This is a genomic window from Burkholderia sp. 22088, assembly GCF_052045915.1.
Classification (GTDB): Bacteria; Pseudomonadota; Gammaproteobacteria; order Burkholderiales; family Burkholderiaceae; genus Burkholderia; species Burkholderia cepacia.
In genome coordinates this window covers 1-105653 of record NZ_JBQEPY010000028.1, presented here as the reverse complement: position 1 = coordinate 105653, position 105653 = coordinate 1, and the positions used below count along the sequence as shown (strand labels likewise).

Below are 105653 nucleotides of genomic sequence, written 5' to 3'. Positions count from 1 at the left end.
GGCCGCACGAGGCGGCCCGCGCCCGGACCTTGAGGCCGGGTGGGGCGTCAGGCTTGCGGCGCGGCGAGCTTCTGCTCGAGTTCGGCGACGCGCTTTTCGAGTTCCTCGAGGCGCACGCGGGTGCGGGCGAGCACTTGCGCCTGCGTGTCGAATTCCTCGCGCGTGACGAGGTCGAGTTTCGAAAAGCCTTGCGACAGCATGGCCTTCACGTTGCGCTCGACGTCCTTGGCCGGCGAGTTTTTCAGCAGATCGCTGACGCGCGACTGCAGATCGTTGAAAACGTCGCTGGGTTGCTTCATGTGATTCCCCTTCCTTGCACAAAAAATGTGCATCTTCAGTTGCGTACGTGCCCATGATGCACGCATGACCGGAAATGGTGCGCCGGGGGCGCGAATTCCGGGCATGGCGCCGGCATGGGTGAATGGCCCGGTGACCCGGGACGTGCGTGCACTCTAGCAACGTTCCTTTCGCCGCGCCAGCAAAGCGGCCCGCGTTGGCCATTCGGCCGGGCTTGCGCACCTTACATCGCGGGATGCGACCCCTTGATGAAGCCCTTTGAAACGGTGCTCGAATCGACATGGCATGCGAGTTGCTGAGGAGAGTCCGTTACAACATTCCAACCAATTCGACGGGACAACTCAGCGAGAGGACTTCATGAAACTCATTACCGCAATCATCAAGCCGTTCAAGCTCGATGAGACGCGCGAGGCGCTGTCGGCGCTTGGCGTCTCGGGAATCACGGTGACCGAGGTAAAAGGGTTCGGCCGCCAGAAGGGGCACACCGAGCTGTATCGCGGCGCCGAATACGTGGTCGATTTCCTGCCGAAGATGAAGATCGAGGCAGCGGTGTCCGACGATCTCGTCGACCAGGCGGTCGAGGCGATCGAGCGGGCCGCGCGCACCGGCAAGATCGGCGACGGCAAGATCTTCGTCACGGCGATCGAACAGGTGATCCGGATTCGCACCGGGGAGACGGGCGCAGACGCGCTGTAACAGAACAGACAAGACAAGCGACAAGAGGAAACCCAAGATGCGCAAACTTCTGATGTCCCTGCTGATGGCCGGCTCGCTGATCGCGGCAGGCGTCGGCTCCGCGCTCGCCGACGACGCGGCGTCCGCCGCCGCTGCGTCCGCGCCCGCCGCAACGGCTTCCGACGCCTCGGCTGCCGCCGCGCCGGCCGCTTCGGCACCGGCTGCAACCGATGCATCTGCACCGGCCGCTGCCGCCGCACCGGCTTCGGGCGCCGCCGACGCATCGGCCGCCGCCGCCGCGTCCGCGCCGGCCGCACCGGCTGCGCCGACCGCACCGTTCTCGGTCGATTCGTCGAAGATCAGCGCGGGCGACACCGCGTGGATGCTGACGTCGACCGCGCTCGTGCTGTTCATGACGATCCCGGGCCTCGCGCTGTTCTACGCGGGCATGGTCCGCAAGAAGAACGTGCTCGCGACCGTGATGCAGAGCTTCGCGATCACCGCGGTGATCACGGTGCTGTGGACGGTGGTCGGCTACAGCCTCGCGTTCACGCCAGGCAACGGCTTCATCGGCGGCCTGTCGCGCGCATTCCTGCACGGCATGAACTACATCAAGGGCGACAAGGCGACGACGCTGACCGTCAGCCATCTCGCGACGACGATTCCGGAATCGGTCTACTTCGTCTACCAGATGACGTTCGCGATCATCACGCCGGCGCTGATCTGCGGCGCGTTCGCCGATCGCATGAAGTTCTCGGCGATGCTCGTGTTCATGACGCTCTGGTCGCTGATCGTCTACGTGCCGGTCGCGCACATGGTGTGGGAGCCGACCGGCTGGCTGTCGGCCGACGGCGTGCTCGACTTCGCGGGCGGCACGGTGGTGCACATCAACGCCGGTATCGCGGGCCTCGTGTCGTGCCTCGTGCTCGGCAAGCGCGTCGGCTACGGCCGCGAATCGATGGCGCCGCACAACCTCGTGCTGACGATGATCGGCGGCTCGATGCTGTGGGTCGGCTGGTTCGGCTTCAACGCGGGCTCCGCGGTCGCCGCTGACGGCCGTGCCGGCTTCGCGATGCTGACCACGCAAGTGGCGACCGCCTGCGCGGCGCTCGGCTGGATGTTTGCCGAGTGGATCGCGAAGGGCAAGCCGTCGGTGCTCGGCATCGTGTCGGGTGCGGTCGCGGGTCTCGTGGCGATCACGCCGGCTGCCGGTTTCGTCGGCGTGGCGGGTGCACTGGTGATCGGCATCGCCGCCGGCGTCGTCTGCTTCTGGTCGGCGACCTGGCTCAAGTCGAAGCTCGGCTACGACGATTCGCTCGACGCGTTCGGCGTGCACGGCATCGGCGGGATTCTCGGCGCGCTGCTGACGGGTGTGTTCGCGGTCAAGGACATCGGCGGCGCCGACGGCAGCCTGCTGCTGCAGGCGAAGGGCGTGCTGATCACGCTGGTCTACAGCGGCGTGCTGAGCTTCGTGCTGCTGAAGCTGATCGACCTGACGATGGGCCTGCGCGTGACCGAAGAGGAAGAGCGCGAAGGTCTCGACGTGATCCTGCACGGCGAGCACGTGGAATAAGTCACACGAATCAACGGCGGGCCGCCGCGACGACGGCGCCCGCCCCGAATGAGCGCAGCGACTTCGGCCCGCCTACCCGGCGGGCTTTTTTTCTCCTGTCACGCACTGACGTAGCGGATAACCCTTCACTCTATCGGGTCAATAGCCGAAAACTTCCTGCATATCCTTGTGAAGCCGGGAACAATCCCCAAATGGGCAAGGCAATTGCTCTACAATCTTCATTCTCCCGCTCGCGAGTGATTCATGGTTCCCCACCTCGTTACGGCGTTGAACGGTCCGCTGCTCGAACTCGAGCAGAAGATCCTCGACGCGACGCCTGCGATCGAACGCTGGTTCAGGCTCGAATGGCAGGAACACACCCCGCCGTTCTATTGTTCGGTGGACCTGCGCAATGCCGGCTTCAAGCTGGCGCCCGTCGACGCGAACCTGTTTCCCGGCGCGTTCAACAACCTGCCGTCCGAAGTGCTGCCGCTCGCCGTGCAGGCCGCGATGGCCGCGATCGAGAAGATCTGCCCGGACGCGAAGAACCTGCTCGTGATTCCCGAGCTGCCGACCCGCAACGCGTTCTACCTCGAAAACGTCGCGCGCCTCGCGACGATCATGCGCCAGGCCGGCCTGAACGTGCGCTTCGGCTCGCTCGACCCGAGCATCACCGACATGACGCCGATCACGCTGGCCGACGGCCAGAAGATCGTGCTCGAACCGCTCGAGCGTTCGCAGCGCCGCCTCGGCCTGAAGAATTTCGACCCGTGCTCGATCCTGCTGAACAACGACCTGTCGGCCGGCATCCCGGCCGTGCTGGAAAACCTGCACGAGCAGTACCTGCTGCCGCCGCTGCACGCGGGCTGGGCCGTGCGCCGCAAGTCGACGCACTTCTCGTGCTACGACGACGTCGCGAAGAAGTTCGCGAAGATGGTCGGCGTCGATCCGTGGATGGTGAATCCGTATTTCGCGCACGTGGAAGGTGTCGACTGGCAGGCGCATGAAGGCGAGCAGGCGCTCGCCGACGCGATCGACGGCGTGCTGAAGAAGATCGCGCGCAAGTACCGCGAATACGGGATCAGCGAAAAGCCGTACGTCGTCGTGAAGGCCGACGCGGGCACGGCGGGGCGCGGCGTGATGACCGTGCACGACGCGGCCGAGATCGGCCGGATGTCGAAGGCCGAGCGCGCGCAGATGGCCGAGTCGAAGGCCGGCCTCGCGGTGCGCGACGTGATCGTGCAGGAAGGCGTGTATACGTTCGAGCGCGTCGGCGACGAAGTGGCCGAGCCCGTTGTATACATGATCGACCGCTACGTGGTCGGCGGCTTCTACCGCACGCACGCCGGCCGCGAGCGCGACCAGAACCTGAACGCGCCCGGCATGCACTACGTGCCGCTCGGCTTCGAGCACACCGCGCTGCCGGATGCCGGCGCGAAGCCGGGTGCCGCGCCGCCGAACCGTTTCTACATGTACGGCGTCGTCGCGCGGCTGTCGCTGATCGCGTCGTCGATCGAACTGGAAAAGACCGACCCCGAAGCCATCCAGGTATAACGGACCTTCGCCAAGTACAGGACCTCATGGACATTCTCTTTATCGCCGACCCGCTCGAGCGCTTCAAGATCTACAAGGATTCGACCTACGCGATGATGGCCGAGGCCGCGCGGCGCGGGCATGCGGTGTACGCGTGCCAGCCGCACCAGCTCGCATGGACGGGGAGCGGTGTCGAGGCGGACGTGCAGCGCGTGACGATCGTCGGCGACACGGCCGACCTGCACCGCGAACCGTGGTACGAGGCGGCCGCTCACGAGTCGCGTGCGCTGACGTCGTTTGGCGCGGTGCTGATGCGCAAGGATCCGCCGTTCGACATGGAATACGTAACGGCCACGTGGATGCTCGAGCTTGCCGAACGGGCGGGCGCGCGCGTATTCAACAAGCCGCAGTCGATTCGCGATCACTCGGAAAAGCTCGCGATCGGCGAGTTTCCGCAATTCGTCGCGCCGACGCTCGTCACGCGCGATGCGGCGCGCCTGCGCGCCTTCCACGCCGAGCACGGCGACGTGATCGTGAAGCCGCTCGACGGGATGGGCGGGATGGGCGTGTTCCGCGTGAAGGCCGACGGCATGAACCTCGGTGCGATCATCGAGATGCTCGGCCATGACGGCACGCGCTCGCTGATGATCCAGAAGTTCATTCCCGAGATCAAGGCCGGCGACAAACGCATCCTGCTGATCGCGGGCGAGCCGGTGCCGTATTCGCTCGCGCGGATTCCGCAGGGCAGCGAGGTGCGCGGCAATCTCGCGGCGGGCGGGCTCGGGGTCGCGCAGCCGCTGACCGCGCGCGATCGCGAGATCGCCGACACGCTCGGGCCCGTGCTCGCGGCGCGCGGGCTGTTGCTGGTCGGCCTCGATGCGATCGGCGACTGGCTGACCGAGGTGAACGTCACGAGCCCGACGTGCTTCCGCGAGATCATGGAGCAGACGGGCTTCGACGTCGCCGCGATGTTCATCGACGCGCTGGAGCGTGCGGCCGCGTAGGCCGTCTCCCGCGCAACCCCGGCGGCGGCCGCGCAGGTCCCCCGTCGCCGGAGCAGCTCGACCGGCCTGCTACAATGCCCGCTTGCCCGGTGCCGCGATCGCGCACCAAAGGCCCGGCGGTCGGGCCGAAACTGTTGCAAGGCTGACCATGAAACGTTTCCCACACTCGCTACGCTCATTGCCCCGCCGCGGGGTATCGGCCCGCCAGGGGCGGCCGGGAGCGATCTGACATGGCCGGGATCCTGATCATCGCGCACGCCCCGCTCGCCACCGCGCTGCGGGACTGCATCGCGCACATCTATGGCGGCGTGCCCGCCCGCATCGGCTGTATCGACGTGATGGCGGACAGCGATCCGGCCCAGGTGATGGCGTTCGCGCACGCGGAGCTCGCGCGGCTCCGCGAAGAGAACGGCGTGGTCGTGCTGACCGACATGTACGGCGCGACGCCGGCGAACATCGCCGGCCAGCTCGCGAAGCTCGACAACGTGCGCGTGCTGGCGGGCGTGAACCTGCCGATGCTCGTGCGGGCCGTCTGCTACCGCACCGTGCCGCTCGACAAGCTCGTCGACAAGGCGCTGTCCGGCGGGGCGAAGGGCGTCCACGAGGTGTCGGCCGGCACGCCGCCGCCGCCGACGGAAACCGGCTGCGGCCAATGCGCGCCGATTCCGCCGGAACCGCAACCGCGCACCGAGTCGCACTGATTTCCCGTTTTCCGTTTTAGACAGCACCGCCGGCGCGCGCCGCCGGCGGTCCCGACCGACCCGACCGAGAATCATGCTTCAACAAGAAACCACCATCGTCAACAAATTGGGGCTCCATGCGCGCGCATCGGCCAAGCTTACGCAACTGGCCGGTAACTTCCAGTCGGAAGTCTGGATGACGCGCAACGGGCGCAAGATCAACGCGAAGAGCATCATGGGCGTGATGATGCTGGCGGCGGGCATCGGCAGCACCGTGACGATCGAGACCGAAGGGCCCGACGAGCGGGAAGCGATGGACGCACTGCTGAAACTGATCGCGGACAAGTTCGGCGAAGGCCAGTGATCCGCGCGCGCCGCGCACGGGATCGTTGCCGTTTCCAGTCAGAATGCCGCGGATTCCGCGGCATTTTTTTCGTCGGAAGCATTGATGCGGAATGCGCAATGCTGCGGTGCATGCAGTCAGCGGGGAGTCGCGGAATTTATAATCGCTAACCGGGGTCATAAGCGCATCGCAGCAGTGTGCCGCGGCTTTACTTGTACAGAGGAGGTGCGCGTGTCCTTCACGCTGCATGGCATTCCCGTCTCACGAGGTATCGCGATCGGGCGAGCGTACCTGATCGCGCCGGCGGCGCTCGACGTCGCCCATTACCTGATCGACGCAAACCAGATCGATGCCGAGGTCGAGCGCTTCCGCACGGCGCTCGATGTCGTGCATCACGAACTCGAGGCGCTGCGCGCCGACCTGACCGACGACACCCCGAGCGAGGTCGGTGCATTCATCGACGTCCACGCGATGATCCTGAGCGACGAGATGCTCGTGCAGGAAACCATCGACCTGATCCGCACGCGCCGCTACAACGTTGAGTGGGCGCTGACCGAGCAGCTCGAGCTGCTCACGCGTCACTTCGACGACATCGAGGACGAATACCTGCGCGAGCGCAAGGCCGACATCGAGCAGGTGGTCGAGCGCGTGCTGAAGGCGCTCGCCGGCGCACCGTCCGCGTCGCAGGCGCTCGACCGCGCGGCCGCGAACGGCACGAACGAGATGATCGTCGTCGCGCACGACATCGCGCCGGCCGACATGATGCAGTTCAAGTCGCAGTCGTTCCAGGCGTTCGTCACCGACCTCGGCGGGCGCACGTCGCACACGGCGATCGTCGCGCGCAGCCTCGGCATTCCGGCCGCGGTCGGCGTGCAGCACGCGAGCGCGCTGATCCGCCAGGACGACCTGATCATCGTCGACGGCGACCAGGGCATCGTGATCGTCGATCCGGCGCCGATCGTCCTCGAGGAGTATTCGTACCGGCAGTCCGAGAAGCTGCTGGAGCAACGCAAGCTGCAGCGTCTGAAGTTCTCGCCGACGCAAACGTTGTGCGGCACCAAGATCGATCTGTACGCGAACATCGAGCTGCCCGACGACGCGAAGGCGGCCGTCGAGGCCGGCGCGGTCGGCGTCGGGCTGTTCCGTTCCGAGTTCCTGTTCATGCACCAGAAGGAGATGCCGGAAGAGGAGGAGCAGTTCGCCGCCTACAAGCGGGCCGTCGAGTGGATGAAGGGCATGCCGGTGACGATCCGCACGATCGACGTCGGCGCGGACAAGCCGCTCGAGGCGCTCGACGAGGGCTACGAGACGGCGCCGAACCCCGCGCTCGGCCTGCGCGCGATCCGCTGGAGCCTGTCCGAGCCGCAGATGTTCCTCACGCAGTTGCGTGCGATCCTGCGTGCGTCCGCGTTCGGCCAGGTGAAGATCCTGATTCCGATGCTCGCGCACGCGCAGGAGATCGACCAGACGCTCGACCTGATTCGCGAGGCGAAGCGCCAGCTCGACGACGCGGGGCTCGCGTACGATCCGAACGTGCGCATCGGCGCGATGATCGAGATTCCGGCCGCGGCGATCGCGCTGCCGCTGTTCCTGAAGCGGTTCGATTTCCTGTCGATCGGCACGAACGACCTGATCCAGTACACGCTCGCGATCGACCGTGCCGACAACGCGGTCGCGCACCTGTACGACCCGCTGCACCCGGCCGTGCTGCACCTGATCGCCTATACGTTGCGTGAAGCGAAGCGCGCGGGGGTATCCGTGTCGGTGTGCGGGGAGATGGCGGGCGACCCGGCGCTTACGCGCCTGCTGCTCGGGATGGGGCTCACCGAGTTCTCGATGCACCCGAGCCAGCTGCTCGTCGTGAAGCAGGAGATCCTGCGCGCACACCTGAAGGCGCTCGAAAAGCCGACGGCCGACGTGCTCGCGGCGTTCGAGCCGGAGGAAGTGCAGGCGGCGCTGCAGCGCCTGTCGGTCGCCGAGCCGCGCGCGGATGCGGCCGCATAGGCGCCACGTTGCCGCTCAAAAAGTAGCGAAGTGTCACCAAGCATGCGCCGCCTGGCGCATGCCCGTCGCGCGTCAGTGCCGGCCCCCGCACACGGGGCAGTCGGCCTGGCGCGCGATTTTCATCGTCGTCCATTCCATCCGCAGCGAATCGAGCATCATCAGCCGCCCGTTGAGCGTCTTGCCGATGTCGCCGATCACGCGCAGCGCCTCGGCGGCCTGCATCGCGCCGATGATCCCGACCGTCGGCGCGAACACGCCCATCGTCGCGCACGCGACTTCCTCGAACGGCTGGTCTTCCGGAAACACGCACGCATAGCAGGGCGCGGCCGGGTCGCGGAAATCGAACGTGCTGATCTGGCCGTCGAAGCGCAGCGCGGCGCCCGACACGAGCGGCACGCCGTGCGCGACGCACGCGCGGTTGATCGCGTGCCGCGTCGCGAAGTTGTCGGTGCAGTCGAGCACGACGGTCGCGCTCGGCACGTGCGCGTCGAGCCATGCGTCGTCGACGCGCGCGGCGACCGCGTGCACCTTCACCTCGGGGTTCAGTTGCGCGAGCGTGTCGCGCCCCGATTCGACCTTGCTGCGGCCGACCGAGGCCGTCACGTGCAGGATCTGCCGCTGCAGGTTCGTGAGATCGACCGTATCGGCGTCGACGAGCGTGATCGTGCCGACGCCCGATGCCGCGAGGTACATTGCGGCGGGCGAGCCGAGGCCGCCCGCGCCGACGACGATCGCATGCGCATCGAGAAAGCGCTGCTGCGCCTCGATGCCGATTTCGTCGACGAGGATGTGGCGGGAGTAGCGAAGGAGTTGATCGTCGTTCATGGGGGGGAGTCGTGGGCGAAGCGGCGGACGTGTCGTTATTTTAGGCGCGCATGAAAAACGGGCCATCGCGGTCTTCCCGCGATGGCCCGTCGGATGCCGGCCGGCGCTTACTTCGGCGCCGACGCGGGCTTCGGTGCGGAAGCCGGCTTCGCGCTTGCGCCCGATGCCTTCGGGGCCGTGGCGGCCTTGCCGGCCGTGCCCTTCGTGCTTTCGGCGAGCAGCGACTTCGATTCCTGAACCGGCTTGCCTTCGAGCTTGTTGAGCGCCTGCTGCATCATGAAGTCGTCGGCGCTGCCGAACTCGATCGGCTTGCGATCGCGATCCTTCTGGCGCTGTTCCGGCGTCTTCTTGTCGTTCTGCTCTTCGAGGACGCGCAGTTGATCCATCCGGCGCTGCTCGCGCTCTTCCTGTTCCTTCTTCTCGTTCGGATCCTGCGTGTTCGCGAGGTGGTTCGTGTAGTCGACCTCGCGCGTCACGAGCACGTCGTCCGGATCGCCGTCCGCGTACTGATCGACCGGCACGTCCGGCGTGATGCCCTTGTTCTGGATCGAACGGCCGCTCGGCGTGTAGTAGTACGCGGTGGTCAGGCGCAGCGCGGTGTCGGCCGTCATCGGGCGGACCGTCTGCACCGAACCCTTGCCGAACGTCGTCTTGCCCATGATCTGCGCGCGCTTCGAATCCTGCAGCGCGCCGGCGACGATTTCCGACGCGGACGCCGAATAGGCGTTCGTCAGCACGATCATCGGCACCGTCTTGAAGACCGGCGGCAGGTTCTTCAGCGGATCGCCGTCGAAGGACGGCAGGCGATAGTTGTCGTACGTATCGCGGTAGACCTGCTTCGAATCGGGGATCTGGCCGTTGGTCGACACGACGACGGAGTCGGGCGGCAGGAACGCGCCGGCCACGCCGACCGCGCTCTGCAGCAGGCCGCCGCCGTTGTTGCGCAGGTCGAGGACGAGGCCCTTCAGGTTCGGCTGCTGGCGTGCGATGTCCTGCAGCTTCTGTGCGAGATCGGGCGTCGTGCGCTCCTGGAAGCTCGTGATGCGGACATACGCATAGCCCGGATCGAGGATCTTCATCTTCACGCTCTGGACCTTGATGATCGCGCGCGTGACGGTGACCGGGAACGTGCGGTCGTCGCTCTTGCGGAAGATCGTCAGCGTGACCTTGGTGCCCGGCTCGCCGCGCATCTGCTTCACGGCCTTGTCGAGCGTCATGCCGCGCACCGGCTTGTCGTTGATGCGCGTGATCAGGTCGCCCGGACGGATGCCGGCGCGGAACGCGGGCGTATCTTCGATCGGCGAGATCACCTTGACGAGGCCGTCTTCCTGCGAGATCTCGATGCCGAGACCCGCGAAGCGGCCCTTCGTCTGCTCCTGCAGCTCGTCATAGTCGGTCTTGTCGAGGAACGACGAGTGCGGGTCGAGGCTCGACACCATGCCCTTGATCGCGGCCGTCAGCAGCTTCTTGTCGTCGACCGGTTCGACGTACTCGCGCTTGATCTGTCCGAAGACTTCCGCGAACAGGCGGAGCTGGTCGAGGGGAAGCGGCGCCGTGGCGGTCTGCTCGGCCGATGCGGAAACCTGCAGCGTGGCGAACACGCCCGTGGCGAGGCCCGCGGCAATCAGGCCGATGTTCTTCAATTTCATTCGCATAGAGATCTGGTGCGGTCGGGAAGCGCGTGGCGGTAGCGGGGATGTAGCGGACAAGTATAACTGTTCGTCCGAAGACTCAGTGGAACGGCGCGAATTGCGTCGCAGCGGGCGTCGCGGCGGGCCCGGAAGGCGGCCCGGCCGGGCACCGCCGGGCGCGCCGCGGGTTCGAAAGCGGATTCGACAGCGCCGGGGGCGCGAAGGTTCGCGCGGTGCGCCGGCAAGGGGCGGGGCCGGGCATGCCGCGCCGGACGCGGCCCGCCCGGCCTGGCCGGCTCATCCGGCCGACGGGCGTCAGCCCGCCTTGCCCTGCTTCGCGACGGCGGCCTGCGCCTGCGCGATCGCGTCCTGGTCGCCGAGGTAATAGTGCTTGATCGGCTTCAGGTTCTCGTCGAGTTCATACACGAGCGGCACGCCGTTCGGGATGTTCAGGCCGACGATGTCGCTGTCCGAGATGCCGTCGAGGTACTTGATCAGCGCGCGCAGCGAGTTGCCGTGCGCGGCGATCAGCACTTGCTTGCCGGCGCGGACCGCCGGGGCGATCGACTCGTTCCACAGCGGCAGCACGCGCGCGACCGTGTCCTTCAGGCACTCGGTGAGCGGCAGCTGCTCACGCGGCACCTTCGCGTAGCGCGGGTCGTTGAACGGCGCGCGTTCGTCGGTCGGCTCGAGCGCGGGCGGCGGCGTGTCGTAGCTGCGGCGCCACACGAGCACCTGGTCGTCGCCGAACTTCGCGGCCGTTTCCGCCTTGTTCAGGCCCGACAGCGCGCCGTAGTGGCGCTCGTTCAGGCGCCACGAGTGGACGACCGGCAGGTACATCAGGTCCATCTTGTCCTGCACGTGCCACAGCGTGCGGATCGCGCGCTTGAGTACCGACGTGTACGCGATGTCGAACGTGTAGCCGGCCTCCTTGAGCAATTCGCCGGCCTGGTAGGCCTCGTTGCGACCCTGTTCGGTCAGGTCGACGTCGACCCAGCCGGTGAAGCGGTTTTCCTTGTTCCACGTCGATTCGCCGTGGCGGATGAGAACGAGTTTGTACATGGATCTTGCGGTCGGTAGTGATAGGGAAGCGGGGCGCGTCGTACGGGACCCGACCGGGGCCCGCCATCGCGCAAGACGGTTATTTTATAATGGCGGGATTGTCCTCATCCGATTTCTCTTTTTCCGGCGGAATTCCGTGACGTTCTTTACCGATTACACCAACCTGGCCCTTATCGCGATCCTGGTGGTATCCGGCGGCCTGCTGGCCTGGCCCGCGCTGCGCCGCGGTCGCGGCGGCCTGTCGGCCGCGGAGGCGACGCAACTCATCAACCGCCGCAACGCGGTCGTGATCGACGTGCGCGCCGCGTCCGATTTCGCGGCCGGCCACCTGCCGTCGGCCCGTCAGGTCGCGGCGGGCGAGATCGGCGCGAAGATCGCGCAGGTCGCGAAGAACAAGAGCACGCCGGTGCTGCTCGTCTGCCAGAACGGCCAGCAGTCGCAGAAGGCGGCGCGCGAGGTCGAGGCGGCGGGCTACGCCGAGGTGCACGTGCTCGAGGGCGGCGTGGCTGCCTGGCAGCAGGCCGGGATGCCGGTCGTCAAACAAGGAGTGGCGAAGTGAACAAGGTTTTGATGTACAGCACGCAGGTGTGTCCGTATTGCATCCAGGCCGAGCGCCTGCTGAAGCTGCGCGGCGTCGAGCAGATCGAGAAGGTGCTGATCGACCGCGATCCGGCCCGCCGCGACGAAATGATGTCGCGCACGGGGCGCCGCACGGTGCCGCAGATCTATATCGGCGACACGCACGTCGGCGGCTACGACGATCTGTCGAAGCTCGACCGCGAAGGCGGGCTCGTTCCGCTTCTGCAAGCGGCCTGATTAGGGCAGAATGGCCGCCGGCCGCGCCGCGGCTTGGGCGCGCAGGATTCATCCGTGGCGGCCGGCGCGAAGCCGGGCCGCCCCGTCACCACTTTTAGGGAAACACCATGTCCGACGTCGAAAACCAACCGTTCTTCAACATCCAGCGCGTCTACCTGAAGGATATGTCGCTCGAGCAGCCGAATTCGCCGGCGATCTTCCTCGAGCAGGACATGCCGTCGGTTGAAGTCGAAGTCGACGTGAAGGCCGACCGCCTCGCGGAAAGCGTGTTCGAAGTCGTCGTGTCGGGCACCGTTACCGCGAAGGTGAAGGACAAGGTCGCGTTCCTGATCGAAGCGAAGCAGGCCGGCATTTTCGACATCCGCAACATTCCGGACGAACAGCTCGACCCGCTCGTCGGCATCGCGTGCCCGACGATCCTGTTCCCGTACCTGCGTTCGAACATCGCCGACGCGATCACGCGCGCGGGCTTCCCGCCGATCCACCTGGCGGAAATCAACTTCCAGGCGCTGTACGAACAGCGTCTCGCGCAGCTTCAGCAGCAGGCCGGCGCCGCAGCAGGCGCGCCGAACGGCACGACGCTGAACTGACGTTTTACTCGGAGGACCGGTGCTGGGTATGAAAGTAGCCGTTCTCGGCGCCGGTGCCTGGGGCACCGCGCTCGCGGGCCATCTGGCCGCGCGGCACGATACGCTTCTGTGGGCGCGCGATGCCGCGCTCATCGCCGGGCTGCAGGCCCGGCACGAAAATTCCCGCTATCTGGACGGCATCGCGCTGCCTGACGCGTTGCGCTACGACGCCGATCTCGGCGCCGCGCTCGCGCACGGCGCCGCGGACGACGCTCTGTGCGTGATCGCCGCGCCGGTGGCCGGGCTGCGCACGCTGTGTCACGCGATGCGCGCCGCGGGCTGCGTGCCCGCGCACATCGTCTGGGTCTGCAAGGGCTTCGAGGCCGACACGCATCTGCTGCCGCACCAGGTGATCGCGGCCGAGCTGCCCGAACAGCACAGCAACGGCGTGCTGTCGGGGCCGAGCTTCGCACGCGAGGTCGGGCAGTCGCTGCCCGTCGCGCTGACGGTGGCGAGTACGTCCGCCGAATGCCGCGAGCGCACGCTCGCCGCGTTTCATCACGGCGCGATGCGGATCTATACGGGTGACGACGTGGTCGGCGTCGAGGTCGGCGGCGCGGTGAAGAACGTGCTCGCGATCGCGACCGGTATCGCCGACGGCCTCGGCCTCGGGCTGAACGCGCGTGCCGCGCTGATCACGCGCGGCCTCGCCGAAATGTCGCGGCTGGGCGTCGCGCTCGGCGGCCGTGCGGAAACCTTCACGGGCCTGACCGGCCTCGGCGACCTGATCCTCACCGCAACGGGCGACCTGTCGCGCAACCGCACGGTCGGCCTGCAACTGGCGGCCGGCCGCACGCTGAACGATATCCTCGGCGCGCTCGGCCACGTGGCCGAAGGCGTGCGCTGTGCGCAGGCCGTGCTGGCCATCGCGCGGGCGCAGTCGATCGAAATGCCGATCACCGAAGCCGTGTGCGGCGTGCTGTTCGACGGCATCGCGCCGCGCGACGCCGTCAGCGGCCTGCTGCGGCGCGACGCGCGCGCCGAGTAGCGCGGCCGGGCGCAGCCCGGTGCCGTGTTCGCCGTGGGCGCGCGGCGTCAAAGCGCGCTACGCTTGAACAGTCTCCGGCGCTCCGGGAGGTTGTCATGCTGCAGATCCATTCCACCACGCTCGACGCGCAGGTCGTCGACATCACGACGCTCGATGTCGACGCGATCGTCAACGCCGCGAACGGCTCGCTGCTCGGCGGGGGCGGCGTCGACGGCGCGATCCACCGCGCGGCCGGCCCCGGCCTGCTCGCCGAGTGCCGCACGCTCGGCGGCTGCGACACGGGCGACGCCAGGCTCACGCGCGGTCACGGGCTGCCGGCGCGCTACGTGATCCATGCAGTCGGGCCCGTGTGGCATGGCGGCGGGCGCGGCGAGGCCGACCTGCTCGCGTCGTGCTACCGCCGCGCGATCGAGCTGGCCGAGGAGGTCGCGGCGACGTCGATCGCGTTCCCGGCGATCAGCTGCGGAATCTATCGCTATCCGGCCGAAGAAGCCGTCGACATCGCCGTGGGCACCGTCGCCGAAATGCTGCCGCAGGCGCCGAACCTCGCGCGCGTGGTGTTCGCGTGCTTTTCCCCCGACATCTACGACCTGTACCGTGCGCGGCTCGCGCGGACGTGACGCCTTCCGCGGGGCGGGAGGCGCCGTCCCGGCGTCATGCGCCGCCTTCGAACCCGGCCTGGCGCCACGCCTCGAACACGACCACCGCGACCGTGTTCGACAGGTTCAGGCTGCGGTTGTCCGGCCGCATCGGCAGGCGCACGCGCTGTTCGTTCGGGAAGCGCTCGAGCAGCTCGGCGGGCAGGCCGCGCGTCTCCGAGCCGAACACGAACCAGTCGCCGGGCAGGAATGCATGATCGTGGAAGCGGCCCGAGCCGCGTGTCGTGAACGCGAACATTCGCGCCGGATCGGGCGTTTCCGCCGCGATGAACGCGTCCCAGTCGCGGTGTACGCGCATCTGCGCATACTCGTGATAGTCGAGGCCCGCACGGCGCATCCGCGCGTCGTCGAGCGGGAAGCCGAGCGGCTCGATCAGGTGCAGGCGCGCGCCCGTGTTGGCGCACAGGCGGATCACGTTGCCGGTGTTCGGCGGGATTTCGGGGGCGACGAGGACGACGTTGAACATGTTTCGGTTTGGCTGGGCCGGCCGGGGCGGCGCTACGCGCGCGTTCCCGGCCGGCCGGTTCGTGACGGCCGCCGCCGTGTCCGGTCGGTCGGCCTCTCTATCTAATTAATCCCTGGCGGTGCGCAGCGCAACCAGATTCGTCACGCGTGCGGCGCCCGCCGCCTTCAGTGCGTGCGCGGCGGCCGCGAGCGTCGCGCCGGACGTCATCACGTCGTCGACGAGCGCAACGTGGCGGCCGGCGACGCCGCCCGCCACCGCGAATGCCGCGATCACGTTGTCGCGCCGTGCGTGCCGGTCGAGCCGCGACTGCGGCGCGGTGTCGGCGACGCGTGCGAGCAGCGCCGCATCCGCGCGCACCCCGAGCCGACGCGCGAGCGGGCGCGCGATCGCCCACGCCTGGTTGTAGCCGCGCGCGACGAGCCGCCGGTGCGACAGCGGCACCGGCGCCACCAGGTCGAAGCCGCGGGCGCCGGGCGTATCGTCGATCAGCCGCGCGAGCCGTGCCGCGAATTCGGTGCCGAGCGCGAGTTGCCGGTGAAACTTCAGGCCGCGCGCGAGCCCGTCGAGCGGTGCGCGGTAATCCGCCAGCGCGAGCGTCGCATCGAACGGCGGCGGTGCCGCACGGCACGCGTCGCAACGGTACGCGTCCGCACTGCCGGCGCGAGCGCCGCGGGACCGGTGCGAACGCGGTTGCCCGATGCCCAGCGGTATCGCGCAGACGCCGCAGCGCAGCCGCGCTTCGTTCCAGTACGCGGCGTCGCAGGCGACGCAAATCATCGTGTGTGACAAATTGCCGCACAGTGCGCAGCGATTCGGCAGCGCGACCGCGGCGACGCGCGCGGCCAGCGCGCGAACCTGCGACAAAGCGACGCGCATCGTGCGCCGGGCGGAACTGCGGATCATCGCAACACTCCTGACACCCCGCCTCAATGAAGCCCGCGGGGCGAGCGAGTATACTTCGGGCTCTTCGCCAGTGTGCCCGACATGTCCCCAGCTTCGACTTCAACCGGCCGTCCGGCCAATGACGCAAGGCGCCTGCGGCGGATCTTCGACCGCCGCGCCGCCACGTTCGACGCGGTCGCGTTCCTGCCGCGCGAGATCGCGCAGCGGATGAACGAGCGCCTCGAATACATCAAGGTAAGCCCCGCGGCCGTGCTGGACGCGGGCTGCGGCCCGGGGGACGACCTGCCGGCGCTGCGCGCGCGCTTTCCGGAGGCACCCGTATTCGGCGTCGACCTGTCCGGCGCGATGCTCGCGCGAGCCGGTCAGCGCGAGGTCGAGCAGACGAGCTGGCGCCGCTGGCTGCCGGCCTCGCTCGGCCGTGCGCTGGGCCAGCGCGGCCCCCGCGTCGCCCAGGCCGACTTCGCCGCGCTGCCGTTCCCGGGCGGCGCGTTCGACCTGATCTGGTCGAATCTCGCGCTCCACTGGCATTCGCGTCCGGACACGGTGCTGCCCGAATGGCAGCGCGTGCTGCGCGTGAACGGGCTGCTGATGTTCAGCACGCTCGGCCCCGACACGCTGCGCGAACTGCGCGCGGCCTGCGCGGATGCGGAAGCGGCGCTCGGCATTGCGCCGCCCGCCGCGCGCGTGATCGATTTCGTCGACATGCACGACCTCGGCGACATGCTCGTCGAGAGCGGCTTCGAGATTCCCGTGATGGATCAGGAAGTGCTGACCGTCACCTACAAGACCCCCGACTCCCTGCTGGCCGATGTGCGCCGCTGGGGCGCCTATCCGTTCGAGCGCGAGGCGCCGCAGCGCGCGACCCGGCGCTTTCGCGCGGCGCTCGGCGACGCGCTGGAGGCGCGCCGGCGTGCGGACGGCACGATCGCCCTGACGTTCGAAGTGATCTACGGCCACGCGTGGAAGGCCGTGCCGCGCACGACCGCCGAGGGGCACGGGATCGTGCGCATCGAGGACATCGGAAAGGGGCGTCCGAAGAATCGGTAGAGCGGTAAAGAGGGGTTTTGTTATGTCTGAAATTAGCGGCGCAAAGCGGGGTCGAATTGGCGCCTGAAATGGCCGGAAAGCTTGTCGCGCTTGGCTTGCGGGGCGATAGCCGCTTGCTTGTGGATGCCATTGAACCCGCCTATAATGCGTCAGCTTGTCGTCCCGGGGTCCCCGCAATACGGGGCGACGAGTCCGATGCAGGCATGCATCGCATGCCATTCGCGTGAGGCGGCGATGGAAGCAGCGAGGGTTTTGGCGGAGACGACGAACGGCGAGCCGGTCCTCGAAGACTGGCTGATGAAACGCAACTGTTCGGCGTCGCCGCGCCAGTTCGTGCTGTTTTACGCGTCGCTCGCGGGCTTCTCGCTGGTGATCGCGACATTGCTGATGTGGCGGGGGGCCTGGCTCGTCATGCCCTTCACCGGAATCGAGTTGCTGGCGGTGGGTGTCGCATTTGCGATCTATGCTCGCCATGCGGTCGATTACGAGCGCATCAGGCTGTATCCGCACCGGCTCGTGATCGAGCGGATGGATGCGGAGCGGCTCACGCAGATCGAATTCAACCCGCGCTGGGTGCGGGTCGAGCCGGGTGCGACGCCACGCGATCCGATTCGGCTGGTATCGCGCGGGCAGACCGTCGTAATCGGGCAGCATCTCGCGCAGTACAAGCGTGCGCAGTTCGCGGACGAACTGCGCGCATCGCTCAGGCGCTGCGGCTGACGAGGCGCGGGCACTGGCCGGAAACGGGCCGGAGGCTTGCGACGGGGGAGGGTTTGAATGGAAATTTTGGGTAAGGATGCTATGAAAACAATCAAGCGAGCCCTCACGGGCGTGCTGGCATGCAGCGGATTGCTCTTTGCCGGTGCCGCCCTGGCGGTCGGTGATAGCCCGGGCGGCCCCCGCGTCAACGAGATCAACTTTCAGCCGCCGGTCACGAAAATCGCCGAGGAGCTCTACGATCTCCACACGATGATGCTGATCCTGTGTACGGTGATCTTCGTCGGCGTGTTCGGCGTGATGTTCTATTCGATCTTCGCGCACCGCAAATCCAAGGGCCACAAGGCCGCCAATTTCCATGAAAGCACGACCGTCGAGATCATCTGGACGATCGTGCCGTTCGTCATCGTCGTGCTGATGGCGCTGCCGGCGACGAAGGCCGTCGTCGCGATGAAGGACACGACCAACGCCGATCTCACGATCAAGGTCACCGGCTACCAGTGGAAGTGGGGCTACGACTACGTGAAGGGCCCGGGCGAGGGCATCGGCTTCCTGTCGACGCTCAGCACCCCGCGTGACGAAGTGATGGGCAAGAAGCCGATCACCGACACCTACCTGCAGGAAGTCGACAACCCGCTCGTCGTGCCGGTCAACAAGAAGATCCGCATCATCACGACCGCGAACGACGTCGTCCACTCGTGGTACGTGCCCGCGTTCGGCGTGAAGCAGGATGCGATCCCCGGCTTCGTGCGCGACACGTGGTTCAAGGCCGACAAGGTCGGTACGTTCCGCGGTTTCTGTACCGAGCTGTGCGGCAAGGAACATGCGTACATGCCGGTCGTCGTCGAAGTCCTGTCGGACGAAGACTACGCGAAGTGGGTCACCGCGCAGAAGGCCAAGCTGGCCGGCGCCGCAGTCGATCCGAACAAGGTCTACACGATGGCTGAACTCGTCGCGCACGGCGAGGAAGTCTACAAGGCGAACTGCGCGGCCTGCCACCAGGTGAGCGGCAAGGGCCTCGGCGCATTCCCGGCCATGGACGGCAGCCCGATCGTGAACGGCCCGATCGCCGGCCATGTCGAGCGCGTGCTGCACGGCAAGGGCGCGATGCCGTCGTGGGCGTCGCTGTCGGATCTCGACATCGCTTCGGTCATCACGTACGAACGCAACTCGTGGGGCAACCACAAGAACGACCTGCTGCAGCCGAAGCAAGTGGCCGACGCGCGTAACGGCAAGATGCCGGAAGACACCGCAGGCGCTGCAGCACCGGCCGAAGCGGCTTCGGCGCCGGCGCAAGCCGCGTCGGGCGCAGCCGAACAGCCGGCGGCAGCGTCGGCATCGGCCGCACTGTCGACGATCTACTTCGAGACGGGCAAGAGCGTGCTGCCGGCCGACGCGAAAGCGGCGATCGCCGCCGCGGCCGACTATGCGAAGGCACATCCGGACGCGAAGCTCGCGCTGTCGGGCTTCACCGACAAGACGGGCTCGGCCGACGCGAACGCCGAACTGGCGAAGCATCGCGCGCAAGCCGTGCGCGACGCGCTGAAGGCAGCAGGCGTGGCGGAAGACCACATTATTCTCAAAAAGCCGGAAACGATCACGGGCGGGGCGGACGCGAAGGAAGCCCGGCGTGTCGAGATCGGGCCGGCGGCTTGACGTGTCGCTGAGTTAGTCGACGTATTCGCATTAGGAGATTCTCATGTCTAGCATCGGGCACGACGTAGCCGCGGACCACGCGCACGACGACCACGCGCACGAAATGCCGCACGGCTGGCGGCGCTGGCTGTTCGCCACCAACCACAAGGACATCGGTACGCTGTACCTGCTGTTCTCGTTCATCATGTTCCTGTCGGGCGGCGTGATGGCCCTCGGCATCCGGGCCGAGCTGTTCGAGCCGGGCCTGCAGATCATGCGTCCGGAGTTCTTCAACGAACTCACGACGATGCACGGCCTGATCATGGTGTTCGGCGCGATCATGCCGGCGTTCGTCGGCTTCGCGAACTGGATGATTCCGCTGCAGATCGGCGCATCCGACATGGCGTTCGCGCGGATGAACAACTTCAGCTTCTGGCTGCTGCCGGTCGCTGCCGTGCTGCTGGTCGGTTCGTTCTTCGCGCCGGGCGGCGCGACGGCCGCCGGCTGGACGCTCTACGCGCCGCTGTCGACGCAGATGGGCCCGGGCATGGACTTCGCGATCTTCGCGGTGCACATCATGGGTGCGTCGTCGATCATGGGCGGGATCAACATCGTCGTGACGATCCTGAACATGCGCGCACCGGGCATGACGCTGATGAAGATGCCGATGTTCGCATGGACGTGGCTGATCACGGCGTACCTGCTGATCGCGGTGATGCCGGTTCTGGCGGGCGCGATCACGATGGTGCTGTTCGACCGTCACTTCGGCACGTCGTTCTTCAACGCGGCAGGCGGCGGCGACCCGGTGATGTACCAGCACATCTTCTGGTTCTTCGGCCACCCCGAGGTGTACATCATGATTCTGCCGGCGTTCGGGATCGTGTCGCAGGTGATCCCGGCGTTCGCACGCAAGACGCTGTTCGGCTATAGCTCGATGGTGTACGCGACGGCTTCGATCGCGATCCTGTCGTTCATGGTCTGGGCGCACCACATGTTCGCAACGGGCATGCCGGTCACCGGCCAGCTGTTCTTCATGTACGCGACGATGCTGATCGCGGTGCCGACGGGCGTGAAGGTGTTCAACTGGCTCGCGACGATGTGGCGCGGCTCGATGACCTTCGAAACCCCGATGCTGTTCGCGATCGGCTTCCTGTTCGTGTTCACGTTCGGCGGTCTCACGGGCCTGATGCTCGCGATGGCGCCGCTCGACATCCAGTATCACGGCACCTACTTCGTGGTGGCGCACTTCCACTACGTGCTGGTGGCCGGCTCGCTGTTCGCGCTGTTCTCGGGCTGGTACTACTGGGCGCCGAAGTGGACGGGCTGGATGTACAACGAGACGCGCGGCAAGATCCACTTCTGGTCGTCGATGATCTTCTTCAACCTGACGTTCTTCCCGATGCACTTCGTCGGTCTCGCCGGCATGCCGCGTCGTTATGCGGACTACCCGGCGCAGTTCACGGACTTCAACCAGGTCGCGACGATCGGCGCATTCGGCTTCGGCCTCGCGCAGGTGTACTTCCTGTTCGCGGTCGCGCTGCCGGCCTACCGTGGCGGCGGCGAGCTGGAAAAGGCGTCGGACAAGCCGTGGGACGGCGCGACGGGCCTCGAGTGGACGGTGCCGAGCCCGGCTCCCTTCCATACGTTCGAGCAACCGCCGCACGTCGAATAAGTTTCACCCTGCGCTCCGCCGTTGCCTGCCGCGCAGGCAGGCGCGGCGGGCGCGGAATTGAAATGTCAGCGAAGTTTCAGATGAACCGGAATCCACAACAAAGACGAACGCCCGAGCAGATCCGCGCGGGCAACAAGCGGCTCGGCCTCATCCTGCTCGTCATCGCCGCCGTTTTTTTTGTGGGTGTCGTGATCAAGCAGTGGTGGCTGTCCACTCACTGATGCAGCAACAGACGCAGTAGCGAGGAAGTTGTCGTATGTCGAAGCCGGAAGAGGGCGCCGTCGATCGCGCGTTCAATCGTTCGATGCTGGTGAAGCTCTTCGTCGTGGCCGGGCTGATGTTCGGTTTCGGCTTCGCGCTGATCCCGATGTACCGGGCGATCTGCCAGATCACCGGCATCAACAACCTGGTGCAGCGCGATGTGAGCGAGCGCGAGGTGAAGAATTCGCAGGTCGACACCAGCCGCACGGTGTCGGTCGAGTTCGACGCGAATGCGCGCGGCCCGCTCGGTTTCAAGCCGGAGCACAACAGCCTCGACGTGCATCCGGGTGAGCTGACGACGATCGTGTACGACGTGACGAACGGGCAGGGCAGGCCGGTCGTTGCACAGGCGATTCCGAGCTACGCGCCGAAGCAGGCGACGGAGTTCTTCAAGAAGATCGAGTGCTTTTGCTTTACGCAGCAGACGCTGGCCGCGAACGAATCGCGCAAGATGCCGGTGGTGTTCGTGATCGATCCGAAACTGCCGAAGGACGTGAAGACGATCACGCTGTCGTACACGTTCTTCGAGCTGAATACGCCGGCCACGCCGGCGCCGGCGCCGGGCAAGACCGCGGCGCAGGGCGCGGCGAAGCCGGACGCATGACGACGGAGGCGGGGCGATGACGGAGGTCAAGCGGGGCGGGTCGTTCGGTCAGGCGCTGAAGGCCGTGCTGTGGTCGTTCTTCGGGGTGCGCAAGCGGCGCGACCTGGAGGCCGACGCGACGCAGCTGAATCCGCTGCACGTGCTGATTGTCGCGTTGCTGGCGGCCGGTGTGTTCATCGGCGTGCTGATCCTGATCGTGCGTGCCGTCGTGGGCTGAGGCGCGCGGCCACGAAAGAATGCAGTGCGCGGTGCCACGGCGCCGCGTGCAGGAAAGAGCGGTGGCGGTCACGCCGCGCAAGAAATAAAGCCGGAGCGGTTTCCGGTACACAAATTGGACAGAAGTGGAGAATCAAGCATGAGCGGTCAAAACCAGACCCCGTACTATTTCGTGCCGCATCCGTCGCACCATCCGATCAGTGCGGCCATCGGCCTGCTGGTCATGCTCGGATCGGCGGCGCTGTGGATCAACGGTCACGACTGGGCGCCGTTTACGGCACTGCTCGGCCTGCTGTGGTTGCTCTTCACGCTGTATCACTGGTTCGGCGACGCGATCGCCGAGTCGGAAGGCGGTCATTACGGCAAGAACGTCGACAAGTCGTACCGCTGGAGCATGAGCTGGTTCATCTTCTCGGAAGTCATGTTCTTCGGCGCGTTCTTCGGCGCGCTGTTCTATGCACGTGAAATCGCGCTGCACCAGCTCGGCAGCCTCGACTACAAGCTGATCTGGCCGGATTTCTCCGCCGTGTGGCCGAACGAAGGCCCGGCAGCACTCGCCGGTCACTTCAAGACGATGGGGCCGTGGCCGATCCCGACGCTGAACACCGCGTTCCTGCTGTCGTCGGGCGTGACGCTGACGATCTCGCACCACGCGCTGCGTGACGACCATCGCAAGAAGGCGATCGCATGGCTGGCCGCGACGCTCGTGTTCGGTATCTGCTTCCTGTTCCTGCAGGGCTTCGAGTACTACCACGCGTACAACGAACTGAACCTGACGCTGAACTCGGGCGTGTACGGTTCGACGTTCTTCCTGCTGACGGGCTTCCACGGCTTCCACGTGTTCCTCGGCGGCACGATGCTCGCGGTGGTGCTGGTGCGGATGATCCGCGGCCACTTCAAGCCCGATCACCACTTTGCATTCGAAGGCGCCGCGTGGTACTGGCACTTCGTCGACGTCGTCTGGCTCGGCCTGTACGTCGTCGTCTACTGGCTGTAAATGGAAAAACGGCCCGCGCAGCAATGCGCGGGCCGTTTTCATTGGTGTCGTGGGCGCGGCAGCGAGGCTGCGAGCGACACCACCCTGGCGCCGCCGCGACTCAGTCAGGCGGCGCTTTTGCTTGGTGGCGCGGCCATGCGGCGAAATGTCACAGCGGCGACCACGGCAACGGCATCAACGCCCGATCGGCAGGCCGGTCGAATGGATCCAGCCCATCCAGTTCGCGATCAGGATGAGCAGGAACAGCGAGACCGACAGCCCGACGCGGGTGGCGAGCGACCAGACCATGCGTTTCGTGTGGCCGCGGTCGTGCATCATGAAGTAGAGCGCCGAGCCCATGCTGGCAATGATGAGGACGAAGGCGATGGGAACGAGTATGTGCATGACACGAACCGGACGGCGGCAATTCGGAAGGAAGAGGATAATTATCGCACTTCGCGTTCCGGCACACGCCGGGCGGGCTGCATGATGAAGATTCGCTGGCTGCCTGCGCTGCTGATTCTCGTCGTCGTCGCGGTCACGATCCGTCTCGGTTTCTGGCAGCGCGACCGCGCGCACCAGAAGGAAGCGCTGCAGGCGAGCATCGAGCGCTACGAGCAGGCGGCGCCCGTCGACGTCGGCGCGCAGCCGATGCCGCTCGCGTCGATCGAGTTTCACCGCGTGCGGGCGAAGGGCCGTTTCCTGCCTGAACAGGCGGTGTTCCTCGACAATCGGCCGTATAACGACCAGCCGGGTTTTTACGTCGTGATGCCGTTTAAACTCACGGGCGGCGGCGTCGTGCTCGTGAACCGCGGCTGGCTGCCGCGCAATATCGCCGATCGCACGGCGATCGAGCCGTTCGCGACGCCCGCGGGCGACGTCGAGATCGTGGGCATCGCGCGCGCCGACGCGTCGCGTGCGTTCGAGCTCGGCGAAGGCGGGTCGGCGGCGCACCAGAAGATCCGGCAGAACCTGGACGTCGCCGCATATGCGAAGGAAACCGGGCTGCCGCTGCAGCCGTTCGTGATCCAGCAGACGAGCGACGACGGCGACAAGCTCGTGCGCGACTGGCCGGCGGCGACGACCGGCGTCGAGCGCAATTACGGTTACATGTTTCAGTGGTGGGCGATGGCGGCGGCCGCGCTCGGCTTCGGCCTGTACGCCGCGCGGCGTGCGGCGAAGAAGTCGGCCGGCGCGTGAGCGCCATGCCAGGACGCGGCGCCGGCGCCGCGGGTTCGTTTCGAGAGGTCTGATTTGTCCATGCAATCTTCCCGTCAGGGTTCGGCCGCTGCGCCGATGTCGCCGGCGGCCCGCAAGCGCGGCCGCTGGATGCTCGTGCTGCTGGGTCTCGTGTGCGCGGCGCCGATGATCGCGTCGTACTTCACCTATTACGTGATCAAGCCGAAGGGCGGCTCGACGAACTACGGCACGCTGATCGAGCCGCAGCGGCCGATCCCCGCGGATCTGCAGGTGACCGACGAAACCGGCAAGACCGTGCCGCTGTCGTCGCTGCGCGGCGTGTGGCTGTTCGTGATGACCGACCGCAGCGCGTGTGACGACGCATGCGCGCAGAAGCTCTATTTCATGCGCCAGATCCGCGTGACGCAGGCGGGCGAGCGGCACCGGATCACGATGGTGTGGCTGCGCAGCGATGCGGGCGCGATGCCGCAGAAGGTGCTGGATGCCTATCCCGACACGCGCCGGCTCGTCGCCGATCCGGCCGCGGTGGCAGCATGGCTGCCGGCCGATGCCGGCACGAAGGACAGCGACCACCTCTACATGGTCGACCCGAACGGCAACCTGATGATGCGTTTCCCGAAGGATCCGAACCCCAGCAAGATCAAGTCGGACGTGACGAAGCTGCTGAAGTGGTCGAGCATCGGCTAAGGCAAGACGAGAGGCAAAGAACCGATGTCGTATCTACTGCAACTCGGCCTGATCGGCCTGTGCATCGCGCTGCTGCCGCTGTCGTACGTGTGGGTGAAGGCCGACGACAACAAGTTTCGCAAGCTGGTGTGGATCACCACCTTCCTGACGCTCGACCTCGTGATGTTCGGCGGCTTCACGCGGCTGACCGACTCGGGGCTCGGCTGCCCTGACTGGCCCGGCTGCTACGGCACGTCGTCGCCGTTCATCGCGCACGCCGCGATCACGGCCGCGCACCAGGCGATGCCGACGGGCCCCGTCAGCATGACCAAGGCGTGGATCGAGATGATCCACCGCTATTTCGCGATGGCGATCGGCGTGCTGATCATCGCGCAGGTCGTGATCGCGTGGTCTGCAAGGCTGCGCCGCCGCCCGCTGCACGTGTCGCCGTGGTGGCCGACGAGCCTGCTGCTGCTGATCCTCGTGCAGGGCGCGTTCGGCGCGTGGACGGTCACCATGAAGCTGCAGCCGGTGATCGTCACGATCCACCTGCTGCTCGGCCTCACGCTGCTCGGCACGCTCGGGTGGCTTGCGGCGCGGCAGACGCCGCTGCCGTCGTACGATCCGGAAGCCGGCCGCTATCGCGCGGCCGCGCTCGCGGCGCTCGTGCTGCTGGTCGTGCAGATCGCGCTCGGCGGCTGGGTGAGCACCAACTACGCGGTGCTCGCATGCACCGACTTCCCGACCTGCAACGGCCAGTGGATTCCGCCGATGGACTTCCAGCACGGCTTCCACCTGTGGCGCGCGCTCGGAATGACGAAGGACGGCGACGCGATCACGCAGGACGCGCTGGTCGCGATCCACTGGACGCACCGCACGTTCGCGTTCGTCGTGGTCGCGTATCTGGTCGCGTTCGCGCTGAAGATGCGCCGCTTCGAATCGCTGCGGCGGCCGGCGAACGGTGTGCTGCTGGTCGTCCTGCTGCAGTTCGTGACGGGCCTGACCAACATCGTGCTGCAGTGGCCGCTGCCGGTCGCCGTCGCGCACAACGGCGGGGCCGCGATCCTGCTGCTGCTCGTCGTCATGTTAAACTTTCGCATCCTTTCAAGCCGCCCCGGCCGTGTCGCGCAGCCTGCGCGCGACGCCGCCCCGGCGTGACCGCCCCCATGCAAAGCACCCTCTCCCAATCGCCCGGTAGCCGCTTTTCCCAGTACATGGCGCTGACGAAGCCGCGTGTCACGCAGCTCGCGGTGTTCTGCGCGGTGATCGGCATGTTCCTCGCGACGCCGGGCATGGTGCCGTGGCACGTGCTGATCGGCGGTACGGTCGGCATCTGGCTGCTGGCCGGCGCGGCGTTCGCGATCAACTGCCTCGTCGAACAGAAGATCGACGCGATGATGCGCCGTACCGCGTGGCGCCCGTCCGCGCGCGGCGAGATCACGACGCCGCAGATCCTGCTGTTCTCGGCCGTGCTCGGCAGCGTCGGCGCATGGACGCTCTATACGTTCACGAACCCGCTGACGATGTGGCTGACGATTGCCACCTTCGTCGGTTATGCGGTGATCTACACGCTGCTGCTCAAGCCGATGACGCCGCAGAACATCGTGATCGGCGGTGCGTCGGGCGCGATGCCGCCGGCGCTCGGGTGGGCCGCGGTCACCGGCGCGGTGCCGGGCGACGCGTGGATCCTCGTGCTGATCATTTTCGTGTGGACGCCGCCGCATTTCTGGGTGCTCGCGCTGTATCGCCGCAAGGATTACGAGAACGCGGGGCTGCCGATGCTGCCCGTCACGCACGGCGAGAAGTTCACGCGGCTGCATATCCTGCTGTACACGGTGATCCTGTTCGCGGTCACGCTGATGCCGTTCATCTCCGGGATGAGCGGGGCCGTTTACCTGACGAGCGCGGTGCTGCTCGGCGCGGTGTTCCTCGCGTATGCGTGGAAGATCCATCGCGACTATTCGGACGAACTCGCCCGCAAGGCCTTCCGCTACTCGATCGTCTACCTGTCGCTGCTGTTTGCCGCGCTGCTCGTCGATCACTATGCACGCCCGCTGCTCGGCGTGTAACCGCACGGTTTGAACGCAATGCTCCAATCACGGTTCGGGCGCCGCGCGCGCCAAGGCTGGATGCTCGCATGCGCATTCACGGCAGCGCTGCTGCTCGCCGGATGCGACAACGCGCCGAAATTCCAGAATCTCGACATCACCGGCAACACGCAGTTCGGCAGCGACTTCTCGCTGCCCGATACGGCCGGCAAGGTGCGCACGCTCGGCGATTTCAAGGGCAAGGCCGTCGTGATGTTCTTCGGCTATACGCACTGCCCGGACGTGTGCCCGACGACGATGGCCGAGCTGTCCGAAGCGTTGAAGCAGCTCGGGCCCGATGCCGCGAAACGCGTGCAGGTGCTGTTCGTCACCGTCGACCCGGAGCGTGACACGCCGGCGCTGCTCGGCCAGTACGTGCCCGCGTTCGATCCGTCGTTCATCGGCCTGCGGCCGGCCGACGAAGCCGCGCTGAAGAAGGTCACGAAGGATTTCCGCGTGTACTACGCGAAGGTGCCCGGCAAGACGCCCGGCAGCTACACGATGGATCACACCGCCGCGAGCTACGTGTTCGACCGCGACGGCAAGCTGCGCCTGTTCGTGCGTGACGGCCAGGGCCCCGGCCCGTGGGTCCACGACCTGAAGCTGCTGGTCGACTGACCGGCCGCCGCCGGGCGCCTGGCCCGGCGTTGCGCGTGACGGCCGCCACGCGCCGTCACCCTGGTTCTCTCCTCGTTGTTGGCATGCGCCGCCCGTCGGGCGGCGTGTCGGCGCGCGTGCATCGCGCACGCGTCGCATGTCGCGTTACGGCAGCGCGGGTACGTTGAAGCCGGATGCGGCACGCGTGATCCGGAATTCCGTCACGCGATACGTGGCGAGCCCCTCGGTGACGAACGGATCGGTCTTCAGGATCGCGTCCAGCTCGTCGCGATCGATGCGGGCCGCGAGGATCACGCCGCCTTCGCGCGGCACCTTCGGCCCGGCCGCGATGAAGATGCCCTTGTCGAACTGCGGCTGCAGGAATGCGCGATGGCGTTCGAGCGCATCGTCGATGTGTTCGAGCGATGCGGTGTAGTGGATGTCGATGACGTACATGGATGGCCCCCGGAATGGTGCCGGCTCCTCGTGTGCCGGCCAGCCGGTCTTTTTAGCACAGCGGATGCGGGCTGTCGCGCTGCGGGCGGCCGACCGACCGGCGGTTCGCCGCACCCGCGCGTATTCAAGTTGTAAGCCTCGGTGCCGTAAATAAAAAGGCAAGCGTTTGCGCGGGGCGGGCCGTTCGCGCGCAGCGTGCGCATCGACATCGACAAAGGCACGCAGATGAGCAGAATGAGTTTGAACCGCAAGCTGTGGCTCGCGCTTGCGCTGGTATGGATCGGTCTCCTGGGCGTCGGCGCATGGAGCGCATACGAGACGCGCGCGACGATGCTCGCCGAACGCAAGGCAGGCATCGTGAATCTCGTCGACTCGGCGGCCGGCATCGTGAAGGCGTATCACGCACTTGCGCAGGGCGGCACGCTGCCCGAGGCCGACGCGAAGCGCGACGCGCTCGCGAGCCTGGCCGCGATGCGCTATGGCGATTCGGGCTACGTGTTCGTGATGGATTCGAAGCCGGTCGTGCTGATGCATCCGACGCTGCCGAAGCTGGTCGGCACGCAGGTCGGCGACTATCTCGACCCGGACGGCAAGCCGCTGTTCGTCACGATCCTGAACGCCGCGAAGGAAACCGGCAGCGGCTTCGCCGAGTACCGCGGGCGCCTGCCGCACAGCGAAACCGCCGCGCCGAAGATCAGCTACGTCACGCGCTTCACGCCGTGGGACTGGAACATCTCGAGCGGCGTCTTCCTGAAGGACATCGACACCATCTATTACCGGACGCTGCTCGGCCACCTCGCGGTCGTGTTCGTGATCGGCTTCGTGATCAGCGCGGCGATGCTGGTGATCATCCGCAACGTGCGCGGCAGCCTCGGCGGCGAGCCCGACGAAGCGGCCGCGCTCGCGGCGCGCATCGCGCAGGGCGACCTGACGCAGCCGGTGCCCGTGCGCGCGGGCGACCGTACGAGCATGATGGCCGCGATGCACGACATGCAGGCCCGCCTGCAGGCGACGATCGGCGGGATTCGCCAGTCGGCCGGATCGATCGCGTCGGCGAGCCGCCAGATCTCGGCCGGCAACGACGACCTGTCGCAGCGCACCGAGGAGCAGGCCGCGTCGCTGGAGGAAACCGCCGCGAGCATGGAGCAGCTGACCGCGACGGTGAAGCAGAACGCCGACAACGCGCGACAGGCGAGCGGGCTCGCGAACAACGCATCGGAGATCGCGCGCACGGGGAGCGACGTCGTGAACCGCGTGATCGGCACGATGGGCGAGATCGACGACAGCTCGCGCAAGATCGCCGACATCATCGGCGTGATCGAGGGCATCGCGTTCCAGACCAACATCCTCGCGCTGAACGCGGCGGTCGAAGCGGCCCGCGCGGGCGAGCAGGGCCGCGGCTTCGCGGTGGTCGCGGGCGAAGTGCGCTCGCTCGCGCAGCGCAGCGCGACGGCCGCGAAGGAGATCCGCGAGCTGATCGTCGACTCGGTCGAGCGCGTGCGCAACGGCTCGACGCTGGTCGGCCAGGCCGGCACGACGATGGGCGAGATCCTCCAGGCCGTTGCGCGCGTGACCGACATCATGGGCGAGATCGCGGCCGCGTCCGAGGAGCAGGCGAGCGGCATCACGCAGGTCGGGCGCGCGGTCACGCAGATGGATCAGGTGACGCAGCAGAACGCGGCGCTCGTCGAGGAAGCGGCGGCGGCCGCCGCGTCGCTGCAGGAACAGGCCGCGCGGCTGCGCGATGCGGTCGGCGCGTTCCGGGTCGTCGATGCTGACGGCCTGTCGCCGCGCCGGGCCGGCGGGCAGACGCGCGAACCTGCATTCGGCACGAAGGCGGCCGACCATGCGACGGCGGCGTGACGCACACCGGCTGACGCGCATGTCGATCAAACGCAACTAACGGCCGAGTCGCGCAGCCTTCGCCGGCACCGCTGCGGTGCATACCCATATGAGCGGGATGTATTTCACTTCCCGCCGATCCTGTGACACCATTTGCCCCTTCCTGCGAGTCGGGGCATACCCGTATCGCGCCCCATTTCCAGTAAGCAAGAAAGCGAGAAACAGATGAAGCGTCGCAGTCTCCTGAAGGTATTTTCCGTGCTGGCCACCGGCGCAGCGCTGACGCTGTCGGCAGGCGCGCATGCCGAAGACAAGGTGATCAAGGTCGGCACGGTGGCCGGCCCGGATGCGGAAGTGTGGCAGCTCGTGCAGAAGGTCGCGAAGGAGAAGGAAGGCCTGAACGTGAAGGTCATCGAGTTCAACGACTACGTGCAGCCGAACGCGGCGCTCGATTCGGGCGACCTCGACGCGAACAGCTTCCAGCACCAGCCCTACCTCGACAGCCAGGTGAAGCAGCGCGGCTACAAGATCGTCAGCGCGGGCCTGACCTACATCTCGCCGATCGGCGTGTACTCGAAGAAGTTCAAGACGCTGAAGGACCTGCCGCAAGGCGCGAAGCTCGCGGTGCCGAACGATCCGTCGAACGAGAACCGCGCGCTGCTGCTGCTGCAGACGCAAGGCGTGATCAAGCTGAAGGCGGGCGCCGGCACGGGCGGCAACAACGCGACGGTGCTCGACATCGCCGAGAACCCGAAGAAGCTGAAGATCTCCGAACTCGACGCCGCGCAACTGCCGCGCGTGCTGTCGGACGTCGACGCGGCCGTGATCAACACGAACTACGCGCTCGCCGCGAACCTGCAGCCGACCAAGGACGCGATCGCGCTCGAATCGCTGACGAGCCCGTACGCGAACCTGATCGCCGTGCGCGCGAAGGACAAGGACCAGCCGTGGGTGAAGAAGCTGGTCAAGGCGTACCAGTCGCAGGAAGTGCGGGAATTCATCAAGAAGCAGTTCAAGGGCTCGATGGTCGCGTCGTTCTGAACGCCGCACACCGGCCGGACCGCTGAACGAAAGGGCCTGCATCGCGCAGGCCCTTTTTCATTGGCGCGGCCGGTCGGGGGCCGCGGGATGCCGCGTTCGGCGCCGTCTCACATCTCGCCGCGCCGCGAGCAGATCGACATGATCTGCTGGATCGCATAGTTGTCGCGCACGCCCGGCAGCGACTGCACGACGCACTCGTGAAAGCGCCGCTCGCGCGGCAGCAGCATCGCGTTGTTGCGGTACAGCGCGTCGCACGAGCGCTGGATCAACTGGGCCGCCGCACCGTTGCGGCTCTCGCGCAGCGCATTGAGCATGCAGTCGTCGTATTGCGCGCTGCCGTCGGTCAGCGCGAACGCCGCCCCCGGCAACGCCAGCGCGACAGCCGCGAATGCGATGGCTCGGATCCCCCGTTTCATGTCGCCTCCGATGGCGTGGACTGGGTCGGCCGACAGCATAACGTAAAGCCGCGAGCACGGCTGACGCGTTGCGCCGGGGCCGGCCGAAACCGCCGCCGGCCGGGCTTCGCGCGCGGTGGCGGCGCCCCGGTGGGCGCCGCGGCCCGGCCTCTTCAAGAAAGCTCGGAGTCAGGCGGTGGTCTGCGGAAATGGTATCCTCGTGCGTTCGCCGCTGCGCGCCTTCCCGGGGCGCGCACGGGCCGGCCGCCACCGCATCGCACGCGTGGCGACGCCCGCATGACGGCGGCGGGAATCCATCATCCAGAACCGACACAATACGGGGGAGACACACCCATGAAGCGTTTCAAGACTTTCGCGATCCGTTCGATCACGGCCGGCGTGGCCGCGCTCGCGCTGGCCGGTGCCGCGCACGCACAGACCGTCAAGGTGCTGTCGATCGTCGACCACCCGGCGCTCGATGCGATCCGCGACGGCGTGCGCGCCGAACTGAAGGCGGAAGGTTACGGCGACGACAAGCTCAAGTGGGAATACCAGAGCGCGCAGGGCAACACGGGCACGGCCGCGCAGATTGCGCGCAAGTTCGTCGGCGACCAGCCCGACGTGATCGTCGCGATCGCGACGCCGGCCGCGCAGGCGGTGGTTGCATCGACGAAGAGCGTGCCGGTCGTCTATTCGGGCGTGACCGATCCGGTCGCCGCGCAGCTCGTGAAGGGCTGGGGCCCGTCGGGCACCAACGTGACGGGCGTGTCCGACAAGCTGCCGCTCGATCGCCAGGTCGCGCTGATCAAGCGCGTCGTGCCCAACGCGAAGACGGTCGGCATGGTCTACAACCCGGGCGAGGCGAATTCGGTCGTCGTCGTGAAGGAGCTGAAGGAAATCCTCGCGAAGCAGGGGATGACGCTGAAGGAAGCGGCCGCGCCGCGCACCGTCGACATCGGCCCGGCGGCGAAAAGCCTGATCGGCAAGGTCGACGTGATCTACACGAACACCGACAACAACGTCGTGTCCGCGTACGAAGCGCTCGTGAAGGTCGCGAACGAAGCGAAGATCCCGCTCGTCGCCGGCGACACCGACAGCGTGAAGCGCGGCGGCATCGCGGCGCTCGGCATCAACTACGGCGACCTCGGCCGCCAGACGGGCAAGGTCGTCGCGCGCATCCTGAAGGGCGAGAAGCCGGGCGCGATCGCGTCGGAAACGAGCAGCAACCTCGAGCTGTTCGCGAACACGGGCGCGGCCGCGAAGCAGGGCGTGACGCTCGCGCCGGATCTGCTCAAGGACGCGAAGACGGTCATCAAGTAAGCCGCGGCCCGACCGCCGCGCCTGCAGGCCCGATCCGGGCCTGAACGACACCGCCGGACGGGCGGCTCCCACCCGGGGCCGCCCGTTCGCTTCGCCCGGCCGTACACGTCCGGCCGGGAAGCAACAGGATTTCCCCATCATGTCTCTGTTCTCGTTTCTGGGCGCCCTGGAGATCGGCCTGATCTTCAGCCTCGTCGCCCTCGGGGTGCTGATCTCGTTTCGCATCCTCAACTTCCCCGACCTTACCGTCGACGGCAGCTTTCCGCTCGGCGGCGCCGTCGCCGCGACGCTGATCTCCGCCGGCTACGACCCGTTCAGCTCGACCTGCATCGCGATCGTCGCGGGCGCGGCGGCCGGCTTCATCACCGGCTGGCTCAACGTGCGCCTGAAGATCATGGACCTGCTCGCCAGCATCCTGATGATGATCGCGCTCTATTCGGTGAACCTGCGGATCATGGGCCGGCCGAACGTGCCGCTCATCACCGAGCCGACCGTCTTCACCGTGCTGCAGCCCGACTGGATGCCCGATTACGTGCTGCGCCCCGCGCTGCTCGCGATCGTCGTCGTGGTCGCGAAGCTCGGCCTCGACTGGTTCTTCTCGTCGCAACTCGGCCTCGCGATGCGCGCGACCGGCGCGAACCCGCGGATGGCGCGCGCGCAGGGCATCGCGACCGGCCGCGCGACGCTCGCCGGGATGGCGCTGTCGAACGCGCTCGTCGCGCTCGCCGGTGCGTTGTTCGCGCAGACGCAGGGCGGCGCGGACATCTCGATGGGGATCGGGACGATCGTGATCGGGCTGGCCGCGGTGATCATCGGCGAGACGCTGCTGCCGGCGCGCCGGCTCGTGCTGACGACGCTCGCCGTCGTGCTCGGCGCGATCGTCTACCGCTTCTTCATCGCGCTTGCGCTGAACAGCGAATTCATCGGGCTGAAGGCGCAGGACCTGAACCTCGTGACGGCCGCGCTCGTCACGATCGCGCTGGTGCTGCCGGCAACGCGCAAGAAGCTGTTCGCGCGCAAGAACGGAGGGGCCTGACATGCTGTCCGCACAAGACCTGAAACTGACGTTCAATCCCGGCACGCCGATCGAGACGCGCGCGCTGCGCGGGCTGTCGCTCGAGATTCCCGACGGCCAGTTCGTCGCGGTGATCGGCTCGAACGGCGCCGGCAAATCGACCTTCCTCAATGCGATCAGCGGCGACCAGGCCGTCGATGCGGGACGCATCTCGATCGACGGCACGGACGTCACGCGCAAGGCCGCGTGGGATCGCGCGCACCTCGTCGCGCGCGTGTTCCAGGATCCGATGGCCGGCACCTGCGAGGCGCTGACGATCGAGGAAAACATGGCGCTCGCGATGGCGCGCGGCGCGCGGCGCGGCTTTCGCGCGGCGCTCGACCGGCCGTCGCGCGAGCTGTTCCGCGACAAGCTGCGGCTGCTGAACCTCGGGCTGGAAAACCGGTTGACCGACCGGATCGGGCTGCTGTCGGGCGGCCAGCGGCAGGCGGTGAGCCTGTTGATGGCGTCGCTGCGGCCGTCGCGGATCCTGCTGCTCGACGAGCACACGGCCGCGCTCGACCCGAAGACGGCCGCGTTCGTGCTGGAGCTGACCGCGCGCATCGTCGCCGAGAGCAAGCTGACGACGATGATGGTCACGCACAGCATGCGGCAGGCGCTCGACTACGGCGACCGCACGGTGATGCTGCACCAGGGGCAGGTCGTGCTCGACGTGTCGGGCGACGCGCGCAAGGGGCTCGACGTGCCGGACCTGCTGCAGATGTTCGAGAAGGTGCGTCACGAGCAGCTCGACGACGACGCGCTGCTGCTCGGCTGACGGGCGGCTGGCGGGCCGGCGCGGCGCGGGGTGTTGCATCGTGCCGGTTCGCGTGAGGGTTGGCGTGCCGGCCCGGCGAGTCGGGTCGGGTCGACAAAATCGGCTCGACGAATTGGGGTGGCGCAGCGGGTCGGCAATTCGGCCCGGTTGGCGGTGGCGCGCGTTCGGGCGGTACGATCCGGCCATGCCCGCTCCGGTGCGGCGTAACATGACGACCGCGCCGGCTTTCCCGTCGTTTTTCCTCTGACGAAAACCGGTTTCGCGCCGGTGCTGTGCGATGCGAGCGCATTGCCATATACTGTATATCCATACAGTTGTGGGTGGCGTCATGCTCGCATCCTCCATTTCTCCCGAATCCCTTCATCCGTCCCTGTGGCGCGGTTCCCAGCTCGCGCGCGGCGGCCCGCGCACGATCGATACCGGCTTCGCCCCGCTGTCGGCCGAGCTGCCGGGCGGCGGCTGGCCGGTCGGCAGGCTCGTCGAACTGCTGGCCGCGCAGCCGGGCTGCGGCGAGATGCGGCTGCTCGCGCCCGCGCTCGCACGCACCGTCAGCGCGCGCCGTCCGCTTGCGCTCGTCGCGCCGCCTCAATCGCCGCATGCAACCGCGCTCGCCAGCCTCGGCGTACCGTCCGACGCGCTGCTGTGGCTGCGTGCCGGCAGCCGCACCGATGCGCTGTGGGCCGCCGAGCAGGCGCTCAAGACGGGGTGCTGCGGCGCGCTGCTGCTCTGGCAGGATGCGCGGCCCGATGCGCTGCGGCGCCTGCATCTCGCGGCCGCGCGCACGGGCGACACGCTGTTCGTGATGCTGCGTCCGCTGTCGGCCGCGCGGCAACCGTCGCCGGCCGTGCTGCGTGTCGCGCTGTATCCGGTGCCGGGCGGCGTGTCGCTCGACATCGTCAAGCGTCGCGGCCCCGCACGCGGCGAGCCGCTCGTGCTCGACCTGCCGTCGCCCATCGTGGAGAGCCGCTATGCGCGTCTTGCTCGGCATCCATCTGCCGCGCCTGCCGCTCGACGTGTGCGCCCCGCCGCCGTCTGACGGCGCGGCACAACGCGTAGACGAAGCGGACGAAGTGGACGAAGCAGGCTGCGCGGTGCTCGAGCAGGGCGTCGTGCTGATCGCCGATGCGCCCGCGCGCCGGCAGGGCGTGCGCGCGGGCATGAAGCGCGGCGGCGTGCTCACGCTCGCGCCGCACACGCGGCTCGTCGAACGCGACCCCGCGCGCGAGGCCGATGCGCTGCGCGCGGTCGCGCTCGCGTTGCTGCGCTTTTCGCCGTGCGTTGCGCTCGACGACGAAGCCACGCTGATCGTCGACGTCGGCCCGAGCCTGCGCCTGTTCGGCGGCTTGCCGTCGCTGTGCCGACAGGTGCGCGCGACGCTCGCGGCGCTCGGCTATGCGGCGCGCTTGTCCGCCGCGCCGACCGGGCGGGGCGCGTGGCTGCTCGCGCGCGTGTCGGCCCGTGCACGCATCCGGCGCCGCGTCGCCGGCCAGGTGTCGCTCGTGCGTTCGCTCGACAGGCTGCCGTGCGTGCTGCTGCCCGATGCGCGTCCGTATGCGGGCTGGTTCGACGGCCTCGGCTGCCGCACGCTCGCCGACCTGCGCAACCTGCCGCGCGCGGGGCTGCAGCGCCGCTGCGGTCCCGCGTTGCTGGCCGCGCTCGATCGCGCGTACGGCGATGCGGTCGAGCCGCTGGCGTGGATGGCAGTGCCGCCCGTGTTCGACGTGCGGCTCGAATTGCCGGAGCGCGTCGAATACGCGGAAGCCGTGCTGTTCGCCGCGCGGCGGCTCGTCGTGCAGCTGTGCGGCTGGCTGGCCGCGCGGCAGCTGTCGCTGGCCGCGATGACGTTCGATCTCGAACACGAGCGCGGCCGCCAGGCCGTGCCGCCGACGCCGCTCGAACTCGCGTTCGCCGCACCCGTGCGCGACGAGACGCACTTCATGCGGCTGCTCGGCGAGCGGCTCGCGCGCGTCGAGTTGCCGGCCGCGGTGATTGCGGTGCGTCTGAAGGCCACGCGCGTCGAATCGGTCGCGCCGCCGGCCGACGATCTTTTCCCCGAGCCGGGCGGCACGAAAGAGACGCGCGCGCGGCTGTTCGAGCTGCTGGTCGCACGGCTCGGCGCGGAGAACGTGCTGCGCGCGGCACCCGTCGCCGATCACCGGCCCGAGGCCGCGAACCGCTGGCTGCCGATCGATGCGCAGGCCGGCAAGCCGGCCTGCGGGCCGCCGGCCGTGCCGCCGAGGCCCGCGTGGTTGCTGGACGAGCCGCTGCCGCTGCTGATGCGGGGGGAGCGGCCGGTATTTCATACGCCGCTCAGGATGATGTCGTCGGTGGAACGGATCGAGGCCGGGTGGTTCGATGGCCAGCTCGCCGCACGCGATTACCACGTCGCGCAGGACGAAACCGGTGCGTGCTACTGGGTGTTCAAGGAGCGGGCAGCGAGCGAGGCCGAGCCGCGCTGGTTCCTGCACGGCCTGTTCGGGTGAACGGTCATGGTTGCGGAATTCAGCTGGCTGCCCGATTACGCGGAGTTGTTCTGCCGTTCGAACTTTTCGTTCCTGCATGGCGCGTCGCATGCGGAAGAACTGGTCGAGCGTGCGGCGGAACTCGGCTATCGCGGGATCGCGATCACCGACGAATGCTCGCTCGCCGGCGCACCGCGCATGCACGTCGCGGCGAAGGCGAAAGGGTTGCCGCTCGTCATCGGTTCGTACTTCGAAGTCACACCGGATGAAGTCGCACCGGGCCACGATCCGGGCCCCGGCGCGTTCGGGCTCGTGCTGCTCGCGCAGAATCGGGAAGGCTACGGCAACCTGTCCGAGCTGATTTCGTGGCGGCGGATGGAAGCGCCGAAGGGGACTTACACGCTGACGTCGCACATGCTGTCGAGGCCGCCCGAGGCATTCGCACACCTGCGCGGCATGCCCGACTGCTTCGCGATTCTCGTGCCCGCGTACCCGGTGCGTGCGGACGTGCTCGATGCACAGGTCGCGTGGTTTCGCGCGACGTTCGGCGAGCGTGCACGGCTCGGGCTCGTGCAGTTGCAGCGCGCGCTGGACGGTGCGCAGCGCGAGGAGATTCGTGCGGCGGGCGAGCGGCGCGGCGTGCGCATCGTCGCACTCGGCGACGTGACGATGCACCGGCGCTCGTGCAAGGAGCTGCAGGACGTGATGACGGCGATTCGTGTCGGGATGCCTGTCGCGGAATGCGGTTATGCGCTCGCGCCGAATGCGGAGCAGCATCTGCGTGCGCGCGGGCGGATCGGGAAGCTGTTTTCGCCGGAAGAGATCGCGGAAACGTGCGCGATGCTCGACGGCTGCAATTTCTCCCTCGATGACCTGAAGTATGAATACCCGCTCGAACTCGTCCCGCGCGGGCATACGCCGACGAGCTACCTGAAGCAGGAGACCTGGGCGGGTGTGGCCCGGCGTTACTGGAATGGTGTGCCGGAGAAAGTAGCCAGGCAGATCCGGTATGAACTCGCCCTGATCGCGAAACTGAAATACGAGCCGTTCTTCCTGACCGTCTACGACATCGTCAAATTCGCGCGCAGTCAGAACATCCTGTGCCAGGGGCGCGGCTCGGCGGCGAACTCGGTGGTCTGCTATTGCCTCGGCATTACCGAGGTCGATCCCGATCAGAGCACGATGCTGTTCGAGCGCTTCATCAGCGCGGAGCGCGGCGAGCCGCCCGATATCGACGTCGATTTCGAGCATCAGCGCCGGGAAGAAGTGATCCAGCATATCTACGAGAAGTACGGGCACGATCGCGCCGCACTGGCGGCCGCCGTATCGACCTATCGCCCGCGTGGCGTGCTGCGCGAGACCGGCAAGGCGCTCGGTGTCGATCCGGTGCTGGTCGATCGCGTCGCGAAAGCGCATCGCTGGTTCGACGGCAGTCGCGACCTGCTGCAGCAATTCTCGACGACCGGGCTCGATCCCGAGACGCCGCTCATCCAGGCGTGGGCCCGGCTCGCCGCGCGGCTGCTGAACTTCCCGCGCCATCTGTCGCAGCACTCGGGCGGCTTCGTGATCAGCCGCGGCAAGCTCACGCGGCTCGTGCCGGTCGAGAACGCGGCGATGGACGGGCGGCGCGTGATCCAGTGGGACAAGGACGATCTCGAAGCGCTCGGGCTGATGAAGGTCGACGTGCTCGCGCTCGGCATGCTGTCGGCGCTGCATCGCGCGTTCGACATGCGCACCGCATGGCGAGGCCCGCCGAAGGCAGACGGCAAGCCGTTCACGTTGAAGCACATTCCGAAGGATGACGACGCAACTTACGACATGATCTGCCGCGCCGACACGGTCGGCGTGTTCCAGATCGAATCGCGCGCGCAGATGTCGATGCTGCCGCGCCTGCGGCCGCGCACTTATTACGACCTGGTGATCGAGGTGGCGATCGTGCGGCCGGGGCCGATCCAGGGCGGGGCAGTGCACCCTTATCTGAAACGACGCCAGGGCATCGAAAAGGTCAGTTATCCAAAGGAGGACCTGAAGCCCGCGCTCGAACGGACGTACGGCGTGCCGATCTTCCAGGAACAGGTGATGCAGATCGCGATGATCGCGGCCGGCTTCACGGCCGGTGAGGCCGACCAGTTGCGTCGCGCGATGGCCGCGTGGAAGCGCAAGGGCAATCTGGAGCAATATCACGGCAAGATCGTCGACGGGATGCGCGAGCGCGATTACCCGCCCGAGTTCGCCGAACAGATCTTCGAGCAGATCAAGGGCTTCGGCGATTACGGTTTCCCCGAGAGCCACGCGGCGAGCTTCGCGAAGCTCGCCTACGCCAGCAGCTGGCTCAAATGCCACGAACCGGCGATCTTCCTCGCCGCATTGCTGAACAGCCAGCCGATGGGTTTCTATCCGCCGTCGCAACTCGTGCAGGACGCGAAGCGTCACGGCGTGCAGGTCCTGCCGATCGACGTCACGCAAAGCGGCTGGGAGGCATCGCTCGAAGCGCTGCCCGGCCAGCCGCCTCCGCACGGACAGCCGGCCGTCCGGCTCGGGCTGTCGCTCGTGAGCGGTCTGGGAGAAGCCGCTGTCCGCAGGATCGAAGCCGCACGCGCGGCGGGCCCCTTCGACAACGTCGACACCCTCGCCCGTCGCGCGCAGCTCGAGCGCCGCGATCTCGAGGCGCTCGCCGCCGCGAACGCGCTCGCGACCCTCGCCGGCCACCGCCGCGATGCGCTGTGGCAAGCGGTTGCCGCAGCACCCGAGCGCGACCTGCTCGCGACCGCCCCGATCGACGAAGCGGAGAAGCCGGCACTCGGCGCGCCGTCGGAAGCCGACGATATCCTCGCCGACTATCACACCACCGGCCTCACGCTGAACCGCCACCCGGTCGCGCTGCTGCGGCCCGAGCTGCGCGCGCGGCGGCTGTCGTCCGCGGCCGAATTGCACGACCGCCCCGACGGCCGGCTCGCGCGCGCGTGCGGGCTCGTGACCGCGCGGCAGATGCCGGGCACCGCGAAAGGCGTGATGTTCATGACGCTCGAGGACGAAACCGGCTGCGTGAACCTGATCGTCCGGCCCGAGCTGCTCGCGCGGCAGCGCCGCGAAACCCTCGATTCGCGGCTGCTCGCCGTGTCCGGCGTGTGGCAGGTCGCGAGCGACGTGAGGCACCTCGTCGCGCAGCATTTCGAGGATCTGACGCCGCTGCTCGGCGGCCTGCGCACGTCGAGCCGCGAGTTCCACTGATGCCATGGTGCACCGCGCGCGGCACGACGGGCGTGAAGCCGATCGATCGTCGTGATGCCGTGAGCGCGTCGCGCGTTACGGCATGACGGGCGGATGGTAGGCGAGTGTGCCCGCGAGTGCCCAGAGCATGAAGATCACGAGCGGCAGGTGAACCGCCAGTTGCGTGAACGTGAAACCGACAATGTCGCGGGCACGCAACCCGAGCACCCCGAGTAGCGGCAGCATCCAGAACGGGTTGATCAGGTTCGGCAACGCCTCGGCAGCGTTGTAGACCGTCACGGCCCAGCCCAGATGAACCTGCAGCAGTTTCGCCGCCTCGATGACGTACGGCGCCTCGATGATCCACTTGCCGCCGCCGGACGGCACGAAGAACCCGAGCACGGCCGAATACACGCCCATCACTGCGGGAAACGACGCATGCGACGACATCGCAACGAAGAAATGGGCGAGGTGATCGGAGAGCGGCAGTCCGGCGGGCGCCGCGGCTTTTGTCAGGATGTAGGCGATCCCGCCGTACAGCGGAAACTGGATCAGCACACCCGCAACAGACGGCACCGAACGCGCGACGGCATTGAGGAATCGTCTCGGCCGCCAGTTCAGCAGCATGCCCAGCAGCAGGAACAGAAAGTTGTACGTGTTCAGATTCGAGATCGCGATCAGCGGATTCTTCGTCGTGAACTCGTGCCAGGCCCAGATCGCGCCGATCGCCACGATGGCAATGGTGACGAGCGGACTGTACTCGAGCCAGTCCCCCGGGCGGGTCGGACGTGCGAGCGTGGCATGGCTTTCGTCGAGATGAATGCCCAGCTCCGCCGCGGTTTTCGCCCGTGCGTCGTTGGGCGCGGACAGATACGCGATCAGCAGCGACGCGCCGGTCAACACGGCGGCCATCAGCATCGACTGCGGGAGAAAGATCGTCTCGGTGAAGGGAATGACGCCGGAGATGGCCAGCAGCGCCTTGGGCAGGCTGTCCGGATTTGCCTGCAATTGCGAGGCGGATGAACTCAAGCCCAGCGCCCACGTCGCACCCATCCCGAGATAGGCCGCCGCGCCCGCTGCCCGGTAATCCATGCGCAGATCGGTGCGGCGGGCCAGCGCACGGACCAGAAGGCCGCTGAAGATCAGGCTGATCGCCCAGTTGAACAGCGATGCGACGATACTGACGAGCGCAACGAACGTTACCGACGCGCGCCCGGACGACGGCAGGCGCGCGAGCGCATCGATCAGCCTCGATGCGGGCGGCGACACCGCGACGACATAGCCCGAGATGGCGACGATCGCCATCTGCATCGTGAACGGGATAAGACTCCAGAAGCCATCGCCGAACGCAATGCCGACCCGCGTGACCGGCGCACCGGCTGCCAGTGCGCCCACCGCCACGATCACCACGGCGAGCGCGGCGAAGATATAGGCGTCCGGGAACCACTTTTCCGACCAGCGTGCCATGCCCGCGGCCATCCGCTCCAGCATGCGTTCACGGTCGACCGCCGGCGTGTCGCAGTCCTGCACGTCCATCAGCTCTTTCATTTCGATCTCCTTGCCCGTCACGGTTTCAGTTTGTCTTTTCAACTATTTGAACGGCCGCGGCCAGATCCTCCAGCGCAGTGCCGACCGCCTTGAACACGGTGCGCTGGCTGTCGTTCGTCCGCCCCTGTGCTTCGCCCCGGCACAGCGCCGTCAGTGTCCGGTTCAGGCGGTCGGGCGCAATGACGTTGCGCGCGAGCGGACCCAGAAGGTCGCCGGATTTCTGCGGTGCCTCGTCCGTATCGACATAAATCTCCGCCTGCCGGAAGCAATCGTCGTCGGCTTCGCGCATGCGCGGCGTAAAGCTGCCGATCAGGTCCAGGTGCGACCCCGGTGCGAGCCACGCGCCGCGGACAATCGGTTCCGTCGCAAGCGTCGCGCAGGTGACGACGTCCGCGCGACGGATGCTTGCCTCGAGGTTCGTGACGGGTGAGGCATCGAAACCGAGCCGGGTCAGCCCGTCGACCAGTCGTGCAACCGCGTCGCGATCCCTGTCCCAGACCTCGACGACCGAGATCGGCAACTGGCTGCGATAGGCGGGCGGAACCAGGCTGCCGACCCGGCCGGCCCCCATCAGCACGAGGCGCGACGCATCCGGGCGGGCCAGATAGGTCGCGGCCAGCGCGGACGCAGCCGCGGTGCGGCGCGACGTGATTTCGTTTCCGTCCAGCTGCGCAAGCGGATGGCCTGTCCGCCCGTCATAGAGCACGTAGGTCGAGTGCAGTCCGGGCAGGCCGTGTCTCGCATTGCCCGGGAAGATGTTGACTGTCTTGATGCCCAGGTAGCCGTTGTCTTCCCACGCGGGCATGATGAGCACCGTGCCCTCGTCTTCGCCGTCGGCATGGAGTGTGTGCGCATGGCGAAGCGGGACGTGGCAGCCGTCGATGAACGCCTGTCGCAGGCGTGCGACCAGCGATTCGAAATCCAGTGCGTCGCGTGTCGCGACGGCGTCGAAAAATTTCATGGTGAACCTTTCCTCGAACGGGGGTTATGCGTCGATGCTGACGTCGGTGGCCGGAATGGCCTGGCAGGCGAGGCACATGTCCGGTTCGTCCGGTCCATGCCCGCTCAAATGCGTGACTTCGCCCGACATGACCTTGACCGCGCAGCTCTCGCATTGCCCGACCCGGCAACCGCTCGGCAATGCGATGCCGAGACGTTCCGCGAACGACAGCAGGCTGCCGTCGCGAGCTGTCCAGGTGGCCGTGCGACGCGATCGCGCGAACTGCACCGCGTATTGCTTCGACGGGTCGGGCGTCGGCCTGGACGGCGACCTGAACGCCTCCTTGAAGATGTCGAACGGCGGTACGCCGCGCTCGATCAGTCCCGACGCAATCGCCTGCATCATCGGTTCGGGGCCGCACAGAAAAAAACGCGCGCGCCGCCGGATCAGGTCGTCGTCGACCACGTCGGCCGACAGGTAGCCGAGCATCTGATAGTCGTGTCCCGGCGTTTCGTCGTGCGGCTGGTTGTAGCAGTTGACGACCTCGAGCGTCGGCAGCTGCCGCTTCAATGTCTCGATGCGTTCGCGGAACGCGTGGGTCGTGCTGTTCAGGTTCGCATAGAAGAGTCTCGACTCCGGCGCGCGGTCCGCCTGGTCCCGGATCGATTCCAGGTACGAGATGAAGGGCGTGATGCCGATGCCGCCGGCGAACATCACGACCGGCTGCCGCGATGCCGGCGGCACGACGAACGTCCCGCCGGGCGCACCGAGCAACACGGGGTCGCCGACCTTGAGCGTGCCGTGGATGTACGACGACATCGCGCCTTCGAACGCCGTGCCGTCGCGGGTCCGGCCTTTCTGGTGGCGTACCGAGATGGAATACGTGCGGCGATCGTCTTCGCGGGCGGCGCCCGTCAGCGAATAGGCGCGCGTCGTCCCGCCGTCGCCGAGCGACGGGACATGCAAGCTCACGTGCTGGCCGGGCAGATAGTCCGGCAGTGCGCCGCCGTCCGCGGCGCGAAACGTGACGGTTCGCACGCCGCTCGCTTCGTCGCGCATGGCGGATACGACAAAATCCCGCAGGCCTTTCCACGACCGGCGCGACGGATCGACCGACGGGTCGAGCCTGATGCGGCAACGCACGGAACGCAGCGGCGACGATCCGCTGACCGGATCGAGTTTCGTCGCCGAGACGAGGCGGTTGAAATTGCTGTTGTCGTGCCCGTCCACCGGGAGCGCATCCTGGCCGACCTCGTCGCAGGCTTGCCACCAGCCGTATTCGGCCACGATCACGTCGCGGGCGAGTTCCGGGACGACGCGTGCCTTGAAGCGTGCCGAGCCGTTCGTCGTTTCGATCAGGCACCAGTCGCCGTCGACGATGCCGTGTTCCGCCGCGCGTTCGTCATTGAGTTCCGCTACCGGGTACGGCGCGCGGCGACGCAGGCTTGGCAGGCCGCGATGCTGGCTGTGGCAGTAGTACCCGTTCTTCGTCGAGGTCAACGTACACGGGAAGCGACGGCGATTGTCCGCCCGCGCATCTTCGCCGTGCTGCGGCGGTACGTACCGTGGAACGGGCGGGTAGCCGTGACGATGCAGTTTCTCGGAGTACAGTTCGACACGCCGCGTCTCCGTGTTGAAACCGCGCACGCCGTCGGGTGTCGCCGCCGCGTACTGCCGCTCGCTTTGAGGCAACGGTCTGACGATGCCTTCCGGATGGGCGCGCAGCGACGCAACGTCCAGCCCGAGCGGTTCGAGCACGTGATTCCATCCCGCCTCGATGCTGCCGCCGAAGAATGTGTCCTGCATGCCGAGTCGCACGGCGAGGTCGAAGACGATGTCGTAGTCCGCGCGGCTCTCTCCTCTCGGCGGCACCATGCGCTGCCTGAGCTGCACGAGTTCGACCGCGCGCTCGTCAATCTCGAAGCCGAGACGCAGGCCTTCCCGTTCCCACGGTGTGTTCACGGGCAGCAGGATGTCCGCATAGCGTGACGACGGTGTTTCGAAGAGATCGCAGTGAACATGAAAGTCGAGCGCGCAGAGCGCGTCGTGCGCGACGCCGCCATCCGCCTGGGACAGCACCATGTTCGTACCGAACGCGACCAGCGCACGGACGCGGTAGGGCTCGCCGTCGAGGATGGCGCGATAGACGTCGCGCGCCGTGACCCAGCCTTGCGACGGCGGGCCGAGCGGCCGATCCGCGAGGCCGAGCGCTTTTGCGCGTTGCTGCGGGTTCAGCATCGCGTAGCTGCTGACCGGGTTGGCCGGCTGCTTCGTCCATTCCCGATTCGAGCCGCGCGTGTCGAACGCACCCGTCAACGCATACAGCGTCGCAATCGCGCGCTCGGTCTGGGTGGCGTTGGTGTGCATGCCGACGCCCGACCACGCGTGATAGGCGATTGCCTGATGCGGCCGCAGCATTCGGGCGGCTTCGACGATGTCGGCTGCGTCGACCCCGGTGATCGCCGCCGCATGTTCCGGCGTAAAGGGGGCGAGCGCTGCCGAATAGAGGTCGAAGGCCGGTGTGCATGCCACGTGCATGCCGTGCCCGGCCGAATCCCGGATCGCCACATGGCGGACGCCGGCCATCGACAGATCGGAAGGTCGGGTCGCGGTTTCCTCTCCGGCCGGTTCCAGCCGGTCGAGCGTCGCGTTCCAGAGCATGTACCGGTTGCCCGGCGCATCGCCGTCGATGTCGCGCTCGCGCAGAAACCGCCCGGTGTCGGCACGCACGAGCAATGGGCCGTTCGTCCATTCCCGGACGAACGCATCGTCGACGTTGCCGGTTGCGATCATCTGCCGTGCGATCGCCATCGCGAGCGCGCCATCCGTCCCGGGATTCACGCGCAGCCACAGATCGGCCTCGCGTGCGAGTGCGGTCGGCCGCGGATCGACGACGATCAGCCTGGCCCCGTTGCGGCGGCCCTTCGCGATGGCGTCGGCCTGCGCCAGCCAGGTGTTGGCGGGATTGTTTCCCCACAGCACGATGAGCTCGGCATTCCGGTAATCCGCGGCTGGAATGCCGCAGCCGAACGTAAAGGCATGCGCGCTGTCCTTGTGCCAGTTGCAGATCTCGGTCGCATAGCAAATGTTCGGGCTCCCGAATGACCAGACGAATCGCTCGACCCAGTCGATGCTGTCGCTCATCGGCGTTCCGCTTGGCGTGGTGACGCCAAACGCGACCGACTCGGCCCCGTTTTCCCGTTTGAAATGAGCAAGACGTTCCGCGATCTCGGAGAGCGCTTCATCCCAGCCGATGCGTTGCCAGCCGGGATCGGCGGCATCCTTCGGGCGCGTGCGCCGCATGGGATGCAACACCCGATTCGGGTGATGTACGAGTTCGGGCGCGGCCTTTCCCTTCATGCACATCGCGTGGCCGGTCGGATGCGTGTCGTCGGGGCGGACCTTGATCATCGTGTCGCCGCGCACGACGTTGATCGTGCCGCAGCGCGACCGGCACAACGTGCAATAGCCTTTCTTTTCCTGCGTCTCCATCGGTTCGCATCGTCCACGTCATGTTTGCGACTATGCTAGGAAGCGGAGGCAGCCATGACAAATTCATCCTTTCGATGGTCCGATATATATTGAATCAATACCTCGGCCGTCGATCCGATGTACCGTCCGCCCCTTCGGGGCAACGCCGATCCTGCGCTGCCCGCACTTCCCGGATCCTTTCCCGTGAACACGCACATCACCCTGCGCCAGATCGAATACTTCGTCTCCGTTGCCGATACGGGGCAAATTTCGAAGTCGGCCAATCTCTGTTCGGTGTCTCAATCGTCGATGACGATCGCATTGAGGAAACTCGAGGATTCGGTCGGCGTCACGCTGCTGCTGCGTCATGCGAAAGGCGTCCGTCTGACACCGGCCGGCGAGCGATTCCTGCGTCATGTGCAGCACGCGACGATGTCCATCGACCGCGCCGTTTCCGCCGCGCAGGAGGACCCCGAGCAGATCTCGGGGCATGTCCGTATCGGGATGACCGAAACCATCTCGGCGTATCTGATGCCGTCGCTGATGTCCGCCATTTCGCGGCGGTTCGGCAACCTGGGCGTGAGCATCGTCGAAAACGAACGCGAAGCAATCGAGGAGATGCTGGCCGACGATCGCCTCGATATTGCGCTGCTGCTGGTGTCGAACACCGCGGAAGTCGGCGACCTGAAATACGAGACGATTCTTCGTTCGCCGCGCCGGTTGTGGACCCATCCGGATCATCCGCTGCAGGACGCCCGTCGCGTCACCCTCGAAGACGTCGCGCGCGAGAACTATCTGCTGCTGGACATGGACGAGCACCTGCGAACCGTCGGCAAGTACTGGGGAAGCTACGGGATCACGCCGAACGTCTGGATGCAGAGCAAATCTATCGAGGCCGTGAGAAGCCTCGTCGCGCTCGGGCACGGGGTGACCATCCTCTCGGACCTCGTGTACCGGCCCTGGTCCCTGGAAGGAAACCGGATCAGCCGCCGCAATCTCAGCGTGACCGTGCCGACGATGGACGTCGGCGCGGTGTGGCGACGGGGCGGAGCGACGTCGACGCCATGCCGTGCGCTGCTGGATCTGTTCCGCTCGTGGAAAAGGACGGCCGAGTAGGGCAGGGCCTTCGGGCATCACGGTCGTGCCGGATGCGGATCTCGAGCCGGCGGACGACCGCGCGAGAGTCGGCTGCGGTAAACGTTCGTCCCGTCCGCGATTTCAGGGTGTGTGCCCGCGGCCTTTCCGGTGCCGGCCGGTCCACGTGTCCCCGTCGTATCGGCACCCCGACGCCGATGCATACCAGTCGGCCAAACTGGTTCTATTCCGGTATCGTTTCCATCCCTCCAAACCCGGCAAACCCGGCGCTTGAACTGTCCCCTTGCATACCAATCCGGGTAAATCCCTATCCCGCATCGCGTTGTAAACAAAGGCTTTCTCGCAACTAAAACGCTTGCCGGGCAAGGCTTTCGGCGATTTCCGCGTCGCTAATACCAGTTCGTTGACTGGTATTATGGTGGTTATATAATGCCCTCACTTTCGACGGCCCGAGGTCGTCGTCCGACACCCGGAGGCACATGGAAACCGGCTGGTCCGAACTGGCGCCCGATCCCCTCAGCGATACGCCGCTCTATCTGCAGCTCGCCCGCAACCTGGCGAGCGCGATCCACGCCGGCGCGTGGCGGGCCGGCGAGGCGCTGCCGTCGGAGCGGCTGCTGTCGGTGTCGGTCGGCGTATCGCGGATCACGGCCCGTCGCGCACTCGCGCTGCTGGTCGAGCAGGGGCTGATCAAGCGGGCGCGCGGGGCGGGCAGCTTCATCACGCCGCGCGTCGCCGATCCGCTGTCGCGTCTCGTCGGCTTCACCGCGAAGATGAAGCAGCGCGGCTTCGTGCCCGATTCGGTGTGGCTGTCGCGCACGCTGCGCGCCGCGAGCCGCGACGAGATCACGCATCTCGGCCTCGCCCCCGGCGCGACGGTGGCGCGGCTCGAACGGCTGCGCCGCGCGGACGGCATCGTGATGGCGGTCGAGCACTCGACGCTGCCGGCCGCGGTGGTGCCCGATCCGCAGGCGCTCGGTGCGTCGCTGTACGAGTACCTCGACGCGCGCGGGATGACCGTCGTGCGCGCGCTGCAGCACTTTCGCGCGGCGAACGCGACCCACGCGATCGCCAAATGGATGGCGGTGAAGCCGGGCTCGGCGCTGCTGGTGATCACGCGGATCGGCTACGGTGCCGACCAGCGCGCGATCGAAGTGAGCGAAACGTATTGCCGCGACGATTACTACGACTTCGTCGCCGAACTGAAACGCTGACGCGCGAGACTCGCCCGCGCGCGACAGCCGTGAAGCAACGACACGGAATTGCAAATCACGACGCGGATACCCGCGTCACCAGATCATCAAGAGAACGTCATGCTGACTGGAAACATCCTTACCCCCGACGGCTGGATTCACGGTTCGCTCGATAGCGAGAACGGCCGCATCACGACACTCGACGGCACGCCCGTCGATCCCGCGAAGAACGACGCGCCTTACATCCTGCCCGGCTTCATCGACCTGCACGTGCACGGCGGCGGCGGCGCCGACGTGATGGAAGGCGGCGACGCGATCGAGACGATCGCCCGCACGCACGCGCAATTCGGCACGACGAGCCTGCTCGCGACGACGATGACCGCGCCGCGCGACGAACTGATGAAAGTCGTCGGCAATCTCGGCAGCGTCGCGCGTACCCGCACGCCGGGCGGCGCGCGCGTGCTCGGCGTGCACCTCGAAGGCCCGTACATCAACCCCGGCAAGCTCGGCGCGCAGCCCGACGCGGCCGTCTCGGCCGTGCTCGACGAAGTGCTGAAGTACCTGTCGATCGCGCCGATCCGCGTCGTCACGCTCGCGCCGGAAATCGCCGGCCACATCGAGATCATCGGCGAGATGGCCGCGCGCGGCGTGCGCGTGCAGCTCGGCCATTCGCTCGCGACCTACGACGACGCGGTGGCCGCGCTGAAGCACGGCGCGTGCGGCTTCACGCACCTGTTCAACGCGATGTCGCCGCTGCATCACCGCAACCCCGGCCTGGTGGGCGCGGCGCTTGCTCACGCCGAATACGCGGAAATCATTCCCGATCTGCTGCACGTGCACCCGGGCGCGATTCGTGCGGCGCTGCGCGCGATCCCGCGCCTGTACGTCGTGACCGACAGCACGTCCGCGACGGGCATGCCCGACGGCGAATACCGGCTCGGCAGCCAGCACGTGACGAAGTGCCTCGGCGGCGTGCGTCTCGCCGACGGCACGCTCGCCGGCAGCACGCTGACGATGGACCAGGCGCTGCGCAACCTCGTGTCGCTCGGCCTGCCGATCGCCGATGTGTCGAACCGGATGTCGCGTTATGCGGCCGACTACCTCGGCATCGCCGATCGCGGCCGCCTCGAGCGCGGCGCATGGGCCGACCTCGCGGTGTTCGATCGCGACCTGAACCTCACCGCGACCTACGTCGAAGGAGAATCGATTGTCGAATATGCTTAAGGAAGCGCGCGAGTCCGCCCAGGTCGTCGCCGCGCAGATCGCCGACACCACGCGCGTCGAAGCGCTCGCCGGCCAATTGCTCGATCACCCGCCGGCCGTCGCGCTGACGGTCGCGCGCGGCAGCTCGGATCACGCCGCGAGCTATTTCGCGAGCCTGACGATGAGCCGCCTCGGCGTGCCGGTCGCGTCGCTGCCGATGTCGGTCGCCACGCTGCAGCAGGCGCCGCTGAAGGTGCAGGACCAGCTCGCGATCGCCTTCTCCCAGTCGGGCAAGAGCCCCGATCTCGTCAACACGATGGCCGCGCTGCGCGAAGCCGGCGCGCGCACCGTCGCCGCCGTGAACGTGCTGCCGTCGCCGCTCGCCGACGCGTGCGAGCACCAGCTGCCGCTGCTCGCCGGCCCCGAATTGTCGGTCGCCGCGACGAAGAGCTATATCGCGATGCTGTCGCTGTCCGCGCAGATCGTCGCGTACTGGCAGCGCGACGCCGCGCTGATGACCGCATTGCGCGGCCTGCCCGACGTGCTCGCGCAGGCCGGCCGGCTCGACTGGTCGCAGGCCGTCGCCGCGCTGGCGGGTGTCGAGCGGATGATCGTGATCGGCCGCGGCCTGGGCCTCGCGATCGCGCAGGAAGCCGCGCTGAAGCTGAAGGAAACCTCCGGTATCCAGGCCGAGGCGTTCTCGAGCGCCGAAGTCCGTCACGGCCCGATGGAGCTGATCGACCGCGACTATCCGCTGCTCGTGTTCGCCCCGCCGGGGCCCGAGCAGGCCGGCCTGCTGCAGCTCGCGCAAGACATGCGCGCACGCGGCGCCGCGGTGCTGCTCGCGGCGCCCGCCGGCACGCCCGGCGCGACCTTGCCGCTCGCGCAGTCCGCCCATTCGGCGCTCGACCCGATCGCCGCCATTCTTTCGTTCTACGTGATGGCGGCGGATCTCGCCGTCGCGCGCGGCCGCAACCCCGACACGCCGCGCCACCTGAACAAAGTCACCGAAACGCACTGATAGCCGAGACAGCCGATGAGACGCGCCGAGGAGTCCCAGTTGAAGAGTTCCACCCATGATCAGATCGTCCTGCTCAGTCCCTTGACCGGGCCGATCGTCGCGCTGGCCGACGTGCCCGATCCGGTGTTCTCCGGCGGGATGTTCGGCGACGGCATCGGCATCGACCCGCTCGCGGGCCAGCTCGTCGCGCCGTGCGCGGGCGTCGTGTCGCATCTCGCGCGCACCGGCCACGCGGTGACGATCACGACGCCGCAAGGCGCGGAAGTGCTGCTGCACATCGGCATCGACACCGTCGAGCTGAACGGGCAGGGCTTCACCGCGCACGTCGAGGCCGGCGAGCGTGTCGAGGCGGGCGCGCTGCTGATCGAGTTCGACCAGGACGCGGTGGCGCGCAGCGCGCATTCGCTCGTGTCGGTAATCGCGATCGCGAACTCGGATGCGTTCGAGGTCGTCGATCGTGCCAGCGGCTTCGCGACGGCCGGCAAGACGCCGCTGCTCGCGCTGCGCGGCAAGGGCGAAGCGGCTGCGCAGGCGGCACAAACCGGCGCAGCGGCGCATCACGAAGTGCGCCGTGAAATCGTGCTGGCCCAGCCGGGTGGCCTGCACGCACGGCCGGCCGCGCGGGCGCGCGAAGCCGTGCGCGGGTTCGACGCGACCGTCGACGTGCTGTTCGACGGCCGCAAGGCGTCGATCGCGAGCGTCGTCGGTCTGCTCGGCCTCGGTGCGGGTGAAGGTGCGACGGTCGAACTGGTCGGCCGTGGCGCGCACGCGCAGCAGGCCGTCGATGCGGTCGAGCACGAGCTGCTGCGCGAAGCACACGGCGAAGTCGAGGAAAAGCCGGCACGGCTGAGGTCGCCCGCGCCGCAGACGGTTGCGCGCAACGTCGGCGCGCCAATCGACCCGAACACGCTCGCGGGCGTGTGCGCGGCACCCGGCATCGCGGTCGGCACGCTGGTGCGCCTCGACGATGCGGAGATCGTGCCGCCCGAGCAGGCCGCCGGCACACCCGCGTCGGAAAGCCGCCAGCTCGACCAGGCGCTGAAGGCCGTCGACGCCGAACTCGACGAAACGGTGCGCAACGCATCGGCGCGCGGCGCGGTCGGTGAAGCGGGCATCTTCGCGGTGCACCGCGTGCTGCTGGAAGACCCGACGCTGATCGACGCGGCGCGCGACCTGATCAGTCTCGGCAAGAGCGCGGGCTTTGCATGGCGCGCGACGATCCGCACGCAGATCGACACGCTGTCGAAGCTCGACGACGCGCTGCTCGCCGAACGCGCGGCCGATCTGCGCGACATCGAGAAGCGCGTGCTGCGCGCGCTCGGTCATGCGAACGGTGCCGCGCGTGCGCTGCCCGACGAAGCGGTGCTCGCGGCCGAGGAATTCACGCCGTCCGACCTGTCGTCGCTCGATCGCCGGCGCGTGACCGCGCTCGTGATGGCGCGCGGCGGCGCGACGTCGCACGCGGCGATCATCGCGCGCCAGCTCGGCATTCCGGCGCTGGTGGCGGTCGGCGATGCGCTGTACGCGATCCCGGACGGCACGCAGGTCGTCGTCGATGCGAGCGCGGGCCGGCTCGAACATGCCCCGACCGCGCTCGACGTCGAGCGCGCGCGGCACGAGCGCCAGCGCCTGGACGGCGTGCGCGAGGCGAACCGGAAACTGGCGGGGGCTGCGGCCGCCACCGTCGACGGGCGCGCGATCGAGGTCGCCGCGAACATCGCGACGCTCGACGACGCGAACACCGCGGTCGACAACGGCGCCGACGCGGTCGGCCTGCTGCGTACCGAGCTGATGTTCATCCATCGCCAGGCCGCGCCGACGGTCGTCGAGCACCAGCAGAGCTACCAGTCGATCGTCGACGCGCTGCAGGGCCGCACGGCGATCATCCGCACGCTCGACGTCGGCGCCGACAAGGAAGTCGATTACCTCACGCTGCCGCCCGAACCGAACCCGGCGCTCGGCCTGCGCGGCATCCGTCTCGCGCAGGTGCGCCCCGACCTGCTCGACGATCAGTTGCAGGGCCTGCTCGCGGTGAAGCCGTTCGGCGCGGTGCGCATCCTGCTGCCGATGGTGACCGACGCGGGCGAGCTCGTGCGCCTGAAAAAGCGCATCGACGAATTCGCGCGCGCCCAGGGCCGCACCGAGCCGGTCGAGGTCGGCGTGATGATCGAGGTGCCGTCGGCCGCGCTGCTGGCCGACCAGCTCGCGCAGCACGCGGATTTCCTGTCGATCGGCACCAACGACCTGACGCAGTACACGCTCGCGATGGACCGCTGCCAGGCCGATCTGGCCGCGCAGTCCGACGGCCTGCATCCGGCCGTGCTGCGCCTGATCGACATCGCGGTGCGCGGCGCCGCGAAGCACGGCAAGTGGGTCGGCGTGTGCGGCGCGCTCGGCGGCGATCCGCTCGCGGTGCCGATCCTGGTGGGTCTCGGCGTGACCGAGCTGTCGGTCGACCCCGTATCGGTGCCGGGCATCAAGGCGCGTGTGCGCCGTCTCGATTACCAGTTGTGCCGTCAGCGCGCGCAGGATCTGCTCGCGCTCGACTCGGCACAGGCGGTAAGGGCAGCAAGTCGCGAGGTCTGGCCGCTCGACTGAGCGTCGACGGCAGGTTCGCGACCCGTATTACGACGAAGGCAATCAGCTCAACGACGATTAACGACGCTTAACGACGAGACAAGGATTGGAGGACTGAATGAACGGGAATCCGTTTCTGAAAATACAGGGCCTGGGCCGGGCGCTGATGCTGCCGATCGCGGTATTGCCGGTCGCCGGCATCCTGCTGCGACTCGGCCAGCCGGACGTGTTCAACATCAAGATGATCGCCGACGCCGGCGGCGCGATCTTCGACAACCTGCCGCTGCTGTTCGCGATCGGCGTGGCGGTCGGTTTCGCGAAGGACAACAACGGCGTGGCGGCACTCGCGGGCGCGATCGGCTACCTGATCGAAACCGCGATCATGAAGGACATCGATCCCAAGCTGAACATGGGCGTGCTGTCCGGGATCATCGCGGGTGTCGTCGCGGGCCTGCTGTACAACCGCTACAAGGACATCAAGCTGCCGGACTACCTTGCGTTCTTCGGCGGCAAGCGGTTCGTGCCGATCATCACGGGGCTGGTGTGCGTGGTACTCGGCATCGCGTTCGGGTACGTGTGGCAGCCGGTCCAGCATGCGATCGACGCGGCCGGCCAGTGGCTGACGACGGCGGGCGCGATCGGTGCGTTCGTGTTCGGCTTCCTGAACCGCCTGCTGCTCGTCACGGGCCTGCACCACATCATCAACTCGCTTGCGTGGTTCGTGTTCGGCAACTTCACGCCGCCCGCCGGCGGCGAGATCGTGCACGGCGACCTGCACCGCTTCTTCGCGGGCGACCCGACCGCGGGCACCTTCATGGCCGGCTTCTTCCCGATCATGATGTTCGGCCTGCCGGCCGCGTGTCTCGCGATGCTGCACGAGGCACCGAAGGAGCGCCGCGCGATGGTCGGCGGCCTGCTGTTCTCGATGGCGCTCACGTCGTTCCTGACCGGCGTGACCGAGCCGATCGAATTCAGCTTCATGTTCCTCGCACCGGTGCTGTACGTGATCCACGCGGTGCTGACGGGGCTGTCGCTCGCGATCTGCCAGATCCTCGGCGTGAAGCTCGGTTTCACGTTCTCGGCCGGCGCGATCGACTACGTGCTGAACTACGGGTTGTCGACGAAGGGCTGGATCGCGATCCCGCTCGGCATCGCGTACGGCGCCGCGTATTACGGGCTGTTCCGCTTCTTCATCCGCAAGTTCAACATGGCCACGCCGGGCCGTGAGCCGGCATCGGCCGACGCGGCCGCGGAATCGTACGCATCGGGCGGCTTCGTCGCGCCGGCGGCGGGCGCCGCTGCGGCCGCGCCGCGCGCGCAGCGCTACATTGCCGCGCTCGGCGGGGCCGGCAACCTGTCGGTCGTCGACGCATGCACGACGCGCCTGCGCCTGACCGTCGTCGATCCGGAGAAGATCTCGGAGCCGGAACTGAAGTCGATCGGCGCGCGCGGCGTGCTCAAGCGCGGCGGCAACAGCGTGCAGGTGATCATCGGGCCCGAGGCGGACATCATTGCCGACGAAATGCGTGCCGCGATCGGCAGCGGCGAGACCGGTGCCGCGTCGACGGCGACGGCCGCCGCGGCGCAGCCCGTCACGGGGGCGGCCGCCGGTCCGCTCGATCCGGAGCCGGCGCGCTGGCTCGCGGTGTTCGGCGGCGCGACCAACGTCGTGTCGCTCGACGCGGTCGCGACCACGCGCCTGCGTGTGGTCGTGCGCGATCCGTCGGCGGTCGATCGCGATCGTCTCGGTGCGCTCGACGTCGCGTGGGTGTCGCTCGACACGTTCCACATCGTCTGCGGCAATGCGGCGGCACGTTATGCCGAACAGCTCGGCGCGCGCCTGCCGCCGTCGGGCAGCGGAGCGGCCGCGCAGCCTGCCTGATGTGATCGGGCCGGCCCGATCCGCGACGCGGATTCGGCCCGGCCGGCAAAACGAAAACGGCTTGCGATCCTTGCGTCGCAAGCCGTTTTTCTTGGTGCGGGCGATGGCGCGATGCACGTGTTTGCATCGCGCGTCGCCCGGGCGTTCAGCCGATCACGGATTCGTCAGCGTGAAGGTCGGCTTCCGGTAGCCGACACCGGCCCGGTCGAGCTTCGGCAATTCGCGTTGCGTGAGCAGCGTCGCGAAACCGGCCCAGTCGCGCTGCAGCGCGGCCGTGTCGACGTGATGCGTGTCGCCGCGCTTGAAGCGCACGCCGGCCGCATACGGCAGCTCCCAGTCGGCGCGGTGCCAGGCGCGCTCGGCGAGCGCGAGCAGCCGCGGATAGGCCATGTATTCGAGGAAGGTGTCGTTGCGCATCACCTCGCCCCATGCCTGCCCCTGCATGCCTTCGATGCGCGGCGCCGGGCCTGTTCCCGTGACCTCGAACGGGTTGCCGTCACGGTCGCCCATCACTTCGGCGTTCTGCGGCAGGTTCTCCGGTGCGAGCGAGAACACCTTGTACTCGTCCGTCGCGTGCGAGCCCCAGTAGTAGCCGCGCTCGCGCGGGTTGAGCGTGTACGGGAAGTCGAAGTACAGGTAGTCGGGCAGCGCGAGCACCGTCAGATAGCCCTTGCCGCTCAGGTCGCGCGCGCTGTCCGACGCCCCCCAGAAGATCGTGTCCCACAGCGACACCATCACGTGGCGCGTGCTGAAGTCCTGCGGCCCGTTCGCATGCTTGATGCCGTCCTGCCACGCGGCCATCGTGTCGATCCCGTTCGCGCCGACCGCCGCGCTCACCTGCTGCGCGAAACGCGTCGGCAGTTCGTCGATCGACTTGATCTCGCCGCGCTGGAGCAACGCCGTGCATGCGGGCGAACGCGCCCACGGCTTGTCCTGCGCGGCGAGATCGATACGCCCCTTGTTCGGATCGGTGCCGTTCAGCGGCTGGAAGCCCGCGCCGAGGAAGATGTTCTTCGCCTCGTCGCCGCCGTAATGCCAGATGTGCAGTGGCGCCTGCGCATCCGCATGCATTGCCGCGATCTCGCGGATCACCTTCGATGCGAAATTGAGCGCGCCCGGCACGCACGGGTTCAGGTCGCTGCGGCGGTCGTAGAACTGCACCGTCGTCAGGTTCGACGTGTCCTGCGGATCGAGCAGCCGGTATGCGTTCGCTTCCTGCTCGCGCCCGGCCGCATGCAGCCGCCGGTAACGTGCCTCCATCGTCACGACGGCCGCGCGCGCATGCGCGGGCATGTCGATCTCGGGGACGATCTCGACGAAATGCGCGGCCGCGTAGCGCACGAGCGCCACGTAGTCGTCGCGGGTCAGGTAGCCGCCGCCCGAGCGGTTGTCCGGGCCGGAGCCGAGCTGCGGCAGCAGGCAGCGCGTCTCGCTCGGGTCGTGGCAGCGGCGCGAGCCGATCCCGGTCAGTTCGGGCAGGCCGGGAATCTCGATGCGCCAGCCCTCGTCGTCCGACAGGTGCAGGTGCAGGCGATTGAGCTTGTACGCGCTCATCTGGTCGATCAGGCGGCGCAGCGTCGCCGGGTGCTTGAAGTTGCGTGCGAGATCGACGTGCATCCCGCGATGCGTGAAGCGCGGCGCATCCTCGACGAGCATCGCCGGGATCGGGCCGCCGCCGGCCGGTGCGAGCGAGTAGAGCGTCTGCACGCCGTAGTAGAGGCCGGCGCGATCGTAGCCCTCGATCAGCACGCCGCGCGGCCCGATCGCGAGCCGGTAGCCGCCCGGCGTCGCGATGTCGGCCGGCAGCCGGCGCGGCGCGACGGCGCCCCGCACCGGCACGCGCGCGCCGTCGAGCCCGAGCGTCGTCGCGCGTTCGCGCAGCGCCGCGACCTGCGCGTCCGGCAGATCGGGCAGGGCGAGCTCGACACCGCGCAGCTCGAGCGTGCCGGGCAGCGGCTGCTCGCGCTTCACGCTCGGCAGCGCGCGGCTCGGGTCGGGCCGTGCGGCCACGGGCGGCGCGTTGCCCGTCGAGTTGTTCTGCGCGTCGGCCGGCAGCGATTCGACGTAGCGCAGCTCGTCGTCGGTGTCGTCGTAGCGGAGCACGGCGGGCGGCGCGCCCTCGACGACCACGTACGGGCGCGGGATCACGTCGCTGTAGCGCAGCAGCCAGTATTCGGCGACGAACGGCAGTTCGATGCGTTCGCCCGGTGCCAGCCGCACCGAGCCGGGTTGCGGTGTCAGTTCGTAGAGGTCGCCGGTGAGCCGCCGCAGCGCGAAGCCGGGGCGATCGATTCGCAGCAGGCGGCGGATGCTGTGCAGGTAGAGCTTCCAGCCGCCGTCGGCGATCACCTGGTGGCCGCGGTTCTGCAGGATCAGGCGGCCCGTCGCGCAGGCCGCGCCGTCGGCGCCGAGGTCGGCGCACGGCACGCCGGCCGAGGCCGCGTGATTGTTGTCGACGGCGACGCGCAGCGCGAGGCCGTTCGACAGCCGTGCCGCGAGATCGGCCGGCGGCACGGGGGGACGGACGGCACCGGCCGCCGCGACCGCCGCACTCGACGCGGGCAGCGCGCCAAGCGCGACCGGTGGCAGTGCAGCGATCAGCACGCCGGCAAACAGGGTGGACAAGGTTCGGCTCATGCGGACTCCTGAGAAAAAAGGGGGCGTAGCGGCGTCACGGGACGACGTCGCTGCGGGCGGGTCTTTCAACGGAGCTGCGGGGACAACAATGTGCGCGGGCGATGCGGCTGCCCTGCGCGTAGTCGGCACGCGGACGCGTGCGTTACGGAACGGGCGGCGGGCAGGCGTGCCGGTCGGATCGGCGCGGGCGGGTGCGTGTCCTCATCGGCCGGGCACGATGGCGGCCACGGCTGCGGATGATGCTGACCCTGACGCGGTGGCGACGCGCCCGGTGACAAAGGCGCGCGCGTGACCGGCGCGCACGACGTCGGCGCAGGTCGCGGACGAAGCGCAACCGGCCGCCGCGCGGCGACGGCGAGACGGCGCGCACGCGCGCGCCGCATACGGGATTCGCATGTCTCCCCCACCCAGATGGATTCGGCCTGTCAGCGGCCGTGTCCAAAGATCTTATGAAACCTTTTATTGGTATTCAAGTGGTATCAATCTGGCGCTAAATTGGCATCGGCGTGTCCGGCCTGCCCGGCGTGTCGGAGCGAAAAAAAACCTCGCGCGAGGCGAGGTTCCTTCCGGGCGGCGGCCGGCCGATCGGCCGAACGCGTCAGTTGCGGGTTACGCGTGCTTCCTGCGTTTTCTGCCGCGCTTCGAGCCACATCGCATTCACGATGCCGAACGACAGCGCGACGCCGATACCGAGAATCCAGCTGAAATACCACATGATCCGACTCCTTGCGAAACGGGGGCGGCGGGGCGCCTGCGCGCCCCGGCCGGGTTCAATACATCGAATGCGTGTTCTCTTCGAGCACCTCGCGCGTGACCTTGCCGCGCATCACGCGATACACCCAGCTCGTGTAGAGCAGGATGAGCGGCAGGAACACGATCACCGCGAACAGCATCACCTGCAGCGTCATGTGGCTCGACGTCGAATCCCACACGGTCAGGCTGCTCCTCGGGTCGAGCGACGACGGCATGATGAACGGGAACATCGAGAAGCCGGCGGTCAGGATCACGCCGACGATCATCAGCCCCGTGCAGAAGAAGGCCGTCTTCTCCTGCTTCGAGCCGGCGAGCAGCATCGCCAGCAGGCCGCCCGCGATCCCGACGACGGGCGCCGCGATCATCCACGGGAATTCGCCGTAGTTCGCGAGCCACAGGCCCGAGCCCGCGGCGACGTCCTTGAGCAGCGGGTTCGCGACCGTATCGGTCGGCGCGGCGTGCGTGATGTGGAAGCCGCCGATGGTCGACGCGATCAGCACGCCGGCCAGCACGAACAGCACGACCGCGAGGAACGACGCCACGCGCAGCGCGACCGACGCGCGGCGTGCGATCACGCCTTCCGTCTTCATCTTGATGAAGGCCGCGCCGTGCGCGACGAGCATCGTGAGGCTGACGAGCCCGCACAGCAGCGCGAACGGGTTCAGCAACGCCCAGAAGCCGCCGTAGTAGGTCACGCGCAGGTCGCTGTCGAACTTGAACGGCACGCCTTGCAGCAGGTTGCCGAACGCGACGCCGAACACGAGCGCCGGCACGAAACCGCCGACGAACAGGCCCCAGTCCCAGCCCGCGCGCCAGCGCGGGTCAGGGCGCTTGCTGCGGTAGTCGAAGCCCACCGGCCGGAAGAACAACGCGAACAGCACGAGCAGCATCGCGAAGTAGAAGCCGGAGAACGACGCCGCGTAGACGAGCGGCCAGGCCGCGAACATCGCGCCGCCGGCCGTGATCAGCCACACCTGGTTGCCTTCCCACGTCGCACCGACGGTGTTGACGATGATGCGGCGTTCCTCGTCGGTCTTGCCGAGGAACGGCAGCAGCGCGGTCGCGCCCATGTCGAAGCCGTCGGTGACGGCGAAGCCGATCAGCAGCACGCCGACGAGCAGCCACCAGATCAGCTTGAGAGTTGCATAGTCCATAGCGATTCCTTGTTCCGTTTCGGGTGCGTGCTCAGGCCGTGGCGCGCTCGCTGGCGGCCGCGAGTTCGTGGTGATAGCGGCCGGTGTGCAGCGACGACGGGCCGAGGCGCGCGTACTTGAACATCAGCTTGATCTCGATGACGAACAGCGCGGTGTAGAACGCGATGAAACCGGCGAGGCTCAGGTACAGGTCCGTCGACGTCAGGCTGGACGCGGACAGATGCGTCGGCAGGATGCCCGCGATCGTCCACGGCTGGCGGCCGAGCTCGGCGACGACCCAGCCGAATTCCGCGGCGAGCCACGGCAGCGGGATCGCCCACACCGCATAACGCAGGAACCAGCGGCGGTTGTCCTGCAGCAGCTGCCGGCGCGCGCAGAGCCAGAACGCGGCGACGAAGGTCGCGAGGAACAGGAAGCCGAGGAACACCATGATCCGGAACGAGAAGAACACGGGCGCGACCGGCGGGATCGTCTTCTTCGCGGCGGCCTTGATCTGCTCCGGCGTCGCATCGACCACGTTCGGCGTGAACTGCTTGAGCATCAACCCGTAGCCGAGATACTGCTTGTGCTGGTCGAACAGTGCGCGGGTCGCATCGCTCGTGTCGCCTTCCTTGATCTTCTGCAAGGCGCCGTACGCCACCATCCCGCTCTGGATGTGCTCCTCGCTGCGCTTCGCGAGTTCGCGCAGGCCGATCACCGGCTCGTCGATCGAGCGCGTCGCGATCAGGCCGAGCGCGTACGGGATCTTGATCGCGTAGTCGGTGCGCTCTTCCTTCTGGTTCGGGATGCCGATCAGCGTGAACGAGGCCGGCGCCGGCTGGGTTTCCCATTCCGATTCGATCGCGGCGAGCTTCATCTTCTGCACTTCGCCGGTCGTATAGCCCGACTCGTCGCCGAGCACGATCACGCAAAGCGTCGACGCGAGACCGAAGCCGGCCGCGACCGCGAACGAGCGCAGCGCGAAGTCGGTGTCGCGCTTCTTCAGCAGGTACCACGACGAGATGCCGAGCACGAACATCGCGGCCGTCACGTAGCCGGCCGACACGGTGTGCACGAACTTCACCTGCGCGACCGGGTTGAACAGCACGTCGAACAGGTTCGTCAGCTCCATGCGCATCGTCTGGTAGTTGAACTCGGCGCCGACCGGGTTGTTCATCCAGCCGTTCGCGACGAGGATCCACAGCGCGGACAGGTTCGAGCCCAGCGCGACGAGGAACGTGACCATCAGGTGCTTGACCTTCGACAGGCGGTTCCAGCCGAAGAAGAACAGGCCGACGAACGTCGATTCGAGGAAGAACGCCATCAGGCCTTCGACCGCGAGCGGCACGCCGAAGATGTCGCCGACATAGTGCGAGTAGTACGACCAGTTCGTGCCGAACTGGAATTCGAGCGTGATGCCGGTCGTCACGCCCATCGCGAAGTTGATCCCGAACAGCTTGCCCCAGAACTGGGTCATGTCCTTGTAGACCTGTTTGCCGGTCATCACGTAGACGGCTTCCATGATGACGAGCAGCCAGGACAGGCCGAGCGTCAGCGGCACGAACAGGAAGTGGTAGAGCGCCGTGATGCCGAACTGCAGACGCGACAGATCGACGACTTCGCTACTTATCATGGTGGTCTCCCTCGGTGGGTGCAGGCGCCGGCACCGAGAGCAGCTTCTCGGCGACGGCGGCAGGCGGAAGCGACATGTGCTCGGCCTGCGGATGATTGAAGAATGCGTATTTGAGCGACATCAGGAGGATCAGCTTGACGATCAGCACCAGGCTGATGTCGCGGGCGAGGGTCGGGCCGCGTGCCCATGCGGCGATGCGCGCACGCCAGCCGATCGTGCCGGCCGGCCGCGGGGGAGGCGGCGCAGGCTCTTTATTGATCGAGATCAAGGCGATTATCCTGAATCGATTTACGTCGGATTGGGGGCGACTTTACGTCGGATTTATGACGGCCGTGAAGCTGTTTTAATCCTTTTGCGCCTGACATGCCAATTTTAAAAGGACTGCTTTCCGATGCCGAGTGCTGCGCTGCGGCAGACCGTCGCGAAACACGGGCCGAAACTTGAGGCAGATCAAGGTTATGCGGAAGGGGCCCGCAAACCGTCCAATACCTGATTAAACAGGTCAATTGATCGACGGAGAAATGAGCGAAGAAGCGGGCGGAGTGGCGAGGGATAAACCGGCTAAAAACCGGTGAAAAAGTCGGGCGAAAAAAAACCGCTGCCGGTCAGGCAGCGGTTTTCGATGAAGCTTTCCGAATCGCCGGTATTTATGCGTATTCGGCGAGGGCGGTGCGCATCTTCTTCATCGCGCTCGCCTCGATCTGGCGGATGCGTTCCGCCGACACGCCGAACTCGGCGGCGAGATCGTGCAGCGTCGAGCCGCCCGAGCCGTCGTCGTCGACATGCAGCCAGCGTGCCTCGATGATGCGGCGGCTGCGCGCGTCGAGCGCGTCGAGTGCCTGCGCGATGCCGTCCGTCTGCAGCGAGTCGCGCTGACGCGCGGCGAGCACGGCGGTCGGTTCGTTGTGCGAGTCGGCCAGGTAGGCGATCGGTGCGTACGACTCCTCGCCGTCTTCGACCTGCCCTTCGAGCGCGATATCGCCGCCCGACAGGCGCGTTTCCATTTCGGTCACGTCTTCGCGCTTGACGTTGAGCTCTTGTGCGAGGCCGTCGATTTCCTCGGGCGTCATCGCCTGCATGCTCTTCTTGTGGCTGCGCAGGTTGAAGAACAGCTTGCGCTGCGCCTTCGTCGTCGCGACCTTCACCATGCGCCAGTTGCGCAGGATGTACTCGTGGATCTCGGCCTTGATCCAGTGGATCGCGTACGACACGAGACGAACGTTCTGGGCCGGATCGAAGCGCTTCACGGCCTTCATCAGGCCGATGTTGCCTTCCTGGATCAGGTCGCCGTGCGGCAGGCCGTACCCGAGATAGTTGCGCGCGATCGACACGACGAGCCGCAGGTGCGACAGCACGAGGCGGCGTGCCGAGTCGAGATTGTTGCTTTCGCGGAATTCGGTCGCGTACTGGCGTTCCTCTTCTGCCGTCAGCAGCGGAATGCGATTGACGGCCTGGATATACGCGTCGATGTTGCCAAGCTGGCCCGGCAACATCGATTGAGCTGCGAGCGCCAGCGAGCCTGCCGATTCGGCCTTGGCCGGCGCCGGGCTCAGGGTGTTCGGGAGGGTCAGGGCGTTGCTCACTAAAAACTCCTTTGGAATCAGGGACAAACCCCCGGTCTCGAATGAGATTCCGTGGGGCATCTTAGCACTCCCGCAAGCTGAGTGCTAATTCCTTAGAGCAAGCGTGGGCATCGGAGTTCCCGTTTTTCTATCGAGTTAGTCGAGTCGATAGTCTATTTTGCGACAGGGGAGGCGACGCGAAGTTCCGTAAGCCGTTGTTTCAGATGGTAATCAGTAGACGATTTCAATTTTTGTTGTTTTGGAAGGAAGCCATTTCGCTTCGTGATGCCGATCCGAAAAGTCCTTTACCATACCATTCACTTCGCTCGAGCCGGCCGAAGCGGCAGGTTCCATTCAACCCACAAAGTTGGAGTGTCAGATGAACAATAAGAAGAATCGCCGGCCCCGCAGCCGGCTTGTCCTGCACGCGATGCTGGCGGCGTCCCTTCTGGGAGGATCGGGTGCGGCATTCGCGGATCGATGGGGGATTCAGGCGGGCGGCGGTTTTTCGGATCGCCACGGGGTCGACAAGGGCGATCTCGGCGTGGTGTGGGATCCGGGCTGGAACTGGTGGGAAATGGGCGGTTGGCACTTCGCGTTCGTCGTGGAAGGGCACGCCGGCTACTGGCACACGGGCGGCAACGTTCACGGCAGCATCGGCGAATTCGGCGTGACGCCGTTGTTCCGCTTCATCAAGAGCGCCGGGGAGATTCGCCCGTTCATCGAGGCTGGCGGCGGCGTCCGGTTGCTGACGCACCCGACGATCTCGGATCATTTCTCGCTGGGAACCGCGTTCCAGTTCTCGCCGACCGCGGGGGTGGGCGTGCAGTTCGGCCAACGGCAACAGTATCAGGTCGGCTACCGTTTTGAACATGTGTCTAACGCGGGTATCAAAGAGCCGAATCCTGGTATAAATTTCCACCAGTTCTACGTGCAGTACAACTTCTGATCCGCACGCCCGCGCACGGCGTGCGCGTTGCCGAGGAGTCAGGCGATGGCGAAGGTGATCGATGCGATCCGCGCGCTCGAGCGCGATCGGTTCCGGGCGATGGTGGACGGCGACGGCGAGGCGCTCGGCGCGCTTTTGTCGGACAAGGTGTTCTTCGTGCACACCAACGGCAAACGCGAAACCAAGCAGCAGTTCATCGACGCCATCGTCGCCGGCCGCCGCCGCTATCGCCAGATCGAAATCCAGTCGCAGGACGTGCTGCCCGTCGGCGATGAAACCTGCGTCGTCACCGGGCGTGCGTTGATCGAGATGGAAACGAACAACGGCGGCCTGGTCTTCCCGATTGCGTATACCTCCGTCCACACCCATGAACAGGGCCGCTGGAGCCTGTTCGCGTGGCAGGCGACGCGGTGCGCGACCGAGACATGAGCGCGCGTGGCGCCCGTTTTCATGTCCCGATCGAAGCGGCCTTCTGGGCCGCTTTTTGCTGCCTCGTGCGGCGCGGATCGCGCGGCGCACGAGCGGTCACGCACCGCTCGCTGACGTTTGAACCCTGAAACGGAACCGGCCGTCAGGCCGCCGCGCGGCGATCCGCGCAGTGCCAGGCCGAGCGGTTGATCGCGCTGACGAGCGCATCGAGCGCGGCGCCCGCCGCATCGGCGTGCAGGCCGACGCCGTGCCGCAGCGGCGCATCGCCGACCCGGCAACCCACCGATACCGCGATCCGCCCGTCCGTCGTGCGCGCGTGTTCGCACGAAGCAATGTCGATCGCGACGCCGGCGGCGGCCGCGAATGCCGCGGCCAAACGTCGCACGGCATCGTCGGGTGCGATATCCGCCGCGGGCGCCGTCGCGATCTCGCGGTTCCGCCAGCGCGCGCCGTTGCCATGGCGCGCGGCCGGGCCGTCGGTGTCGAAGAATTCGCGCGCGAACAGCGCGCAGATCGCGTCGCCCGTCACTTCCTCTCCCGACGCGTCGGCAAGCGTCTGCACCGCGTGGCTGAATTCGATCTGCACGCGCCGCGTCGGCGTGAAGCCCATCCCGCGTTCGAGCAGGAACGTCGCGCCGCCCTTGCCGGACTGGCTGTTGACGCGGATCACCGCGTCGTAGCTGCGGCCGAGGTCGGCCGGGTCGATCGGCAGGTACGGCACTTCCCACGGCGCGTCGGGGCGCTGCTGCGCGAAGCCCTTGCGGATCGCGTCCTGGTGCGAACCGGAGAACGCGGTGAACACGAGGTCGCCTGCGTACGGGTGGCGCGGATGCACGGGAATCTGGTTGCAGCGTTCGACGACGCGGCGCACCGCGTCGATGTCGGAGAAATCGAGGCCCGGATCGATGCCCTGCGTGTAGAGATTCAGCGCGAGCGTGACGAGATCGACGTTGCCGGTACGCTCGCCGTTGCCGAACAGGCAACCCTCGATGCGGTCGGCGCCCGAGAGCAGCGCGAGCTCGGCCGCCGCGACCGCCGTGCCGCGGTCGTTGTGCGGATGCACGGACAGCACGATGCTGTCGCGATACGCGAGGTTGCGGTCCATCCATTCGATCTGGTCGGCGAACACGTTCGGGCTCGCGGCTTCGACGGTGGCCGGCAGGTTGACGATCATCTTGTGGTCGCGGGTCGGGCGCCAGGTTTGCGCGACCGCGTCGCAGATCTCGCGTGCGAACGTCAGCTCGGTCATGCTGAAGGTTTCCGGCGAGTACTGGAAGGTCCACTGCGTGTCGGGGCGCGCGGCAGCGTGCTCCTTGATGATGCGCGTGCCGTCGACCGCGAGCGCCTTCACGTCGGCCTTCGACATCCCGAACACGATGCGGCGGAACGACGGGCAGACCGCGTTGTACAGGTGCACGATCGCGCGCGGCACGCCTTCGAGCGCGTCGAACGTGCGAGCGATCAGGTCTTCGCGCGCCTGCACGAGCACTTCGATCGTCACGTCATCGGGAATCCGCTTGTCGTCGATCAGCTTGCGGACGAAATCGAAGTCGGTTTGCGACGCCGACGGAAAACCGACCTCGATCTCCTTGAACCCGATCGCGACCAGCATCTCGAAGAATTCGAGCTTCTGCTCGATGCTCATCGGCTCGATCAGCGACTGGTTGCCGTCGCGCAGGTCGGTGCTCATCCAGACGGGCGCGCGCTCGATGGTGCGCGACGGCCATTTGCGGCCATTGAGGCGGACGGGCTCGAACGGACGGTACTTGTCTTGCGGATTGCGCTGCATCTTCTGGACCTCGGGTCTCAAGTCGCGAGCGAAGACGGGCGGCATGGGCGACGGTTGGCGCTGCCTCGCTCCGCGGCACGTGAGCGCGCTGCGGATGCGGACGATCTTCGCGAATCGGCCGACGGATAGACGGACGAATGCTGACGACTTCGGGTTGTAAAAACTGCGAGAGGGGTACTGCGAGGAACTGCTGGGAGGGACCGTGCGGACAGCACACGGCGCTACGACAGCCTTAGGCTAGTCGTAGCGATAGCGGCCGCGCTAGGCGGCCGGAGGTAATTCGGAGGGTGTTCGGAAAGGAACGCATGACGGCAACTCTATGCCAGGATGCGCCCGCGTGTCAAATGCCCGGCGCGCGGGGCCGGTTCGCGGGCGTGCCGTCAGCGCGCGATGCGGGTGATCTGCACGATCGTCGCGACCTGGCGGGCGACGGTGTCGGGCACCGGCACCTCGCCGCGCAATACGGCGTCCGTCCACGCGGCCGTCGTGGCCGCATCGCGCGATTCGGGCAGGGCGACGGGGGGCGCTTCGGTCGACGAGCGCTCGGCCTCGATCAGCGTGTCGCACACGCCGTCGTGCAACCAGTCGACCTGCACCTGGCGCCGCGTGTCGGCAACGGCTTCGCCCTCGGTGCCGCGCGCGAGCAGCGCGCCGCCGAGCGCGGCGTCGGGATGGTCGCGGAACAGCTGCGCGAGGCTGTCGCGGTACGGCGGGTGCGTGTAGTTGACGAGCCGCAGGCCGGCCGGTGCGAACGGCTGCAGGATCTTCACGAGCGTGTGCGTCGAATTGCGCACACCGAGCACGCGGCGCATCGACAGCAGGCGCGCGATGCGCGGCGCCAGCACCTCGATCGACGCGAACGCGACGCGGCGCTCGGCAAGCGTGTCCTCGATCGCATCGTGCGACGCCGACGGCGCAAGCGACAGCGCCGAGAAGATCTCGGCGCTCGTCACGCGGCCCGGATCCTGCTCGACACCATGCACGAGTACCGGCACGCCTTCGCGCGCGAGCAGCAGTGCGAGCAGCGGCACGAGGTTCGGCTGCTTGCGCGCGCCGTTGTAGCTCGGGATCGCGACGGGACGGAACGCCGCGTCCTGTACGTGCACGGGCTCGAACGACGCCTGCGCGGCGGCGAGCATCGCGGCCAGCTCGTCGGCGGATTCGCCCTTCAGCCGATAGGCGATCAGGATCGCGCCGAGTTCGACATCCGACACGCGCGCGTCGAGCATCGCGCGATAGAGCTCGAACGTGTCCTCGGCGGACAGCGCGCGTGCGCCGTTCGGGCCGCGGCCGATTTCCTTGATGAAGCGGGCGCACGGGAACGGAACGGCGGCGGGATCGTGGGAAGCGGTCATCGGGGCGTGGGGCGGGCGGCCGGCATCGGGCCGCGCTGTGAGCGGTGAGGAATGCCCGAGTATCGCACGGGCGCGGACGACGCAAGCAAGGGGGGCGCATCGCGGCGCGCTACACTCTGCTTCCCGGCGGTGCGCGCGCCGGCTGCGCCGCGCCCGTGCCGTTGCCGGCCGAATACGACTACGAGAGACATCCCATGAAGCTTTACAGCTATTTCCGCAGTTCCGCGTCGTACCGCGTGCGGATCGCCCTGAACCTGAAGCAGCTGCCGTTCGACTATGTTCCCGTGCACATGCTGCGTGACGGCGGCGAGCAACTGAAGGACGCGTACCGCGCGCTGAATCCGGACGCGGTCGTGCCGACGCTGACCGACGGCGACGCGACGCTGCAGCAGTCGCTCGCGATCATCGAATATCTCGAGGAAACCCATCCGGAACCGGCGCTGCTGCCGAAGCAGCCGGTCGATCGCGCCTATGTGCGTGCGGTCGCGCTGCAGATCGCGTGCGAAATCCATCCGCTCAACAACCTGCGCGTGCTGAAGTACCTGAAGCACACGCTGAAGGTGCCCGAAGAGGCGAAGAACGCGTGGTACCGGCACTGGATCGAGGCGGGCTTCGAATCGCTCGAGACCCGTCTCGCGAGCGATCCGCGCACCGGCAAGCTGTGTTTCGGCGACACGCCGACACTCGCCGACGTGTGCCTCGTGCCGCAGGTGTTCAACGCGAACCGCTTCTCGATCGACACGACGCGCTATCCGACGATCCAGCGGATCGTCGACCACGCGTCGACGCTCGATGCGTTCAAGGCCGCCGAGCCCGGCGCGCAGCCCGACGCCGAATGAGCGCGGTGCGCCCGGCATGCATGACCGGGCGCGCATGAAAAAGGGCGCCCGAAGGCGCCCCGTGCGATGCGTGCCGGCGGTGTTCAGCCGAGCAGCGCGTCCGCGAATTCGACCGCGCTGAACGGCTGCAGATCCTCGACCTTCTCGCCGACGCCGATGAAGTAGACCGGCACCGGGCGCTGCCGCGCGATCGCGGCGAGAATCCCGCCCTTCGCGGTGCCGTCGAGCTTCGTGACGATGAGGCCGGTGAGGCCGAGCGCGTCGTCGAATGCCTTGACCTGCGTGAGCGCGTTCTGGCCGGTGTTCGCGTCGATCACCAGCAGCACTTCGTGCGGCGCGCCGTCGTGCGCCTTCGAGATCACGCGCTTCACCTTCTTCAGCTCTTCCATCAGGTGGAGCTGCGTCGGCAGGCGGCCGGCCGTGTCGGCCATCATCACGTCGATCTTGCGCGCGCGCGCGGCGCTGACCGCGTCGAAGATCACCGCGGCCGGATCGCCGCTTTCCTGCTGCACGACCGTCACGTTGTTGCGCTCGCCCCAGACCGCCAGCTGTTCGCGCGCGGCCGCGCGGAACGTGTCGCCCGCGGCCAGCAGCACCGACTGGTCGAAGCTCTGCAGATGCTTTGCGAGCTTGCCGATGCTGGTCGTCTTGCCCGCACCGTTCACGCCGGTAATCATCATCACGAGCGGTTGCGCGCGGCCGAGCATCAGCGACTTCTCGAGCGGCGTCAGCAACTCGACGAGCAGGTCGTGCAGCGCGGCCTTCACCTGCTGCGGGTCGGTCAGGCGGCCCGCGCGCACCTTTTCGCGTAGCGCGCCGAGCAGGTACTCGGTCGCGTCGACGCCCGCGTCGGACATCAGCAGCGCGGTTTCGAGCTCCTCGTACAGATCCTCGTCGATCTTCGTGTTGACGAAGACGCCGGTGATGCTCGAGCCCGTCTTGGCGAGCCCCGTTTTCAGGCGGGCGAGCCACGATTTCTTCGCGGTGGCGTCCTGCAGCGGCGGCGGAACGATTTCGACCGTCTCGACGACTTCGTCGCGCCCGTCGTTGGTCGGCGTGACCGTCATCACGACGGCCGGCGCGGCCGGTTGCGCGGGCGCTTGCGGCACTTCGGCCGCAGGCGGGGCCTCGACCGCGGGCGCATCGGACGGTTCGTCCGTTTGCTGCGCGTCGGCCGATTGCGATTCCGCCGGATCGGGCTCCTGCGTTTTCTTGAATCGTTTGAAGAAGCTGAACATGGTCTGACGTCGGGAAGAGGGCGGGCCGCCGCCGGAAGCGGGGCACCGGACGGGCCGTCCTGCGTTCGCGCGGGCGCGGCGCACGGCGGCCGAAACCGTGCATTTTATCAGTGCGGCGTGGCGCTCGCGTCAGTGCGCGCCGCCGCTGTGGTAACGTGCGCCTGTTTGGCGGTGCGCCCCTGCGCGCGCCCGGTCCCTCCGTCGTCGATATTCCGTATGTCCCGTTCCTCTTCCGGCCGCCCGGCGGCCCCCTCCAGCCGCGGCAAGCCGCACACGATCCGCATCATCGGCGGCGACTGGAAACGCACGCCGCTCGCGGTGCTCGATCTCGACGGCCTGCGGCCGACGCCCGATCGCGTGCGCGAAACGCTGTTCAACTGGCTCGGCCAGGATCTCGAAGGCCGGCGTTGCCTCGACCTGTTCGCGGGCACGGGCGCGCTCGGTTTCGAGGCCGCGTCGCGCGGCGCGGCGAGCGTCGTGATGGTCGAGCGCCACCCGCGCGCCGCGCAGCAGCTGCGTGCGATCAAGGACAAGCTCGGCGCGCGTGCGGTCGAGGTCGCGGAGGCGGACGCGTTGCGGCTCGCGGCCGGGCTCACGCCGGGCGCGTTCGACGTCGTGTTTCTCGATCCGCCGTTCGGCGAACCGGCTGTGCTCGATCGCGCGGTCGCGCTGGCGGCGCCGCTCGTCGCGGCGGGCGGCGCGCTGTACGTCGAAACGGGGGCGGAACTCGACCCGGCCGCGCATGATGCGCTCGCGGGCTGGGAGGTGGTGAAGCACGGCAAGGCCGGTGCGGTTCACTATCATTTGCTGCGGCGCGAAAATGATGAATAATGCGCGTTCCATACGAGGCGGCGCGCTGCAAAGGCGACGCATGCCCATCTCGGCAGTCGCGTGCGCATGGCACCGCTGCCATCCCGTTTGCGTGATGACAGGAGGAGCGACATGGTAGTCGCCGTGTATCCCGGTACGTTCGATCCGCTGACGCGCGGGCACGAAGACCTCGTGCGGCGTGCGTCGAGCATTTTTGATACGCTGGTGGTCGGTGTGGCCGACAGCCGCGCGAAAAAGCCGTTCTTCTCGCTGGAAGAACGTCTGACGATTGCTAACGAGGTACTCGGCCATTACCCGAACGTGAAGGTGATGAGTTTCACCGGCCTCCTGAAGGACTTCGTCCGCACCAACAACGCACGCGTGATCGTGCGCGGCCTGCGTGCCGTGTCCGATTTCGAATATGAGTTCCAGATGGCGGGGATGAACCGCTATCTGTTGCCCGACGTCGAGACGATGTTCATGACGCCGTCCGACCAGTACCAGTTCATCTCGGGCACGATCGTGCGTGAAATCGCGCAGTTGGGCGGTGATGTCAGCAAGTTCGTGTTCCCGTCCGTCGAGAAGTGGCTGACCGAGAAAGTGACGGCGATGGGAGGCCCTGCCGCGTGACGCGGCGCCGGCCGGTTTCGTCGCGAAGCCGGCCGCCGGCCTGAAGAAGTGAGATCAGTATGGCTTTGATGATTACCGACGAGTGCATCAATTGCGACGTGTGCGAGCCCGAGTGCCCGAACGGCGCGATTTCGATGGGCCCGGACATCTACGTGATCGACCCGAACAAGTGCACCGAGTGCGTCGGCCATTTCGACGAACCGCAGTGCCAGCAGGTGTGTCCGGTCGAATGCATTCCGCGCGATCCGCAGCATGACGAATCGCACGCGCAATTGATGGAGAAGTACCACGCGTTGATCGCCGTGAAAGGCGACGACGCGTCGTGACCCCGCGGTGACGCGCGCGCCTGGGTTCTTCGGCACGCGCGTTACGCATCCGGACCGGCGCCGCCTGGCGCCGGCCTTCATGTCAGGCCAGCAGCTCGCGCAACGCCGCGACGAGCGCATCGCATTCGGCATCGGCGCCGACGGTGATGCGCAGGTGCTGGTCGATTCGCGGCAGCCCGAAGTGCCGCACGAATATTTCCCGTTCCTTCAGTTTGGCCGCGATGGCGCCCGCGTCGTGCGCGGGATGGCGTGCGAACACGAAATTCGCGGCCGACGGCACGACGTCGAAGCCGAGCGTGTCGAGCGCGTGCGTGAGCCGCGTCCGGCTGTCGATCACGCGCCGGCAGGTTGCGCTGAAATAATCGGTGTCTTCGTATGCCGCCTGCGCGGCGACTTGCGCGAGCCGGTCGAGCGGGTACGAGTTGAAGCTGTCCTTCACGCGGTTCAGCGCGTCGATCAGCGCGGCATCGCCGAATGCGAAACCGACGCGCATGCCCGCGAGCGCGCGCGCCTTCGACGTCGTGTGCACGACGAGCAGGTTCGGGTAGCGGTCGATCAGCGCAATCGCGGACTGCGCGCCGAAGTCGACATAGGCTTCGTCGATCACGACGACCGACGACGGATTCGCGGCCGCGATCCGCTCGACATCCGCGAGCGGCAGCGCGCGCCCGGTCGGCGCGTTCGGGTTCGGAAACAGCACGCCGCCGGCGTCGTCGAGATAGTCGTCGACGCGGATCGAGAAGTCATCCGCGAGCGGCACGACCGTCGTCTCGACGCCGTACAGGCGTGCATAGGTCGGATAGAAGCTGTACGTGATGTCGGGGAAGCGCAGCGGCCGGTCGTGCTTGAGCAGCGCCTGGAATGTGTGCGCGAGCACCTCGTCCGAGCCGTTGCCGACGAACACCTGCTCGGGCTGGATGCGGTGATGGGCCGCGACCGTCTCGCGCAGCGCGCGTGCAACCGGGTCCGGATAGCGGCGCAGCGTGTCGCCGGTCGCGCCGAGTTCGCGTGCGATCGCCGCGACGATGCGCGGCGACGGCGGATAGGGATTCTCGTTGGTGTTCAGCTTGACCGGGTGTGCGAGCGCGGGCTGCTCGCCCGGCACGTAAGGCACGAGTTGCTGAACGACGTCGCTCCAGTAACGGCTCACCGCTTGGCTCCTGTCGGGCAAAGCGACCAGATTACCGCAAGTATGCGCAGGATGGGGCGGGCGGCGCCGCCCGGCGACGCCGGGCGGCGCGATGGATCGTCGCGGGGCGCTGCGGTCAGTTGCGATGCAGTTGCATCGTCGCGCGGTCGAGTTCGCCCTTGACGACCATCGGCATCACGGCGAGTGCGCGCTCGATCGACGCGTCGATCACGTCCTGTTCCTCGCGACGCGGCGGCTTCAGCACGAAGTTCGCGACATCGGGCTTCGCGCCGGCGCGGGCGCTTTCCGGAATCAGGTCGCGCGGATGGCCGATGCCGATCCGCAGCCGCCAGTACTGTTGCGACGACAGGTGTGCGGTGATGTCCTTCAGGCCGTTGTGGCCGCCGCTGCCGCCGCCGAGCTTCAGCTTCACGGTGCCGGGCGGCAGGTCGAGCTCGTCGTGTGCGACGAGGATCTGGTCGGGCAGGATCTTGAAGAACTGCGCGAGCGCGACGACCGACTGGCCGGAGCGGTTCATGTAGGTTTGCGGCTCGAGCAGGTGGACTTCCTCACCGTGCAGGCGCGCTTTCGCGTAGAAGCCATGGAAGCGGCGTTCGTCGCGTAGCGTCGCGCCTGCTTCGCGGGCGAGCTGGTCGATCAGCCAGAAGCCGGCGTTGTGGCGCGTCGCAGTGTATTCCGCCCCGGGATTGCCGAGGCCGACGATCAATTTGATCATGACGTTTCGAAGGCGGCAGCCGCCGCCTGGGCGCAGAAAAAGAAAAACCCGCCGGGCAAGCCGCGGCGGGTTGCGTCGACCGTTTCGTGAAACGGATCGATGGGGCGCGTAGGCGGCCGCTTAGGCAGCCGGCGTTTCGCCTTCGGCTGCGTCCGACACGGCACCAGCCGGGACCGTCGCCGATGCGACAACCGGGTTTTCCGCGTCGACGTGCGCGACCAGCGCGACGCCCTTCGGCAGTGCGATGTCCTTCGCGTGCAGCGATTGACCGGCTTCGATCTTCGACAGGTCGACTTCGAGGAACTCCGGCAGGTCAGCCGGCAGGCACTCGATTTCGATTTCCGTCGCGACGTGCGAAACGACCGCGCTCGACAGCTTCACGGCCGGGCTGATTTCAGCGTTCAGGAAGTGCAGCGGAGCCTTCGTGTGCAGCTTCTTCTTCGCGTCAACGCGCTGGAAGTCCACGTGCAGCACCAGTTGCTTGAACGGGTGGTATTGCACGTCGCGCAGCAGAACCTGTTGCGACTGGCCAGCCACTTCGAGGTCGAGGATCGACGAGTGGAAAGCTTCCTTCTTCAGGGCGTGCCACAGGGCGTTGTGATCGAGTTCGATCTTTTGCGGGGCTGCTTCGCCACCGTAAACGATACCCGTGGTCTTACCGGCGTTGCGCAGGCGGCGGCTCGCACCCGTACCTTGCTGTTGGCGCTCGAAAGCGACGACTTTCATATGATTCTCCAATGGCTGCCCGCGACCAGGCAGTAAAACGGGGCCGTCAAATGTCGGCCCCCGATGAAGCGGACGGGGTTTCGTCTATCCCGTCCGATTGTGCAAAAAGCGAAGCGTTGCCGCTTCGCTTTCTGCGCATACTTTGTTCAGTCGATTCGCGATCAGGATTCCGCGAACAGCGACATCACCGAATCGCCGCGGCGGATCCGCGAGAACGTTTCGGCCAGCAGGCTCGCGCTCGTCAGTGCACGGATCTTCGAGCAGCCGAGCGATTCGGCGGACAGCGGGATCGTGTCGGTGACCACCAGCTCGTCGAGTGCCGACGCGGCGATGCGATCACCCGCGCCACCCGACAGCACCGGGTGCGTCGCGTAGGCGAAAACCTGTTTCGCGCCGCGCTCCTTCAGCACTTGCGCGGCCTTGCAGAGCGTGCCTGCCGTATCGACCATGTCGTCCATGATCACGCAGGTGCGGCCTTCGACTTCACCGATGATGTTCATCACTTCGGAGACGTTCGCCTTCGGGCGACGCTTGTCGATGATCGCGAGATCGCAGTTGAGCTGCTTCGCGAGTGCCCGGGCACGCACCACGCCGCCGACGTCCGGCGACACGACGAGCAGATCCGGGTAGTTCTGCTTGCGCAGGTCACCCAGCAGGATCGGCGTTGCGTAGATGTTGTCGACCGGGATGTCGAAGAAGCCTTGAATCTGGTCGGCGTGCAGATCCATCGTGATGATCCGCTCGACGCCGGCGATTTCCAGCATGTTCGCGACGACCTTCGCCGAGATCGCAACGCGCGCCGAACGCGGGCGGCGATCCTGACGGGCGTAGCCGAAGTAGGGGATGGCTGCAGTGATCCGGCCGGCGGATGCGCGCTTGAGCGCATCGACCATGATCATCAGTTCCATCAGGTTGTCGTTCGTCGGTGCGCACGTGGATTGCAGGACGAAGACGTCCTTGCCGCGCACGTTTTCCTGGATCTCGACCTGGATCTCGCCGTCGGAGAAACGGCTGACCATTGCTTTGCCGAGGGGGATACCAAGGATATTGACGACTTCCTGGGCGAGCGCGGGATTCGCGTTGCCAGTAAAGACCATCAGGCCATCATGGCTGTGGCTGCTCATCGTGCACCTGCTTCAGGCTTGGGCGGGAAATGCGGGAAAATTTTTTGGCAGGGGAGGAAGGACTCGAACCCTCGCATGCCGGAATCAAAATCCGGTGCCTTGACCAACTTGGCGACTCCCCTACACTTAACTGACTGCTTTACCGAACTCGTGTAGGCCGTTCGGCAAAGTAAAACTTCATGACGCGAAAGCGAAGAGCGGATGCTCGTCCAGACTCTCGGCAACTGCACCATTCCAACTGGCGGGCAGCTTGGCTTTCGCCGCTTCTGCCTCGTGCTTGCTGTGAAACGCTGCAAACACGCTTGCTCCGGAGCCGGTCATCCTCGCGGGGGTCAAATCATACAACCATTTAACCGCCTGCGCAACTTCCGCGTACTTCCTTGTTACAACTTCCTGCATGTCGTTCCGGCCGAAACTGTCTGGCCATCCCGCATCGCTGGTTTGCTGTGCAAGAAAGTCAGCAATTGTGACGGGCTTCGTATCTCTTGTCAACAACTCATCTGAAAATATTTCAGCGGTCGGGACATGAACGCTTGGCGTCACAACCAAGAACCAGCGAGTCGGCAATTGTACCTCAGCTAATTCTTCTCCGATACCCTCTGCGAACGCATTTTTTCCAAAAATAAAAAACGGGACGTCTGCGCCGAGTTTGACCGCGAGCGACTGAAGCTCGGCGCGAGGCAGGTCGAGTCGCCACAGGCGGTTCAGTGCGAGCAGCGTCGTTGCGGCGTCGGAGCTGCCGCCGCCAAGGCCGGCCCCCATCGGCAGGCACTTGTCGATCTCGATGTCGACGCCGTGCGCGGTGCCCGTATGTGCTTTCAGCAGGTTGGCTGCGCGCACGACGAGGTCGCTTTCCTCGGGCACGCCGGGCACGTCGGTGACGCGCGCGACGCGACCGTCGTCGCGCAGCGTGAAATGCAGCGTGTCGCCCCAATTCAGCAACTGGAACACGCTCTGCAGATCGTGATAGCCGTTCGGGCGGCGGCCGGTGATGTGCAGGAACAGGTTGAGTTTCGCGGGCGCAAGGCAATTGCGCAGCGAGCGGGTCGAATCGGTCATGCGTATGTCTGGGCTGGGCCGGTGCTCACTGGTCGAGCACGAGCTTGATGTCGAGCGGCGGGGTCGCGCGCACGAGGTTGACGCGTTTGACGCCCGTGGCCGGGGCATCCGCGTAGGCAAGGTAGTCGATCGTCCAGCCATCCTGGCGGATCTGCTTGACGCGCGTGCCGTCGGCCGGGTCGCGTACCGTTTCCGCAGGGGTCGCGGGCGCGGCCGTGGGCAGCAGCCAGTAGCGCAGGCCCGCGAGCGGCAGTTCGAAGCCGAGCGTTTTCTGCATCAGGTCGCCGACGTCCGGCGCATATTGCGTCGGACGGTTCGGCAATTCGAGCGATGCCGCCTGCGGCGTCGATTTCACGACCGCGAGCGTCTGGCCGAGCGGGCTGCGCAGCTCGAGCGACACGTCGTCGCCGTGCTCCTGCCAGTCGAAGTTGCCGTACACGTTCTGCTGCTTGCCGAGACGGTCGTCGTACTGCACCGCGAAGCGGCCATGGTAAGCGTGCGCTGCGGCGGTCTGCAGCGGCGCGCCCGTCGGCACGCCGGCCGACGGCGGCGTGCTCGCGCAGCCGGCGAGCGCGAGCGCCGCGCCGGCTGCGGCCAGCGTGCGCTGCGCGCGGGAGGACAGGGAAATCGTCGGGAACATCTGCATCAGAGGCCGTTGATCTGGAGGCGTTTCAGCGTCTGCACGAGCGTGTCGTTGTCCGGCTCGAGCTTCTGCGCGTCACGCCACGCGGAACGCGCGTCGTCCTGCGCGCCGCTCTTCCACAGCACTTCGCCGAGATGCGCGCCGATTTCGGCGTTCGGCTGCAGTTCGTACGCGCGCCGCAGCACCTTCGCCGCGCCGGCCGTATCGCCCATCCGGTACTTCACCCAGCCGAGACTGTCCATGATGTAGGCGTCGTTCGGCGCGAGCGTCATCGCCTTGTCGATCAGCTTGCTGGCTTCGGGCAGTCGCTGGTTGCGGTCGGCGAGCGAATAGCCGAGCGCGTTGTACGCCTGCGGATTGTCGGGCTGCGTGCGGATCAGCTCGCGCAGCTGCTTTTCCATCGTCGTGTAATGGCCGGTTTTTTCGGCCGCCATCGCGTAGTCGTAGCGCAGGTCGGGATCGTCCGGGAAGTCCTGGACCGCCTGCCCGAGCCGGGCCTCGGCTTCCGGGTAGCGCTTCGCGGTGAACAGGATCGACGCGTCGGTGCGAGCGACCACGGCGGCATCGCGCGGATCCGTGATCGGCAGGTCGTCGAGCACCTTGCGCGCCTCGTCGGTCTTGCCCTGTTTCTGCAGCAGTTGCGCGCGCGTGATCTGCGCGGGGAGATAGTGCTGGCTCGTCTGATCGACCTTGTCGAGCCATTGCGACGCCAGCGCGTCGTTGTTCTGGTCGATCGCGATCTGCGCGAGGTAGATGTAACCCTGGCCGACGTCGAGGTTCGGCTGCTTGTCGCCGAGCTGTACGTACTGCTTCAGGTAGGCGGTGGCTTCGTCGAGCTTCTTCTGCTGGATCTTGATCAGCGCGAGCGCCATCAGCGGCGTCGGATCCTTCGAGTCGAGCTTGCGCATCGTCTCGAACTGCTTCTGCGCGTCGTCGAGGCGATCGTCGGCGAGATAGAGCTGCGACAGCGCGAGCCGCGCATCGCGCGACTTCGGATTCTGCTGAACATACTTCTCGAACGACGCGATGCCCGCCGCGCGTTCCGCAGGCCCCATCTGCGACAGCATCAGGGCCGCCGGCAGGTAGTCGGGGCGGATCTGCAGCGCCTGCTTCAGCGATTGCGCGGCGCCGTCCTTGTCGTCGACCGCAAGCTGCTGGCGCGCGATCGCGAGCTGAGCCTCGGGCCGGTTCAGGTCGTTCTTCAGCATGTCCTTCAGCACCGCGAGGCCGCCGACGCGGTCGGGGCCGCGCACGAGCAGCGCCTGCAGCGCGAGGATCGCCGGGCCGCGCGTCTCGCCGGTCGCCCGGGCCAGCTCGCGCGCGAGCATCGGCTGCGCGTCGGCCGGCTTGCCGGCGAGCACCAGCAGCGCGGCGTCGACTTGCGACGCCCGGTTCGATTCCGGTGCGTACTGGCGCCACAGGTTCGCGGCGGACAGCGCGTCGGCCGGGCTCTGCGCACCGAGCGCGATCTCGGTCGCGCGCTGGGCCATGCGCGGATCGCGCGTGTCGCGGGCAAGCGCGAGGTAGGTCTGGTAGGCCGGCGCGGGCTGGTTGCGCTGGAGCGCGACCTCGGCGGCGAGCACCTGGTAGACGATCTGGCTCGTCAGCGGAACGCCGGGGAGATTCTTCTGCTCGTCCGGCATCACGTGCTCGAACGCGCCCTGCGGTTCCGCGTCGTCCGATGCCGGATCCTGCGCGTGAGCCGGGAAGGCGGTGAGGGTCCAGGCGGCGAACAGCGCGGCGCCGAGCGCACGGCGGACCGGGAAGGCACGCGCGCCGCGCACGGCGGCGGGGCGCTTCAGAAGCAGCTTCGAGGGCAGGGTCATGGAAATCCGTTCGATGTTTCAACCGATTGTAACGCGCTCGCTACAATACACGCACGATCGTGAATCCAGCCTCAGACCCGTAAAACATGCCAGAGTTGCCAGAAGTCGAAGTCACGCGCCGGGGCATCGAGCCCTTTGTCGCAGGCCGCCGCGTCGAGCGAGTCGACGTCCGTACCGAGATGTTGCGCTGGCCCGTGCCGGCAGGGCTCGCCGAGCAGTTGCGCGCGCGCGAGGTGCTCGCCGTCGAGCGTCGCGGCAAGTACCTGCTGTTCGAGGTCGACGCAGGCTGGTTCATCGTCCATCTCGGCATGACGGGCACGCTGCGCGTGCTGCCCGCCGACGGCGTGCCGGTCGCCGCCAAGCATGACCACATCGACTGGATCTTCGACGAATTCGTGCTGCGGTTCCGCGATCCGCGCCGCTTCGGCGCGGTGCTGTGGCACCCGCGCGAAGCAGGCGACGTGCATGCACATCCGCTGCTCGCGAGCCTCGGCGTCGAGCCGTTCTCGCCGGCGTTTACCGGCGCGCTGCTGCACGCGCGCACGCGCGGCCGCACCGTTTCGGTCAAGCAGGCGCTGCTCGCGGGCGACATGGTCGTCGGCGTCGGCAACATCTATGCGTCGGAGAGCCTGTTTCGCGCGGGCATCCGGCCGACGACGGCCGCCGGCAAGGTCTCGCTGCCGCGCTACGAGCGGCTGGCCGACGCGGTGCGCGCGACGCTCGCCGACGCGATCGAGCGTGGCGGCAGCACGTTGCGCGATTTTGTCGGCAGCAACGGCGAAAGCGGCTATTTCCAGCTCGACTGCTTCGTCTACGACCGTGCCGGCCAACCCTGCCGTGTATGCGGCACACCGATTCGCCAGATCGTGCAGGGCCAACGGTCGACTTATTTTTGCCCGACCTGCCAGCGTTGAAACCTCAGCGTTGAAACCTTATTCCCCGATCAGATAACTTGAAGCCGCCCCGCATCGCCCCCGCTCCGTTCCCCGTCACGCCGCTGCATCGCACGTTCGCCACGCGCCTGGTCGCATGGCAGCGCGAGCATGGCCGCCACGACCTGCCGTGGCAGAACACGCGAGATCCGTACCGGATCTGGCTGTCGGAAATCATGCTGCAGCAGACGCAGGTATCGACCGTCATCCCGTATTACACGCGCTTTCTCGAACGCTACCCGGACGTCGCCGCGCTCGCGGCCGCGCCGACCGACGACGTGATGGCGCTGTGGGCGGGGCTCGGTTACTACTCGCGCGCGCGCAATCTGCACCGCTGCGCGCAGGCCGTCGTCGCCGAGCACGGCGGCGCGTTTCCGGCGACGCCCGACGCGTTGGCCGAACTGCCGGGCATCGGCCGTTCGACGGCCGCGGCGATTGCGTCGTTCGCGTACGGCGCGCGCGCGACGATCCTCGACGGCAACGTGAAGCGCGTACTTGCGCGGGTTTTCGGCGTCGAGGGCTTTCCGGGCGAGAAGCGTGTCGAGAACGACATGTGGGCGCTCGCCGAATCGCTGTTGCCCGACGCCGCGAATGCGGCCGACGTGAGCGCGTATACGCAGGGGCTGATGGATCTCGGCGCGACGCTGTGCGTGCGCGGCAAGCCCGATTGCGCGCGGTGCCCGTTCGCGGGCGATTGTGTTGCGCAATCGACGGGCCGCCAGCGCGAGCTGCCGGCCGCGCGGCCGAAGAAGGCGGTGCCGACACGCAAGACCTGGATGCTCGTGCTGCGCGACGGTGACGCCGTGCTGCTCGAGCGCCGGCCGCCGACCGGCATCTGGGGCGGGCTGTGGAGCCTGCCGCAAGCGGACGGCGACGCCGCGCTCGCGGAACTCGCGCGCGGTTTCGGCGGTGGCGGCACGGTGCCGCTCGCGCCGCTCACGCACACGTTTACGCATTTCCGGCTCGAGATCGAGCCTCGGCTGAGCGATATGGCCGACGGTGGCGGCCTGCCTTCGGGGGCGCGGGATGCGGATACCGCGTGGGTCCCGCTGAGCCGGCTCGACGCGTACGGCGTGCCGGCGCCCGTGCGCAAGCTGCTCGATGCGCTGAGCGGGCCGCTGTTGTAACGAACGGGAAGGGCGCGGCGCGGGCTGCGTTCGGGAAGGCGCCGGGATACCGCTTGCGGGAAAGGTCTTCCGGCGGGTGCGACGCGCGACGGAATCGGCCGCGGTAGTTACAGCCAGCCGTGCCGGTCGAGCACGTGGTGCACGGCATCGATGCGCGCGCCGACGTCCGGAAACTCCATCAGCTTCTGCCGCGCGCGCAGGTCGAGCGGCAGCAGTTCCGCGAGGCGGTTCGACACCCAGCTCGGATCGTCGAGGCGGAACGGTTCGCCGAACGGCATTTTCTCCGGATCGGACTTCTTCAGCGCGTTGATGATGCGCTCGAGCACCTCGGCGCACGAGCCGAATTGAGCGAGCGCCTGCTCGCCTTCGAGCGGGATGTCGTCGGGCAGCGGCTCAGCGATGCCGACCAGCAGCCCGTTGCCTTCCACGCGATACGACAGCAGCTCGAAACGCTGCGTGCCGACGGCCTGCAGATAAAGCATGCCGAATTCGCCGGTATCGCACTCGGTGATGCGCGCCATGCAGCCGATGGTCTCGGGCACCGACACGGCGCCGTCCTGCGCGACTTCGGGCCCGCTCTTCAGCAGGCACACGCCGAACGGCGCGTTGTCGCGCAGGCACGCGCGGGACATGTCGAGATAGCGCGCCTCGAACACCTTGAGCGGGAGCAGCCCCCCCGGAAACAGCACCGTGTGCAGCGGAAACAGCGGCAGGTCGATCAGGGTGGTCGATAGGGAGGACATGGCGCGCGGGCGTTGGGGCGTGCGTCGCTAGGGTCGGTCGACCTCGGAGACGAGCCGCGACGACGCGTCGACATCCACTGGCGCGTCACGATGCCGCACGATCACGTTCGCCTCGCGCGCAAGGCGCGCGGCAAGCGTTTCCGCGATGAACACCGAACGATGCTGCCCGCCCGTGCAGCCGATGGCGACGGTCAGGTAGCTGCGGTTGTCATCGCGGAAGTGCGGCAGCCATTTCATCAGGAACGCATGGATGTCGTCGATCATCTGGTGGACGATCGGCAGTGCGTCGAGAAAGGCGATGACCGGTTGGTCGAGCCCGGTGAGCGGGCGCAACTCGTGGTCGTAGTACGGGTTCGGCAGCGCGCGCACGTCGAACATCAGGTCGGCGTCGAGCGGCACGCCGCGCTTGAAACCGAATGATTCGAACATCACCATCAGGTCGTTGTTCTTCTGCTCGATGAAGCGCTTGACCCACGTACGCAGCGCGTTCGCACGCAGCGTGCTCGTGTCGATCTGGTGGCCGAATTCGGCGAGCGGCGCGACGAGGTGGCGTTCGCGCTCGATCGCTTCCTCGAGCGACGACAGCAGGCCGACGTCCGCATCGTGCGACAGCGAGCCGGACAGCGGATGACGGCGGCGCGTTTCGGAGAAACGCTGGATCAGCGACTGGGTGCTCGCGTTGAGGAACAGCACGCGCACGTCGTGCTCGCGCGACAGCTCGCGAATCAGGCCGGGCATTTCGTCGAGCGATGCGCTCGAGCGCGCGTCGATCGCGACCGCGAGCCGGTGCTGGCCATCCTCCGCGAGGTAGCGGGCAAGTTCGGGGAGCACGTGCGGCGGCAGGTTGTCGACGCAGTAATAGCCTGCGTCTTCGAGCGCGTTCAGCGCGACGGACTTGCCTGAGCCGGAGATGCCGGTGATGAGGACGATGCGCATGGGAAGCAGAAAATCCTGACGTTTCATCATAGCACCGGCTCGACGCGTCGGCGTTGCGTGGCCGGCGCGTGCGGGTTACACCAGTTTGCCGGGGAATTGACTGTCGGGATCTTGCATCGCGAGTCGTTGCCGATCCATGAAATCGCGCAACGTGTCGATTCCGCGCAACTGCAGGATCGTGTTCCGGACGGCCGCCTCGACGAGCACCGCGAGGTTGCGGCCGGCCGCAACCTGGATCGTGACCTTGCTGATCGGCAAGCCGAGCACGTCGACGGTCTGGCTTTCGAGCGGCAGGCGCTGGAATTCGCCGTCGGGGCGCCGCACGAGCTGGACGATCAGCTTCAACTTCATTTTCCGCCGCACGGCGGTTTCACCGAAGATCGTCTTGATGTCGAGCAGGCCGAGGCCGCGCACTTCGAGCAGGTTCTGCAGCAGCGGCGGGCAGCGCCCTTCGACGAAATCGGGGCCAAGTCGGACGAAATCGACCGCGTCGTCGGCGACGAGGCCGTGGCCGCGGCTGATCAGCTCGAGGCCGAGTTCGCTCTTGCCGAGGCCCGAATCGCCGGTCAGCAGCACGCCCATCCCGAGGATGTCGATGAACACGCCGTGCAGCGTCGCGCGCGGCGCGAGGATCCGCGACATGTAGAGTCGCAGGCTGTCGATCACCGCGGCGGCCGACATCGGCGTCGTGAACAGCGGGGTCGACGAGCGTGTACAACGCAGCACGAGTTCGGGCGGGGCGGCGGCGCCGCCCGCGACGACGAGGAACGGCGGTTCGAGAGCGATCAGCTCGGCCATGTGGCGCGAGCGGTCTTCGTCGGTCTGCCGCTGGTAGTAGTCGATTTCGGCTTCGCCGAGCACCTGGATCCGGTTCGGGTGGATCAGGTTCAGGTGGCCGACGAGGTCGGCGCTCGAGGTTGCATTGCCGACGGTGTCGGCCGAAAAGCCGCGTTCCCAGCCTTCATGCCCCGTCAGCCAGCTCAGTTTCAGCGTGGCCGCGTTGTCGTCGAAGATGCTCTGGGCGTTGATGCTGGACGTATCCATGACTGCTCCGTCACTCCAATGGGCCGGTGCATGCGCGCGGCGACGGACGTCGCCATGCCGGGCCGGCGCCGGGCGGCCCTGGACGGCGGCGTGTGCCGCATCGTACGGGAAAATAATCCGCCCGGATCAACTCAAGGTTGCCACTGAGTGAGCAGGCGATGCAACTCGGCGATGTCCGTTTCGTTGTGCAGACGCTCGCGCGCGTCGCGATCGGACAGCAGTTGCGCGATTTCCGACAGGATCTCGAGGTGTTGCTGGGTGGCTTGCTCGGGCACGAGCAGGAAGATCAGGAGGCCGACCGGCTGGCCGTCCGGGGCTTCGAACGGGATCGCATCGGCGAGCCGGACGAACGCGGCGAGCGGGTGCTTGAGACCCTTGATGCGCCCGTGCGGAATCGCGACGCCTTCGCCGAGCCCGGTCGAGCCGAGGCGCTCGCGCGCGAACAGGTTGTCCGTGACGGTGCTGCGGGCGATGCCGTTCTGATTCTCGAACATCAGCCCGGCTTGTTCGAACACGCGTTTCTTGCTGGTGACTGAGAGGTCGATGACGACGTTCTCTATGGGCAGGATTTTGGCTAGGCGATTCATGTTGGCAGGCGATTGGGCGGCCTGGGGTCTCCTTGCGGCGGCAGACTGATCATCCATGTTCGGCGATATCAAGGCGTTCTGCATCGGCAATCTGCAAGGCAGCTACCGCATCCAGCGCCCCCCGGCGATAACCGGAACATTATAGAGCACAGCTGCGTGCGTGGCGCAGCGTGGACGGACCGGTTGCACCACCGCGAGGAGTCGCAAAAAAAACGCCCGGCGAGCCGGGCGACGTGTGTGTTGCGGTGAAGGTTACTGCGGCGGCAGTTCGATCTGGTCGATCGACGGTTGAAGCTTGATCGGGTCGTGCGCGTGCGTTTGCAGGCGCTCCATGTGCTTGACGACCTGACGGTCCAGCTTGTCGATCAGCAGGTCGATCGCCGCATACAGGTTACCGTTCGCGCTTTCGACGAAGATGTCCTTGCCCTTCAGGTGCAGATTGATTTCCGCGCGCTGCTGCTTGTCCTTTTCCTTGTGATTGTCGACCGAGAGGATCACAGTGCCATCGATCACCTGATCGCTATGCCGTAGCACCCGGTCCAGCTTGGTGATCACGTATTCGCGAATTGCAGGCGTGACTTCGAGATGATGTCCACTGATCTTCAGGTTCATAGTGCTTCTCCAAGCGAGTGACCACCCGGCCGCATCGAGGCGGCGCTCCGGTCGACTTGCCCGTGCCGCACGAGGCGGCGTATCGCGGACAGGTCGCCCGGCCTGTTCCCCGTGTGCGCGGTGGCCGGAACACGCCTGCCGCCGGGCAGGCAGCAGGCTTAAAGAGACTTGCGCAGATTCACTGCCGGGATCTTGAGGGCTTCGCGATACTTCGCAACCGTGCGGCGCGCGACCACGAACCCCTGTTCTGCCAGCAGCTCGGCAATGCGGCTGTCCGAAAGTGGCGATTTTGGGTCTTCAGCTCCTATCAGTTGCTTGATGAGGGCTCGGATGGCGGTCGACGAGGCGGCGCCACCGGTGTCGGTCGAAACGTGAGATCCGAAGAAGTACTTAAATTCAAGCGTCCCGAACGGGGTCAGCATGTACTTCCCGGTTGTCACACGGCTGACAGTCGACTCGTGTAGGCCCAGCGTATCAGCTATTTCCCGCAAAACCAAGGGGCGCATGGCAATTTCACCGTGCGCAAAGAAGTTCTTTTGACGCTCGACAATCGCCTGCGCGACACGCAGGATCGTGTCGAATCGCTGCTGGATGTTCTTGATCAGCCAGCGTGCTTCCTGGAGCTGCTGCTTGAGCGAGCCGGCCGACGGATCGCCGCGGCTGTTGCGCAGGATGTTCGCGTAGAGGTTGTTGATCCGCAGGCGCGGCACGACCTCCGGATTGAGCTCCGCGAGCCATCCCTGGCCGGCCTTCTTCACGATGATGTCGGGCACGACGTAGTCGGCCTCGGCCTTGCCGTATGCGGCGCCGGGGAACGGCTCCAGCGAGCGGATCAGCGTGTGCGCGTCGCGCAGCGCGTCGTCGCTCGCCTTCAGATGCTTGCGCAGCCGCGTGAAGTCGCGGGCGGCGAGCAGTTCGAGATGCTGCGACACGATCTCGAGTGCGAGCGTGCGTGTCGGGGACGGATCGAGGCGCAGCAACTGCAGCTTCAGGCATTCGGATGCCGAGCGGGCGCCGACCCCGGCCGGGTCGAAGCTGTGCAGCAGCGCGAGCGCCGCGTTCAGTTCGTCGCAGTCGATTTCCAGCTCGGGCGGCAGGTCGGCGAGCACTTCGTCGAGCGTGGCGGTCAGGTAGCCGTCGTCGTCGAGCGATTCGATCAGGAACATCACGAGCGCGCGATCGCGCGGGCTGGCCTGCGTGACGCGCAACTGCGCGGACAGGTGGTCGCGCAGCGACGTCGCCGCTTCCTGCACCTGCAGCGGCGGGAGGTCGTCGTCGTCGGATGCGCCGCTCGCGCGGCCGAATTCGTCGAGATTCCACTGCGGGCCGTCGTTGCCGTCGCCGGACGCGTAACCGTCGTATTCGTCCGCGCCGGCCGGTTCGTCGCGCTCGGCGCGCTCGCTCGACGAACTGCTGCTGTTTGTCGCAGCGGGCTCGGTGTTCTGGGCGGGAGGCGTCTGCGCGATTAACGATCCGTCCGCTGCGACACGCAGCGGGCTCGCTATCCATTCGTCGTCGTTCTCGAGCAGCGGGTTCTGCGCGACGGCCATCGCGACTTCCTGCTGCAATTCGAGCGTCGACAACTGCAGGAGCCGGATCGACTGCTGTAGCTGGGGCGTCAGCGCCAGATGTTGCGACAGGCGGAGTTGAAGGCTGGCTTTCATGGCAAGGAGGGAGTCATACCGGCAGTTTGCCACGACCCAGGCGCGTTGAGCCATCCGCGATTACGCGCGGCGCGCCGCCCGGCCGCGGGCACGGCCGCGGGCGTGGTTGCAAAGCAGGACGCGGCCCCGCGCGGCGATGCCGGGCGGGGTGCAGCCAGCCACGAAGGGGAGTTACATCCGGAAGTGTTCGCCGAGGTACACGCGGCGCACGCTTTCGTTTTCGATGATTTCGCTCGGCGCACCGGCGGCGAGCACCGAACCGTCGCTGATGATGTATGCGTGGTCGCAGATGCCGAGCGTTTCGCGGACGTTGTGATCGGTAATCAGCACGCCGATGTTGCGCTGCTTCAGGAACTTGACGATCTTCTGGATCTCGAGCACCGCGATCGGGTCGACGCCGGCGAACGGTTCGTCGAGCAGGATGAAGTTCGGGTTGGTCGCGAGCGCGCGCGCGATTTCGACCCGGCGCCGCTCGCCGCCCGACAGCGACAGCGCGGGGTTCTCGCGCAGGTGGCCGATCTGCAGCTCGTCGAGCAGCGCTTCGGTGCGCGACGCGATCGCGTCCTTCGACAGCCGCTTGCCGTCTTCGCCGTGCTGCAACTCGAGCACCGCGCGGATGTTTTCCTCGACGGTCAGCTTGCGGAACACCGACGCTTCCTGCGGCAGGTACGACAGGCCGAGCGATGCGCGCTTGTGGATCGGCAGCAGGCTGATCGAGCTGCCGTTCAGCGAGATCTCGCCCGCGTCGAGCGGCACGAGGCCGACGATCATGTAGAACGACGTGGTCTTGCCGGCACCGTTCGGGCCGAGCAGGCCGACGACTTCGCCGCTCTTCACGTCGAGCGACACGTCCTTGACGACCGTGCGCGAGCCGTAGCGCTTCTTCAGGTTGCGGACCACGAGCGAGCTCGTGGTGCCGGCCGGCTGGCGGTTCGGTAGTGCGTTCATTGGCCCGGCGCCCCCTGGATCGTGGTCGACGGCGACAGCTTCGCCGGCGCGCCGTTCAGCGGCGCGGGGCCGCCGTTCTTCGGCGACAGCATCGCGCGCACGCGGCCGTTCGGGTTGCCCGGCGCGGCGACGTCCTTGCCGCCCTTCGCGGTGTAGAAGTCGCGCTGGCCGTCGTACGTGATCACGCTGCCATGCACGGTATCGGCGACGGTCGACGTGCCCTGCAGGCGGCGCACGGTCGCGGCGGTGGTCAGCGTGGTCAGGTCCTGCTTGCCGTCGTAGTCGATGCGCTCGGCGTCGCCGTCGATGTACTCGTCGAGGCCTTCGCGCTTCTGGCGGAACGTCGCGTGCTTCTTGCCGCTGCCGAACGAGGTGGCGTACTGATAGCCTTCCGGGTCCTGGCGCACTTCGACGCGATCGCCCTTGATGATGATCGTGCCCTTCGTGATCACGACGTTGCCGGTCGCGACCGTGACCTGCTTCAGGTCGTCATAGGTCAGGTTGTCGGCCTCGACGTTGATCGGCTTGTTCTGGTCGGCCTTCTCGGCATGGGCGAGCGGCGCCAGCCCGGCCAGCGGGAGCGCCACGAGCGCCGCGGCAAGCGCGGCGCGGACGGCGCGCGCAGCGCCGCCGGAATTCTGTCGAGGGAACGGTTCGTTCATGCAGTCACGTGAGGGATGCGTCACTTGGGTTGACCTTTCGAGCCGCCGGACGTGTCCGCCGCGGCGATCGTGCCGCGCACGTTGCCGTAAAGCTCGATGACCCGGGTGACGTTGTTGTACTTCATGCCGTCGGTCGCGTTGACGAGCGACAGGCCGCGCTGAAGTTTAACCGGCTTTTCGGTCTGGATCACATCGTCATTGACGAAGATCCGGAAATGCTGGGAATCGGCCTGCATCTGCGGATCGCCGCCGCCGGCCGCGCGCAGGATGCGCGCGTCGTCGTACAAGTCGACGATCGACACGTCGCCGTTGACGATGCCGCGCTTCGCGGTGGTCGTCACGACCGGCTTGCCGGGCTGGAACGCGCGCATGGCCGGATCGGTCAGGTCGCTGTTTTCGGTGTCTTCGTAGTGGATCAGCTTCGCGGCCGTCAGCCGGTACTGGGTCGTGCCGGACTGGTCGAGCTCGGTGACCGAGAAGTTGTCCGCGAAATAGTCGGGCGTATGGCGCTTCGGCTGCGCGGTGCCCTCGCCGGGCGGCGGCAGCGTGGCCTGCAGCAGCCACCAGGTGATGCCCGCGAGCGCGGCGACCGCGACGAGCGGCAGCAGCTGGGTCCAGCGGAAATGCGTGTTCATCCGTCAGGCTCCGCAGGCGGCCGCGAGCAGCGCGTCGTAGCGGCGCTGCGCGCGCAGGATCGCGTCGCAGACTTCGCGTACGGCGCCCTGGCCGCCGCGGGCCTCGGCCACCCAGTGCGCGCGGGCGATCACCTCGGGGTGCGCATTCGCGGGGGCAGTCGCGAAGCCGCAGCGCAGCATCACGGGCAGATCGGGCCAGTCGTCGCCCATGTAGCCGCATTGGTCGGCGGCGAGGCCGAGCGATGCGATGAGATCGGCGAACACGGCAAGCTTGTTCTCGACGCCCTGGAACAGGTGCGCGATCTTCATTTCCTTCGCGCGTGCCGCGACGATTTCCGAGCGGCGGCCCGTGATGATCGCGGTTGCGATGCCGGCTTCGCCGAGCAGCTTCACGCCGTGGCCGTCGAGGGAATTGAACGACTTCATCGTGTCGCCGGCCGCCGTAAACAGCAGGCCGCCGTCGGTCAGCACGCCGTCGACGTCGAAAATCATCAGCTTCACGCGGCTCGCGCGTTCGGCCGCAGTCAGCGCTGCGCTCATCAGATCACCTTCTTCGAAAACAGGTCGTGCATGTTCAGCGCGCCGATCAGCACGCCGTCGGCATCGACCACCAGCATCTGGTTGATCCGGTGGCGCTCCATCAGTTCCACGGCCTCGACCGCCAGGTGATCCGGTGCGATCGTGCGCGGGTCGCGCGTCATCACGTCGGTGATCGACAACGTGCGGAAGTCGCCGTCGCGCGCGAGCACGCGGCGCAGGTCGCCGTCGGTGAAGATGCCGGCGACCTTGCCGTCGGCATCGACCACGGCGGTCATGCCGAGGCGCTTCGCGGTGATCTGGAACAGCGCGTCCGACAGCGTCGCGTCGAGCCCGACGGACGGGACGTCGTCACCCGAGCGCATCACGTCGCGCACGTAGGTGAGCAGGCGCCGGCCGAGCGCGCCGCCCGGGTGCGAGCGCGCGAAATCTTCCGAACCGAAACCGCGCGCGTCGAGCACCGCAACGGCGAGCGCGTCGCCGAGCGCGAGCGCGGCGGTCGTGCTCGCGGTGGGCGCGAGGTTCAGCGGGCAGGCCTCTTTCGAGACCGCGGCGTTCAGGTTCACGTCGGCGAGCGTGCCGAGGCTCGATCCCGCGCGGCCCGTGATCGCGATCAGTTTCGCGCCGATCCGCTTCACGAGCGGCAGGATCGCGACGAGTTCTTCCGATTCGCCGGAATAGGAGATGCCGATGAAGACGTCGTCGGAGGTGACCATCCCGAGGTCGCCGTGGCTGGCCTCGGCGGGGTGGACGAAGAAGGCCGGCGTGCCGGTGCTGGCCAGCGTGGCCGCGATCTTGCGGGCGATATGCCCCGATTTGCCGATACCGGACACCACCACGCGGCCGCGGCAGCCGAGCAGCAGCGCGACGGCCTGGACGAAGCCGCCGTCGAGCTGGTCGCGCAGCGCGCGCACGGCGTCCGCCTCGATGTCGAGCACGTCGCGGGCGAGCGCGAGCGCCCGATCATCATTGATTTTCGCTATCATGCGCGGAGTATAGCAAAGGCGTTTGTTCGCCGCGCCGGGCCTTCGGACTCGTCCGATGTCGCCTGTCCACCGCCACCCTGCCGCGCCCGCTTTCCCGTGGCCCCGACGAACGAGGACGCTTTGCCCGTGATTTCCCCGCTCGAAATGACGCTCCTGCTGCTGCTGGCATCGGTGGTGGGCGTCGTCGTATTCCGCTCGCTGAACCTGCCGCCGATGCTCGGCTACCTGACCGTCGGCATCCTGGTCGGCCCGCACGCCTTCGGCATCGCGGCCGACCTCGAGCGCGCGGAGCATCTCGCGGAATTCGGCGTGGTGTTCCTGATGTTTTCGATCGGCCTCGAGTTCTCGCTGGCGAAGCTGAGGGCGATGCAGCGGCTCGTGTTCGGGCTCGGGCTGCTGCAGGTCGTCGCGACACTTGTGCTCGCGCTCGTGCTCGGCATGCTGTTCGAGCACTGGGTACACATCACGTGGCAGGGCAGCATCGCGCTCGGCGGCGCGCTCGCGATGTCGTCGACGGCGATCGTGTCGAAAATGCTCGCCGAGCGGCTCGAGATCGAGACCGAACACGGCCGCAACATCTTCGGCGTGCTGCTGTTCCAGGATCTCGCGGTGGTGCCGCTGCTGATCGTGATCGCCGCGTTCGGCGCCGAATCGTCGAAGGACCTCGCGCTCACGCTCGGCTTCGCGGCCGTCAAGATCGTGATCGCGCTCACGCTGCTGCTGGTCATCGGCCAGCGTTTCATGACGCGCTGGCTCAACGTCGTCGCGCGGCGCCGCTCGCAGGAGCTGTTCGTGCTGAACCTGCTGCTCGTCACGCTCGGCGCCGCGTTCATCACCGACCGCTTCGGCCTGTCGCTCGCGCTCGGCGCGTTCATCGCGGGGATGCTCATTTCCGAGACGCCGTTCCGCCATCAGGTGGAAGAGGACATCAAGCCGTTCCGCGACGTGCTGCTCGGCCTGTTCTTCGTGACGACGGGGATGCTGCTCGATCCGCGCGTGATCTGGGAGCACCCGTTCCTCGTGCTCGGTTTCTTCGTCGGGCAGATCCTGTTCAAGGGGACGATGATCGCCGGGCTCGCACGGCTGTTCGGCGCGACGCCGGGTGTCGCGATGCGCACCGGCATCGGGCTCGCGCAGGCCGGGGAATTCGGCTTCGTGCTGCTGAACCTGATCCTCGACCGGCATCTCGTCGATTCGACGCTGCTGCAGGCGATCCTCGCGTCGATGCTGCTGTCGATGCTCGCCGCGCCGTTCCTGATCCAGAACGCCGACCGGATCGTGATGCGGCTTTCGTCTACGGAATGGATGCAGCAGTCGCTGCAGATGACGCGGATCGCGACGCAAAGCCTCAAGCAGCGCGGCCACGTGATCATCTGCGGCTATGGCCGCGCGGGCCAGAACCTGGCGCGGATGCTCGAACAGGAAGGCATTTCGTACGTCGCGCTCGACCTCGACCCTGATCGCGTGAGCGCGGCCGCGACGGCCGGCGAATCGGTCGTGTTCGGCGACGCGGCGCGCCGCGAGTCGCTGCTCGCGGCCGGTATCCATCGCGCGGCGGCGGTGGCGATCACCTATGCGAACACGCCGTCCGCGCTGCGCGTGCTTCACCACGTACACGAACTCGAGCCGACGCTGCCCGCGATCGTGCGCACCGTCGACGATGCCGATCTCGAGAAGCTGCTCGCGGCCGGCGCGACCGAGGTGATTCCGGAGATCGTCGAGGGCAGCCTGATGCTCGCGTCGCACACGCTGGTGCTGGTGGGCGTGCCGATGCGCAAGGTCGTGCGGCGCGTCGAGGAAATGCGCGACGAGCGCTACAGCCTGCTGCGCGGCTATTTCCGCGGCGCGGACGATGCGGACGACGACGACCACGAGCAGGTGCGGCTACAATCGGTGCCGGTCGATGCGCGCGCGGACGCGGTCGGGCGTTCGCTGGAAGAACTCGGGCTGTATGTACTCGGGCTCGAAGTTACGGCGATCCGCCGGCACGGCATCCGCGGCGTCGAACCCGATCCGCAGACCAAGCTGCGCGCGAGCGACATCGTCGTGCTGCGCGGGCTGCCCGAGGCACTCGCGCTCGCGGAGGAGCGGCTGTCGCGCCATCGGCGCGATCCGCCGGCCGCGGCAGCCTGAGCCGCGCATGGATTGATAACCTGACCCGTATTTATTCGAAACGGTGCCCGATCTTCGCGCACCGTTTTTTTCGGAGAGTTTCATGCCGCATTCGTCGTCGGGCGCACCGCTCGATCCGGTCGCCTTCATCCACAGCCAGATCCGCACGGTGCCCGACTGGCCGCAGCCGGGCGTGATGTTCCGCGACATTACGACGCTGCTGCAGAGCCCGAAGGCGTTGCGCATCCTCGTCGACCTGTTCGTCGAGCGTTATGTCGATGCGAAGCTCGACTACGTCGCGGGCCTCGACGCGCGCGGCTTCATCATCGCGCCGATCGTCGCGTACGAGCTGAGCGTCGGCTTCGTGCCGATCCGCAAGGTCGGCAAGCTGCCGTACAAGACGCGCTCGGAATCGTACGACCTCGAATACGGCAGCGCGACGGTCGAGATCCATGAAGACGCGTGCCGCCCCGGCGACCGCGTGATCATCATGGACGACCTGATCGCGACCGGCGGCACGATGATGGCGGGGCGCAACCTGCTGCAGCGGCTCGGCGCGGAGGTCGTCGAAGGCGCGGCGATCATCGACCTGCCCGATCTCGGCGGCTCGGCGCTGCTGCGCAACGCGGGATTGCCGGTTTATACCGTCACCGAATTCGCCGGCCACTGAGCGCCGGCACGCCTGATTCCACGTCACACACAGCGAGGTCTCGATGCCCAACTTCATGCTGTTTCTCGCCACGTCGATCGCGATTACGTTCGCGCCGGGTCCCGACAACCTGCAGGTGCTCGCACGCGGCATCTCGCAGGGCCGCGCGGCCGGTTTCGTCGCCGCGCTCGGCTTCACCGCCGGGATCCTGTTCCACACGACGCTCGCGGCGCTCGGCGTCGCGGCCGTGCTGCGTTCGTCGCCGGTCGCGTTCGAGATCCTGAAGCTCGCGGGCGCCGCGTACCTCGTGTGGATCGGCATCAAGGCGCTGCGCAGCCAGGGCCTCGCGAACGCGCACGAGCGCCCGCCGCAGCCGCTCGGCACGATCTTCCGGCAGAGCGTGATCGGCAACCTGATGAACCCGAAGGTCACGCTGTTCTTCGTCGTGTTCCTGCCGCAGTTCGTCGATCCGCACGGCGGGCAGGGCGTGACGCTGCAGATGTTCGAACTCGGCGCGCTGTTCATGCTGCAGACGGCCGTGGTTTTCTCGCTGTTCGGCGTCGGCGCGGGCATGATCGGCGCGTGGCTGAAGCGCCGCCCGAAGGCCGGCGTGTGGCTCGACCGGATCGCCGGCGCGACGTTCATCGCGATCGGCATCCGCGTGGCGCTGAAGGACTGACGACGATGACGTTTCCGTGCATTGCGGCCGCGCGCCGTTTCGATCCGGCCGCGCACCTGCGTTTCGAGATGGCCGGCCAGGCGGTCGGCTGGGTGCGCCGCCAGGATGTCGCGATGCTCGCCCGCTGGCCCGACGTGTTCGAGCTGACCGACGAGCGCGTCGTGCTGTCGGCGCGCTACGACTCGGTCGACGCACGCAGCATGGCGCTGGCGAGCGCCATCGGCGCGCTCGCGGCCGAAGGCGCGATTCCCGGCTGGCGCGACGAGATCTACGCGATCCGCAACCGCTTCGACGATCCGCCGCTCGCGTACATCGAGCGCGCCGCGTCGCGCTTTTTCGGCACGCAGACTTACGCGGTGCATCTGAACGGCATCGTAGAATATGCGGTTGCGCCGGGCGAGCCGCCCGCCGCGGCCGCCCCGCAGATGTGGCTCGGCCGCCGCAGCGAGACCAAGGCAACCGACCCCGGCATGCTCGACAACGTCGTTGCGGGCGGGATCGGCTGGGGCCTGGGCGTTCACGAGACGCTCGCGAAGGAATGCTGGGAAGAAGCCGGCATTCCCGCCGAACTGGCCGCGCGCGCGATCGCGGGCCGTGCGGTGCAGGTGCTGTGTTCGCTGCCGGAAGGCACGCAGTCCGAACTGATCTTCGTGTACGACCTGCCGCTGCCGCGCGACTTCGCGCCGCGCAACCAGGACGGCGAAGTGGCCGAGCACCTGCTGGCCGGCGTGCCCGAGGTGATCGGCTGGCTGCGCGCCGGCCGCGCGACGATGGATGCGAGCCTCGCGACGCTCGACACGCTGCTGCGTCACCGCTGGATCCCGGCGGCCGACGCGGCGGGCATCGACGCCCTGTTCGCACCGGCCGCGTGACGCGTGCCGCGCACGCAGTCCGGCGGCGCGAACGGGCAATTTGACGAATACGGAAACGAAGGGAGTAGCGGTCATGCCGACCGATCACAGCTTTATCTTGAAACTGTCGTGCCCGGACCGGCACGGCATCGTCCATGCGGTCTCGGGCTTCCTGTTCGAGCGCAGCAACAACATCCTCGATTCGGCGCAGTTCGGCGACAGCCGCACCAGCGAATTCTTCATGCGCGTGCACTTCGAGCAGGACGGCGGCGGCGCGGATGCCGCGACGGCGCTCGACACGCTTCGCAAGGAATTCGCGCCGCTCGCCGAGCAGTTCTCGATGCGCTGGGAGCTGCATGACGCGGCCGTGAAGCCGCGCGTCGTGATCATGGTGTCGAAGATCGGCCACTGCCTGAACGACCTGCTGTTCCGCTATCGCACCGGCCAGCTGCCGATCGAGATCCCGGCGATCGTGTCGAACCACAAGGAGTTCTACCAGCTCGCCGCGAGCTACAACATCCCGTTCCATCACTTTCCGCTGATCGGCGGCTCGTCCGATGCCGCGAAGGCCGCGCAGGAAGCGCGCGTGCTGGAAGTGATCGACGAGCACCAGGCCGATCTCGTCGTGCTCGCGCGCTACATGCAGATCCTGTCGCCGAACATGTGCGAACAGCTCGCCGGGCGCGCGATCAACATCCACCATTCGTTCCTGCCGAGCTTCAAGGGGGCGAAGCCTTATTACCAGGCGTTCGATCGCGGCGTGAAGCTGATCGGTGCGACCGCGCACTACGTGACGACCGATCTCGACGAAGGCCCGATCATCGAGCAGGAAGTCGAGCGGGTCGACCACAGCATGACGCCCGACCAGCTGACCGCGATCGGCCGCGACGTCGAGTGCGTGACGCTTGCGCGCGCAGTGAAGTGGCACGTCGAGCACCGGATCGTGCTGAACGGGACGAAGACGGTCGTGTTCCGCTGATTCGCCGGCGCAGGCCCGGACAAGCAAAAACGCCGCACCCTTTACGGGGTGCGGCGTTTTTTGTTGCTCGAGCGCGCAGGCTGCTTCAGATCAGCCGCAGCAGGTACAACTCGCGCTTCAGGTACGCGTAGAAGATCGGCGCGGCGATCACGCCGGGCAGCCCGAACGCGGCTTCCATGATCAGCATCGCGAGCAGCAGCTCCCACGCGCGCGACTCGATCTGGCCGCCGATGATCTTCGCGTTCAGGAAGTATTCGAGCTTGTGGATGACCACGAGGAACGCAAGCGACGCGATCGCGGTGCCCATGCTGACCGACAGCGACACGGCGACGATCAGCGTGTTCGAGATCAGGTTGCCGATCACGGGCAGCAGGCCGACGATGAACGTGACGAGCACGAGCGTTTTCGACAGCGGCAGCCGCTGGTGGAAGATCGGCAGCGCGACGAGCAGGTAGATGCCGGTGAACACCGCGTTGATCGCCGAGATCTTGATCTGCGCGAACACGATCCGGCGGAATGCGTCGGCGAAGCGCGACACGCGCGTGACGAGCGCGGTGGACAGCGGCCGGCGCACCTTGCCGTGCTCGACGCCGATCGCGATCATCGCGCCGATGATCATCCCGAACAGCACGTGGCCGAACCCGCGCGCGACGCTCTTGCCGCTTTGCTGAAGCTGGTCCATGTGCGAGTGCATCAGCACGGCGGCCTTCGTCTTCATCTGCTCGACGTCGACGGGCAGCAGGTTCGCGATCCAGGCCGGCGTGCGCGCGCGGGTCTGCTCGACGATCTGCATCAGCTGGTCGAGCAGGCTTTGCAGGTTCGGCACCGTGCGTTCGAAGTGCTCGATGATGCCGATCGTCAGGCCCGTCAGCGCGCCGACGATCGCGATGGCCAGCAGCACGACGGCGACCCAGCGCGCGCGCATGCTCGTGGTGTGACGTTCGATCACGGGGGCGATCGTGTGGATCAGCTGGTAGACGAGCAGGCCGGCCAGCAGCCCGCCAAGCAACTTGAGCTCGATCACGAGCCACATCGCGAGGATCGCAACCGCATAGCTGCCGATCTCGAGTGCCGACAGCTTCGGCAGGCTGAAGTCGCTCGTCAGCCGCACGCTGCGCAGGTGCGGTTCGCGATTCTGCGTATCGCGAGACGAGTCTGGTTGCTTCTCCATCGTGGATTCCTGTCGTTCGTGTGTCATGCCGCGGAATGCGCGGCAGAGCCGTGTTCGCCCGGCGCCGCACCGGATTGGTGCGTACGGTGAACCTTACGACCGTAAAGTATAGCCGCCATTATGGGCCGCAACGGGGCCGTTTGGCGCATGGTGTAAACGCAGAAGGGAAAACGAGAGGAGGCCGGTTGCGCGGTGCGCGCAGGCGCGCGCGGCCGGGCGGCCGCGCGCGGGAGGGACAGGGCGGCGCGAAGCGTCAGCCCGCCGCGACCTTGCGGGTCGGGCGCTTGAGCAGCGGCGCGAGGTACTTGCCGGTAAAGCTCGCTTTCGTCTTCGCGACCTGCTCGGGCGTGCCCTGCGCGATGATCTGGCCGCCGCCGGCGCCGCCTTCGGGGCCGAGGTCGATCACCCAGTCGGCCGTCTTGATCACGTCGAGGTTGTGCTCGATGATCACGACCGTGTTGCCCTGGTCGCGCAGCCGGTGGATCACTTCCAGCAGCAGCGCGATGTCGTGGAAGTGCAGGCCGGTGGTCGGCTCGTCGAGGATGTACAGCGTGCGGCCGGTGTCGCGCTTGGAGAGTTCGAGCGACAGCTTCACGCGCTGCGCCTCGCCGCCCGACAGCGTCGTGGCCGACTGGCCGAGGCGGATGTAGCCGAGGCCGACGTCGAGCAGCGTCTTCAGCTTGCGCGCAATGACCGGCACCGCATTGAAGAACGCATACGCGTGCTCGACGGTCATGTCGAGCACTTCGCTGATGTTCTTGCCCTTGTACTGCACTTCGAGCGTTTCGCGGTTGTAGCGCTTGCCGTGGCACACGTCGCACGGCACGTAGACGTCCGGCAGGAAGTGCATCTCGACCTTCAGCACGCCGTCGCCCTGGCACGACTCGCAGCGGCCGCCCTTCACGTTGAACGAGAAGCGGCCCGGATCGTAGCCGCGTTCCTTCGAGGTCGGCACGCCCGAGAACAGCTCGCGGATCGGCGTGAACAGGCCCGTATAGGTGGCCGGGTTCGAGCGCGGCGTGCGGCCGATCGGCGACTGGTCGACGTTGATCACCTTGTCGAAGTGCTCGAGGCCCTCGATCGCCTCGTGCGGCGCCGGTTCGGCCGACGAGCCGTACAGGTGGCGCGCGACCGCGTGATACAGCGTGTCGTTGATCAGCGTCGACTTGCCGGAGCCCGACACGCCGGTGATGCAGGTCAGCAGGCCGACCGGCAGCTCGAGATCGACGTGCTTCAGGTTGTTGCCGTGCGCGTCGACGATGCGCAGCATCCGCTCGGGATCGGGCGCGAGCCGCTCGTCCGGATACTCGATCGTGCGCTTGCCGACCAGGTACTGGCCGGTGAGCGACTGCGGGTTCGACTGCACCTGCTTCGGCGTGCCTTCGGCCACGATCACGCCGCCGTGCTCGCCGGCGCCCGGGCCCATGTCGACGACGTAGTCGGCCGTGCGGATCATGTCCTCGTCGTGCTCGACGACGATCACCGAGTTGCCGAGGTCGCGCAGGTGCTTGAGCGTCGCGATCAGGCGGTCGTTGTCGCGCTGGTGCAGGCCGATCGACGGCTCGTCGAGCACGTACATCACGCCCGTCAGGCCCGAGCCGATCTGCGACGCGAGCCGGATGCGCTGCGCCTCGCCGCCCGACAGGGTCTCGGCGCTGCGCTCGAGCGACAGGTAGTCGAGGCCGACGTTGTTCAGGAACGTCAGGCGCGCGACGATTTCCTTGATCACCTTGTCGGCGATCTCGCGCTTCGCGCCTTCGAGCGTCAGCCCGTCGAAATAGCCGAGCGCGTCGCGCAGCGGCCAGCCGCTGATTTCATAGATGCCGCGCGCGTGGTCGCCGGTGCCGATGCGCACGTGGCGCGCCTCGCGGCGCAGGCGCGTGCCTTCGCACGACGGGCACGGCTGGTTGTTCTGGTACTTCGACAGCTCTTCGCGCACCGCGACCGAATCGGTCTCGCGGTAGCGGCGCTCGAGGTTCGGGATGATCCCTTCGAACACGTGCTCGCGGATCGTCGTGCGGCCGCGCTCGTTGATGTACGAGAACGGGATCGTCTGCTTGCCCGAGCCGAACAGCAGCACCTTCCGGATCTTTTCCGGCAGGTCCTCGAACGCGGCGTCGATGTCGAATTCGTAGAAGGCCGCGAGACTCTGCAGCATCTGGAAGTAGAACTGGTTGCGGCGGTCCCAGCCCTTCACGGCACCGGCCGCGAGCGACAGCGACGGGTGCGCGACGACCCGCTTCGGGTCGAAGAACGTGATCTGGCCGAGGCCGTCGCATTCCGGGCACGCGCCCATCGGGTTGTTGAACGAGAACAGGCGCGGCTCGAGCTCCTGCAGCGAGTACGAGCAGATCGGGCACGCGAATTTCGAGCTGAACAGGTGCTCGTGGTCGGTATCCATTTCCAGCGCGATCGCGCGGCCGTCGGCGAGGCGCAGCGCCGTCTCGAACGATTCGGCGAGGCGCTGCTTCATGTCCGGCCGCACCTTGAGACGATCGACGACGACGTCGATCGTGTGCTTGTCGTTCTTCTTCAGCTTCGGCAGCGACTCGACCTCGTAGATCTTCGCGACGCCTTCGTTCGCGGCGCCGCCGCCCGAGCGCACGCGAAAGCGCACGAAACCCTGCGCCTGCATGTCCTCGAACAGCTCCGCGTGCTCGCCCTTGCGGTTCGCGATGACGGGCGCGAGGATCATCAGCTTGGTGTCCTCGGGCAGCGCGAGCGCCGCGTCGACCATCTGCGACACGCTCTGCGCTTCCAGCGGGATGTCGTGATCGGGGCAGTACGGCGTACCGACACGTGCGTACAAAAGTCGCAGGTAGTCGTGGATTTCCGTGACCGTGCCGACGGTCGAACGCGGGTTGTGGGACGTCGCCTTCTGCTCGATCGAGATCGCGGGCGACAGACCCTCGATCAGGTCGACGTCGGGTTTCTCCATCAGCTGCAGGAACTGGCGGGCATACGCGGACAGGCTTTCGACGTAGCGGCGCTGGCCCTCGGCATAAAGGGTGTCGAACGCGAGCGACGACTTGCCCGACCCGGACAACCCGGTAATCACGATCAGCTTGTGGCGCGGCAGGTCGAGATTGACGTTTTTCAGGTTGTGGGTACGTGCCCCACGGATACGGATCTGTTCCATGAACCTGGCGAAAATGGAGGGAACCAAACCTGCTACTATAACGGCTTTTCGAGGCCGTCGTTTGGGGCCCCCGGCCTTGGCCGCAGGTGGCAGCAAGGCGGCGCCTGCGCCGGGAAAGCGGCCGCGCCGCGCGGTTCCGGGTGGCCCGCGGGCTGCCTGAGTCCTGCCCCGACGTGTCGCCCGCCAAGCCTCCCGGGCCGCTGGTCCTGATCTTCCGCCGCCCGGTGTCGGGCGGTCATCCCGATCATTCGAAATACATTCCCGATGTCCAATCCGTCTGCCACGTCTTCCCGCATGACTGCGCCCGAATTGCGCGCGACCACGTCGCTCGCGGCGATCTTCGCGCTGCGCATGCTCGGCCTGTTCATGATCATGCCGGTGTTCTCGGTCTACGCGAAAACCATCCCGGGCGGCGACAACGTGCTGCTCGTCGGCATCGCGCTCGGGGCCTACGGCGTCACGCAGTCGCTGTTCTACATCTTCTACGGCTGGGCGTCGGACAAGTTCGGCCGCAAGCCGGTGATCGCCACGGGCCTCGTGATCTTCGCGATCGGCAGCTTCGTCGCCGCGTTCGCGCACGACATCACGTGGATCATCGTCGGCCGCGTGATCCAGGGGATGGGCGCGGTTTCGTCCGCGGTGCTCGCGTTCATCGCCGACCTGACCTCCGAGCAGAACCGCACGAAGGCGATGGCGATGGTCGGCGGCTCGATCGGCGTGTCGTTCGCGGTCGCGATCGTCGGTGCGCCGATCGTATTCCACTGGGTCGGGATGAGCGGGCTGTTCGCGATCGTCGGCGTACTGTCGATCCTCGCGATCGGCGTCGTGCTGTGGATCGTGCCCGATGCGGCGAAGCCCGTGCACGTGCCCGCGCCGTTCGCCGAGGTGCTGCACAACGTCGAGCTGCTGCGCCTGAACTTCGGCGTGCTGGTGCTGCACGCGACGCAGACGGCGCTGTTCCTCGTCGTGCCGCGCCTGCTCGTCGACGGCGGCCTGCCGGTCGCCGCGCACTGGAAGGTCTACCTGCCGGTGATGGGGCTCGCGTTCGTGATGATGGTTCCGGCGATCATCGTCGCGGAAAAACGGGGCAAGATGAAGCCGGTGCTGCTCGGCGGCATTCTGGCTATCCTGATCGGTCAATTGCTGCTGGGCAGCGCGCCGCATACCATCCTGATTGTGGCGGCGATTCTGTTCATCTACTTTCTCGGTTTCAACATCCTGGAAGCGTCGCAGCCGTCGCTCGTGTCGAAGCTCGCGCCCGGTTCGCGCAAGGGTGCGGCCACGGGTGTCTACAACACCACGCAGTCGATCGGGCTCGCGCTCGGCGGCATCGTGGGCGGCTGGCTGCTGAAGCACGGGGGCGCCAACACGGTGTTCTACACGTGCTCGGGGCTCGTTGCCGCGTGGCTTATAATCGCGGCCAGCATGAAAGCGCCGCCGCGCAAGGCCTGAACTTACTTCGGGCAGGCACCGGCGGCGTTCGCCGGCTTGCCCGGCGGGCCGCACCGGCAGCGTGAGCGGGCGGCCCGGCATCGAATTTACTGGAGAAACACATGGCATCCGTCAACAAGGTCATCCTCGTCGGCAATCTCGGCGCCGATCCTGAAGTCCGTTACCTGCCGAGCGGCGACGCGGTTGCGAACATCCGTCTCGCGACGACCGACCGCTACAAGGACAAGGCAAGCGGCGATTTCAAGGAAATGACCGAGTGGCATCGCGTCGCGTTCTTCGGCCGTCTGGCGGAAATCGTCAGCGAATACCTGAAGAAGGGTTCGTCGGTCTATATCGAAGGCCGCATCCGCACGCGCAAGTGGCAGGGCCAGGACGGCCAGGATCGTTACTCGACCGAAATCGTCGCCGACCAGATGCAGATGCTCGGCGGCCGCGGCGGTGCGGGCGGCGGCGGTGGCGGTGGTGACGAAGGCGGTTACGGCGGCGGCTACGGTGGTGGTGGCGGCGGTGGTCGCGGCGAACAGATGGAACGCGGCGGTGGCGGCGGCGGTCGTGCCGGCGGCGCGGCGCGTGGCGGTGCTGGCGGCGGCGCGCAAAGCCGTCCGAGCGCACCGGCAGGCGGCGGCTTCGACGAAATGGACGACGATATCCCGTTCTGATCGGCACGACGGTATCCTGCGTCACGATGGGCCCGAATGTCCGAGTCAAGCCGGTTGCTTGGCCCGGGTCTTCGGGCCTTCTTTCGTTTACGTCGATGTTCCTTGCACGCCAGGCAAATCGTGGCTGACGAACTTCCCGACCTCATCGCGGAGCATCTCGACGTGCTGTTCTGCGGGATCAACCCCGGCCTGACCGCGGCCGAGACCGGGCATCACTTCGCCGGGAGGAGCAACCGCTTCTGGCGCGTGATCCATTTCGCGGGCTTCACGCCGGCGGAAATTTCGCCGCAGGACGATCGCGCGATACTCGGCCATGGCTGCGGCCTGACGGCGGTGGTGAAGCGGCCGACAGCAAGTGCCGATCAGCTTTCGCGCGCGGAATTCATGGCTGCGGCCGCGGGGTTCGAGCAAAAGGTGGCGCGTTATCGGCCGCGCTTCGTTGCCTTTCTCGGCAAGGCGGCGTACTCGGCGCTTTCCGGCCAGCGTGAGGTCGGGTGGGGATTGCAGCCGGCCCGCATGCAGGGGGCAGGTGTCTGGGTGCTGCCCAATCCCAGCGGGAGAAGTCTCGCGTTCGGCCTCGACGATCTGGTCGATGCCTACCGTCAACTGCGTCTGCACGCGAAGGCCGGTTCCGGTCTTCAACCGGAGAGGCGGGATGCGGCGCGGTGAACCCGCGCCTGCGTGGCCGGGCGCCGTGCTGCCCCGCGCGTTCTTCGACCGCGTGGCCACCGACGTCGCGCCGCAACTGCTCAACAAGATCCTCGCGGCCGCGGACGGCCGGGCAGGGCGGATCGTCGAAGTGGAAGCCTATGCCGGCGCGATCGACCCGGCCGCGCATACCTATCGCGGCAAGACGCCGCGCAACGCGACGATGTTCGGGCCGCCGGGGCACCTGTACGTCTATTTCACGTACGGCATGCACTGGTGCTGCAACTGCGTGTGCGGCCCGGACGGCACGGGAACGGGCGTGCTGATCCGTGCGCTCGAGCCGGTGCACGGGATCGAACGGATGCGCGCGGCACGGCCGCCGCAGACGCGCGATCGCGACCTGTGCCGCGGGCCGGCGCGGCTGACGCAGGCGATGGGCATCGGCGGTGCGCAGGATGGCGTCGACCTCGTCGCTGGGCGCGAAGGGTTCGCGATCGTCGACGACGGCACGCCGCCGCCCGCGAACCTGGCGGGCGGGCCGCGCATCGGCATTCGCGTCGGCATGGACTTCCCGTGGCGGTGGTGCGTGCCCGGCAGCCGGTACGTGTCGGGGGCGCTGCCGCGCACCTGATGCGTGCCGTATACAAATCGCACGCAATTCGACCTGCGTCACGCGGTCGCCATTATTGACCGGCTAAGCTGGTCTTTTCGACGTTCGATCGAGGGGGCACCATGCGGCGGGTCGTATTCAACCAGAAGGGCGGCGTGGGCAAGTCGACGATCGTCTGCAACCTGGCGGCGATCAGTGCGAGCGAGGGGCTGCGCACGCTCGTCATCGACCTCGACGCACAGGCGAACTCCACGCGCTACCTGCTCGGCGACGCCGCGGCCGACGCGCAGCCGGGTGTCGCCGATTTCTTCGAAACCGCGCTGACCTTCAACTTCCGTCCGGTCGACGTCGCGTCGTTCGTCCATCCGACCCCGTTCGAAGGGCTCGACGTGATGCCCGCGCATCCGGATCTCGACACGCTGCACGGCAAGCTCGAATCGCGTTACAAGATCTACAAGCTGCGCGACGCGCTGAACGAGCTCGATGCCTACGACGCCGTGTACATCGACACGCCGCCCGCGCTGAATTTCTATACGCGCTCGGCGCTGATCGCGGTCGAGCGCTGCCTGATTCCGTTCGACTGCGACGATTTTTCACGTCGCGCGCTGTACACGCTGCTCGAGAACGTGAAGGAGATCCAGCAGGACCACAACGCGGCGCTCGAGGTGGAAGGGATCGTGATCAACCAGTTCCAGCCGCGAGCGAGCCTGCCGCAGCGGCTCGTCGACGAACTCGTCGAAGAAGGGCTGCCGGTGCTCGCGTCGAGGCTGTCGGCCTCGGTGAAGATCCGCGAGTCGCATCAGCAGTCCAGGCCGGTGATCCATCTGGAGCCCGGGCACAAGCTCGCGCAGGAGTTCCTCGCGCTGCATCGCGAACTGGCCGGCTGATCTTCCCTGCCTGCCTGACCAGCACGCGGCCGCATCATGCGGCCGTTTTTTTATTGCGACCCGCAATTCGTCCGATCATTGATTTTGTCATTAATAATCCCGAAAACGATTTCATAATAAATCCGCAAAAAACGATTACATAAGCGACCGCTCCATTTTCAATGTGCGTTGGTTTTCTAATAAACGGAATAATGAATTGGTAAATGTTGCGCGACGTCATGATCGGCTATCCTGTAAAAAGGTAGAAATGCATTGCGGGACAGAGTGAAGCGTCGTCTCGTCTGCGATGTCGGCGCATCACGGGTTCCAGCGGTCGCCCGGAATTAAGATAAGGGTTTACACCTAGTATTAATGCCATTTAATTGACAATTAATCGATCTAGAATGGGCTCCTTCAACTTCCCGTACTCAAACAAGTGACGGGTTGTCAATAAGGAAGTCTGCTGTCGAACCGGCTTCCGATTTTCCTTACGTCGTCTCTCGCATTGCCAACAGGAGCGTGCCCGATGTCCGTATTTGCCCCCGAAAAACTCAATGCCGATTATCAGTCCGGTATCGCCGCGTGGTTTGCGATCGCCCGTCCGGCTATCCAAGGTTTCGAGGCTGTCGTCGAACTCAACCTGCAAGCGGCCCGGACGGCGCTCGAGGAATACGAAGACAAGCTGAAGAACGCGTTCAACAGCAGCAATCCGGCCGTGGGCTTCGCGCAGCAGATCGCCGTGCCGCAGGAAGCGGCCGGCAAGGCCGTGTCCTACGGCCGCCACCTGTTCGACATCGCGGTGTCGACGCAGTCCGAATGGGCAAAGGTCGCGCAAGCCCAATACGAACAGAACGACAAGCGCCTGAAGGACGTGCTGGGCGAGCTGTCGAAGCACGCGCCGGCCGGCTCGGCGCCGGTGGTGGCCGCGCTGAACTCGGCGCTGTCCGCGGCGACCGCCGCGGCCGACTCCGTACGCGCAGCGACGGGGCAGGCGATCGAAGCCGCCCAGAGCGGTTTCGACGCGGTCACCGAAACGGCAACGCGTGGTGCGAAGCAAACGGCCGCCGCCGCGCGCAAGGACGCCGCGGCCGCCCGCGAATCGGCTGCGTGATCGCTTAGCCGCGCAAGCATGTGTCGCGCACGGGCGCGACACGATTGATCGGCGCCGGATGGTGCCGGACGCCGCGTGTGCCGCGCGGTGCCCGGCTCACGTCCGGTTTGCCGCAACGCGCCGGTGCCCGGCGAGCCGTGGGGGTGTGCCGCCCGTGCGAACGGGGGCGGTTCGCCGTACGGAGGCATGCGACCGCTACCGCGCCGGATGGCACGGGGAGCGCGTTCGCCGGCCGAGACCGGCTCGCACCGGCGTCGGAACGACGAACTGATTTCAATGCAGGAACTGGACATGACGGACGTAGTGATCGTATCGGCCGCGCGGACCGCGGTCGGCAAATTCGGCGGTTCGCTTGCGAAGATTGCAGCACCCGAACTGGGCGCGACGGTGATCCGCGCAGTGCTGGAGCGCGCGGGCGTGAAGCCCGAGCAGGTGAGCGAAGTGATCATGGGCCAGGTGCTGACGGCCGGCTCGGGCCAGAACCCGGCGCGGCAGTCGCTGATCAAGGCCGGGCTGCCGACGGCCGTGCCGGGGATGACGATCAACAAGGTGTGCGGCTCGGGCCTGAAGGCCGTGATGCTGGCAGCAAACGCGATCGTCGCGGGCGACGCGGACATCGTGATCGCGGGCGGCCAAGAGAACATGAGCGCGTCGCCGCACGTGCTGCCGGGCTCGCGTGACGGCTTCCGGATGGGCGATGCGAAGCTGGTCGACACGATGATCGTCGACGGCCTGTGGGACGTGTACAACCAGTA

The 105653-nt window shown here is 67.1% G+C and carries 101 protein-coding genes and 1 tRNA gene; 59 read left to right on the top strand and 43 right to left on the bottom strand.

What is annotated here, in order from left to right; all coding sequences use genetic code 11:
• Positions 1–47: 47 nt before the first annotated feature.
• The gene (locus tag ACTJLD_RS38595) at positions 48–299 is read right to left on the bottom strand and encodes an accessory factor UbiK family protein (protein ID WP_006489451.1); all 252 of its coding nucleotides are present in this window, start codon (positions 297–299) and stop codon (positions 48–50) included.
• A 355-nt stretch (positions 300–654) separates the two neighbouring features.
• On the opposite strand from ACTJLD_RS38595, the gene ACTJLD_RS38590 reads away from it, so the two are divergent.
• From ACTJLD_RS38590 to ptsP (ACTJLD_RS38560), 7 genes are all read left to right on the top strand, one after another.
• Positions 655–993, top strand: a complete 339-nt coding sequence (locus ACTJLD_RS38590) for a P-II family nitrogen regulator (protein ID WP_027789049.1) — start codon at positions 655–657, stop codon at positions 991–993.
• 37 nt (positions 994–1030) lie between these two features.
• Positions 1031–2545, top strand: coding sequence for an ammonium transporter (locus tag ACTJLD_RS38585; RefSeq protein ID WP_027789050.1), 1515 nt, complete (start codon positions 1031–1033; stop codon positions 2543–2545).
• A gap of 243 nt (positions 2546–2788) precedes the next feature.
• Entirely contained in the window at positions 2789–4078 is a 1290-nt protein-coding gene (gene gshA, locus ACTJLD_RS38580; RefSeq protein ID WP_011353295.1) for a glutamate--cysteine ligase, read from the top strand.
• Between the two features lie 26 nt (positions 4079–4104).
• Positions 4105–5061, top strand: coding sequence for a glutathione synthase (gene gshB, locus ACTJLD_RS38575; protein ID WP_027789051.1), 957 nt, complete (start codon positions 4105–4107; stop codon positions 5059–5061).
• A gap of 230 nt (positions 5062–5291) precedes the next feature.
• Positions 5292–5762 carry a PTS sugar transporter subunit IIA gene (locus tag ACTJLD_RS38570; RefSeq protein WP_027789052.1) on the top strand — a complete coding sequence of 157 codons (471 nt, stop codon included), beginning with the start codon at positions 5292–5294 and terminating at the stop codon, positions 5760–5762.
• Between the two features lie 73 nt (positions 5763–5835).
• Positions 5836–6105: an HPr family phosphocarrier protein gene (locus ACTJLD_RS38565; RefSeq protein ID WP_006477716.1), complete on the top strand. Its 270-nt coding sequence runs from the start codon at positions 5836–5838 to the stop codon at positions 6103–6105.
• A 210-nt stretch (positions 6106–6315) separates the two neighbouring features.
• Positions 6316–8088, top strand: a complete 1773-nt coding sequence (ptsP, locus tag ACTJLD_RS38560) for a phosphoenolpyruvate--protein phosphotransferase (RefSeq protein ID WP_059688699.1) — start codon at positions 6316–6318, stop codon at positions 8086–8088.
• A 72-nt stretch (positions 8089–8160) separates the two neighbouring features.
• Here the strand turns inward: ptsP (ACTJLD_RS38560) and ACTJLD_RS38555 are convergent, their stop codons facing one another.
• The 3 genes from ACTJLD_RS38555 to gpmA form a co-directional block, all read right to left on the bottom strand.
• Positions 8161–8913, bottom strand: coding sequence for a HesA/MoeB/ThiF family protein (locus tag ACTJLD_RS38555; protein ID WP_059688657.1), 753 nt, complete (start codon positions 8911–8913; stop codon positions 8161–8163).
• A gap of 107 nt (positions 8914–9020) precedes the next feature.
• Entirely contained in the window at positions 9021–10568 is a 1548-nt protein-coding gene (locus ACTJLD_RS38550; RefSeq protein ID WP_027789055.1) for a S41 family peptidase, read from the bottom strand.
• A 291-nt stretch (positions 10569–10859) separates the two neighbouring features.
• Entirely contained in the window at positions 10860–11606 is a 747-nt protein-coding gene (gene gpmA, locus ACTJLD_RS38545) for a 2,3-diphosphoglycerate-dependent phosphoglycerate mutase (RefSeq protein WP_027789056.1), read from the bottom strand.
• 136 nt (positions 11607–11742) lie between these two features.
• Here gpmA and ACTJLD_RS38540 point away from each other — a divergent pair, with 136 nt between their 5' ends.
• The 5 genes from ACTJLD_RS38540 (at position 11743) to ACTJLD_RS38520 (ending at position 14659) form a co-directional block, all read left to right on the top strand.
• Positions 11743–12165, top strand: coding sequence for a rhodanese-like domain-containing protein (locus ACTJLD_RS38540; protein WP_021164238.1), 423 nt, complete (start codon positions 11743–11745; stop codon positions 12163–12165).
• On the top strand, positions 12162–12422 hold the full coding sequence (gene grxC / locus ACTJLD_RS38535; RefSeq protein WP_021164237.1) for a glutaredoxin 3: 261 nt from the start codon (positions 12162–12164) through the stop codon (positions 12420–12422). The genes ACTJLD_RS38540 and grxC overlap by 4 nt, the downstream gene beginning before the upstream one ends.
• A gap of 107 nt (positions 12423–12529) precedes the next feature.
• On the top strand, positions 12530–13012 hold the full coding sequence (secB, locus tag ACTJLD_RS38530; protein ID WP_011353285.1) for a protein-export chaperone SecB: 483 nt from the start codon (positions 12530–12532) through the stop codon (positions 13010–13012).
• Positions 13013–13040: 28 nt separating this feature from the next.
• Positions 13041–14039: an NAD(P)H-dependent glycerol-3-phosphate dehydrogenase gene (locus ACTJLD_RS38525; RefSeq protein WP_027789057.1), complete on the top strand. Its 999-nt coding sequence runs from the start codon at positions 13041–13043 to the stop codon at positions 14037–14039.
• 95 nt (positions 14040–14134) lie between these two features.
• Positions 14135–14659 (top strand): O-acetyl-ADP-ribose deacetylase, encoded by a 525-nt coding sequence (locus ACTJLD_RS38520; RefSeq protein WP_027789058.1) that lies wholly within the window; start codon positions 14135–14137, stop codon positions 14657–14659.
• 34 nt (positions 14660–14693) lie between these two features.
• Here the strand turns inward: ACTJLD_RS38520 and trmL are convergent, their stop codons facing one another.
• A complete protein-coding gene (trmL, locus tag ACTJLD_RS38515) occupies positions 14694–15164 on the bottom strand; it encodes a tRNA (uridine(34)/cytosine(34)/5-carboxymethylaminomethyluridine(34)-2'-O)-methyltransferase TrmL (RefSeq protein WP_021164234.1) in 471 nt (156 codons plus the stop codon).
• Positions 15165–15269: 105 nt separating this feature from the next.
• Complete coding sequence (locus tag ACTJLD_RS38510) at positions 15270–16067, bottom strand: ComF family protein (protein WP_440661410.1); 798 nt, start codon at positions 16065–16067, stop codon at positions 15270–15272.
• 81 nt (positions 16068–16148) lie between these two features.
• Here ACTJLD_RS38510 and ACTJLD_RS38505 point away from each other — a divergent pair, with 81 nt between their 5' ends.
• From ACTJLD_RS38505 to ACTJLD_RS38470, 8 genes are all read left to right on the top strand, one after another.
• Complete coding sequence (locus tag ACTJLD_RS38505) at positions 16149–17114, top strand: methyltransferase domain-containing protein (RefSeq protein WP_027789060.1); 966 nt, start codon at positions 16149–16151, stop codon at positions 17112–17114.
• A 195-nt stretch (positions 17115–17309) separates the two neighbouring features.
• Positions 17310–17834 (top strand): DUF2244 domain-containing protein, encoded by a 525-nt coding sequence (locus tag ACTJLD_RS38500; RefSeq protein WP_021163744.1) that lies wholly within the window; start codon positions 17310–17312, stop codon positions 17832–17834.
• Positions 17835–17891: 57 nt separating this feature from the next.
• On the top strand, positions 17892–19487 hold the full coding sequence (gene coxB / locus ACTJLD_RS38495) for a cytochrome c oxidase subunit II (RefSeq protein WP_059688660.1): 1596 nt from the start codon (positions 17892–17894) through the stop codon (positions 19485–19487).
• A 43-nt stretch (positions 19488–19530) separates the two neighbouring features.
• A complete protein-coding gene (gene ctaD / locus ACTJLD_RS38490; protein WP_014895962.1) occupies positions 19531–21138 on the top strand; it encodes a cytochrome c oxidase subunit I in 1608 nt (535 codons plus the stop codon).
• 80 nt (positions 21139–21218) lie between these two features.
• The gene (locus tag ACTJLD_RS38485; protein ID WP_027789063.1) at positions 21219–21359 is read left to right on the top strand and encodes a cytochrome oxidase small assembly protein; all 141 of its coding nucleotides are present in this window, start codon (positions 21219–21221) and stop codon (positions 21357–21359) included.
• Positions 21360–21394: 35 nt separating this feature from the next.
• Positions 21395–22003 carry a cytochrome c oxidase assembly protein gene (locus tag ACTJLD_RS38480; protein ID WP_011353276.1) on the top strand — a complete coding sequence of 203 codons (609 nt, stop codon included), beginning with the start codon at positions 21395–21397 and terminating at the stop codon, positions 22001–22003.
• Positions 22004–22019: 16 nt separating this feature from the next.
• Complete coding sequence (locus tag ACTJLD_RS38475; protein WP_021163748.1) at positions 22020–22220, top strand: DUF2970 domain-containing protein; 201 nt, start codon at positions 22020–22022, stop codon at positions 22218–22220.
• 138 nt (positions 22221–22358) lie between these two features.
• Complete coding sequence (locus ACTJLD_RS38470; protein WP_027789064.1) at positions 22359–23216, top strand: cytochrome c oxidase subunit 3; 858 nt, start codon at positions 22359–22361, stop codon at positions 23214–23216.
• Positions 23217–23390: 174 nt separating this feature from the next.
• Here ACTJLD_RS38470 and ACTJLD_RS38465 read toward each other — a convergent pair whose 3' ends face one another.
• A complete protein-coding gene (locus ACTJLD_RS38465) occupies positions 23391–23600 on the bottom strand; it encodes a twin transmembrane helix small protein (RefSeq protein WP_011353273.1) in 210 nt (69 codons plus the stop codon).
• Positions 23601–23684: 84 nt separating this feature from the next.
• Between ACTJLD_RS38465 and ACTJLD_RS38460 the strand changes: the two genes are divergently transcribed.
• From ACTJLD_RS38460 to ACTJLD_RS38440, 5 genes are read left to right on the top strand one after another with little or no spacing between them, the layout of a single operon-like run.
• Positions 23685–24395 carry an SURF1 family protein gene (locus tag ACTJLD_RS38460; RefSeq protein ID WP_059489878.1) on the top strand — a complete coding sequence of 237 codons (711 nt, stop codon included), beginning with the start codon at positions 23685–23687 and terminating at the stop codon, positions 24393–24395.
• A 60-nt stretch (positions 24396–24455) separates the two neighbouring features.
• Entirely contained in the window at positions 24456–25082 is a 627-nt protein-coding gene (locus ACTJLD_RS38455; protein WP_027789066.1) for an SCO family protein, read from the top strand.
• 24 nt (positions 25083–25106) lie between these two features.
• Positions 25107–26219: a COX15/CtaA family protein gene (locus tag ACTJLD_RS38450; protein ID WP_021163752.1), complete on the top strand. Its 1113-nt coding sequence runs from the start codon at positions 25107–25109 to the stop codon at positions 26217–26219.
• Between the two features lie 8 nt (positions 26220–26227).
• The gene (gene cyoE / locus ACTJLD_RS38445) at positions 26228–27130 is read left to right on the top strand and encodes a heme o synthase (RefSeq protein WP_006477738.1); all 903 of its coding nucleotides are present in this window, start codon (positions 26228–26230) and stop codon (positions 27128–27130) included.
• Between the two features lie 18 nt (positions 27131–27148).
• Positions 27149–27766, top strand: a complete 618-nt coding sequence (locus tag ACTJLD_RS38440) for an SCO family protein (RefSeq protein WP_042978155.1) — start codon at positions 27149–27151, stop codon at positions 27764–27766.
• A 144-nt stretch (positions 27767–27910) separates the two neighbouring features.
• On the opposite strand, the gene ACTJLD_RS38435 is transcribed toward ACTJLD_RS38440, so the two are convergent.
• The gene (locus ACTJLD_RS38435; protein WP_021163754.1) at positions 27911–28201 is read right to left on the bottom strand and encodes a YciI family protein; all 291 of its coding nucleotides are present in this window, start codon (positions 28199–28201) and stop codon (positions 27911–27913) included.
• Positions 28202–28426: 225 nt separating this feature from the next.
• Between ACTJLD_RS38435 and ACTJLD_RS38430 the strand changes: the two genes are divergently transcribed.
• Entirely contained in the window at positions 28427–30064 is a 1638-nt protein-coding gene (locus ACTJLD_RS38430; RefSeq protein WP_124533003.1) for a methyl-accepting chemotaxis protein, read from the top strand.
• 204 nt (positions 30065–30268) lie between these two features.
• Positions 30269–31084 carry a MetQ/NlpA family ABC transporter substrate-binding protein gene (locus ACTJLD_RS38425; RefSeq protein WP_027789069.1) on the top strand — a complete coding sequence of 272 codons (816 nt, stop codon included), beginning with the start codon at positions 30269–30271 and terminating at the stop codon, positions 31082–31084.
• A 107-nt stretch (positions 31085–31191) separates the two neighbouring features.
• Here ACTJLD_RS38425 and ACTJLD_RS38420 read toward each other — a convergent pair whose 3' ends face one another.
• Positions 31192–31500, bottom strand: a complete 309-nt coding sequence (locus tag ACTJLD_RS38420) for a VF_A0006 family four-cysteine protein (RefSeq protein WP_021164244.1) — start codon at positions 31498–31500, stop codon at positions 31192–31194.
• A 333-nt stretch (positions 31501–31833) separates the two neighbouring features.
• Here ACTJLD_RS38420 and ACTJLD_RS38415 point away from each other — a divergent pair, with 333 nt between their 5' ends.
• The 6 genes from ACTJLD_RS38415 to ACTJLD_RS38390 all read left to right on the top strand — a co-directional run bounded on the left by ACTJLD_RS38415 (position 31834) and on the right by ACTJLD_RS38390 (position 40324).
• Complete coding sequence (locus ACTJLD_RS38415) at positions 31834–32799, top strand: ABC transporter substrate-binding protein (protein ID WP_027789070.1); 966 nt, start codon at positions 31834–31836, stop codon at positions 32797–32799.
• A 139-nt stretch (positions 32800–32938) separates the two neighbouring features.
• Positions 32939–33835: an ABC transporter permease gene (locus tag ACTJLD_RS38410; RefSeq protein WP_027789071.1), complete on the top strand. Its 897-nt coding sequence runs from the start codon at positions 32939–32941 to the stop codon at positions 33833–33835.
• Between the two features lies 1 nt (position 33836).
• Positions 33837–34631: an ABC transporter ATP-binding protein gene (locus ACTJLD_RS38405; RefSeq protein WP_021163153.1), complete on the top strand. Its 795-nt coding sequence runs from the start codon at positions 33837–33839 to the stop codon at positions 34629–34631.
• Between the two features lie 328 nt (positions 34632–34959).
• A complete protein-coding gene (gene imuA, locus ACTJLD_RS38400) occupies positions 34960–35667 on the top strand; it encodes a translesion DNA synthesis-associated protein ImuA (RefSeq protein ID WP_440661405.1) in 708 nt (235 codons plus the stop codon).
• Positions 35600–37114, top strand: a complete 1515-nt coding sequence (locus ACTJLD_RS38395; RefSeq protein ID WP_440661404.1) for a Y-family DNA polymerase — start codon at positions 35600–35602, stop codon at positions 37112–37114. The genes imuA and ACTJLD_RS38395 overlap by 68 nt, the downstream gene beginning before the upstream one ends.
• Before the next feature lie 6 nt (positions 37115–37120).
• A complete protein-coding gene (locus ACTJLD_RS38390; RefSeq protein WP_124673451.1) occupies positions 37121–40324 on the top strand; it encodes an error-prone DNA polymerase in 3204 nt (1067 codons plus the stop codon).
• A 75-nt stretch (positions 40325–40399) separates the two neighbouring features.
• On the opposite strand, the gene ACTJLD_RS38385 is transcribed toward ACTJLD_RS38390, so the two are convergent.
• Genes ACTJLD_RS38385 through ACTJLD_RS38375 form a run of 3 tightly spaced genes read right to left on the bottom strand, consistent with a single transcriptional unit; the run spans position 40400 to position 46283 of the window.
• Positions 40400–41851, bottom strand: coding sequence for a short-chain fatty acid transporter (locus tag ACTJLD_RS38385; RefSeq protein WP_124918466.1), 1452 nt, complete (start codon positions 41849–41851; stop codon positions 40400–40402).
• Positions 41852–41876: 25 nt separating this feature from the next.
• Positions 41877–42812 (bottom strand): ornithine cyclodeaminase family protein, encoded by a 936-nt coding sequence (locus ACTJLD_RS38380; protein ID WP_060348982.1) that lies wholly within the window; start codon positions 42810–42812, stop codon positions 41877–41879.
• A 24-nt stretch (positions 42813–42836) separates the two neighbouring features.
• Entirely contained in the window at positions 42837–46283 is a 3447-nt protein-coding gene (locus ACTJLD_RS38375) for a molybdopterin-dependent oxidoreductase (protein WP_440661401.1), read from the bottom strand.
• Positions 46284–46466: 183 nt separating this feature from the next.
• Between ACTJLD_RS38375 and ACTJLD_RS38370 the strand changes: the two genes are divergently transcribed.
• The 6 genes from ACTJLD_RS38370 to nagE all read left to right on the top strand — a co-directional run bounded on the left by ACTJLD_RS38370 (position 46467) and on the right by nagE (position 55233).
• Positions 46467–47378 (top strand): LysR family transcriptional regulator, encoded by a 912-nt coding sequence (locus ACTJLD_RS38370; protein ID WP_404823928.1) that lies wholly within the window; start codon positions 46467–46469, stop codon positions 47376–47378.
• A gap of 458 nt (positions 47379–47836) precedes the next feature.
• Complete coding sequence (locus tag ACTJLD_RS38365) at positions 47837–48571, top strand: GntR family transcriptional regulator (protein ID WP_027789079.1); 735 nt, start codon at positions 47837–47839, stop codon at positions 48569–48571.
• Between the two features lie 99 nt (positions 48572–48670).
• Positions 48671–49774: an N-acetylglucosamine-6-phosphate deacetylase gene (gene nagA / locus ACTJLD_RS38360; RefSeq protein ID WP_059695054.1), complete on the top strand. Its 1104-nt coding sequence runs from the start codon at positions 48671–48673 to the stop codon at positions 49772–49774.
• The gene (locus ACTJLD_RS38355; RefSeq protein ID WP_027789081.1) at positions 49767–50774 is read left to right on the top strand and encodes an SIS domain-containing protein; all 1008 of its coding nucleotides are present in this window, start codon (positions 49767–49769) and stop codon (positions 50772–50774) included. The genes nagA and ACTJLD_RS38355 overlap by 8 nt, the downstream gene beginning before the upstream one ends.
• A 15-nt stretch (positions 50775–50789) precedes the next feature.
• A complete protein-coding gene (gene ptsP / locus ACTJLD_RS38350; RefSeq protein ID WP_301761737.1) occupies positions 50790–53372 on the top strand; it encodes a phosphoenolpyruvate--protein phosphotransferase in 2583 nt (860 codons plus the stop codon).
• A 97-nt stretch (positions 53373–53469) separates the two neighbouring features.
• Complete coding sequence (gene nagE / locus ACTJLD_RS38345) at positions 53470–55233, top strand: N-acetylglucosamine-specific PTS transporter subunit IIBC (RefSeq protein WP_440661398.1); 1764 nt, start codon at positions 53470–53472, stop codon at positions 55231–55233.
• Between the two features lie 153 nt (positions 55234–55386).
• On the opposite strand, the gene ACTJLD_RS38340 is transcribed toward nagE, so the two are convergent.
• The 6 genes from ACTJLD_RS38340 to rpoH all read right to left on the bottom strand — a co-directional run bounded on the left by ACTJLD_RS38340 (position 55387) and on the right by rpoH (position 62972).
• On the bottom strand, positions 55387–57870 hold the full coding sequence (locus ACTJLD_RS38340; protein ID WP_440661396.1) for a family 20 glycosylhydrolase: 2484 nt from the start codon (positions 57868–57870) through the stop codon (positions 55387–55389).
• Positions 57871–58468: 598 nt separating this feature from the next.
• Entirely contained in the window at positions 58469–58585 is a 117-nt protein-coding gene (gene cydX / locus ACTJLD_RS38335) for a cytochrome bd-I oxidase subunit CydX (protein WP_021163033.1), read from the bottom strand.
• Between the two features lie 55 nt (positions 58586–58640).
• Complete coding sequence (cydB, locus tag ACTJLD_RS38330; RefSeq protein WP_119338374.1) at positions 58641–59777, bottom strand: cytochrome d ubiquinol oxidase subunit II; 1137 nt, start codon at positions 59775–59777, stop codon at positions 58641–58643.
• Positions 59778–59808: 31 nt separating this feature from the next.
• Complete coding sequence (locus ACTJLD_RS38325) at positions 59809–61389, bottom strand: cytochrome ubiquinol oxidase subunit I (RefSeq protein ID WP_027789086.1); 1581 nt, start codon at positions 61387–61389, stop codon at positions 59809–59811.
• Complete coding sequence (gene cydP, locus ACTJLD_RS38320; protein WP_027789087.1) at positions 61379–61663, bottom strand: cytochrome oxidase putative small subunit CydP; 285 nt, start codon at positions 61661–61663, stop codon at positions 61379–61381. The genes ACTJLD_RS38325 and cydP overlap by 11 nt, the downstream gene beginning before the upstream one ends.
• 373 nt (positions 61664–62036) lie before the next feature.
• Positions 62037–62972, bottom strand: a complete 936-nt coding sequence (gene rpoH, locus ACTJLD_RS38315; RefSeq protein ID WP_059695066.1) for an RNA polymerase sigma factor RpoH — start codon at positions 62970–62972, stop codon at positions 62037–62039.
• Positions 62973–63330: 358 nt separating this feature from the next.
• On the opposite strand from rpoH, the gene ACTJLD_RS38310 reads away from it, so the two are divergent.
• Both ACTJLD_RS38310 and ACTJLD_RS38305 read left to right on the top strand, forming a co-directional pair.
• Entirely contained in the window at positions 63331–63900 is a 570-nt protein-coding gene (locus ACTJLD_RS38310) for an acyloxyacyl hydrolase (protein ID WP_021163039.1), read from the top strand.
• Positions 63901–63945: 45 nt separating this feature from the next.
• Positions 63946–64329, top strand: a complete 384-nt coding sequence (locus ACTJLD_RS38305) for a nuclear transport factor 2 family protein (RefSeq protein ID WP_027789089.1) — start codon at positions 63946–63948, stop codon at positions 64327–64329.
• 142 nt (positions 64330–64471) lie between these two features.
• Here ACTJLD_RS38305 and leuA read toward each other — a convergent pair whose 3' ends face one another.
• Together leuA and ybiB are read right to left on the bottom strand one after the other, a co-directional pair.
• Complete coding sequence (gene leuA / locus ACTJLD_RS38300) at positions 64472–66118, bottom strand: 2-isopropylmalate synthase (RefSeq protein ID WP_440661393.1); 1647 nt, start codon at positions 66116–66118, stop codon at positions 64472–64474.
• 380 nt (positions 66119–66498) lie between these two features.
• Positions 66499–67473, bottom strand: coding sequence for a DNA-binding protein YbiB (ybiB, locus tag ACTJLD_RS38295; RefSeq protein ID WP_027789091.1), 975 nt, complete (start codon positions 67471–67473; stop codon positions 66499–66501).
• Between the two features lie 194 nt (positions 67474–67667).
• Here ybiB and maiA point away from each other — a divergent pair, with 194 nt between their 5' ends.
• The gene (gene maiA, locus ACTJLD_RS38290; RefSeq protein WP_060084181.1) at positions 67668–68312 is read left to right on the top strand and encodes a maleylacetoacetate isomerase; all 645 of its coding nucleotides are present in this window, start codon (positions 67668–67670) and stop codon (positions 68310–68312) included.
• Between the two features lie 83 nt (positions 68313–68395).
• On the opposite strand, the gene ftsY is transcribed toward maiA, so the two are convergent.
• Positions 68396–69550, bottom strand: a complete 1155-nt coding sequence (gene ftsY / locus ACTJLD_RS38285) for a signal recognition particle-docking protein FtsY (RefSeq protein WP_021163045.1) — start codon at positions 69548–69550, stop codon at positions 68396–68398.
• Positions 69551–69766: 216 nt separating this feature from the next.
• Here ftsY and rsmD point away from each other — a divergent pair, with 216 nt between their 5' ends.
• The 3 genes from rsmD (at position 69767) to ACTJLD_RS38270 (ending at position 71316) form a co-directional block, all read left to right on the top strand.
• Positions 69767–70381: a 16S rRNA (guanine(966)-N(2))-methyltransferase RsmD gene (rsmD, locus tag ACTJLD_RS38280; RefSeq protein ID WP_027789093.1), complete on the top strand. Its 615-nt coding sequence runs from the start codon at positions 69767–69769 to the stop codon at positions 70379–70381.
• Between the two features lie 111 nt (positions 70382–70492).
• Positions 70493–70990, top strand: coding sequence for a pantetheine-phosphate adenylyltransferase (coaD, locus tag ACTJLD_RS38275; RefSeq protein ID WP_021163047.1), 498 nt, complete (start codon positions 70493–70495; stop codon positions 70988–70990).
• A gap of 59 nt (positions 70991–71049) precedes the next feature.
• Complete coding sequence (locus ACTJLD_RS38270) at positions 71050–71316, top strand: YfhL family 4Fe-4S dicluster ferredoxin (protein WP_006477774.1); 267 nt, start codon at positions 71050–71052, stop codon at positions 71314–71316.
• Positions 71317–71398: 82 nt separating this feature from the next.
• On the opposite strand, the gene hisC is transcribed toward ACTJLD_RS38270, so the two are convergent.
• The 8 genes from hisC to ACTJLD_RS38230 form a co-directional block, all read right to left on the bottom strand.
• The gene (hisC, locus tag ACTJLD_RS38265; protein ID WP_440661390.1) at positions 71399–72466 is read right to left on the bottom strand and encodes a histidinol-phosphate transaminase; all 1068 of its coding nucleotides are present in this window, start codon (positions 72464–72466) and stop codon (positions 71399–71401) included.
• A 115-nt stretch (positions 72467–72581) separates the two neighbouring features.
• Entirely contained in the window at positions 72582–73181 is a 600-nt protein-coding gene (gene pth, locus ACTJLD_RS38260) for an aminoacyl-tRNA hydrolase (RefSeq protein ID WP_021163050.1), read from the bottom strand.
• Positions 73182–73301: 120 nt separating this feature from the next.
• Complete coding sequence (locus ACTJLD_RS38255) at positions 73302–73907, bottom strand: 50S ribosomal protein L25/general stress protein Ctc (protein ID WP_027789095.1); 606 nt, start codon at positions 73905–73907, stop codon at positions 73302–73304.
• A 161-nt stretch (positions 73908–74068) separates the two neighbouring features.
• On the bottom strand, positions 74069–75031 hold the full coding sequence (locus ACTJLD_RS38250) for a ribose-phosphate pyrophosphokinase (protein ID WP_027789096.1): 963 nt from the start codon (positions 75029–75031) through the stop codon (positions 74069–74071).
• A gap of 45 nt (positions 75032–75076) precedes the next feature.
• Positions 75077–75153, bottom strand: a tRNA-Gln gene (locus tag ACTJLD_RS38245).
• 55 nt (positions 75154–75208) lie between these two features.
• Positions 75209–76090 carry a 4-(cytidine 5'-diphospho)-2-C-methyl-D-erythritol kinase gene (gene ispE / locus ACTJLD_RS38240; RefSeq protein WP_060084184.1) on the bottom strand — a complete coding sequence of 294 codons (882 nt, stop codon included), beginning with the start codon at positions 76088–76090 and terminating at the stop codon, positions 75209–75211.
• A gap of 25 nt (positions 76091–76115) precedes the next feature.
• Positions 76116–76736, bottom strand: a complete 621-nt coding sequence (gene lolB / locus ACTJLD_RS38235) for a lipoprotein insertase outer membrane protein LolB (protein ID WP_440661389.1) — start codon at positions 76734–76736, stop codon at positions 76116–76118.
• Entirely contained in the window at positions 76736–78559 is a 1824-nt protein-coding gene (locus ACTJLD_RS38230) for a tetratricopeptide repeat protein (protein ID WP_027789099.1), read from the bottom strand. Before ACTJLD_RS38230 ends, lolB begins: the two co-directional genes overlap by 1 nt.
• A gap of 86 nt (positions 78560–78645) precedes the next feature.
• Between ACTJLD_RS38230 and mutM the strand changes: the two genes are divergently transcribed.
• Together mutM and mutY are read left to right on the top strand one after the other, a co-directional pair.
• Positions 78646–79473, top strand: a complete 828-nt coding sequence (gene mutM / locus ACTJLD_RS38225; protein WP_059688686.1) for a bifunctional DNA-formamidopyrimidine glycosylase/DNA-(apurinic or apyrimidinic site) lyase — start codon at positions 78646–78648, stop codon at positions 79471–79473.
• 38 nt (positions 79474–79511) lie between these two features.
• A complete protein-coding gene (gene mutY / locus ACTJLD_RS38220; RefSeq protein WP_027789101.1) occupies positions 79512–80618 on the top strand; it encodes an A/G-specific adenine glycosylase in 1107 nt (368 codons plus the stop codon).
• Between the two features lie 107 nt (positions 80619–80725).
• Here the strand turns inward: mutY and ACTJLD_RS38215 are convergent, their stop codons facing one another.
• From ACTJLD_RS38215 to kdsD, 11 genes are all read right to left on the bottom strand, one after another.
• Positions 80726–81361 carry an LON peptidase substrate-binding domain-containing protein gene (locus ACTJLD_RS38215; RefSeq protein ID WP_027789102.1) on the bottom strand — a complete coding sequence of 212 codons (636 nt, stop codon included), beginning with the start codon at positions 81359–81361 and terminating at the stop codon, positions 80726–80728.
• Positions 81362–81388: 27 nt separating this feature from the next.
• On the bottom strand, positions 81389–82297 hold the full coding sequence (rapZ, locus tag ACTJLD_RS38210; RefSeq protein ID WP_021162602.1) for an RNase adapter RapZ: 909 nt from the start codon (positions 82295–82297) through the stop codon (positions 81389–81391).
• 75 nt (positions 82298–82372) lie between these two features.
• On the bottom strand, positions 82373–83341 hold the full coding sequence (gene hprK / locus ACTJLD_RS38205; protein WP_011353227.1) for an HPr(Ser) kinase/phosphatase: 969 nt from the start codon (positions 83339–83341) through the stop codon (positions 82373–82375).
• Between the two features lie 131 nt (positions 83342–83472).
• Positions 83473–84012 (bottom strand): PTS sugar transporter subunit IIA, encoded by a 540-nt coding sequence (locus ACTJLD_RS38200; RefSeq protein WP_034195946.1) that lies wholly within the window; start codon positions 84010–84012, stop codon positions 83473–83475.
• Positions 84013–84180: 168 nt separating this feature from the next.
• Positions 84181–84540, bottom strand: a complete 360-nt coding sequence (gene hpf / locus ACTJLD_RS38195; RefSeq protein ID WP_006477786.1) for a ribosome hibernation-promoting factor, HPF/YfiA family — start codon at positions 84538–84540, stop codon at positions 84181–84183.
• A 158-nt stretch (positions 84541–84698) separates the two neighbouring features.
• Entirely contained in the window at positions 84699–86204 is a 1506-nt protein-coding gene (locus ACTJLD_RS38190) for an RNA polymerase factor sigma-54 (RefSeq protein WP_042977154.1), read from the bottom strand.
• A gap of 171 nt (positions 86205–86375) precedes the next feature.
• Positions 86376–87152: an LPS export ABC transporter ATP-binding protein gene (gene lptB / locus ACTJLD_RS38185; RefSeq protein WP_021162599.1), complete on the bottom strand. Its 777-nt coding sequence runs from the start codon at positions 87150–87152 to the stop codon at positions 86376–86378.
• Positions 87149–87814, bottom strand: coding sequence for a lipopolysaccharide transport periplasmic protein LptA (lptA, locus tag ACTJLD_RS38180; RefSeq protein ID WP_021162598.1), 666 nt, complete (start codon positions 87812–87814; stop codon positions 87149–87151). The genes lptB and lptA overlap by 4 nt, the downstream gene beginning before the upstream one ends.
• Positions 87815–87834: 20 nt before the next feature.
• The gene (gene lptC / locus ACTJLD_RS38175) at positions 87835–88449 is read right to left on the bottom strand and encodes an LPS export ABC transporter periplasmic protein LptC (protein WP_027789105.1); all 615 of its coding nucleotides are present in this window, start codon (positions 88447–88449) and stop codon (positions 87835–87837) included.
• Between the two features lie 3 nt (positions 88450–88452).
• Positions 88453–88989: a KdsC family phosphatase gene (locus ACTJLD_RS38170; protein ID WP_060084186.1), complete on the bottom strand. Its 537-nt coding sequence runs from the start codon at positions 88987–88989 to the stop codon at positions 88453–88455.
• Positions 88989–89972 (bottom strand): arabinose 5-phosphate isomerase KdsD, encoded by a 984-nt coding sequence (gene kdsD, locus ACTJLD_RS38165; protein ID WP_027789106.1) that lies wholly within the window; start codon positions 89970–89972, stop codon positions 88989–88991. Before kdsD ends, ACTJLD_RS38170 begins: the two co-directional genes overlap by 1 nt.
• Positions 89973–90098: 126 nt before the next feature.
• On the opposite strand from kdsD, the gene ACTJLD_RS38160 reads away from it, so the two are divergent.
• The 5 genes from ACTJLD_RS38160 to purU all read left to right on the top strand — a co-directional run bounded on the left by ACTJLD_RS38160 (position 90099) and on the right by purU (position 95242).
• A complete protein-coding gene (locus ACTJLD_RS38160; RefSeq protein WP_027789107.1) occupies positions 90099–92105 on the top strand; it encodes a monovalent cation:proton antiporter family protein in 2007 nt (668 codons plus the stop codon).
• A gap of 82 nt (positions 92106–92187) precedes the next feature.
• On the top strand, positions 92188–92754 hold the full coding sequence (locus ACTJLD_RS38155; RefSeq protein WP_011353218.1) for an adenine phosphoribosyltransferase: 567 nt from the start codon (positions 92188–92190) through the stop codon (positions 92752–92754).
• A gap of 43 nt (positions 92755–92797) precedes the next feature.
• On the top strand, positions 92798–93412 hold the full coding sequence (locus ACTJLD_RS38150; protein WP_021162592.1) for a LysE family translocator: 615 nt from the start codon (positions 92798–92800) through the stop codon (positions 93410–93412).
• Positions 93413–93417: 5 nt separating this feature from the next.
• Entirely contained in the window at positions 93418–94284 is an 867-nt protein-coding gene (locus tag ACTJLD_RS38145; protein ID WP_226255801.1) for an NUDIX hydrolase, read from the top strand.
• Between the two features lie 73 nt (positions 94285–94357).
• Positions 94358–95242, top strand: a complete 885-nt coding sequence (gene purU, locus ACTJLD_RS38140) for a formyltetrahydrofolate deformylase (RefSeq protein ID WP_021162590.1) — start codon at positions 94358–94360, stop codon at positions 95240–95242.
• An 85-nt stretch (positions 95243–95327) separates the two neighbouring features.
• Here the strand turns inward: purU and ACTJLD_RS38135 are convergent, their stop codons facing one another.
• On the bottom strand, positions 95328–96413 hold the full coding sequence (locus ACTJLD_RS38135) for an AI-2E family transporter (RefSeq protein ID WP_027789110.1): 1086 nt from the start codon (positions 96411–96413) through the stop codon (positions 95328–95330).
• Between the two features lie 253 nt (positions 96414–96666).
• Positions 96667–99552: an excinuclease ABC subunit UvrA gene (gene uvrA / locus ACTJLD_RS38130; RefSeq protein ID WP_027789111.1), complete on the bottom strand. Its 2886-nt coding sequence runs from the start codon at positions 99550–99552 to the stop codon at positions 96667–96669.
• A 264-nt stretch (positions 99553–99816) separates the two neighbouring features.
• Here uvrA and ACTJLD_RS38125 point away from each other — a divergent pair, with 264 nt between their 5' ends.
• From ACTJLD_RS38125 to ACTJLD_RS38105, 5 genes are all read left to right on the top strand, one after another.
• Complete coding sequence (locus ACTJLD_RS38125; protein ID WP_059695088.1) at positions 99817–101004, top strand: MFS transporter; 1188 nt, start codon at positions 99817–99819, stop codon at positions 101002–101004.
• A gap of 101 nt (positions 101005–101105) precedes the next feature.
• Entirely contained in the window at positions 101106–101663 is a 558-nt protein-coding gene (locus tag ACTJLD_RS38120; RefSeq protein WP_021162583.1) for a single-stranded DNA-binding protein, read from the top strand.
• Between the two features lie 120 nt (positions 101664–101783).
• Complete coding sequence (mug, locus tag ACTJLD_RS38115) at positions 101784–102332, top strand: G/U mismatch-specific DNA glycosylase (protein WP_440661382.1); 549 nt, start codon at positions 101784–101786, stop codon at positions 102330–102332.
• A complete protein-coding gene (locus tag ACTJLD_RS38110; RefSeq protein ID WP_124544373.1) occupies positions 102319–102942 on the top strand; it encodes a DNA-3-methyladenine glycosylase in 624 nt (207 codons plus the stop codon). Before mug ends, ACTJLD_RS38110 begins: the two co-directional genes overlap by 14 nt.
• Positions 102943–103043: 101 nt before the next feature.
• A complete protein-coding gene (locus ACTJLD_RS38105; RefSeq protein ID WP_027789114.1) occupies positions 103044–103808 on the top strand; it encodes a ParA family protein in 765 nt (254 codons plus the stop codon).
• A gap of 34 nt (positions 103809–103842) precedes the next feature.
• Here ACTJLD_RS38105 and ACTJLD_RS38100 read toward each other — a convergent pair whose 3' ends face one another.
• Complete coding sequence (locus tag ACTJLD_RS38100; RefSeq protein ID WP_138143289.1) at positions 103843–104028, bottom strand: hypothetical protein; 186 nt, start codon at positions 104026–104028, stop codon at positions 103843–103845.
• Positions 104029–104313: 285 nt separating this feature from the next.
• Here ACTJLD_RS38100 and phaP point away from each other — a divergent pair, with 285 nt between their 5' ends.
• Both phaP and ACTJLD_RS38090 read left to right on the top strand, forming a co-directional pair.
• Positions 104314–104898: a TIGR01841 family phasin gene (gene phaP / locus ACTJLD_RS38095; RefSeq protein ID WP_027789115.1), complete on the top strand. Its 585-nt coding sequence runs from the start codon at positions 104314–104316 to the stop codon at positions 104896–104898.
• A 291-nt stretch (positions 104899–105189) separates the two neighbouring features.
• A partial coding sequence (locus tag ACTJLD_RS38090) for a beta-ketoacyl synthase N-terminal-like domain-containing protein (RefSeq protein WP_440661380.1) occupies positions 105190–105653 on the top strand: 464 nt, incomplete at its 3' end.

Bases quoted from the DNA above. Each gene is read 5' to 3' on its own strand.
- ACTJLD_RS38310 (WP_021163039.1), top strand. From the start codon at position 63,331: ATGAACAATAAGAAGAATCGCCGGCCCCGCAGCCGGCTTGTCCTGCAC.
- ACTJLD_RS38435 (WP_021163754.1), bottom strand. From the start codon at position 28,201: ATGTACGTCATCGACATCCACTACACCGCATCGCTCGAACACATCGAC.
- ACTJLD_RS38420 (WP_021164244.1), bottom strand. From the start codon at position 31,500: ATGAAACGGGGGATCCGAGCCATCGCATTCGCGGCTGTCGCGCTGGCG.
- ACTJLD_RS38365 (WP_027789079.1), top strand. From the start codon at position 47,837: ATGGAAACCGGCTGGTCCGAACTGGCGCCCGATCCCCTCAGCGATACG.
- gshA (WP_011353295.1), top strand. From the start codon at position 2,789: ATGGTTCCCCACCTCGTTACGGCGTTGAACGGTCCGCTGCTCGAACTC.
- ACTJLD_RS38305 (WP_027789089.1), top strand. From the start codon at position 63,946: ATGGCGAAGGTGATCGATGCGATCCGCGCGCTCGAGCGCGATCGGTTC.
- ACTJLD_RS38450 (WP_021163752.1), top strand. From the start codon at position 25,107: ATGTCGTATCTACTGCAACTCGGCCTGATCGGCCTGTGCATCGCGCTG.
- phaP (WP_027789115.1), top strand. From the start codon at position 104,314: ATGTCCGTATTTGCCCCCGAAAAACTCAATGCCGATTATCAGTCCGGT.
- coaD (WP_021163047.1), top strand. From the start codon at position 70,493: ATGGTAGTCGCCGTGTATCCCGGTACGTTCGATCCGCTGACGCGCGGG.
- gshB (WP_027789051.1), top strand. From the start codon at position 4,105: ATGGACATTCTCTTTATCGCCGACCCGCTCGAGCGCTTCAAGATCTAC.
- nagE (WP_440661398.1), top strand. From the start codon at position 53,470: ATGAACGGGAATCCGTTTCTGAAAATACAGGGCCTGGGCCGGGCGCTG.
- ACTJLD_RS38550 (WP_027789055.1), bottom strand. From the start codon at position 10,568: ATGCGAATGAAATTGAAGAACATCGGCCTGATTGCCGCGGGCCTCGCC.
- ACTJLD_RS38255 (WP_027789095.1), bottom strand. From the start codon at position 73,907: ATGAAAGTCGTCGCTTTCGAGCGCCAACAGCAAGGTACGGGTGCGAGC.
- ftsY (WP_021163045.1), bottom strand. From the start codon at position 69,550: ATGTTCAGCTTCTTCAAACGATTCAAGAAAACGCAGGAGCCCGATCCG.
- ACTJLD_RS38410 (WP_027789071.1), top strand. From the start codon at position 32,939: ATGTCTCTGTTCTCGTTTCTGGGCGCCCTGGAGATCGGCCTGATCTTC.
- hpf (WP_006477786.1), bottom strand. From the start codon at position 84,540: ATGAACCTGAAGATCAGTGGACATCATCTCGAAGTCACGCCTGCAATT.
- imuA (WP_440661405.1), top strand. From the start codon at position 34,960: ATGCTCGCATCCTCCATTTCTCCCGAATCCCTTCATCCGTCCCTGTGG.
- ACTJLD_RS38200 (WP_034195946.1), bottom strand. From the start codon at position 84,012: ATGCAGAACGCCTTGATATCGCCGAACATGGATGATCAGTCTGCCGCC.
- ACTJLD_RS38480 (WP_011353276.1), top strand. From the start codon at position 21,395: ATGTCGAAGCCGGAAGAGGGCGCCGTCGATCGCGCGTTCAATCGTTCG.
- ACTJLD_RS38520 (WP_027789058.1), top strand. From the start codon at position 14,135: ATGCTGCAGATCCATTCCACCACGCTCGACGCGCAGGTCGTCGACATC.
- gpmA (WP_027789056.1), bottom strand. From the start codon at position 11,606: ATGTACAAACTCGTTCTCATCCGCCACGGCGAATCGACGTGGAACAAG.
- ACTJLD_RS38385 (WP_124918466.1), bottom strand. From the start codon at position 41,851: ATGAAAGAGCTGATGGACGTGCAGGACTGCGACACGCCGGCGGTCGAC.
- ACTJLD_RS38135 (WP_027789110.1), bottom strand. From the start codon at position 96,413: ATGGAGAAGCAACCAGACTCGTCTCGCGATACGCAGAATCGCGAACCG.
- ACTJLD_RS38460 (WP_059489878.1), top strand. From the start codon at position 23,685: ATGAAGATTCGCTGGCTGCCTGCGCTGCTGATTCTCGTCGTCGTCGCG.
- ACTJLD_RS38595 (WP_006489451.1), bottom strand. From the start codon at position 299: ATGAAGCAACCCAGCGACGTTTTCAACGATCTGCAGTCGCGCGTCAGC.
- ACTJLD_RS38405 (WP_021163153.1), top strand. From the start codon at position 33,837: ATGCTGTCCGCACAAGACCTGAAACTGACGTTCAATCCCGGCACGCCG.
- cydB (WP_119338374.1), bottom strand. From the start codon at position 59,777: ATGGACTATGCAACTCTCAAGCTGATCTGGTGGCTGCTCGTCGGCGTG.
- ACTJLD_RS38340 (WP_440661396.1), bottom strand. From the start codon at position 57,870: ATGAGCCGAACCTTGTCCACCCTGTTTGCCGGCGTGCTGATCGCTGCA.
- ACTJLD_RS38230 (WP_027789099.1), bottom strand. From the start codon at position 78,559: ATGACCCTGCCCTCGAAGCTGCTTCTGAAGCGCCCCGCCGCCGTGCGC.
- mutM (WP_059688686.1), top strand. From the start codon at position 78,646: ATGCCAGAGTTGCCAGAAGTCGAAGTCACGCGCCGGGGCATCGAGCCC.
- uvrA (WP_027789111.1), bottom strand. From the start codon at position 99,552: ATGGAACAGATCCGTATCCGTGGGGCACGTACCCACAACCTGAAAAAC.
- ptsP (WP_301761737.1), top strand. From the start codon at position 50,790: ATGAGACGCGCCGAGGAGTCCCAGTTGAAGAGTTCCACCCATGATCAG.
- ctaD (WP_014895962.1), top strand. From the start codon at position 19,531: ATGTCTAGCATCGGGCACGACGTAGCCGCGGACCACGCGCACGACGAC.
- ACTJLD_RS38150 (WP_021162592.1), top strand. From the start codon at position 92,798: ATGCCCAACTTCATGCTGTTTCTCGCCACGTCGATCGCGATTACGTTC.
- lptB (WP_021162599.1), bottom strand. From the start codon at position 87,152: ATGAACGCACTACCGAACCGCCAGCCGGCCGGCACCACGAGCTCGCTC.
- ACTJLD_RS38425 (WP_027789069.1), top strand. From the start codon at position 30,269: ATGAAGCGTCGCAGTCTCCTGAAGGTATTTTCCGTGCTGGCCACCGGC.
- ybiB (WP_027789091.1), bottom strand. From the start codon at position 67,473: ATGACCGCTTCCCACGATCCCGCCGCCGTTCCGTTCCCGTGCGCCCGC.
- ACTJLD_RS38500 (WP_021163744.1), top strand. From the start codon at position 17,310: ATGCAGGCATGCATCGCATGCCATTCGCGTGAGGCGGCGATGGAAGCA.
- pth (WP_021163050.1), bottom strand. From the start codon at position 73,181: ATGATCAAATTGATCGTCGGCCTCGGCAATCCCGGGGCGGAATACACT.
- ACTJLD_RS38270 (WP_006477774.1), top strand. From the start codon at position 71,050: ATGGCTTTGATGATTACCGACGAGTGCATCAATTGCGACGTGTGCGAG.
- ACTJLD_RS38125 (WP_059695088.1), top strand. From the start codon at position 99,817: ATGTCCAATCCGTCTGCCACGTCTTCCCGCATGACTGCGCCCGAATTG.
- ispE (WP_060084184.1), bottom strand. From the start codon at position 76,090: ATGACCGATTCGACCCGCTCGCTGCGCAATTGCCTTGCGCCCGCGAAA.
- rapZ (WP_021162602.1), bottom strand. From the start codon at position 82,297: ATGCGCATCGTCCTCATCACCGGCATCTCCGGCTCAGGCAAGTCCGTC.
- lptC (WP_027789105.1), bottom strand. From the start codon at position 88,449: ATGAACACGCATTTCCGCTGGACCCAGCTGCTGCCGCTCGTCGCGGTC.
- ACTJLD_RS38555 (WP_059688657.1), bottom strand. From the start codon at position 8,913: ATGAACGACGATCAACTCCTTCGCTACTCCCGCCACATCCTCGTCGAC.
- ACTJLD_RS38380 (WP_060348982.1), bottom strand. From the start codon at position 42,812: ATGAAATTTTTCGACGCCGTCGCGACACGCGACGCACTGGATTTCGAA.
- ACTJLD_RS38455 (WP_027789066.1), top strand. From the start codon at position 24,456: ATGCAATCTTCCCGTCAGGGTTCGGCCGCTGCGCCGATGTCGCCGGCG.
- ACTJLD_RS38215 (WP_027789102.1), bottom strand. From the start codon at position 81,361: ATGTCCTCCCTATCGACCACCCTGATCGACCTGCCGCTGTTTCCGCTG.
- ACTJLD_RS38100 (WP_138143289.1), bottom strand. From the start codon at position 104,028: ATGACGTCGCGCAACATTTACCAATTCATTATTCCGTTTATTAGAAAA.
- lolB (WP_440661389.1), bottom strand. From the start codon at position 76,736: ATGCAGATGTTCCCGACGATTTCCCTGTCCTCCCGCGCGCAGCGCACG.
- cyoE (WP_006477738.1), top strand. From the start codon at position 26,228: ATGCAAAGCACCCTCTCCCAATCGCCCGGTAGCCGCTTTTCCCAGTAC.
- ACTJLD_RS38145 (WP_226255801.1), top strand. From the start codon at position 93,418: ATGACGTTTCCGTGCATTGCGGCCGCGCGCCGTTTCGATCCGGCCGCG.
- maiA (WP_060084181.1), top strand. From the start codon at position 67,668: ATGAAGCTTTACAGCTATTTCCGCAGTTCCGCGTCGTACCGCGTGCGG.
- ACTJLD_RS38565 (WP_006477716.1), top strand. From the start codon at position 5,836: ATGCTTCAACAAGAAACCACCATCGTCAACAAATTGGGGCTCCATGCG.
- ACTJLD_RS38120 (WP_021162583.1), top strand. From the start codon at position 101,106: ATGGCATCCGTCAACAAGGTCATCCTCGTCGGCAATCTCGGCGCCGAT.
- ACTJLD_RS38465 (WP_011353273.1), bottom strand. From the start codon at position 23,600: ATGCACATACTCGTTCCCATCGCCTTCGTCCTCATCATTGCCAGCATG.
- ACTJLD_RS38440 (WP_042978155.1), top strand. From the start codon at position 27,149: ATGCTCCAATCACGGTTCGGGCGCCGCGCGCGCCAAGGCTGGATGCTC.
- purU (WP_021162590.1), top strand. From the start codon at position 94,358: ATGCCGACCGATCACAGCTTTATCTTGAAACTGTCGTGCCCGGACCGG.
- ACTJLD_RS38470 (WP_027789064.1), top strand. From the start codon at position 22,359: ATGAGCGGTCAAAACCAGACCCCGTACTATTTCGTGCCGCATCCGTCG.
- lptA (WP_021162598.1), bottom strand. From the start codon at position 87,814: ATGAACGAACCGTTCCCTCGACAGAATTCCGGCGGCGCTGCGCGCGCC.
- nagA (WP_059695054.1), top strand. From the start codon at position 48,671: ATGCTGACTGGAAACATCCTTACCCCCGACGGCTGGATTCACGGTTCG.
- ACTJLD_RS38375 (WP_440661401.1), bottom strand. From the start codon at position 46,283: ATGGAGACGCAGGAAAAGAAAGGCTATTGCACGTTGTGCCGGTCGCGC.
- ACTJLD_RS38485 (WP_027789063.1), top strand. From the start codon at position 21,219: ATGAACCGGAATCCACAACAAAGACGAACGCCCGAGCAGATCCGCGCG.
- leuA (WP_440661393.1), bottom strand. From the start codon at position 66,118: ATGCAGCGCAATCCGCAAGACAAGTACCGTCCGTTCGAGCCCGTCCGC.
- ACTJLD_RS38525 (WP_027789057.1), top strand. From the start codon at position 13,041: ATGAAAGTAGCCGTTCTCGGCGCCGGTGCCTGGGGCACCGCGCTCGCG.
- ACTJLD_RS38430 (WP_124533003.1), top strand. From the start codon at position 28,427: ATGAGCAGAATGAGTTTGAACCGCAAGCTGTGGCTCGCGCTTGCGCTG.
- ACTJLD_RS38505 (WP_027789060.1), top strand. From the start codon at position 16,149: ATGTCCCCAGCTTCGACTTCAACCGGCCGTCCGGCCAATGACGCAAGG.
- ACTJLD_RS38395 (WP_440661404.1), top strand. From the start codon at position 35,600: ATGCGCGTCTTGCTCGGCATCCATCTGCCGCGCCTGCCGCTCGACGTG.
- ACTJLD_RS38475 (WP_021163748.1), top strand. From the start codon at position 22,020: ATGACGGAGGTCAAGCGGGGCGGGTCGTTCGGTCAGGCGCTGAAGGCC.
- ACTJLD_RS38510 (WP_440661410.1), bottom strand. From the start codon at position 16,067: ATGATCCGCAGTTCCGCCCGGCGCACGATGCGCGTCGCTTTGTCGCAG.
- ACTJLD_RS38170 (WP_060084186.1), bottom strand. From the start codon at position 88,989: ATGAGCGCAGCGCTGACTGCGGCCGAACGCGCGAGCCGCGTGAAGCTG.
- hprK (WP_011353227.1), bottom strand. From the start codon at position 83,341: ATGGATACGTCCAGCATCAACGCCCAGAGCATCTTCGACGACAACGCG.
- ACTJLD_RS38155 (WP_011353218.1), top strand. From the start codon at position 92,188: ATGCCGCATTCGTCGTCGGGCGCACCGCTCGATCCGGTCGCCTTCATC.
- ACTJLD_RS38570 (WP_027789052.1), top strand. From the start codon at position 5,292: ATGGCCGGGATCCTGATCATCGCGCACGCCCCGCTCGCCACCGCGCTG.
- ACTJLD_RS38415 (WP_027789070.1), top strand. From the start codon at position 31,834: ATGAAGCGTTTCAAGACTTTCGCGATCCGTTCGATCACGGCCGGCGTG.
- kdsD (WP_027789106.1), bottom strand. From the start codon at position 89,972: ATGATAGCGAAAATCAATGATGATCGGGCGCTCGCGCTCGCCCGCGAC.
- cydX (WP_021163033.1), bottom strand. From the start codon at position 58,585: ATGTGGTATTTCAGCTGGATTCTCGGTATCGGCGTCGCGCTGTCGTTC.
- rsmD (WP_027789093.1), top strand. From the start codon at position 69,767: ATGTCCCGTTCCTCTTCCGGCCGCCCGGCGGCCCCCTCCAGCCGCGGC.
- ACTJLD_RS38390 (WP_124673451.1), top strand. From the start codon at position 37,121: ATGGTTGCGGAATTCAGCTGGCTGCCCGATTACGCGGAGTTGTTCTGC.
- ACTJLD_RS38105 (WP_027789114.1), top strand. From the start codon at position 103,044: ATGCGGCGGGTCGTATTCAACCAGAAGGGCGGCGTGGGCAAGTCGACG.
- ACTJLD_RS38325 (WP_027789086.1), bottom strand. From the start codon at position 61,389: ATGATAAGTAGCGAAGTCGTCGATCTGTCGCGTCTGCAGTTCGGCATC.
- ACTJLD_RS38110 (WP_124544373.1), top strand. From the start codon at position 102,319: ATGCGGCGCGGTGAACCCGCGCCTGCGTGGCCGGGCGCCGTGCTGCCC.
- trmL (WP_021164234.1), bottom strand. From the start codon at position 15,164: ATGTTCAACGTCGTCCTCGTCGCCCCCGAAATCCCGCCGAACACCGGC.
- ACTJLD_RS38190 (WP_042977154.1), bottom strand. From the start codon at position 86,204: ATGAAAGCCAGCCTTCAACTCCGCCTGTCGCAACATCTGGCGCTGACG.
- ACTJLD_RS38585 (WP_027789050.1), top strand. From the start codon at position 1,031: ATGCGCAAACTTCTGATGTCCCTGCTGATGGCCGGCTCGCTGATCGCG.
- coxB (WP_059688660.1), top strand. From the start codon at position 17,892: ATGGAAATTTTGGGTAAGGATGCTATGAAAACAATCAAGCGAGCCCTC.
- secB (WP_011353285.1), top strand. From the start codon at position 12,530: ATGTCCGACGTCGAAAACCAACCGTTCTTCAACATCCAGCGCGTCTAC.
- ACTJLD_RS38355 (WP_027789081.1), top strand. From the start codon at position 49,767: ATGCTTAAGGAAGCGCGCGAGTCCGCCCAGGTCGTCGCCGCGCAGATC.
- ACTJLD_RS38590 (WP_027789049.1), top strand. From the start codon at position 655: ATGAAACTCATTACCGCAATCATCAAGCCGTTCAAGCTCGATGAGACG.
- ACTJLD_RS38250 (WP_027789096.1), bottom strand. From the start codon at position 75,031: ATGAGCAGCCACAGCCATGATGGCCTGATGGTCTTTACTGGCAACGCG.